Raw genomic sequence first — 115,343 nt, forward strand, 5'->3', positions numbered from 1 at the left:
TTCCCCGGCAGAAGGATATCCAGGTGTGAGACGAGCTGGGTCATCGAATGGGAGCGAAAAAGTGCCATGCCGGTCACAGCCCAGACCATCATTTCCATCGATAACCGGCGCTTTCGTAACGTCACTGTGCCGGTATCAGCAAGACACTCATCAATGAGCTCAGGAGAAAGGAGATCAGAAAGCGTCGAGAATTCCTGAGGCGTAAAGTGATGAACGATATCGAGAGCCTGACTGAGAAGCATAAAAAAATCCGTAATCCCTGAGAGATTACGGATTTTTGCAGAACTGCCGGATCGTTCAACCGATCATTTTTGTCTTAACTGATCGGCATTAGGCCTGATAGCCGGGATTTTCTTTTTTTCGTCTTGACCAGCCGAAGCGTTACCAGCCGAGCGCCTCACCGACCAACAGATAGAGATTCAATGCCACCACCAGCACCACTATCAGGCGTCCGGCGTTTTGCATCAGGCGCGAATTGACCATCTCATCGCCCATCAACTCGCGGTTGCCGGTAAAGGCCAACAGCGGGATCAATGCCAGTGCGATACCGAAACTCAACAGTACCTGGCTCATCACCAGAATGCGCGTTGGATCCCATCCGGCCCAGATCACGATAAAGGAAGGCAGCATGGTGATGGTGCGACGTAGCCACAGCGGAATATGGAAGCGAATGAAGCCCTGCATCACGACTTGTCCCGCCAGTGTTCCCACCACGGTAGAAGACAAGCCTGCCGCCACCAGACTTAATCCAAACACAATGGCTGCTGCGCGGCCCAACAAAGGTTGCAGCGTCAAATACGCCTGGTCGAGATCCACAATGCTGGTGTGCCCGCTGAAGTGGAAAGCTGCCGCCGCAGTCGCCATCATCGCCAGATTGACAAAGCCGGCAATGGTCATGGCAATCGCCACATCGAGTTTAGTGGACGAGTAGCGATCCGCTTTGCTGCCAATGTTACCGTGTTGCGTCAGTGCCGAGTGCAGGTAAATCACATGCGGCATGATGGTGGCACCCAGCACACCGGCAGCGAGGAACACGGCGTCAGAGGTGGGCAGCGAAGGCAACGCCATACCGGTGACCAATTCACTCACTTTCGGCTGCGAGAAAAACAGCTCAACAATATAGGCAGCGGCGACAAACAACAGCAGGCCGCCAATCACCAACTCCAGCGGCTTCTGCCCCCGGCTTTGCAGCATCAAAATCAGGTAGGTGGCGACGCCGGTGAGCACGGCGCCTTGCAGTAACGAAATCCCCAGCAATAATTTAAAGCCGAGTGCCGCACCAATAAATTCGGCGAGGTCAGTGGCCATGGCGATGATTTCCGCCTGCACCCAATAGAACCACACTGCCGGGCGTGGAAAGCGATCGCGGATATGCTCGGCAAGGTTTTTACCGGTGGCGATGCCAAGTTTGGCTGACATCAGCTGAATCAGCATCGCCATCACATTGGCCCAGACCACCACCCACAGCAGTTTGTAGCCGTAGGCCGCACCCGCCTGAATATTGGTGGCAAAGTTACCGGGATCGATATAACCAATTGCCGCGATGAAGGCAGGGCCAAGCAGCGCGAGCTTGATTTTTCTGGCTCCGCGAGCGGCGCGCTCAGCGGTGCGACTTTCTGACATAGTGTGGACCCTGTCCTAACGCTTGTTGACCCATGCAGCTTAACGGGCGCTCAAGGCAAGTGAAATTTGATTATAGTTATCGTAATAATAGATGGTGCTATGAAGTATAGCCATTGCTATACCTTGCAGTAAAGCCAGTTCTTGCCAAAATGTTTGCAACAGGAATCACTCTACTCCCGGGTTATTTTATAGACAATGTTTTTATGGATATTTCTTGTGAAGGCTTTGTGAAGAGGTTGTGAGCGGTGAGACTATTCTTAGAAATTTGTCGATACCGAATACTTATAATGTGGTTTTGATCTCGTTTTTAAGTAACGCGTTACATAGAATACGCAACAAAATACAACCCTCCTCAAATTTGGAGCCGACATGTCCCATATTTTGCACTTTCTTTTGGCATTAGTGGTGGTAGCCGTACTGGCCTTGCTGGTCAGTCATGATCGTAAAAGCATCCGCATTCGTTACATCGTACAGCTTCTGGTGATCGAAGTTTTGCTGGCGTGGTTCTTCCTCAACTCTGAAGCGGGCCTCGGCTTCGTCAAAGGGTTCGCGGGTCTGTTTGACCATCTACTGAAGTATGCTGCCGAAGGGACTAACTTCGTATTCGGCAACATGAACGACAAAGGCCTGGCGTTCTTCTTCCTGAATGTTCTGTGCCCGATCGTGTTTATCTCGGCGCTAATCGGTATTTTGCAGCATTTCCGTATCCTGCCTTGGGTGATCCGCGGCATCGGTACCGTGCTGTCAAAAGTCAACGGTATGGGCAAACTGGAATCCTTCAACGCCGTAAGCTCTCTGATTTTGGGACAGTCAGAAAACTTTATCGCGTATAAGGATATCCTTGGCAAAATGTCACAGCGTCGCATGTACACCATGGCTGCTACGGCAATGTCGACAGTTTCCATGTCCATCGTCGGCGCTTATATGACTATGCTGCAGCCGAAATATGTGGTGGCCGCGCTGGTATTGAACATGTTCAGCACCTTCATTGTGTTGTCACTGATCAACCCTTACCGCGTCGATAGCGAAGAAGATCTGCAGTTGCAGGATCTGCACAAAGGTCAGAGCTTCTTCGAAATGCTGGGCGAATATATCCTTGCCGGTTTCAAAGTGGCGATCATCGTTGCCGCCATGTTGATTGGTTTTATCGCCCTGATTTCAGGTCTGAACGCGCTGTTTGATCTAATCTTCGGCATCAGCTTCCAGGGTGTGCTGGGTTACGTGTTCTACCCGTTTGCGTGGGTGATGGGCGTGCCGTCCAGTGAAGCGCTGCAGGTTGGCAGTATCATGGCAACCAAACTGGTTTCTAACGAATTCGTGGCGATGATGGATCTTCAGAAGATTGCTGGTCAGCTGTCACCGCACGCAGAAGGAATCCTGTCTGTGTTCCTCGTATCCTTCGCTAACTTCTCCTCTATCGGGATTGTGGCGGGTGCGATTAAGGGCTTGAACGAAGAACAGGGTAACGTGGTTTCTCGCTTCGGCCTTAAACTGCTGTACGGCTCAACCCTGGTGAGCGTGCTTTCTGCCGCTATCGCCGGTCTGGTTCTGGCCTTCTGATGTTCAGGGCGAGCTGCGGCTCGCCCTTCTCTTCTTAATTATGCCTTTCTGTTCTATCTTGCATTTCACCCCTTTTATCCCCGTCATTCGCCGCTTCCCCGCCTGACGCAAAACCTTTTCACAATATTGAATTTCCGTCCCGGTTGCCTGCGCCCGTAGCTTTTCTCCATAACGTCACATCTGGAGAATCGTATGAGCATTCAATTTCTTGGCATGATTGGCCACCGCCTGGCTTCCGAAATCATTCCCGCCAGCGGTCCGCTGTTCGATAAAGATTACATCGCGCGTTTCGCCCGCGCCCATGAAGAAGCGGGATTTGATCGCATTCTGGTGGGCTATTGGTCCGATCAACCCGACGGCTTTCTGGTGACCGCACATGCTGCGGCACACACCTCAACACTAAAATTCCTGCTGGCACACCGTCCGGGCTTTGTCGCACCGACACTGGCCGCACGCAAGCTGGCAACGTTGGATCAACTGACCGATGGTCGGCTGGCCGTGCATATCATCAGCGGCGGTAGCGATGTCGAGCAGCGTCGTGATGGTGACTTCCTGAATAAAGCCGAACGCTATGCGCGCAGCGATGAGTTTCTTGCCGTGCTAAAACAGAGTCTGGAATCCAGCCAGCCTTATGATCATAAGGGACATTTTTACCAGGCTGAGCAGGCGTTTTCCGCCATCAAACCTGCGCAGAAAAAGCTGCCGATATACTTTGGTGGATCGTCTCAGGAAGCGATTGATGTCGCTGCGCGCCATGCCGATGTCTTTGCCCTGTGGGGCGAACCGCTGAAAGGTGCGGAAGAGACAGTGCGCAATGTGCGAGCCGCTGCGGCTCAGCACGGGCGTGAGATTGATTTCAATATCTCGTTCCGTCCGATTATCGGGAAAACCGAGAAAGAGGCCTGGGAACGTGCCGAGCATATCCGTGAACTGGCCGAGAAGCAGTTGCAAGAGACCGGCTTCGCCTTTGGTAAACCCAAGCCGCAAAGTGTTGGCGCTCAGCGCCTGTTAGCTGCCGCCAATGAAGGCGATCGCCTGGACAAAGTGTTATGGACCGGCGTGGCTAAACTGGTGCAAGGCGGCTACAACTCCACAGCGCTGGTTGGCACCGCCGATCAGGTTTCCGATGCGCTGCTGGATTACTATCGCATGGGAATTCACAGTGTGCTGATTCGCGGCTTCGATCCGCTGAATGATGCGGTGGAATATGGCGAGGAGCTGATTCCGCTGACGCGTGAGAAAGTCGCGGCGCTAAACGCCGCTAACAAAAGGAGCGCCTGATGCGGCTGGCAGCTCTCTTTACCGGTGTTGCGCTGGCGATCTCCACGCTCCATCCGCTGTTCGCTGCTGATAAAGTCACACTGCGTCTGGGCGATGTTAAGGGGGATCGTTTTGCCGCGTTAAAATGGTCAGGCGAACTCAACAACCTGTCTTACGGACTGGAACTTACGGCTTTTGATCCCGCTTTGCCGGGAGATAAATCATGAGTGCCTATCAGCATCATCGTTTACGCGACTTTGTCGGTAACCTTGCCATCTTGCTCGACCAGAATCCCGATGAAGCCACTGTTTTGCAACAGGGCAGCGCCTGGCTGGGCGAGCTGATCCAACATGACGACTGGCTGGACGAGGCTTACTCTCAGCCGCATCCCGAACACTATCAACAATATCTGCTGTACGCCGATGCCCGGCAGCGCTTTTCAGTAGTGAGCTTCGTCTGGGGGCCTGGCCAGCAAACCCCGATTCACGACCATCGCGTATGGGGATTAATTGGCATGCTGCGCGGTGCGGAGATATCGCAATCCTGGCAGCCCGGGCCGAACGGCCTGCAGCCAGAAGGTGCGCCGATACGGCTTGATCCCGGCAACGTCGAAGCCGTCTCTCCCACCGTGGGGGATATTCATCGCGTGAGCAATGCCTATGACGATCGCGTGTCAATCAGCATCCACGTCTATGGCGCCAACATTGGCGCGGTCAAACGCGCGGTATATCGCGAAGACGGCAGTGAAAAACAGTTTATCTCCGGTTACAGCAACCGTTACTTACCGAACATTTGGGATCTATCACATGAGTAAACCCGTATTCCCTTTCCGCCAGGCTGCGGACATTCTTGAGGCTCTGCGTCAGCAGCAGGAAGTGGCGATTGTTGATGTGCGCGACGAAGCGCTGTTTGCCACCGGCCATCCGCTGTTTGCGGTGAATATCCCGCTCTCCAAACTGGAGCTGGAGCTATTGGACCGCATTCCACAATCCACAACATCCATCACTTTATATAATAACGGCGAGGGGCTGGCGCAGGCTGCAGCAGAACGTATTGCCGCGCTGGGCTATAGCAATGTGGCGCTGTTGAAAGAGGATTTAACGGGTTGGCAGGCAGCCGGCGGGGAGCTGTTTATTGATGTGAATTCACCGAGTAAAGCCTTTGGTGAACTGGTTGAACATCACAATCATACCCCTTCCCTGTCAGCCGATGAAGTGCACAGCTTAATCAACAGCGACGCCAACGTGGTGGTGCTGGATGCGCGCCGCTTTGATGAATACCAGACCATGAGCATTCCAGGCGCCACCAGCGTGCCGGGCGGTGAGCTGGTGTTGCGCGTGCGCGACATCGCGCCATCACCGGAAACCACGGTGATCGTGAACTGTGCGGGCCGCACGCGCAGCATCATCGGCACCCAGTCGCTGGTGAATGCCGGTATCCGTAATCCGGTGTTTGCGCTGCGCAACGGCACTATTGGCTGGACGCTGGCAGGCCACGATCTGGATAAAGGTCAGTCACGCCGTTACGGTGATGCCAGTGTAACCGCACAGCGACAGGCGGCGAGTCACGCACGAGGCATTGCCGATCGCGCTGGCGTAGAACGTATTCCACTGGCAACGCTTAAGCGCTGGCAGCAGGAACCGCGCACCACTTACCTGTTTGATGTGCGCGACGCTGACGAGTATGCGGCGGGTCATCTGCCCGGCAGTCGTCATGTGCCAGGCGGACAGCTGGTGCAGGAAACTGACCATTACGCCAGCGTGCGCGGTGCACGTATTGTACTGATTGATGACGATGGTGTACGCGCCAATATGACCGCCTCCTGGCTGGCGCAGCTTGGCTGGCAGGTGTCAGTGCTGGAAGAGTTGCAGGCCAGTGATTTCACTGCCACCGGTGCCTGGAAAGCGCAGGTTCCTGCGGTTGCACAGCCCGAGTTTATTTCTCCGCAGCAACTGGCGGAGTGGCTGGAGGAAGGTCAGACCCAGGTACTGGACTTCACCACGCGCGCCAATCACCTCAACAGTCATATTCCGGGAGCGGGCTGGCTGCTGCGTTCAACGCTGCAAAAAGAGGGCAAAGCCGCACTACCAGCGGCACGACGTTATGTGCTGACCTGTGGCAGCAGCCTGCTGGCCGGATATGCGGTTGAACAGGTGGCAGAACTCACCGGCAAGCCGGTGTTTGTACTGGAGGGCGGCAATGCAGCCTGGCGCGCAGCGCAGTTGCCCACCGAGCAGGGCGACCAGCAGTTGCTGTCTCCGGCGATTGATCGCTATCGCCGTCCGTATGAAGGCACCGATATCGCACCTGCTGTGATGCAGGCGTATCTGGATTGGGAATACGGTCTGGTGGCGCAGTTGGATCGCGATGGCACACACGGCTTCCGCGTGTTGCCTGCTCAAGAACAAGCCGCAACCGCTTAATTCTTAGCGCCATGAATTGCGTCGCGACCAGATTGTGCATAATTTCAGTGCACACTTAGCTCTGGCGGCACGATTTATGGCGCACTCAGATGCAGTGCTGAACGCTGAACGCTGAACGGATAAAATCATCTCAGCGCGTGAGAAGCTGCTGCGGTGCGATTCATTGCGCCCCTAATTAGCAGCTGGTGCTGAATGGGTGAGATCATCTCAGCGCACAGGAAGAAGCACGCGCGATTTACGGCGCAATTCGTCGAGATACTTGATATCAAAAGATGGGCGCATTTCAGAACGCTGGGAGTTGTCGTCACACGAATAATGACGCCATTCTGCATACGAAATGAGCAATTATGAATTCAGTCAGTGTTAGATTGTGATGCTATTGTTCAGGACGAACAGAGATTTGGTGGAGATAAGCGGGATCGAACCGCTGACCTCTTGCATGCCATGCAAGCGCTCTCCCAGCTGAGCTATACCCCCACATCTGGAAATCTTTTTCAGTGCATCGTTAAAAACGATTTGGTGGAGATAAGCGGGATCGAACCGCTGACCTCTTGCATGCCATGCAAGCGCTCTCCCAGCTGAGCTATACCCCCAGCACCGAAAAACAGCCGATTTAACTCGACGGACGGCATCATATGAAACCGCTCCCTGAGTGTCAACGCCAAATTCTCATTCTGTGTTCAATCGCTGAAAAAGGCGGCAACGCCCTACCGTAATGGCTTTTTTTTCAACGCAACTGTGCATTCCGTTAACGTATTTTCGCATTTAACACCCTGCAACCGAGGTTAAATCAGGGTTAAAGATGTTAGGAATAATCTTGTGTTCGTTACGGGTAAGTGTAAAACTTAGCGCGCTAATTAACCGGTCAACCTTCCAGGGTATATCACTCTTTGACCGGCCAGCATTTTCCCCTTGTTCAATAAAAGAAAAGTGAAATATGTCGCTGCATACACCGAAAGAGATCGCCCAACTGGCGATTCAAGCGGGCGTGGCTAAAAGCCGTTTGCCTGTTTCCACCTTATTGATCCTTGGTTTTATGGCCGGTGCCTTTATTGCCACTGGTTTTCTGTTGGATCTGCATGTTATCAACCAACTGCCTGCTGAATGGGGCTCTTTTGGCGGCTTCCTCGGCGCGGCGGTGTTCCCGGTTGGCCTGATTCTAACCGTTCTGGCCGGTGGTGAACTATTGACCGGCAACATGATGACCTTGCCGATCGCGTGGTTCGCCCGCCGCATTAGCGGTTTTAGCGTGCTGCGCAACTGGTTCTGGGTCACCATTGCCAACTTTATTGGCAGCATCGCGGTCGCCTGGTTCTTTGGCCACATGCTCGGCATGACCGAAGGCGATTATCTGAAAAAGACCGTGGCGATTGCACACGCGAAGGTGAATGCGGATTTCCTGCACGCCTTCATTTCCGGCATTGGTTGCAACTGGCTGGTGTGTCTGGCGGTGTGGTTAGCTTTCGCCAGTAAAGATATGGTCGGCAAAATCTTCGGCATGTGGTTCCCGGTGATGGCCTTCGTGGCGATTGGCTTCCAGCACGTGGTGGCGAACATGTTTATTGTGCCCGCCGCGATTTTTGCCGGACAAATGAGCTGGGCAGAATTTGCGCCAAACGTGATTGCCGTCTTCCTCGGCAACGGCGTGGGCGGTGCAATATTTGTTGGTCTCACCTATTTCCTTGCTTTCCGTCCTGCGCAAGCTGAAACCAGCGAAGCTTAATATCCGATTTATGCCTTTTGTCATGAGACAAGAGGCATTTTCCTGCCTGATTACTTTTCCCCGTTACGTTTTGTTGTAATATGTACAGCTAATGTATTTAACAGGGACAGCATCGTGAAAAAGGAATGGCTCACCCCCGAGGAGCTCGCGCTGGAAACGGGCTACAGTCGGCAAACGGTGAATAAATGGATCAAACGCGAAAACTGGACAACCACGCCCAAGCCAGGTGTACAGGGTGGTAAGGCGCGATTGATTCATATTGATGAGCGTGTAAAAAGCTTTGTTCAGTCCACCCGCCACGCGACCGAGCCGGCGGCCAATTACGGTGCTCAACAAAATACGTTACCTGCGTTATTAATAAATTCTGTCCAGCAAATGACAACCGCTGAGCAAGATCAACTGGCTGCTTTGTTGCTGCGCGAAGGGATAAGTGGCGTGCTGGAACGGCTAGGAATTAAAGAAGATTAAAAAAAGCCGGGCGCATCATGCACCCGGCTTTTTTAATGCCCGCGATAAGTGAAGCGGCAACGTTACAGGCTGCCGCTAACTCAATTAAGCCTGGGCTTCACGCTCAGCAATGAAGGCCAGCGCTTTTTCGATACGGGCTACGCTGCGGCTGCGACCAATCGCTTCGACCGTCACATCCAGTGCCGGAGACTGACCTGCACCGGTGACCGCTACGCGCAGTGGCATGCCCACTTTGCCCATACCCAACTCGAGCGCATCGGCTGCACCCTGAATCGCGTTGTGCACATTCTCCGCATTCCACTCGCTGTCGCTCAGCGCAGCCAGTTTGTCACGCACCACTTCCAGCGGCTGACGCGCAACAGGACGCAGATGTTTCTTCGCCGCGTCAGCATCAAAGGCTTCAAACTCTTCATAGAAGTAACGGCAGGAAGCCGCGATCTCGACCAGCGTTTTGCAACGCTCACCCAGTAGCGTCACCAGCTTCGCCAGTTCCGGACCGGTGCGGGTATCGATATTCTGTTGCTCGATGTGCCACTGCAGCTGCGTTGCCACGTACTCTGGCGGCAGCGTATTAATGTAGTGATGGTTCAGCCACTGCAGTTTTTCGGTGTTAAACGCACTGGCAGACTTGCTCACGGCATCCAGAGTAAACAGCTCGGCCATCTCTGCCACGCTAAAAATCTCCTGATCGCCATGTGACCAGCCCAGACGCACCAGATAGTTGAGCAGCGCTTCCGGCAGATAGCCGTCATCACGGTACTGCATCACACCGACTGCGCCATGACGTTTCGACAGCTTCTTACTGTCATCACCCAGGATCATTGAGACGTGCGCGTAAGTTGGCACTTCTGCACCAATCGCTTTAAGGATGTTGATCTGGCGTGGCGTGTTGTTGATGTGGTCTTCACCACGGATCACGTGAGTGATGCCCATATCCCAGTCATCCACCACCACACAGAAATTGTAGGTCGGTGAACCATCGGTACGACGGATGATCAGATCATCCAGCTCCTGGTTGCTGAATTCAATCGGGCCACGGATCTGGTCATCGAAAATCACCGAACCCTCTTGTGGGTTACGGAAACGCACCACGCAAGGCTCATCCGCCGCATGATGTTCATGGCTGTCACGGCAACGGCCGTCATAACGTGGCTTCTCGCCTTTCGCCATCTGCTCTTCACGCAGCGCTTCTAAACGCTCTTTAGAGCAATAGCATTTATAAGCCGTACCTGCTGCTACCATCTCATCGATGACCGCGTTGTAACGATCAAAGCGCTTCGTCTGATAGTACGGGCCTTCATCCCACTGCAGGTTGAGCCAGTTCATGCCATCCATGATGGCTTCGATGGCTTCCGGCGTTGAACGTTCCAGATCGGTATCTTCGATACGCAGAACGAATTCGCCCTTGTTATGGCGAGCATAAAGCCAGGAATAAAGAGCAGTACGGGCACCGCCCACGTGCAGGTAGCCCGTTGGGCTGGGTGCGAAGCGAGTTTTGATTTTCATTCAGCATTGCCTTAGATGCGCAGGTTTCTTTATCTGGATGACAAAAAAACGGGTTAACGCGAAAAAACAGTGCGCATATTCTAGCAGGTGGGACGCTTTCCTCAATGACTCTCGCGGCGGCATCACAGATTGAAGTGCGTTTTTCTGCTAATAAAACCAGCACATTGGCTAAAAGCGCGGCATGCTGCCTAAATTTAAAGCGAACGCACATTTATGTTTCAAAAAGCGTTGACTCACTTCGCTGGATCCCTATAATGCGACTCCACACAGCGGGGGTGATTAGCTCAGTTGGTAGAGCATCTCCTTTACACGGAGGGGGTCGGCGGTTCGAGCCCGTCATCACCCACCACTCTAAAAGTGGCTCGCAGTGTGCAAGAGTTTGAAGAGCAAGATATGGGCGATTAGCTCAGTTGGTAGAGCATCTCCTTTACACGGAGGGGGTCGGCGGTTCGAGCCCGTCATCGCCCACCACTTCGGGTCGTTAGCTCAGTTGGTAGAGCAGTTGACTTTTAATCAATTGGTCGCAGGTTCGAATCCTGCACGACCCACCAATGTAGAAAGGCGCCCTAAAGGCGCCTTTTTGCTATCTGCTATTTTCCACCCTCACAAAACCTTTACAAACACTTAACGCTTTGTGTGCTCAAGCCGTTTTATCCCCTTGCCGATAACGATAATGGTCTATTGCAAGGAGAAAACCATGTCTACTATCTCAAGTGTTAGCAGTGTCAGTACCGCAAGCAGCGGTAGCGGTTCAACGTCAGAAATTGCCAGCCTGAATAAACAGATTCAAAGCATCACCAAAGAAATTAAAGATTTATCCAGTGATGACTCCCTGACAGATGAGCAAAAATCTGAACAGGAACAGATGTTGCAATCGCAGATTCAGATGATTGAAGCGCAGATTGCACAAATCGAGCAGCAGGCAGCAGAAAAAGCACAACAGAAACAAGAAGCACAGCAGCCCACAACGGAAAGTGCCACCAGCGCCCAGAAAGCCGATGGCATTAACCGTCCGACCGAGACCAATCAGATCAACGTTTACGTCTAAAACGCCGGTTTGAGAGCACGTTGTTGCGCCAGCAGGCCTGCTTGTTGGCGCACTTCCTGCCAGATCGCTTCCGCAGCGGGTGTCAGAGAGCGATTTTTGCGTTTAATCAGCATCAGATTTCGATGGATTTCCGGATAGAGACGTCGCACCGTCAGTTTCCGCCCCGCCGGCAGCGGTAACGCCAGCGCAGGCAAAATGCTGATGCCAATACCGGCTTCCACCATCGGAAACAGCGTGGCGGGATGGCCAATTTCCTGCACCACCTGCACCTGAATCGATAACTGCTGCAGCGCCGCATCCACCAGAAGACGACTTCCTGAAGCATAATCCTGCAAAACCAGGTTGCGCCCCGCCAGCATCGTCCATTCCGCTCGCTCGACCTGGGCCAAAACATCATCCGCATGGCACAACAATAAGAAAGGCTCCTGCAAAATCGCTTCGTAATCCAGATCGGCATCCCCTAGCGGCCCGATGACAATGCCAAAATCCACCTCCGCATTGCGCACGCTTTGCAGCACTGACTGCTGAGCGCGATCGTGCAGGATGACGCGGATATCCGGATAACGTTGCTGGCTACTCGCCAGACACTGCGGCATTAGATTTGCCGAAGGTGTCTGGCTGGCGGCAACACGTACGGTGCCACTGCGCTGCTCGCCGTAACTGCGCACATCCAGCAGCGTGGTATTTAACTCCTCCAGCAAACGTTCCAGCCGCGATGCCAGTTGGTGCCCCGCTTCCGTCAGCATCACTTCACGTGTGGTGCGGTCCAGCAAACGCACGCCCATTTCCGCTTCCAGCTCTTTGATACTGTGGCTGACCGCCGACTGGCTGAGCCCAATCGCCTGCCCTGCCTGGCTAAAACTGCCCTGCTGCGCCACAGCCACAAAGGTACGTAACTGACGTAAGGTGTAATTCATCGATATCGCTCATAGATTGATGCAATAAATCAATTTTATTTCTAAACCTAGCTGGCGCACAATCAGCACCATCTTTTTTATTTTAACCGGATTGTAACAATGGGCTTTTTACGACTCGACCCGATGATGGTCAAACTCATCATCACTGTGCTGTTGGCCAGCTTCATCCCGGCCAAAGGCGGGTTTGTCGATTTCTTTGAATACCTGACCACCGCCGCCATCGCCCTGCTGTTCTTTATGCACGGTGCCAAGCTGTCACGCGAGAAAATCATTGCCGGCAGCAGCCACTGGCGTTTGCATCTGTGGATCATGTGCAGCACTTTCGTGGTGTTCCCGATTCTTGGCTTGCTGCTGGTGTGGTGGCATCCGGTGAACGTCGGGCCAGAGATTTATACCGGCTTCATTTATCTGTGTATTCTGCCTGCCACCGTGCAGTCTGCGATTGCCTTCACCTCCATGGCGGGGGGGAACGTGGCGGCTGCGGTCTGTGCCGCTTCGGCATCCAGCCTGCTGGGCGTATTCATCTCGCCGCTGCTGGTGAATCTGGTGATGAACGTCCATAGCGATGCGCCGAGCAACGGTCTGGAGCAGATTGGCAAAATCATGCTGCAACTGCTGGTGCCGTTTGTGATTGGTCATATGTCTCGTCGCTGGATTGGCGGCTGGGTGGAGAAGCATCGTAGCCTGATTGGTAAAACTGACCAGACCTCGATTCTGTTAGTGGTTTACTCCGCGTTCAGCGAAGCAGTGGTCAACGGTATCTGGCATCGCGTGGGTGTGGATACGCTGCTGTGGATTCTGGCAGGCAGCGTGCTGATTCTGTTTGTCGCGCTGGCGATTAACCTGGGTGCCTCGCGTCTGTTTGGTTTCAGCCGCGCCGATGAAATCGTGGTGCTGTTCTGTGGTTCGAAAAAGAGTCTCGCTAATGGCGTGCCGATGGCCAATATCCTGTTCCCGGCCAGCTCAGTGGGGATTATCGTGCTGCCACTGATGATCTTCCATCAGGTGCAGTTGATGGTGTGCTCCTTCATCGCCCAGCGCTATAAGGCGGGCAATGAGAAGCGGCTGGCACAGCAGCAAGTCGAAGCACAAAAATCCTAAGCAAACGGCCCGCAATTGCGGGCCGTTTTGTTATTCACTGCGCTTTAGCGGTTTAACTAACCCCTGCAATCCTTCTATTTTAATCGCCAGGGTCAGCTGCATCAGCTCGCCCAGCTTCCCTGCCGGAAATTCGTTTTTACGCGCAAACCACAGCAGATACTCTTCTGGCACATCAATCAGCATACGGCCTTTATACTTGCCGAACGGCATAGCGGTATTGGCAATTTCAACCAGCTGATGTTTGTCCACGTTAAGCTCCCAGTAACCGAATCATTTCCGCTTCATCAATCACCGGAATACCGAGTTCCTGCGCTTTCGCCAGTTTGGAACCGGCCGCTTCGCCAGCAATCAATAAGTCTGTTTTCTTCGACACGCTGCCGCTCACTTTCGCGCCCAGCGCCATCAGTCGCTCTTTGGCATCATCACGGTTCATCTGCGACAGCGAACCGGTCAGCACCACTGTCTTGCCAGCAAATGGACTGTCGATCTCTTCAACATTCACCACTTCCAGCTGCGGCCAATGCACGCCCACCTCTTGGGTGAGTTCGCGGATGACTTCGCGATTGCTCTCTTCTTCCATGAAATTACGCACGTGTGCCGCCACCACTTTACCCACGTCCTGCACCGCAATCAGCGCATCCAGATCGGCGTTCATCACCTTCTCAAGATCGCCAAAATGATTGGCCAGATTGGCCGCAGTGGCTTCACCGACTTCACGAATCCCCAGCGCATACAGGAAGCGAGGCAGCGTGGTGAGTTTCGCTTTTTCGAGCGCATCCACCACATTTTGTGCAGATTTCGGCCCCATGCGATCCAGTCCCGTCAGCTTGCCCGCCGTCAGACGGAACAGATCGGCAGGTGTTTGTACGTACTCTTTTTCGACCAGCTGATCGATAATTTTGTCGCCCATGCCGTCAACATCCATCGCACGACGAGAAACAAAATGTTTGAGCGCCTCTTTACGCTGGGCACCACAAATCAGCCCACCGGTACAACGGGTAACGGCTTCGCCTTCCACGCGCTCGACATCCGAGCCACACACCGGGCAATGGCTGGGGAAGACGATTTCACGGGTATCATCCGGTCGTTCAGATTCCACCACGTTGACCACCTGCGGAATCACATCTCCGGCGCGGCGAATCACCACTTTGTCGCCAATGCGCAGGCCAAGACGCGCAATTTCATCCGCATTGTGCAAGGTGGCATTACTCACCACCACGCCAGCCACCTGCACCGGCTCCAGACGAGCGACTGGCGTAATCGCGCCGGTACGTCCCACCTGAAACTCAACATCGCGCACAAAGGTCATCTGCTCCTGCGCCGGGAATTTGAAGGCCACGGCCCAGCGCGGGGCGCGGGCGACAAAGCCTAATTGTTCCTGCAGTGCCTGCGAATCGACCTTGATGACCACGCCATCAATATCGAATCCGAGTGTCGGGCGATCCTGCTCAACCTGACGATAAAACTCCAGCACCTCTTCCGCGGTATGCGCCAGACGAATACGGTCGCTGACCGGTAAACCCCAGGCTTTAAATTGCTGCAGGCGCTGCCAGTGGCTGGCGGGCATGTCACCGCCTTCCAGCAGGCCGAAACCGTAACAGAAGAAAGTCAGAGAACGTTTAGCGGTAATGCGCGGATCGAGCTGACGTAGCGATCCCGCCGCAGCGTTGCGCGGGTTGGCAAACACTTTCGCGCCGGTGCGACGTGCATCCTCATTGAGTTTCTCGAAGCCCGCTTCGGTCATAAAGACTTCACCACGTACTTCGACACGTGCAGGAATATTGTCGCCGTGCAGACGCAGCGGAATGGCATGGATAGTGCGCACGTTGGCGGTAATATTCTCGCCCGTGGTGCCATCACCGCGTGTCGCCGCACGCACCAGCAGTCCATCTTCATACAACAGACTGACCGCCAGGCCATCCAGCTTAAGCTCGCAACAGTAGGTCAGATCGTCGCTGCTTTTCAGGCGATCCTGGACGCGCTTATTGAAGGCAAGGAAACCGGCTTCATCGAAGGTGTTGTCGAGTGACAGCATCGGCACTTCATGGCGAACTTGCTCAAATGAAGGAAGCGGAGATGCACCGACACGTTGAGTTGGAGAATCTGGCGTAATTAATTCTGGATGAGCGTCCTCCAACTTACGTAACTCTGTACGTAACTTGTCATACTCAATATCAGGAATAACTGGCGAGTCCATGATGTGGTAGAGCTTGTCGTGATGTTCTATTAACACCCTCAGGTCATAAATTCGTCTTTCGTATTTTTTCTTCATAACGATGCCCTGCAATATAAAAAACCCCCGACATGCGGGGGTTGTTTCGTTAATATTTGATTTAGCTAGCGGTTATCAACCGATAACTTCGCGAATACGCGTTTTGTAGGTTTCCAGCTTCTGCGGCGTCATCATACGGCGCTCATCATCCAGAACCACACCACCGACATCATCCGCAATACGCTGTGCAGATTGCAGCATCAGCTTGAAGTTTTGGTTCGCATCACCGTAAGACGGCACCATCATAAAGATGGAGATGCCCGGCGTGCTGAAATCGCCCATGGTATCCGGATTGAAAGAGCCCGGTTTCACCATATTTGCCAGGCTGAACAGCACAGGACCGCTGCCCGCTGGGCTCAGGTGACGATGGAAAATATTCATCTCACCAAACTGGAAGCCCGCTTGCAGAATACCCTGCAACAGAGCTTCGCCGTTCAGTTCACCGCCGGCGTGGGCGGCAACATGCAGCACCAGTACCGCTTCATTTTTTCTCTGGGTAGAAGCGGCAGGCTTCTGAGGTTCTTCATGAGCAACCGGCACTTCTTCGTATTCTGGCTCTTCAGCAGCCTGGAATTCAGGCGCAGGCTGAGTCGGTGACAGTGGCTCATTATCCAATAACGGATCGGCCTGAACGGGCTGGGGCTGAGGTTTTGGCTGCGGCGCTGGCGCCGGTCTTGCTACCGGCTGCTGAGGCGCAGGTGCAGGCTGGCGCACTTCCGGCTCATCATCCAGCAGCGGATCACCCATCAATGGGGTTTCATGACGCGGGAATGGCTGACGCGCAGGTTCAGGCGCACGTGGCGCGCTGACAGGCTTAGTCACAGGTGCGTCGAATTCGGGTTCGACATGCGCGTCACGATTGCGACGGACACGCACTTCGCCGACACCATCATCATCTTCTTCGCTCAGCAGATCTTCATCCGCTTCTTCGCGCTGTTTCAGACGTTTGTGCGGGCGATCGCGAAACACGGAAGAGCGCTCTTTACGGCTGGTCCACAGTCCGTGAAGTAGCAACGCTATTATGGCGATCGCGCCAACAACGATTAATATCAGACGCAAATCCTGCATCATTGTATTCTCTGTTGTTCCAATACCTTGCCACCACGGCAAACTTTATCCTCTAACTGTATTTGCCCAGCTAAACAAGTGCAAGTCTGTGCAGTATTTTCTGACAAATAAGATAGCTGCCCCACGCTTTTTTGCTGATTTTTCGCGCAAAGTGCGCCTGCCACCGACAAAAAGCCAGGTTATGATGTTCGCGCCGCCACATAAAGGAGAAAGGCTCGCTATGCCCGTTGAGAAATCGCCCTCATCATTAAATGGTATTCATTACTTTGCCGAAGGCTGGAGACTGGTACGTCTGCCTGGCATTCGTCGTTACGTCATTATTCCTCTGCTGGTGAACATTTTGCTGCTAGGAGGCGCCTTTATCTGGCTGTTTCAACGGCTCGGAGAGTGGATTCCGGCCTTGATGTCGCACATCCCTGATTGGCTACAGTGGCTCAGTTATTTGCTGTGGCCGCTTTCCGTCATATCGATTGTGCTGGTATTCAGCTACTTCTTCTCCACCATCGCGAACTGGATTGCCGCCCCCTTTTGTGGATTGCTGGCTGAGCAACTGGAAGGTCGTCTCACCGGTCACCCGCTGCCGGATAGCGGTTGGATGGCGATGGTTAATGATATCCCGCGCATCATGAAGCGCGAATTACAGAAGCTTGGCTACTATTTACCGCGTGCACTGGGACTGCTGCTGCTTTACTTTATCCCCGGTTTTGGACAAACGGTGGCACCGGTATTATGGTTTCTGTTTAGCGCGTGGATGCTGTCGGTGCAGTACTGCGACTATCCGTTTGATAACCACAAAGTGAGTTTTCAGCAGATGCGTAGTGCGTTACGTCAGCATAAAACGGCGAACATGCAATTTGGCGCGCTGGTCAGTTTGTTCACCATGATTCCGATTCTGAACCTGGCTATCATGCCGGTGGCCGTATGTGGCGCGACTGCGATGTGGGTTGATCGCTACCGCCTACAGCATGCACGTCACTAAAGCTTCAAAAAGCCTTATGCATTTTTGCGTAAGGCTTATGGTTGTGGGCTATATAGATATGCGATTTCTTTCCTTCCGCACACCGGAAGAACAGGTATGCTCTGAGGGTTCCCAATATTTCATACAGTTAAGGACGAGCTATGAGTAAGATCTATGAAGACAACTCTCTGACAATTGGTCATACGCCGCTGGTTCGACTGAACCGCATCGGTAATGGACGCATCCTGGCGAAGGTCGAATCGCGTAACCCGAGCTTCAGCGTCAAATGCCGTATCGGTGCCAATATGATTTGGGACGCAGAAAAACGCGGAATCTTAAAGCCGGGCGTTGAACTGGTTGAGCCAACCAGCGGTAACACCGGTATTGCACTGGCTTACGTGGCCGCCGCTCGCGGTTACAAACTCACGCTGACCATGCCAGAGACCATGTCTGTTGAACGTCGCAAGCTGCTGAAAGCACTGGGCGCGAATCTGGTGCTGACCGAAGGCGCAAAAGGTATGAAAGGTGCCATTGCTAAAGCCGAGGAAATCGTTGCCAGCGATCCGGATAAATTTGTGCTGCTGCAGCAGTTCAGCAATCCGGCTAACCCGGAGATCCATGAGAAAACCACCGGCCCGGAAATCTGGGAAGACACCGACGGTGAAGTGGATGTGTTCATTGCGGGCGTGGGCACCGGCGGCACGCTGACAGGCGTGAGCCGTTACATCAAGAACACCAAAGGCAAAAAAGACTTAATCACCGTCGCGGTAGAGCCGACTGACTCTCCGGTCATCGCTCAGGCTATCGCGGGTGAAGAGATCAAGCCGGGTCCACACAAAATTCAGGGTATCGGCGCAGGTTTCATTCCTGGCAACCTTGACCTGAAACTGGTTGATCGGGTCGTTGCGATTACCAACGAAGAAGCCATCAGCACCGCACGTCAGCTGATGGAAGAAGAAGGCATTCTGGCCGGTATCTCTTCAGGTGCGGCAGTGGCTGCAGCACTGAAGCTGCAGGAAGACGAAGCATTCGCCAATAAGAATATCGTGGTGATCCTGCCCTCCTCTGGCGAGCGCTATTTAAGCACCGCCCTGTTTGCCGATCTGTTCACTGAAAAAGAGCTGCAGCAGTAACCGCCATAGTCTGAAAACGATGAAAAAAGCACCCGAATGGGTGCTTTTTTGTGGCGCAGATCTCACTTTTATCACCAGACAGATTGATTTCAATGACACGGCTCTGGTATTTAAGCTCCCAATTATTTCGGTGCCTGAAATTAATCTGGCTTTGAAGTGGATCAAGCTGAATGGAATTACTGATTTGGCGAAACGGCGAATCACGGCATACTTAGCAAGGTGACCTTTTCGCACAGTTTTTGATCTGCTGCTGAAAGACGCACATTACTAAGCGCATTTTTTGGTCAGCTTAATGCCACACCAGCGCACCTATACAGGCTAAAGTGACGGCTCCAGGCTAGACTTTAGATCCATAACACCAAACCTGATAAAGTTGGGGAAATAGAATGTTCCAGCAAGAAGTTACCATTACCGCACCTAACGGCCTTCATACCCGTCCTGCAGCTCAGTTCGTGAAAGAAGCTAAGGCTTTCCAGTCAGACATCACTGTGACCTCTAATGGCAAATCTGCCAGCGCGAAAAGCCTGTTCAAACTGCAGACTCTGGGTCTGACTCAGGGTACGGTTGTTACGCTGTCTGCTGAAGGTGAAGATGAGCAGCAAGCGGTTGAGCACCTGGTGAAACTGATGGCTGAGCTGGAGTAATTCCGCTCAGGCAAGCAACTAAACCGACTCCTTTGCCCCATTGAGTGCAAATATCTTGATCGCGGACAACCTGTCCGCGTTCTTGCTTCCTTAGAGTACTGTTCCGCGACAGTGGCAACGCATTGGGTCAATGAGCCATCGTGATTAAAAGGTAGGGTTATGATTTCAGGCATTTTAGCATCACCGGGTATCGCTTTCGGCAAAGCACTTCTGCTGAAGGAAGATGAGATCGTCATCAGCCGTAAAAAAATTACTGACGATCAGGTTGAGCAAGAAGTTCAACGCTTCCTTGATGGACGTGGCAAAGCGGCAGTACAGCTCGAAGCCATCCGTGTCAAAGCCGGTGAAACCCTCGGTGAAGAGAAAGCGGCGATCTTTGAAGGTCACATCATGCTGCTCGAAGACGAAGAGCTTGAGCAGGAAATCATCGACCTGATTAAGAAAGATCACGCAACGGCTGACGCTGCGGCGTACTCTGTCATTGATGGCCAGGCCAAGGCGTTGGAAGAACTCGACGACGAATACCTGAAAGAGCGTGCGGCTGACGTGCGTGACATCGGTAAGCGTCTGCTGCAAAACATCCTCGGTCTGCATATTGTCGACCTGGGTGCTATCGCAGAAGAATCTATTCTGGTGGCGAAAGATTTAACGCCGTCAGAAACCGCACAGCTGAACCTGAAGAAGGTGCTGGGCTTTATCACCGATATCGGTGGCCGTACTTCGCATACGTCCATCATGGCGCGTTCTCTGGAGATCCCAGCGATTGTCGGTACCGGTAACGTCACCACGCAAATCAAAAACGGTGACTTCCTGATCCTCGATGGCGTGAATAACAAGATTTACGTTAATCCTACCGATGCAGAACAAGAAGAATTGAAAGCGATTCAGACGCAATACCTGTCTGAAAAGCACGAACTGGCGAAACTGAAAGATCTGCCCGCTATCACGCTGGACGGCCATCAAGTGGAAGTGTGCGCCAACATTGGTACCGTGCGCGATGTCGCTGGTGCAGAGCGCAACGGTGCGGAAGGCGTGGGCCTGTATCGTACCGAGTTCCTGTTTATGGACCGTGACTCGCTGCCAACCGAAGAAGAGCAATTCCAGGCGTATAAAGCGGTAGCGGAAGCCATGGGCTCTCAGGCCGTCATCGTGCGTACCATGGACATCGGCGGCGATAAAGATCTGCCGTACATGAACCTGCCAAAAGAGGACAACCCGTTCCTCGGCTGGCGTGCGATTCGTATCGCAATGGACCGCAAAGAGATTCTGCATGCTCAGCTGCGCGCTATCCTGCGTGCCTCATCCTTCGGCAAACTGCGCATTATGTTCCCGATGATCATTTCGGTGGAAGAAGTGCGTGCGCTGAAGGCCGAGCTGGAGCTGCTGAAAACCCAGTTGCGTGAAGAAGGCAAAGCCTTTGATGAGACCATTGAAGTGGGCATTATGGTGGAAACACCGGCTTCAGCGGTGATTGCGCGTCATCTGGCGAAAGAAGTCGACTTCTTTAGTATTGGGACAAATGACCTGACGCAGTATACTCTGGCGGTCGATCGTGGTAATGATTTGATTTCACACCTCTATAACCCAATGACGCCATCTGTTTTGGGCCTCATTAAGCAAGTGATCGACGCATCACATGCCGAAGGGAAATGGACCGGCATGTGTGGTGAGCTGGCTGGTGATGAACGTGCTACACTACTGTTACTGGGAATGGGGCTGGACGAATTCAGCATGAGTGCCATTTCAATCCCGAGCATCAAGAAGATTATTCGTAATACTAATTTCGAAGATGCGAAGGCATTGGCGGAGCAGGCTCTGGCTCAACCCACAGCGGAAGATTTAATGAACCTGGTGAACAAGTTCATTAAAGAAAAAACGCTCTGCTGATCCACGAGACGCTGGCCCCAAATTACTGCTTAGGAGAAGATCATGGGTTTGTTTTCTAAACTTTTTGGCGAAAAATCAGAGAGCGCGTCAGGGACTATTGATATCGTTGCGCCTCTGTCAGGCGAAATCGTGAATATCGAAGACGTACCTGATGTGGTATTTGCTGAGAAAATCGTGGGTGATGGTATCGCCATTAAACCGACTGGCAACAAGATGGTTGCACCGGTTGATGGTACCATTGGCAAGATTTTTGAGACCAACCACGCCTTTTCAATCGAGTCTGACAACGGCATCGAGCTGTTCGTCCACTTCGGTATCGATACGGTTGAACTGAAAGGTGAAGGCTTTAAGCGTATCGCCGAAGAAGGCCAGAAAGTGAAAAAAGGCGACGTGGTGATCGAGTTTGATCTGCCACTGCTGGAAGAGAAAGCAAAATCCACGCTGACGCCGGTTGTGATTTCGAACATGGACGAAATCAAAGATCTGATCAAACTCTCCGGTCAGGTAACTGTGGGTGAAACCCCGGTTATCCGCATCAAGAAGTAAGCAGCGTCTGGATAGTAAAAACGGCACCCAATAGGTGCCGTTTTTGTTTGTGTGGCTGGCTGGAACTGCAGGGTGCGGTGGCGTTAGGGATGGTGCAGTGGCGTTAGGGATGGTGCGGTCGGTCAGGACGACCGGGCAGATCGCAAAGACGGCATAAACCATCCCTGGGCCTCGGCCCTCGCCATCCATGGCGAGGGACGCTTTGCTCCTCTGCCCGGTCGTCCTGCCCTACTCCACATAGTGCGTGCTGCTTTTTACTGCGTTAGATGCACGGCTTAGTGCGAATAGGTTCGTAGTATGAGTCGCAATGCATTGCGCGCTTGCCTGTGCTAACCGGACTGCATGGGCGCGCTACTATGGATTCACAAGAACGCGGTTAGATTGTGAGCGCTTAAACCTTCAGTCTTGCTTCCATCGTGGCAATCGTAACGTTAGCTCTAAGCCACCTTCAGGGCGATTGACCGCCTGTACCTCACCGTGGTGCGCCAGAATCACCTTACGCACGATGGAGAGCCCTAAGCCGTATCCTTTGCCCATCAGTGGCGAATTAACGCGTACGAAGGGATCGAAGATGCTGGAAAGCTTTTCGTCGTCAACGCCCGGGCCCTGATCGCGCACGCGAATCGCCAGCCATTGATTCTCCGCCTGTAGCCTCACGCTGATATGCTGGCCTTTGTGCGAGAAGCGCAACGCATTACGCAGGACGTTCTCTACACCACGGCGAATCAACTCGGCATTGCCGTGCACGGTGTAGTCGGCGTTCTCATCGACCTGAAAGTCGACTTTTACGCCCGGAATCTGTGCCTCATAGCGCACGTCCGTGACCACCGCGTGCAGCAGGCCAGTGAGATCGAAATACTGCTCACCCGGCATACTTTCATGTTCCGCACGCGATAGCGTCAGCAATTCGCCAATCATCTTGTCGAGACGACGCGCTTCTTCATCGATGCGGTTCAGAGAGGATTCCACTGATTCCGGCGTTTGCCGCGCCAGACCGGTTGCCAGTTGCAGGCGCGCCAGCGGTGAACGCAGTTCGTGGGAGATGTCGTGCAGTAATTCCTCGCGCGCCTTCACCAGCGTATCCAGGCGCTCCACCATGGCATCAAAGTCTTGCGCCACGCTGGAGAGTTCATCATGACGACGACGCATGACCGGATAGAGTCGCACCGACAAATCGCCGCTGGAGACGCGGGCAAAGCCTTCACGCAGCTGGCGCATTGGGCGCGTCAGGTTCCAGGCCAGTAATAAGCTGAACAGTAATCCTAGCGCCCCGGCAAAGGTGAACATCGGCTCTGGGATGTTGAGGATACGTCGCGGGCCACCGCCACCCATCGAACTATCCTCGCGCAATCCTTTAACGTCGTAACGCAACTCGTACTCTTTGCCATCCTGCCCTTTCACCCAACGGACGATGATATCCGGGAACGGACCATGGAAGGGTTCACTGAAGGTTTCCGGCGGCGCATTGCCGGGCGTAGCGGCAGGTTTATCATGCTGGATGACTGAGAAGAACTGGCGGTCGTTGGGTTCCCAATCGGCCATCATGTCATCCAGTGAACTCGGTCCGCCGCGCTCCAAGACAGAAACTGCGGACGCCATCTGTAAATTCACAATACGACGGATAGCCACAATTTCGGGTGGTTCGTGACGATTACCGGAAAGCGTAAAACCAAGCCACAGCAGCTGGCTGATGATGACAAATACGATCCAGAAGCCCAGTAAGATCTTCCAGAACATGCGGCCGCGGTAGCTGTGTTTCATCGAATGCGATAACCAATACTGCGCACAGTTTCAATGTTGATGCTGTCGGCGGTGAGCGCGGCCAGCTTCTGGCGGATATTGCTGATGTGCACATCCACGCTGCGATCGTAAGCTTCACGCGGACGACCAAGCCCTTTCTCTGACAGTTCATCCTTCGACACCACGCGATCGGGCGCACGCAGCAGCAGATCCAGCAGGTTAAATTCCGAGGCGGTCAGGTCAAAGGCTTTGCCCTGCCATTCGGTGATGCGCGTGGCCGGATTCAGGCTCAGCTCACCCCAGCGCAGCAGTTCTTTTTTGTCCTGAACCGGTGCCTGATCTTCGAAACGACGCAGTACGGCACGCAGACGCGCCACCAGCTCACGCGGGTAGCATGGTTTTGGCACATAATCATCCGCACCCATTTCCAGGCCGATAACGCGATCGATGTTGTCGCCTTTGGCGGTTAACATAATCACCGGCAAACGGCTGTTCTGGCGCACCTGACGCAGCACATCAATACCGCTCATATCCGGCAGCATAATGTCGAGAATCATCGCGGTATAGTTGCCCGACAGCGCCCCTTCAATCCCGGCGGTTCCGGTTAAAACCAGTTGCGTTTCAAAGCCTTCCGCAATCAGGTACTGGCTCAGCATGGTGCCAAGTTCTACATCGTCATCAACAAGCAGAATTTTCATCTTTATCTCTCGTACAAAATTGCCGCTATTTTGGCCTGAGTTGGCAATGAGCGCAGCCGATTTTACTCGATCCTTACAGTGCCAACACCAGAGGATTATCAGGGAGACTATAGACAAAAATGGCCCGGTCGCACCACAACAGAACGCGCAGGCCAGATAAAATGCGGGGAAGAGAAGATCAGTGGAACACGCCGGTGGAGAGATAGCGGTCACCGCGATCGCAAACTATCGCCACCACGACACTGCCGGGATGGGCATTAGCGATGCGCAGCGCACCGGCCACCGCGCCACCGGAACTCACGCCGCAGAAAATCCCTTCACGTTGCGCTAACGCACGCATGGTTTCCTCGGCTTCCCGCTGTGCCATATCGATGACCTCATCCACTAATTCAGGACGGAAAATCCCCGGCAGATAAGCCTCGGGCCAGCGACGAATACCCGGAATACTGCTGCCCTCCTGCGGCTGTAAACCAATGACTTTCACCGCTGGCGCAAACTCTTTCAGATAGCGACCGACGCCAGTGATAGTGCCCGTCGTGCCCATACTGGAGACAAAATGGGTCATGCGGCCCTGCGTCTGCTGCCAGATTTCCGGGCCGGTGGTGAGATAGTGGCCTAGGGGATTGTCGGGATTATTGAACTGATCCAACACCCTGCCCTCACCGCGATCGGCCATCTCTTGCGCTAAATCGCGTGCGCCTTCCATGCCCTGTTCGCGCGTCACCAGAATCAATTCCGCGCCGTAGGCACGCATCGCGTCCTGCCGCTCCTGGCTCATGTTATCCGGCATCAGCAGGCGCAGTTTGTAGCCTTTCATCGCCGCGATCATCGCCAGAGCGATACCAGTATTCCCACTGGTGGCTTCAATCAGCGTATCGCCGGGTTGAATGTCACCGCGCTGTTCCGCCTGATGAATCATCGACCAGGCCGCACGATCTTTTACCGAACCGGCCGGATTATTGCCTTCCAGCTTTAACCAGATTTCACTGCCGTTATCGGGCGTCAGGCGTTGCAGCCTGATCAACGGCGTATTACCGATGGTATTTTCCAGTGTGGTCACGGTTTGATTCCAGACAGAAGAGAGGCAAATAAATCGGGCGGGAAAGTCCCGCCCGAAGGAGTGTCAAAAATATCAGGCGCTTTCGGCAAAGGCAACCGGACGCAGCGGCGTCGTGCCGTTGTACAGTCGTGCCTGCTGCAGGCCAACAAACAGGCGTTCACCGCGAATCGGAGCGGTGTGATCGCCGTCATAGACCACGGAGAAGACCTCACCCTGCCAGCCGATCGGCTGCACCACTAATTGCCAGAAGTGGCCACGCGGACTGATCTCCAGCACTTGCACCGGCAACGGGGTTTCGAGGCTGCTCTGACGTGAGATATCGACTTCCCACGGACGCAGGAACAGCTCAACTTCGCCCTGATGCGCGGGCGTGTAGCCCAGCGGCCAGCGATGCGCCCCCACATGGAACTGTGAACCGTGTACCTCACCGTCGAAGCGATTCACTTCGCCGAGGAACTCCAGCACAAAGCGGGTGGCCGGTTCCTGCCACACTTCATCCGGCGTGCCGACCTGTTCGATATTGCCCTGACTCATCACCACCACGCTGTCAGCGACTTCCATCGCCTCTTCCTGGTCATGGGTGACGAACACGCTGGTAAATTTCAACTCTTCATGCAACTGACGCAGCCAGCGACGCAGCTCTTTGCGCACCTGCGCATCCAGCGCGCCGAAAGGTTCATCCAGCAACAAGATCTGCGGTTCCACTGCCAGCGCACGCGCCAATGCCACGCGCTGCTTCTGTCCACCCGAAAGCTGCGCCGGGAAACGATTAGCGAGATGAGCCAGCTGCACCATTTCCAGCAGGCGCGTCACTCGCTGTTTGATTTCAGCGGCGGATGGGCGTTCGCGGCGCGGCAACACGGTTAAACCAAAGGCGATGTTATCGAACACGGTCATATGGCGGAACAGCGCATAGTGCTGGAACACGAAGCCGACCTGGCGATCGCGCGCGTGAGTACGGCTGACATCTTTACCGTGGAAATGAATCTGCCCGCTGTTCTGATGCTCCAGACCCGCGATGATGCGCAGCAGCGTGGTTTTGCCCGAGCCCGACGGCCCCAGCAGCGCCACCATTTTGCCGGTAGGAATATCCAGAGAGATATCGTTTAGCACCGGCGTACGGCCGAACGCTTTGTTAATGTGTTTAATCTCAATGCTCATGATTTTCCTCCTGTTGGCGCTTCTGCTGATGCTCTAATCGCCACTGCACCACGCTTTTCAGAAACAGCGTCAAAATGGCCATCAGGGTCAACAATGCAGCCGCGGTAAAGGCGCCAACCGTGTTGTAATCCTGATGCAGTAATTCAACCTGAAGCGGTAAGGTGTAGGTCTCACCGCGAATCGATCCCGAGACCACCGAGACCGCACCAAACTCACCAATGGCACGGGCGTTGGTGAGCACCACGCCGTACATCAGCGCCCAGCGAATGTTCGGCAGCGTCACGCGGCGGAACATCTGCCAGCCCGATGCGCCTAACAGCACCGCGGCTTCATCTTCATTGCTGCCCTGGCTCAACATCACCGGCACCAGTTCGCGCACCACAAACGGACAGGTCACGAAGATAGTGGCCAGCACCATGCCCGGCCAGGCAAACATGATCTGAATGTTGTGCGCGTCCAGCCAACCACCCGCCGGGCCGTTGATGCCCCAGAACAGCAGATACATCAGCCCCGCCACCACCGGTGACACGGCAAAAGGAATATCAAACAGCGTAAGCAGCAACTGGCGGCCGGGGAAGGTAAAGCGCGTCACCAGCCATGCCAGCAGCGTACCAAACACCAGGTTGACCGGCACCGTGATCAGCGCCACCAGAATCGTCAGCCAGATGGCGTGCAGCATGTCGCCATCTTTTAAATTAGAGAGCGAGGCGACGATCCCCTGGCTCAGTGCCTCCCAGAAGATCGAGATCATCGGGACCACCAGCAGCAGGAAAGAGACCAGCGCGCCCACGCCAATCAGCAGCCATTTCCCCCAGTTCACCGGCTGACGCTCAGCGTGATTAATCTGCGAAATCTCCGCCATTAGTGGCCTCCTAAGCGACGGCCAAAGCGGCTCTGCAAGGTGTTAATCGCGAACAGCAACAGCAGCGAAGCCGCCATGATCACCGAAGCGATAGCACTGGCTGCCGGGTAATCGAACTCCTGCAGACGAACAAAAATCATCAGCGAGGTGACTTCGGTTTTCCACGCGATATTGCCCGCAATAAAGATAACCGCACCAAACTCACCCAGGCTGCGCGTGAAGGATAACGCCGTGCCCGCTAACAGCGCGGGCGCCACCTCTGGCAGCACCACACGGCGGAAGCTCTGCCACGGTGTCGCACCCAGCGTTTCAGCCGCTTCTTCATATTCCGGGCCTAACTCTTCCAGCACTGGTTGCACGGTGCGCACCACAAACGGGATGCTGGTGAAGGCCATCGCCACCGCAATGCCCAGCCAGGTGTAAGAGACTTTAATATCGAAATGAGCCAGCCATTGACCATACCAACCACTCACCGAGAACAACCCCGCCAGCGTCAGACCGGCAACGGCGGTAGGCAATGCAAACGGCAGATCCATTAAGCCATCCAGCAACGCGCGGCCGGGGAAGCGGTAACGGGTCAGAATCCATGCCATTAACATGCCAAAGAACGCATTGAAGATGGACGCCACGCCCGCTGACAACAGCGTGACTTTATACGCCGCAATCAGCTGCGGATTGGTGACCACATCCCAATACTGTGCCAGTGTCATGTTGGACAGTTGCATCAGCAGTGCGCTGATCGGCAACAGCAGGATCAGGCAGGTAAACAGCAGGCTGGTGCCGAGGCTGAGACCGAACCCTGGCAGCACGCGCTTTTGCGCTAAAGCAAACATCAACCGCGCCCCGCTGCCAGTAATTTATCCAGCTCACCGCCGCTGGCAAAATGGGTTTTCATCACGTTATCCCAGCCACCAAAGGCATCCTGCACATTAAACAGCGCGGTCTGCGGGAAGCGGTCTTTCTGTTCCGCCATCAGCTGTGGATTGTTCACGCGATAATAGAAACCGGTAATGATTTTCTGCGCCTCAGGGGAATAGAGGAAATTCAGATAGGCTTTGGCCGCGTCAGCGGTGCCGTTGTGCTCGACGTTTTTGTCGACCCACGCCACCGGAAACTCCGCCAGAATATTGGTCTTAGGCACGATGACTTCGTAGTCATCTTTGCTGTACTGATTGCGGATGTTGTTCACTTCCGATTCGAAGCTGATCAGCACATCCCCTAAACCGCGTTCGGCGAAGGTGGTCGTCGCGCCACGGCCGCCGGTATCAAACACCTCGACGTTTTTCAGGAATTTCGTCATAAAGGCTTCGGTTTTGGCTTTGTCTTTACCATCCGCCTGGTCGGCTGCGCCCCAGGCGGCCAGATAGGTATAACGGCCATTACCGGAGGTTTTTGGATTCGGGAATACCAGCTTCACCTTGTCTCGTGCCAGATCCGACCAATCATGGATCTGCTTAGGGTTCCCTTTGCGTACCAGAAAAGCCATGGTGGAGTAAAACGGTGAGCTGTTGTTCGGCAGACGGGCTTGCCAGTCGGCTGGAATCAGGTTGCCTTTATCATGCAGCACCTGCACATCCGTCACCTGGTTGTAAGTCACCACGTCCGCGCGCAGGCCCTGCAAGATAGCCAGTGCCTGTTTTGATGACCCGGCATGCGATTGTTTAATCGTCAGCTTGTCAGTGGGGTGCGCAGCATTCCACTGCTGCTCAAACGGCGCATTCAGGGCAACAAACAGCTCGCGCGAGACATCATAAGAGCTGTTCAACAACTCTGTTGCCTGCGCTGCACCGGCTAACGCCAGTGACAAGGCGATTCCGCTCATCCATTTTTTCGCAATCGGAAGTGTCATGCTGCACCCTGCTCGTCGGCGAAATCGCCAATGCCATTAAATGCTGTCAGTGTATTTATAACTCAGGGCAAACCAGTAACGGTTTTATATATCGTTTGGGGATTTCAAAGTCTAAAAAGGCATAAGACGGCGGGAGAGATTATGCAACAGACGGGATTCGTGGTGAGCGGCACGCAAGGCCGCTCACTGGCGTATTACAGCGCTTGCAGGGCATCCAGCGCAGGCGCAAAGAAGTAGCTGCCCGTTACCGGCTTAGTGAAGCGCAGCATCGCATCCATTTTGCCGTCACGCTCGCCGAACATGCTCAGCAGTTGCTGCTCGATGTTATACAAGCGGTTGCAGTACGAGATGAAATACAGGCCATGAGTGCCGCTGGCCGAACCATACGGCAGGCTCTGGCGCAGAATCTTCAACCCTTTGCCCTCTTCTTTCAAATCAACGCGGCTGAGATGCGAGGTGGCGGGACGTTGATCGCCCGGCAACTCTTCATTATCCACTTTGGTGCGGCCAATAATCGCTTCCTGCTTTTCCACTGCCATACGATTCCACAGTTTGAGATTGTGCTCCCAGCGCTGAGTGAAAACATAGCTTCCACCGGCATCCGGGCCTTCAGCAATAATTGCCACCTGCTGACGCGCCTCGCCTTGCGGGTTTTCCGTGCCATCAACAAAGCCGGAAAGATCGCGCTCTTCCACCCAGCGGAAGCCGTGGGTCTCTTCTTCAATATTCACGGCGTCAGCAAAGGCCGCTAATGCCGCCTGTGCCAGCGAGAAATTCACGTCATGACGCAGAGATTGGATATGGATAAGCAGATCGCGTTGCGTGGCGGGTGCAATGCCTTTGCCCAATGGAGAGAAGGCTTTCAATTCTGGCGCTGAATCCGCACCTTGCAGATCGCGCCACAGCGCATCGCCAAAGGCGATCACCGCGCCCAGTCCGGCATCGGCAAATTTCTGTTGCAGCGCATCGAGTTGTTGCAGGAAGGTTTTGCTCCCCTGGCGGACAGCATCGAGATCGCCCGTAATACGAGCTTCTAGCCAAATGGCGAAACGGCGGTGTTCCAACAGGATCCCGCTCTGGAATTGAGGCATTGCACTGCTCTCCGGCATGAAAGTTAGGACGTTTTTTCGCCCATATCATACCGGAAAGCCACACAGTGATTGTGCGTTAACGCAATTATTTTTTGCTTAGCGCTGCCAGACGATTTTGCTGATTTTCCAGCTTTTCAAGGTGTCGTCAGCCGGCATCAATCCCTCTGGTCCATGCCCTTCGCCGCTGTAGACATAAGAGATGTGCTGACTGCCCGGAGCACGGCACTCAACATCGCGCGCATCTAATCCGGTAGTGAGTTTGCAGTTGTCGAAGGCTTTGCTGAATTTGGCGCTAAACAGATCGCCAATCTTGCTGCCGTCTGCACTCTTTGCATCGGCATCCATCACTTCAACGCGTTCAACGCTGCTCTGGCCGTTGATCACCAGTTTCACTTTGCCATCTTCCAGCGCCTGCCAGAAATCAACCACCTGGCCATTCTGCGTGCGCATGCCCTGACGCAGCTGATAATCATTGTTTAACGCTTTACCGATCGCCGCTTCTGACATCGGGGTGGTGCTGCTTAGGCCTGCCACACCTTGTTCGGTCACGGTTAACGAGCCGCCAAACCAGTTCATTGGATTGAGTGCCGACCAGTGATAACTCAGCGGATTATACCAATGGCTTTCGCTCGCGCTGGAGGCGGTAGAGGAACCTGAACTGGCGCAACCTGCCAGCATCATGGCGCTAACCAGCAGTGCGGGACGAACAACTTTCATGAATGCTCCTTGATCTCTTGTGCCGATTGGCGTGCCTGTTGGAGTCGCAAACCGGCAAAAAGTTTATTCGATGTGATGTTCCGGCAGAAAACAGTCGCGCAGGCGCTGATGGGTTTGCAGCCAAATCAACGCCAGCAGATCAAACAGCGTTAAAAGTAACGGCCACGGAGAGTCCGGAAAAGCGCCCTGTATCAGCCCGTAGCCTTGTGACAACAGACTAATCAATAACGACACACTCAGCACCTGCCGCCAACTCTGCCACAGTCGCGGCCAGCGTTGGCGATAGCCGGTCAGCAGCAAACCCGCTGCCGCCGGAATGCCCAGCGCCAATCCAATCCAAAAGCTCTGACGATCGGGATAGAACAGCGCCAGCAGATCGTTACCCTGCTGACGGGACGCGCCCGCCATCACCAGTAACAGCCAGGTGCGCGCCTGCAATAACAGAATCGGCCAGAAAAGAAACGGCAGCCGTAGCTGCCCTTTTGCATCGTAATCGTCTGGCAAATATTTCAGCCCCATCATCGGCGGCTTAATATTCGCGGTCTTCGATTAAACGTTTACCCAGCAACACCGAATCCACAGGCTCGTAGTCGAGTTTCTCGTAGAAGGCGAGAACCTGATCGTTCTCTTCACGCACCATCAGATTGATCTTCGGACAGCCACGCGCAATTAACTTTTTCTCCAGACGATTCATCAGCGCATTAGCAAATCCGCGCCCCTGATAATCGGGATGCACCGCCAGATAGTAGACCGATCCGCGATGGCCATCGTAACCGCCCATCACCGTGCCGACCACTTCACCGCCGACTTCCGCCACCAGAAAAAGCTCCGGATCGTGGTTCATTTTACGTTCGATATCCAGTTCCGGATCGTTCCACGGACGTAACAGATCGCAACGCTCCCAGAGCGTGATCACTTCTTCAAAATCTTCCTGGCGGAATGAGCGGATTTCCATCGGCGTTACCCTGCTATTAAGCACAATTCGCTGATTATCACGCATTCTTTGCCAGGCGCAACCCTCCCGCCGCGCAACGGTGGAAAAAAACGGCTAAATTGCTGTTAGTAACGTGTAATACAAAGTAATGCGCTGAAATGGTTGTGAAGTCGCCGCAAGGCAGTTGTTACGATATAACACTGGGCAGGATTTTCTGTCAGGGACCCCATTATGAGTAAAATTTCACTGCTGAAGCGGCTGACCAATCGCCGCCAGTTGATTCTCTCTGGCCTGGCGCTGGCGGTGCTGTCACCGCGCGCGGTGATGGCAAAAGAAGAGAGCGCCGATTTGCGCGTCAGCAAAGGTCACACCCCGCCGAAACCGGCGACTAACGGTAAACGCATCGTGATGATCGATCCGGGCCACGGCGGCATTGATTCGGGCGCGGTGGGCGAAGAAGGTTCAGAAGAGAAGCACATCGTGCTGGCAATCGCCAACACCGTGCGTACGCTTTTGCAAAATCACCCTAAAGTGGAAGTGCGACTGACGCGTGAAAGTGATCACTTTATTCCGCTCTATCAACGCGTGGAAATCGCGCATCAGCACGGTGCCAATCTTTTTATGTCGATCCACGCCGACGGCTATACTAGCCCGGATGCCAACGGCGCGTCGGTATTCGCCCTGTCGAATCGCGGTGCCAGTAGCGCCATGGCGCGCTACATGTCGCAGCGCGAAAACGATGCCGATAAAGTCGGTGGCGCGGCAGTGCAGGAGAAAGATAACTACCTAAACCAGATTCTGTTCGATCTGGTGCAAACGGACACCATCCGCAATAGTCTCACGCTGGGCAAACACGTCCTGGATCAAATTCGCCCAGTGCATCATCTGCACAGCCAGCACACCGAGCAGGCGGCGTTTGCGGTGTTGAAGTCGCCCTCAATTCCGTCAGTGCTGGTCGAAACTTCCTTTATTACCAACCCGCGTGAGGAGCAACTGCTGGGTACCACTGCCTTTCGCCAGAAGATTGCCAGCGCGATTGCCGACGGTATCGTCAATTACTTCAACGAGTACGATCGTCGCCAGGCGTAGCTCTGTCCTGTGATAGAATCGCGGCAAATTTCCGGAACGAGTGACTCATGAGCAATCCCGATATTTCCCGCGTCAAAGCGTTTTTATTGACGCTACAGGATGAAATTTGCGCCCAGCTGGCCGCTGCCGATGGTACAGCGACCTTCGCCGAAGATGACTGGCAGCGCCCAGGCGGCGGCGGCGGACGCAGTCGCGTACTACGCAACGGCGCGGTGTTTGAGCAGGCAGGCGTGAATTTTTCCCACGTACACGGTGATCAGATGCCCGCCTCTGCCACCGCACATCGCCCTGAACTGGCCGGCCGCAGTTTTGAAGCCATGGGCGTGTCACTCGTGGTCCACCCGGAAAATCCGTACATCCCCACCAGTCACGCCAACGTGCGTTTCTTCATTGCTGAGAAGCCGGGTGCCGATCCAGTATGGTGGTTCGGCGGCGGTTTCGATCTCACGCCGTATTACGGTTTCGAAGAGGATGCGCTGCACTGGCATCAAACCGCGTTTGACCTGTGCCAGCCGTTTGGTGAAGACGTCTATCCGCGCTACAAAAAATGGTGTGACGACTATTTCCACCTCAAGCATCGTAATGAACAGCGCGGCATCGGCGGGCTGTTTTACGATGACCTGAATACGCCAGACTTTGATCACTGCTTCGATTTTATGCAGGCAGTGGGCAAGGGTTATCTGGATGCCTATTTACCGATTGTCGCGAAGCGCAAGGCGCTGCCATGGGGCGATCGCGAACGTCAGTTCCAGCTCTATCGTCGTGGACGCTATGTTGAATTCAACCTGGTGTGGGATCGCGGCACGCTGTTCGGCCTGCAAACCGGCGGCCGCACCGAATCGATTTTGATGTCGATGCCGCCACTGGTGCGCTGGGAATATGATTACCAAACCGAAGCCGGCACGCCGGAAGCTGCGCTCTACAGTGATTTCTTGCCGGTGAAGGATTGGCTGGGATTGGGTGAATAGTTCTTTTGCAGGAAAGCACAAATGTTGATGGCCTTAGCCCCTCTGCTGCTGCAAGGGCTATCCGCAGCGCTGAGGCTTTTACGTTGGGCCAGGAGATCCACGCAGGGATGCGTGGATCAGTTCGGGGCCGACCAGGGATGGTCGATCCCCGAACGGTCCGTCGGCACGACGTGGAAGCCGAGGGCACCGCGTTAGCGGCGCGAGGACTGCCCGGCAGCAGCAGAGGGGCTAAGGCCCACACCAACCCCCCCAGGCCCTTAGCCTTTAGCCACGTCATCCCATCACAACGGCTCGGTCTGCGCCTCCACTACCGCTAACGCCACCATATTCACAATGCGCCGAACCGATGCAATCCGCGTCAATACATGCACCGGCTTGCTGATCCCCATCAACACCGGCCCCACCGTCACGCCTTCCGAGCACGACACGCGCAACAGGTTATAACTAATACGCGCCGCTTCCACGTTCGGCATAATCAGCAAATTAGCCGTGCCTTTCAGCGGGCTGTCGGGCATCAGTTCACGTCGGATACTCTCCACCAACGCCGCATCACCGTGCATCTCACCATCAATCTCCAGTTCTGGCGCACGGCTCTGAATCAGCGCTAATGCATCGCGCATCTTGCGTGCGCCCGGCGCATTGGACGTGCCAAAGCTGGAGTGAGACAGCAACGCCACGCGTGGTTCGATACCAAAACGACGCACCGTTTCGGCCGCCAGCAATGTGATATCCGCCAGCTGTTCCGCACTCGGATCTTCATTCACGTAAGTATCCGCAATAAAAGTATTCCCGCTCGGCAGCAGCAGCGCGTTCATTGCCCCAGCGACCTTCACGTCGTCGCGGAAACCAAACACCTTCTCCACCACATCGTAATGCTCGCGGTAATCGCCGATGGTGCCGCAAATTAACGCGTCAGCCTCGCCACGATGCACCATGATCGCGCCGATCAAGGTTGGATTACCGATCACCGCGCGCTGAGCGGTTTCAGGCGTCACACCGCGCCGTTTCATGATCTGGTAATACTCGTTCCAGTATTCTTTAAAGCGCGGGTCGGACTCGTTATTGACGATCTCAAAATCCTTGCCCGCTTCAATCTTCAATCCTTGCTTCTGGATACGCATCGCAATCACATTTGGGCGACCAATCAGAATCGGCTTCGCCAGCCCCAGCGACACCAGCTCTTGCGTCGCATGCAGCACCCGCGCCTCCTCTCCTTCGGCCATCACCACGCGCTTCGGTTCTTTACGCGCCTGCGAGAAGATCGGCTTCATAAACAGATTGGTTTTGTACACAAACTCGGTGAGCTGCTCGCGATAGGCATCAAAGTCAGCGATGGGCCGCGTCGCCACGCCGGACTCCATCGCCGCTTTCGCCACAGCAGGCGCGATCTGCACAATCAAACGCGGATCGAACGGTTTCGGGATCAGATATTCCGGTCCAAAACTCAGATCCTGATCATCATAGGCGGAGGCCACCACATCGCTCTGCTCGGCCTGCGCTAAGGCCGCAATCGCATGCACCGCCGCCAGTTTCATCTCTTCGTTAATTGCCGTGGCACCCACATCCAGCGCCCCGCGGAAAATAAACGGGAAACACAGCACGTTGTTCACCTGATTGGGGAAATCTGAACGTCCGGTGCAGATAATCGCATCCGGCCGTACCTCTTTGGCCAGCGGCGGCATGATCTCCGGTTCGGGATTGGCGAGCGCCAGAATGAGTGGATTGGGTGCCATTTTCTTCACCATCTCTGGCGTCATCGCTTTCGGACCCGAGCAGCCGAGGAAGATGTCCGCACCGGCAATCACCTCATCCAGCGTACGCGCGCCTTTATCTTCTATGGCGTACTCGGCTTTGGTCGGCGTCATATTGGGTTCACGATCGCGGTAAATCACCCCTTTAGAATCACACACCACAATGTTGTGCTTCTGCATGCCGAGCGCCACCAGCAAATTCAGGCAGGCAATGGCTGATGCGCCCGCCCCAGACACCACCAGCCGCACATCTGAGATGGCCTTTTTCACGATGGTCAAACCGTTTAGCACCGCCGCAGTACAGATAATCGCGGTCCCGTGCTGATCATCGTGAAATACCGGAATCTTCATGCGCTCACGCAATTTCTGCTCAATGTAAAAGCACTCAGGCGCTTTGATATCTTCAAGGTTGATGCCGCCAAAGGTCGGCTCCAGCGCGGCGATTACCTCAATCAACTTATCCGGGTCCAGCTCATCCACTTCGATATCGAACACATCAATGCCGGCGAATTTCTTGAACAATACTCCTTTGCCTTCCATCACCGGCTTACCGGCCAGCGCACCGATATTGCCGAGACCGAGCACTGCCGTGCCGTTCGAAATCACCGCCACCAGATTGCCGCGTGCGGTGTATTTGTGCGCCGCCAGCGGATCGGCAGCAATCTCCAGGCAAGGTGCCGCCACGCCCGGCGAATAGGCCAGTGCTAAATCACGCTGCGTCGCCAGCGGTTTGGTGGGGGAAACCTGAATTTTTCCGGGAGTGGGATATTGGTGGAAATCGAGCGCACTTTGCTTGAGTTGATCGTCCATTTGGCATCCTTTGGCACGGCTGAAAAAACACCAGTATAGGAATCTGCGGCACAAAAGAGGGTGAAGGCGCTCAAAGAACGAGGGCACAGATTGCCACGGCTTCGCCTGCGGCTTTGGCGCAGCCTGCTATTCTTAATGTTGGCAAAACACGTAGCTGAACCGATCAGGCACCCCCTTCCGTGACAGATGCCCTTCAGCGCCACAATCAGAGAAAACGCATTTTCTTCGTGCAACGTCTGTAGCACTGTGTTGAGCCACGACTCAACAGGAAAGGGCACGACTCGTTTGCCCACATTATTGCTAATCAAGGAGTTAAGCGATGAACCAGCTAGATGCATTGAAACAGTTCACCACCGTGGTGGCGGACAGCGGCGACATCGAATCCATTCGCCATTACCACCCGGAAGACGCGACCACCAACCCTTCGTTGATCCTGAAAGCTGCCGGTCTCGATGCTTATAAACATCTGATTGATGACGCTATCGACTATGCGAAAAAACAGGGCGGCAGCAAAGAGACGCAAATCATCAACGCCAGTGACAAAGTGGCGATCAACCTCGGTATGGAAATTCTGAAAAGCGTACCGGGCCGTGTTTCGACCGAAGTGGATGCGCGCCTCTCCTTCGATCGTGGCATGTGTGTCACCAAAGCGGAGAAACTGGTACGGATGTATGAAGAGAACGGCATTGATCGTTCGCGCATCCTGATCAAACTGGCCTCAACCTGGGAAGGGATCAAAGCCGCTGAAGAACTGGAGAAAAACGGTATCCAGTGTAACCTGACGCTGCTGTTCTCCTTTGCGCAGGCGCGTGCCTGTGCTGAAGCGGGCGTGTTCCTGATCTCCCCGTTTGTCGGCCGTATTTATGACTGGTACAACTCACGCAAACCGCTCGACCCGTATGTGGTGGATGAAGATCCTGGCGTGAAATCTGTGCGTCGTATCTACGATTACTACAAAAAGCATCGTTACAGCACCGTGATCATGGGAGCCAGCTTCCGTAAGGTTGAGCAGATTCAGGCGCTGGCCGGTTGTGACCGTCTGACCATCTCCCCTAACCTGCTGGAAGAGCTGGCGAACAGCGATGCACCGCTGGAACGCAAGCTGGAGCCATCAACCGAAGGCTTCCACCAGCCTGCTCCGCTCTCTGAAGCGGAGTTCCGCTGGGAACATAACCAGGATCCGATGGCCGTGGAAAAACTGTCTGACGGCATCCGTCAATTCGCCATCGACCAGCAGAAGCTGGAAGATGTGCTGGCATCACGCCTGTAAATCACCACGCTTATCACGCCGGACGGGCGTCTGCCCGTCCGCTATTGCCCAATCACAAGGGAGTACCCTATGTCTTCACGCAGAGAGTTGGCTAACGCGATTCGTGCTTTGAGTATGGATGCGGTACAGAAAGCAAATTCCGGTCACCCCGGTATGCCGATGGGAATGGCTGATATCGCCGAAGTGCTATGGCGCGACGTTCTCAAACACAATCCCAACAATCCGGCGTGGGCTGACCGCGACCGCTTTATCCTCTCCAACGGCCACGGTTCGATGCTGCAATACAGCCTGCTGCACCTCACCGGTTACGATCTGCCGATGGAAGAGCTGAAAAACTTCCGCCAGCTGCATTCCAAAACCCCTGGCCATCCGGAAATTGGCTATACGCCAGGCGTGGAAACTACCACCGGTCCGTTGGGACAGGGTTTGGCCAATGCGGTGGGCATGGCCATTGCCGAGCGCACCCTGGCGGCGCAGTTTAACCGTCCCGGCCACGACATCGTCGATCACTACACCTATGTGTTTATGGGCGATGGCTGTTTGATGGAAGGTATTTCACATGAAGTCAGCTCGCTGGCCGGCACCCTCGGCCTCGGCAAACTGATTGGTTTCTACGATCACAACGGTATCTCGATTGATGGTGAAACCGAAGGCTGGTTCACCGATGACACGCACAAACGCTTCGAAGCCTACAACTGGCATGTCGTCGGCAGTGCAGCAGGCATTGATGGGCACGATCCGGAAGCTATCGCAGCCGCCATCAAAGAAGCGCAGAGTGTCACCGATAAGCCTTCGCTGATTATCTGCCGCACGGTCATTGGTTTTGGGTCGCCGAATAAAGCCGGTAAAGAAGAGTCACACGGCTCGGCACTGGGCGAGCAGGAAGTGGCGTTGACCCGTCAAAAACTCGGCTGGCACCATCCAGCGTTTGAAATCCCGAAAGAGATTTATCAGCAGTGGGATGCCAAAGAAGCCGGCAGCCAGCGCGAGAAAGCCTGGGATGAGAAGTTTGCTGCCTATAAAGCGGCGCATCCAGATCTCGCCGCTGAGTTTAGCCGCCGTCTGGGCGGGGGAATGCCCGCGCAATGGAGTGAGGCGACTCAGGCATTTGTTGATGAGCTACAGGCCAATCCGCAAAAAATCGCCAGCCGTAAAGCGTCGCAAAACACACTGGAAGTGTACGGCAAGCTGCTGCCCGAATTGCTGGGCGGCTCTGCTGACCTCGCGCCGAGTAATCTCACCATCTGGTCGGGTTCGAAATCGATCAAAGAAGACATCGCCGGTAACTACATTCACTACGGCGTGCGCGAATTTGGTATGACGGCGATTGGCAACGGTATTGCCCAACACGGCGGCTTTATTCCTTACACTGCCACCTTCCTGATGTTTGTCGAATACGCGCGTAATGCGGTGCGTATGGCGGCGTTGATGAAGGCGCGCCAGGTGCTGGTGTATACCCATGACTCGATTGGTCTGGGCGAAGATGGCCCGACGCATCAGCCGGTGGAACAGCTCGCCAGCCTGCGCGTGACGCCAAATATGAGCGTCTGGCGTCCGTGCGATCAGGTGGAAACGGCCGTGGCGTGGAAAGCCGCTGTTGAGCGCCATCATGGCCCGACCGCGCTGATTCTGTCGCGTCAAAATCTGCTGCAGCCAGAGCGCAGCAAAGCACAGGTGGCCGATATCGCCAAAGGCGGCTATGTGTTGCAGGATTGCGCGGGCACACCAGAAGCGATCATCATCGCCACCGGATCTGAGATTGAAATCGCGCTGGGCGCGGCGGATAAACTCGGTGCCAGCGGCCACAAGGTGCGCGTGGTGTCTCTGCCCTGCACCGACGTATTCGACAAGCAGGATGCAGCCTACCGCGAATCGGTGCTGCCATCCGGCGTAAAAGCGCGCGTGGCGGTAGAAGCGGGTATCGCCGATTACTGGTTCAAGTATGTCGGCCTGGATGGCGCGATTGTCGGCATGACCACCTTCGGTGAGTCTGCGCCGGCAGGCAAGCTGTTCCCGGAATTTGGCTTTACGGTGGAAAATATCGTGAGCCATACCGAAGCATTACTCAAGCCGCACTAATCGATCCGGCCCTGCGTCTTTTGACGTAAGGGCCGTTTTTTGATCACAGCCTGATACAGAAAAAAATCCTCCCTTCCCTCTTCACGCCTCGCACAAACTGATTACTATAAGCTTTCCTCCGAATCCTGTTGCGGACGCTTTCCCGTTGAAAAAACGTACTCCTTTTTTACTGGCCTTAATGGTTTCAGTGCTTCCATTAAAAAGCATGGCGCAGACGGTAGCCGATCCGCTGCTGGCCTCTCAGATCGTTGATCGTTATGCCGAGCATATCTTCTATGGCAGCGGCGCAACCGGCATGGCGCTGGTGGCGATTGATGGCAATCAGCGCGTATTTGCCAGCTTTGGCGATACCAGCCCTGGCAATAACGTGCGCCCTCAGCTCGACTCCGTGATTCGCATCGCCTCGCTGAGCAAATTGATGACCAGCGAAGTGATGGTCAAAATGGCGGAACGCGGACAGATTCGCCTTGATGACCCGTTGAGCAAGTATGCTCCGGCTGGCGCACGCGTCCCGAATTACAACGGTCAGCCGATTCGCCTGATCAACCTCGCTACCCATACCGGTAGCCTGCCGCGCGAACAGCCGGGCGGAAAACCGCATCGTCCGGTGTTTGTCTGGCCAACCAAAGCCGATCGTTGGCAGTGGCTGCAGGGTGCGCAATTGAAAGCCACGCCGGGAACACAAGCCTCCTATTCCAACCTCGGCTTTGACCTGCTGAGTGATGCGCTGTCGAAAGCGGCAGGCACGCCTTATCCCGCCCTGCTGCAACAGCTGGTGACGCGTCCGCTGGGAATGAAAGACACCACCTTTACGCCATCCCCCGATCAGTGCCAGCGCCTGATGATCCCTGAGAAAGGGGCCAGCCCGTGCAATAACACCCTGGCGGCAATTGGCAGCGGTGGCGTGTATTCAACGCCGGATGATATGGGCCGCTGGATGCAGCAATTCCTCAACTCGGCGGTTAATCACCGCACGCCGCAGGTTGATCGTCTGCAAACGCTGATCTATCGCCGTGACCAGTTGACCAAAGTGGAAGGTATGGATGTGCCTGGCCGTGCCGATGCCTTAGGCATGGGCTGGGTGTATATGGGGCCAAAAGAGGGACGTCCAGGGATTATCGAAAAAACCGGCGGCGGCGGCGGCTTTATTACTTACATGGCGATGGTGCCACAGAATAACGTCGGAGTATTTGTGGTGGTGACGCGTTCACCGCTGTCACGCTTCACACCGATGAGCGATGGCGTGAATAATCTGTTGGCGGAGTTGGTGGGCAATCAAAATGGCTCACCGATGATGATCAATGCCATACCTTCTCCCTAGATAGTTCGTGATGCAGAAAGGCGGCAATTGAATGAATCCCCAGGAGCTTACATCAGTAAGTGACTGGGGTGAATGAAAACAGCCAACGCATCTGCAGTGCGAATTATGACGGGGGCTGGCTGACCCACAGCGTGGGCCATTTATCACTGCTATGCCATGCGTCACAGGTTTTCTCTTCAGCATACTCTGCCAGCACAAAGTCATTTCCGTCGTACTGCCAACGCGTGGCGACACCACAATCTCCCAGACCGCGGCCTTTACTGAAGGTGTAAAGCAAACCGCTGCTGGCATCGAATTCAGCGTTCACCAACTCCATCTGATTGTCACTGCGTCCGGGTGGCGTGAATGGCAAGGTCAACGTCAGCCCGCGAGCAACGTAAGGCTGGCTACGCGTCACCTCAAAGGCCAAATCAATCACGTTATAGGCACCGGCTTCACAACTGATCAAAAGCAGCGCTTTAGTGTCGGTGAGCGGCGCTACACTCACTTCACGTCTCAGCGGATCGAGCGAACAGTTGTCGGTGTTAACCCGCCAGGTACCGTAATCAATTAACCCGCTGGTTTCTTCCTGAGTTAACGGCGCTGGCTGCGGTAAGCGAGCGGGCAGTTGCGGTACCTGCGGCACAGGGAGAACGTCCGATGGCGCGCGATCGCCCCGCTTCACCCAGGCGCTGGCACCATTTACCCGCCCCTGAACGTCATCCATCAACAATAGCGCGGCTTTCATGCCGCTGAGTGGGATAGTGGCTTTAGCCTGATAGGTCAGTTGCAGAGTATGGGCATCCAGCGTTTGCGCCAGAAATTCGTCGATGGCGATGGCATTACTGGTGGCGAGATGGTGTGGCTCCACGCTCCAGTGTTTGAGGTCTGGCGTCAGGCGACGTTGATCCAGCAGCAAATTTTCCTTCAGCGGTCCGCCGGGCAGCTCTCCGCTGTACGCGCTGCCGTAATCAATACGCAGCAGCGGGCGATCGTTAACACCAGCGCCACGTGATAGGGTCATCACTAATCCGTTGTCCCCCGGAAAGCTGCGTGCCACGCAAAAAGCCGCGTTGTTACAGGTGAGCTGCCAGTCAGAAAATGACTTTTGTAATGGCTCAGCCTGAACGCACGCGACAAACACAAAGGGCAATAAAAGCAGCGACTTCATCCAATAAGACATCAAAAAAAAAGGTCCCCAAATTCCCTGAAAAGAAATCATAGCGTAACGACAACGTGGTCAGCAGGCCGAAACTGTGAGCTGGCCCTAAAAGCGGTACTAACTGCTGAAAAAGCCGTCGCCTGAGGGCGATCTGAGGCTGGAGAAGCAAGAATTCCATCATCCATTTCGACTGATTTCCGCTCAATCGGATTCGTCGGACTGTGGAGTCATGTTTGTCTGAAAGCGTGTATCTGGGTAACACCTCCGTCCGCTCGACGTCATGCCGTCAAAGACGGGTTTGGCTAAAAACAATTTTGCGCACATCACAAATCGGTCAAATACACACAAACGGTCATACTCGGTCATGATAAGGTGTTTTCATACGGTAATAATTGTTTGCTACCGATCCCGCGATTTAGCGCTAACACGCGTGTTTATGTGAATCAGATCTCTATTACATGAAAAATAGACATCTCATTTACATAAAAATTTAACCCATATCACTCTAACGTCGCCGGGCATTTTGACCACTGCGGACTCGTGCGCAGTCCACATTTTCCCGCTGCGGTATCCAGTACTTTATAGCCATCGGAGGGAAGTCATGTTGCCGATTGAAAGACAGCAGCGAATTATTGACGAACTAAATTTAAATGGTCGGGTTATTGTCGCTGAATTAGTCACGTTGTGTCAGGTTTCGCAAGAAACGATTCGTCGTGATTTAACTCAGCTGGAGAAACGTGGGCTGTTGCAGCGTAGCCACGGCGGTGCAGTACCAGCAAAACGACAAGCCGCTAACATTCAGGGGAATACGAGGGGTGTCAACGAGTATGAATTATCTTTCCGCCAGCGCATGAATGAACATGTAGATGCAAAGATGGCAATAGCCAAACGTGCACTCGATTTCATCAGCCCCGGCGATTGTATATTACTCGACAGTAGCACCACTTGCTGGTATTTGGCGCGACAGCTACCGGATATTGAATTAACGGTATTAACCAACTCTATCAGAATTGTGCAAACCCTTGCGGCGCGCGGCAGTATCCGCACCATCTGTCTGGGGGGAGAATATTCTGACCGTTATGAAGATTTCCACGGTGTTGTCGCTGAACAGCCTTTACGGGAATTTCAGATCAATAAGATCTTTTTTTCCTGTAGCAGTTTAGGCAATGACGGTTATTTACGTGAAGGTAACGAAAACAACGCACATTTAAAACAACAGATGTTACTGGCAGCAGAAAGAAAACATCTGCTGCTGGATGCCAGTAAATTCCTGCGGCCCTCATTCGCGCGTATTTGTCATTATCGCGATGTGGACTTTCTCATCACTGACCAATTAAAAGACAAAGAGCTGGAACAAGAATTAGCCTGGAACGGCGTCAATATTATTGATTGCTCACAGCGCAACAATTCAATGCAGCTTATAAAAAATTAATCCGGAGTCTTTATGAAAAAACATCTTATCGCCTGTTCTCTGCTTGCTCTGTTTGCCGCTACCGGCGCGCACGCTGCTGACAAATTACGCATGGGCATCGTGGTGAAAATTGGCGGTATTCCATGGTTCAACGCCATGGAAGCGGGCATCAAGAGTGAAGCGGCGAAACGCGGCATTGATGCATGGATGGTAGGCCCAACCGCCGCCGACCCTGCCCTGCAGGTGCGTGCGATCGAAGATTTGATTGCGCAGAAAGTCGACATTATCGGCGTAGTACCGAATGACCCGAAAGTGCTGGAACCGGTACTGAAACGTGCACGTGAAGCCGGCATTCAGGTGATCACCCACGAATCACCGGATCAGAAAGGCGCGAACTGGGACTTCGAACTGGTGGATGCCCCGACACACGGCATCAACCATATGAAAGCACTGGCGAAATGCATGCATGAAGAGGGCAAATACGCCATGTACGTCGGCAGCCTGACTGTGCCACTGCATCAACAGTGGACCGATGCCGCGCTGAACTACCAGAAAGAGCACTATCCAAAAATGCAGATGGTGACCGACAAGTTCGGCGTCGGCGAATCGCTGGATGACTCCATCCGTACCACTAACGAACTGATGTCCAAATACCCGGATCTGAAAGGCATTATGGCATTCGGCTCACAGGGCCCAATCGGTGCCGGTCGTGCAGTGATGAACCGCAACAAGATTGATCAGGTGTGCGTCATTGGCGCCTTCAGCCCAGGCCAGGGTGCTTCACTGGTGCAGCGTGGCGCGATCAAAGGCGGCTACATCTGGAACCCGCAAACCGCTGGCGAAGTGTTCGTGCGTATCGCCGACATGATGCAGAAGAAAGAGCCGATCACCGACGGTATGACCATCGACGGTCTGGGTAAAGTGAAAGTTGACGAGGCGACCCACACCATCCTCGGTAACAACACCGAAAGCCTGGATAAAGAAAACCTGCCAAAACTGGTGAAAATGGGGCTGTAATGATGAAAGAGGTGATCCCACAGACGTTAATTGCGCTCGACAACCTGTCGAAAACTTTTGGTGGCAACCGCGCACTGAGCGATATCTCGCTGAGCTTACTGGCGGGCGAAGTGCACTGCCTGGCTGGCACCAACGGCTGTGGCAAGAGCACCTTAATTAAAGTCATTTCCGGGGTACACGCCCCGGACAGTGGCAGCCGCATTACCCTGGGTGATGGCCCGACCTTCCCGCGTCTGACCACCCGTCAGGCGCGTGATTTCGGTATCCAGGTGATTTATCAGGATCTGTCGTTGTTCCCGAATTTGAGCGTGGCCGAGAACATCGCCTTTGAGCACAACCTTATTGGCCTGCTCGGCTGGCACCGCAAGGCGAAGCTGCGTGAAACGGCAACCCGTATTATTGAAGAACTGAAATTCGATCTCGATTTGGATGAGAAAGTCTCGGCGCTGTCGATTGCTGCACGTCAGCAGGTGGCGATTTGCCGTGCACTGGTCGCCGATGCGCGCCTGGTGATCATGGACGAACCGACGGCTTCTCTGACCCGCACCGAAGTAAACCAACTGCTGCGCACTGTGCGCTACCTGAAAGACAAAAACATCTGCGTGGTGTTCGTCAGCCACCGTCTGGATGAAGTATTAGAGATTTCGGATCGCGTGACCGTGATCCGTGACGGACGCAAGATGGGCTGCTGGCCCGCTAAAGTGATGACGCCACATCATCTGACTGAACTGATGACCGGGCTGAAACTCGATTACCAACTGAAAGCGCCAACGCGTAATGCCGACCGCGCCATTCTCGAAGTCGAGAACCTGACACGCGCCGGTCAATACCATGACGTCAATTTCAAGCTGTATCAGGGCGAAGTACTCGGCCTGTGCGGCCTGCTCGGCTCCGGTCGTACCGAACTGGCACTGTCGCTGTTTGGCATGACCAAACCCGATAGCGGCAAAATCTGGCTCGACAGCAAGCCCGTGCGTTTCCGCGGTCATGAAGATGCCATCAAAGCCGGTATCGGTTATGTCTCCGAAGACCGCTTAACCCTCGGTCTGGTGCAGCAGCAATCGGTGGCTGACAACATGGTGCTGCCGATCCTCGACAAACTGCAAAACCGTTTTCACATCATCGACGAATACCGCAAGAACAAGCTGATCCTGCAATGGATTCAACAGCTCGGTGTGCGCGTGGCCGATCCCAATCTGGCGATCTCTACCCTCTCCGGCGGCAACCAGCAAAAGATTGTGCTGGCGAAATGGGTGCTGACCCAGCCGCGCATTCTGATTCTGGACTCGCCGACCGTGGGCGTGGATGTCGGCGCTAAAGCCAGCATCTATCAACTGATCCACGAGCTGGCGAAGGAAGGTCTGTCGATCATTCTGATTTCCGATGAAGTGCCAGAGGTTTGGTACAACTGCGACCGCATTCTGCACTTCCGTGATGGCACCGTTCATGCCGAATACCAACCCGATACCGTTGAGCAAGAACAGCTGGCGGAGGTGATCAATGCCTGATTTTTCTCGTTTACGCCCGCACTCCAGTCAAGGCTGGCTGGCGTGGGTGCTGCTGGCTTTCATCCTGTTTTTCTCGGTGGCCAGCGACCAGTTCCTCTCCGTACAGAACCTGCTGGATCTGGCCGAAAGTTACGCGGTGACCGGTATTTTTGCCCTCGGCCTGTTTGTGGTGCTGGTGACCGGCGGGATCGATATCTCCTTCGCCGCGGTGGCGTCGGTGGTGCAATACCTGATCGCTTCGCTGTTTGTGCAGTTCCAGTTTGATAACGCGGCGCTGAGCATCCTGCTGGCGATTGTCTGCGGCACCACCTTTGGCGTGATTAACGCCCTGCTGATTACCTCGCTGCGCGTGGTGTCGATCATCATCACCATCAGTATGCAGTCGCTGCTGTTTGGTCTGCTGATGTGGGTGACCGGCGGTAAGAGCCTTTATTCCCTGCCGGACTGGTGGATCACGCTGCGCAGCGTGCTGCCCTTCACCTGGCAAGGCAACAGTTTCCAGATTGGCCTGCCGCTGATCACCATGCTGGTGATTGCCGGACTGACTGCGCTGCTGCTCAACAAAACCAACCTCGGCCGCCAGCTGTATGCGGTGGGCGGCGATGCGGAATCCGCACGTCGTATCGGGATTCGTGTCGGTCTGATTCACGTTTTCGCTTACGGCTGGCTCGGTGCGATGGCGGCGATTGGCGGCCTGGTGCAGGTGTATCGCATGGGTGAAGTGGTACCGAATGCGTTAGTCGGTGGCGAGCTGGATGTACTGGCGGCCACGGTACTCGGCGGTGCCAGCCTGATGGGCGGTAAAGGTACGGTGAGCGGCACACTGATGGGCGTGTTCCTGATCGCCATCCTGAAGAACGGCCTCAACCTGATTGGCGTCTCCAACTACTTCATGAACATCGTGGTAGGCGGCGTGATCATGGTGGCGATTGCCGTCACCCACTACAAAAAACGTAAAGAAACTGACGTCAGTTTCGTCTGACAGGAGCATTCACATGAAATCACTCTCTGCTCTGCGTCCGGACGGCACCAATATTGGCCTGATGCTGCTGATTGCGCTGGCGCTGGCAATCTTCACCTTCATGCTGCCGGGCCGCTTTATGACCGACTCGACCTTTATGAGTATGGCGTTCCAGCTGCCGGAACTGGGCTTGCTGACGCTGGCAATGTTTATCGCCATCCTAAGCGGTGGCCTGAACCTGGCGATTATCGCTACCGCTAACCTGACCGCACTGTTTATCGCCTGGACGCTGATGAGCGCCCTGCCCGCCGATGCCGGCACCGGTCAGCAACTGCTGTGGCTGTTTATCGCCATCGTCGGCGCAATGCTGATTGCTGCCTTTATCGGTGTCATCACCGGTGTGATGGTGACGCGAATTGGTGCTCACCCGATTCTGGTGACGCTGGCAACCATGATGACGCTGAACGGCATCGGCATCTGGCTAACCAAAGGTGCCGCTGTCAGCGGCATGCCATCGGTGGTGCAGGCACTCGGTTCCAACACGCTGTTGGGTATGCCATTGCCGTTATGGGTGTTCCTGATTGCCGCTGCGCTGCTGGCGCTGTTCCTGGGCAAAACCCGCGCCGGTAAATGCATCTACATGGGCGGCAGCAACATTAACGCCACCTGGTTCAGCGGCATCAACACGCATCGCATGGTGGTACTGGTGTACGTCATCTCCAGCCTGCTGTGCGTGTTAGCCGGATTGATCATGATGGCGCGATTTAACTCAGCGCGTATGGGTTACGGCGATGCGTATCTGCTGCTGACCGTGCTGGCGATTATTCTCGGCGGCACCGACCCGAACGGTGGCTTCGGCCGCGTCACGGGGGTGGTACTGGCGCTGATTGCCCTGCAAGTGCTCTCTACCGGTTTCAATCTGATGAACATCAGCCAGCACGTAAGCCTGGCGATGTGGGGCGCTGTGCTGATTGTGGTACTGGCCTTCAAACAATTCAAAGCCCGTTTTAATGAACATCGTGCCGTCAAGCTGAGCAAGCTCGCTGCAGCCCTTAATCCTCTGACCGAAAAAAAGGAAGTCTAATGCGTATTCAAGTCTCCCCGTCGTTGATGTGTATGAATCTGATGGAGATCAAGCACCAGCTGGAAGTGCTGGACTCCCGCGCAGACTTCCTCCATATCGATATCATGGACGGTCACTACGTTAAGAACATCACGCTGTCGCCGTTCTTTATTGAGCAGATTCGTCCACATACCAAAGTGGCGCTGGATGTGCATTTGATGGTGGAACACCCGACCGACTTCATTGAAGTGATTGCCAAAGCAGGTGCCGACTACATCTGCCCACATGCAGAAACCATCAACCGCGATGCGTTCCGCGTGATCAACCTGATTCGCAGCTTTGGCAAGAAAGTCGGCGTGGTGCTGAACCCGGCCACACCAGTATCGTTTATCCATCACTATATTCATCTGCTGGACAAAATCACCGTGATGACCGTGGATCCTGGCTATGCCGGACAGCCATTCATCCCGGAAATGGTCGCCAAAGTGCAGGAACTGAAAGCCCTGAAGCAGCAGCATGGCCACAAATATCTGATTGAGATCGATGGTTCCTGCAACACGCGCACTTACAACACGCTGGTTGGAGCAGGTGCAGAAGTACTGATCGTCGGTACCTCGGGCCTGTTTAACATCCATGACGATCTGGCAACGGCCTGGGACATGATGCGTGACAGCATTGATGAAGCTCAGGGCCTGGCGAAGGTATCCGCATGATTCCACGCTGGCTGGGCATCGACATTGGCGGCACCGGCACACGTCTGCAGCTGATGGAAGAGGGACGCATCTGGTCCAGCTTCCGCAAGGTGCCGACGGCCAGCTGGGCGCAGCAGCCCGACGCATTGACGGCACTCGGGCAGTTAATCAGTGAAACACTGGAGCAGCAACCGGTGAGCGGCGTGATGCTGGGATTGCCGGGCATTCTCAGCCGCGATCGTCAGCAGGTGATTTCGCTGCCGTTTATTCAGGCGCTGGATCATCAGCCTGTGGCGGCAATCCTCACCGAGCGTCTTGGCGTGCCAGTGGCGATGGATAAAGATGTTAACCATCTGATGATGTGGGATTTAATGCAGCTGGAGCAGTTGCCGGATATCGCGGTAGGTTTGTATCCCGGTACCGGTATGGGCAACAGCTTGTGGATCAATGGTCGCTTTTACCACGGCCAGCACGGCGGCGCGGGTGAATTGGGCCATGTGCCGATTGCCGGTAACGATCTACCCTGCCCGTGCGGCAACCGGGGTTGTGCGGAGACGGTGACTTCGGGCCATTGGTTGAGTCACTGGGCTAAGGCTCACGTGCCGAATACCGATATGTCGGCGCTGTTTACGCAACATGGCGACCATCCGGAGTTGCAGGCATTTGTTTATCGTTTGGCGCAGCTGATTGCCACCGAAATGAACATCCTCGATCCCGAATACCTGATTCTGGGTGGCGGAGTGCTGGCGATGGCGGACTTCCCGCTGGCGCAGTTACGCAGTCAGATTCAGCAGCATCTGCGTCCACCGGCCACGCGTGACAATTTGAAGATTGTGTTTAGTCAATCCACCGATCACACCGGCTGTCGCGGTGCCTGTTTAGCCGCCGAACGCCTGTTCAGGAGTGCATGATGAAAGGAAAAGTGTGTGTGTTTGGCTCGTTCAACCTCGACGTCGTCGCGGTGATGAACCGCTTCCCGATGCCGGGTGAATCACTGACTGCCCATAACAGCATGATGGGACCGGGCGGCAAAGGCGCAAACCAGGCCACGGCGGCGCTGCGTGCCGGGGCGCGCGTGCACTATATCGGCAAGGTCGGTAATGATGATTTTGGCACTTTCGCCCGTCGTCACCTCGAAAAAACCGGCTTTGATGCGATTACGCTGTTTACCTGTAAAGAGAAGCCTACCGGCAACGCACTGATTTATGTGGCCGGGGATGATGCTGAGAACATGATTTCGGTGTTCCCAGGCGCGAACACCACGGTGACGGCGGCGGAAGTGTCGCGCTGTCAGCCTACGGTAGCCGCAGCGGATATCTTGTTGGTGCAGCTAGAGAACAACCTGAATGCCATTCAGCGCATGATTGATAATGCGCGTGCGGGTGGCACCTTTGTGATTTTAAACCCGGCGCCGTGGCAAAAAGTGAGTGATGCACTGCTGGCGAAGGTGGATTTACTGACGCCCAATAGCACCGAAGCGATGCAGATTACCGGCGTAAAGGTGACGGATTTTGCCAGTGCGCAGAAAGCCGCAGAAGTGATGCACCGCAAAGGCGCGCGTCAGGTGATTATTACCCTGGGGATGGCGGGCGCCCTGTTGTCCAATGCGGAACAGCAGCCGCTGCGCATTCCGCTGTTCCCGGCACAACCGCTGGATACCACCGGCGCGGGCGATGCGTTTAACGGTGCGCTGGCAGCGCGTTTAGCGTCTGGCGATGAACTGCCACAGGCGGCTCTGTTCGCTTCGGCGTTTGCTTCGTTGTGTGTCGAGCGTTCTGGTGCGGCTAATTCAATGCCTTCGTACGCCGAAGCGCTGGCGCGTATGCAGGCACATCCGGGGTGCGTGCCCGAGCCGTTGGAAGTGATGGCTTGAATGACTGTGGGCGGCCATGAAAGTCGCCCTTAATGATGCACCGGTCAGGCTTTTAACCAACCTGCAATCTGCGCATATTGCAGCAGCATAATCGCTTTACCGTCGAGGATGCGGCCATCTTTCACCATCGCCAGCGCTTGCGGGAAAGGCAACTCCAGCACGGTAATCTCTTCATCTTCTACGCCACCACCGGCATTGGCGCGCATTGCATCGCTATACTCTGCCGCGAAGAAATGGACGATTTCTGTTACGCCACCCGGTGACATATAGGCTTCAAACAGCTTCTCGACCTTGCCGACCTCATAACCGGTCTCTTCGATGGCTTCTTTGCGGATGCAATCTTCCGGCGTGTCGTTATCCAGCAGCCCCGCGCAGGTCTCAATCAATTCACCGCTGGCATTACCGTTAACGTAAGTCGCAATGCGGAACTGACGAATCAGCAGCACGGTATTTTTATCGCGGTTATAAAGCAGGATGGTGGCGCCGTTGCCGCGATCATAGACTTCGCGTTTGTGGCGGATGACTTCGCCGTTGCTACGGGTCAGTTCGTAGGTGAAGTTACGCAGGATAAAGTAATTATCTGACAGTAACTTATCTTTAATGATGTTGATCTTTAACGACATGGCCGCTCCACCGCTTAATGAGGGAGCCTGAGATAATAGGCGTTAGCGGCGGGGAAAACTATCTGAATTCGTGCGGTCAATGCGCAATGAAGGGCGAGAACGGTCGCGCAATACGTTGCGCCGCTACGACAAGGTGCAGAGAGAAGTAGCGGCGCGATTTATCGCGCGAATTGATGACAATGCGAAAATCAAAAACCGTTCTTTTGCGCGCTCATATCCGGCAGGTGATGCGCAATCCCTTTGTGGCAATCAATACAGGTTTGCCCATCCTCAACCGCTTTGCTGTGCATCTTCGCCGCCACGGTCTTCTGCGCAGTGAAATCCATATACTCAAAGTTGTGGCAGTTTCGGCACTCCTGCGAGTTATTGTTTTTCATCCTGCGCCACTCATTCTGTGCCAGCTCGATACGCGTCTCTTCAAACTTCTGCGGTGTGTCGATCAGGCCGAAGATCTTGGCGTACACCTCTTTGCTGGCTTGCAATTTGCGCAGCATTTTCGGGCCCCATTCGTGCGGCACATGGCAATCCGGGCAAGTGGCACGCACGCCGCTGCGGTTGTTGTAGTGCACCGTCTGCATGTACTCCTGATACACATTGTTGCGCATCTCATGGCAGCCAATGCAGAACTGCTCGCGGTTGGTCATCTCCATTGCGGTATTAAAACCGCCCCAGAAAATAATCCCACCGGCAAAACCCAAAATCAGCAGCGTGCCGAGTGCTAAGCGGCTGGGGCGTCGCCACCAGCGCCAGATGCGTAATAATCTCTGTTTCATTGATAACCTCACTGCCCAAAGCCGTTAGCCGGTTTAAAGGTGTTCTCCACCACCGGTTTGGCATCGGTCTGCGGGACGTGGCACTGCAAACAGAAGTAGCGACGCGGCGATACCGTGCTGCTCACCAGACCATCGCGATCGGTGAAGTGTGTTGGACTCACGCGCGGTGCGCCGGTGGTCAGGTAACTTTGCGTGCCGTGGCACTGCAGGCAGCGGTTGACGTTTTTCGTCACCTGGTAGCCATCAACGCTGTGCGGGATCACCGGCGGCTGATTCACGTAGTTCAGCGGTTTGCGGCTCTGCTCTTTCGGCTGATGGATGGTGCCCTGCTGCGTGGCCGTGACTTCCGGGGATGATGTGAGATCCACGCCATGGCCCGCGTAAACCACGCCGCCCAGCATCAGGGCGGCAGCAGTGATAAGAGTGAATAACGGTTTCATTGCATCCTGCCTTAGATTTTGACCAGCTTAACGGCGCATTTTTTGTAATCGGTCTGCTTCGATAGCGGATCGGTGGCATCCAGCGTGACGTTGTTGGCCAGCACGCCAGCATCAAAGAACGGCATAAACACCAGCCCTTTTGGCGGTTGATTACGTCCGCGCGTTTCGACCGTGGCGACGGTTTCGCCACGGCGTGATACCACGCGGACCTTCTCACCACGGCGGAAACCGCGATCTTTGGCGTCCAGCGGATGGATATACAGCAGCGCCTGCGGCACGGCACGATGCAGCTCCGGCACACGACGCGTCATGGTGCCGGTGTGCCAGTGTTCCAGCACGCGGCCGGTACAGAACCACATATCGTACTCGGTGTCCGGTGCTTCAGCGGGCGGCTCATACGGCAGGGCAAAAATGGTGGCTTTGCCATCTGGTTTGCCATAGAAACGCACGCCCTCGCCCGCTTTGACGTAGCTGTCAAAGCCTTCGCGGTAGCGCCAGCGCGTCTCTTTGCCATTCACCACCGGCCAGCGCAATCCGCGCGCTTCATGATAGGCATCGAATGGCGCCAGATCGTGACCGTGTCCGCGACCAAAGCTGGCATACTCTTCAAACAGGCCTTTTTGGATGTAGAAGCCAAAATCGCGCGCCTCGTCGTTCAGTCGATCGTCGGCCACTTCGCTCAACGGGAATTGATTAACCTGGCCGTTGGCGTACAGCACGTCATACAAGGTTTTATCTCGCAGCTCTGGCTGTTGGGCAATCAACGCTTCCGGCCAGACCTCTGCTACGCGGAAACGCTTAGCGAAATTCACCATCTGCCACAGATCCGATTTGGCCTCACCCGGTGCTTTCACCTGTTGGTGCCAGAACTGAGTACGACGCTCGGCGTTGCCGTAAGCACCCTCTTTCTCCACCCACATCGCCGTCGGCAGGATTAAGTCCGCACACAAAGCACTGACGGTGGGATAAGGATCGGACACCACGATAAAGTTGCGTGCATCACGCCAGCCTGGCATGCGCTCCTGCGTCAGGTTCGGGCCCGCCTGCATGTTGTTGTTACACATCACCCAGTACGCATTCAGTTTGCCGTCTTTCAGCGCGCGATCCTGAGCGACCGCATGCAGGCCGATTTTGGCGGGAATGGTGCCCTGCGGCAGCTTCCACAGTTTCTCAGCCGTCGCACGGTGCTTATCGTTATTCACCACCATGTCTGCGGGCAGGCGATGCGAGAAGGTGCCGACTTCACGTGCGGTTCCGCACGCGGAGGGTTGCCCGGTGAGCGAGAAGGGACCGGTGCCGGGGCGCGAGATTTTTCCGGTCAGCAGATGGATGTTGTAGCACAGGTTATTGGCCCACACGCCGCGCGTATGTTGATTAAAGCCCATGGTCCAGTAGGAGACCACGTTGATGTTTGGGTCGGCATAGAGTTCGGCCAGCGCAATCAGCTGATCCTGTTCTACACCGCTCATCTCACTGGCTTTCTCTACCGTGTATTCGGCAACGAATTTGGCGTACTCGTCGAAGCTGATCGGCGTGGATTCGCCGCTATCCGGGTTTTTCGCTGAGGCCTGACGCGGATCGCTTGGGCGCAATCCATAGCCGATATCCGTGACGCCTTTACGTAGCGTCACGTGATTCTGCAGGAAGGTTTTATCGACTTTGTTGTTCTGAATGATGTAGTTGGCGATGAAGTTAAGAATCGCCAAATCGCTTTGCGGCGTAAACACCATGCCGTTATCAGCCAGTTCAAAACTGCGATGACGGTAGGTAGAGAGCACCGCGACTTTAACATTGTCATCGCTCAGGCGACGGGCCGTCAGGCGTGACCAGAGAATCGGATGCATCTCGGCCATGTTCGAGCCCCACAGCACAAAGGCATCGGCCACTTCGATGTCATCGTAGCAGCCCATCGGTTCATCCATGCCGAAGGTACGCATAAAGCCCACCACCGCCGAGGCCATGCAGTGACGCGCATTAGGATCGAGATTATTGGTGCGGAAACCGGCTTTCATCAATTTAGAGGCGGCATACCCTTCCCATACCGTCCATTGACCGGAACCGAACATGCCGATGGATTCAGGCCCGTTGGCTTTTAGCGCCGCTTTGAACTTCTGTTCCATGATGTCGAAGGCCTGATCCCAACTCACCGGGGTAAACTCGCCTTCTTTGTCGTAGTGGCCATCGGTCATGCGCAGCAACGGCTGCGTCAGGCGGTCTTTTCCGTACATGATCTTGGGCAGGAAATAACCTTTGATGCAGTTCAACCCACGGTTTACTTCCGCCTGCGGATCGCCCTGTGAGGCCACCACGCGTCCCTCTTGCGTGCCCACCAGCACGCCACAACCGGTGCCACAAAAACGACACGGCGCCTTTTCCCAGCGGATCGGGGCGCCCAGTGCGGTCACGGCTTTAGTGACGCTGGGAATCGTAAGTCCTGCGGCCACTGCCGCCGCTGCGGCCGCATTGGCCTTCATAAATTCTCGACGACTGACTTTCATGATGCTTCCTTGTGACGATATTCCGTTTCGTCTTGCTGGTGATACACCAGAGAAACGGCCAATACATGCGGGATATTGCGGGTGGCTTCGATGTTATTCAGCAAGGCGCGACTGTCAGCAGCACCCAGGGTCACGGCCAGCGTGCCGCGTGCGCTGTCTTCGGCGGCGATTTCGCAATCAGAAAGCAACAGCAATGCCTGCTTTACCGCCGGGATGGCGTGAGATCGCGCCTGGATGACCAGACCGCATACGTGCCAACTGCTTTCAGGGAGAATGGAGTGCGTCATGCGCTCACCTCGTTTAGCCAGCTTGAGATGAGGCGTAAAATACCCTGAGCTTTTGCAGGGCTATATCACCCGAAAGGTGTATATCCCGATGTGGGATCAAGGGAAGGACAATTGAAATGAAAACGGGGGCCAAAAGGCCCCCGTTGATGAGAATGGCTGCGATTAACGCGAGCTATCTTCCGCCAGCTTAGCTGCCCCATCATCCTGTTCGTCATGATGATGGTCGTGCTCTTTCATGGCTTCCGCATGCACGCGTTTGCGCACACCGAACCAGCCCAGCACCAGTACCACGGCAATCAGCGGGATGGATGCAATAGTGTAGGTACCGTTTGGATAATCAAACGCCATCAACACCAGCACGCTCACCAGGAACAGCAGCGTCAACCATGAAGTGAACGGTGCCCACGGCAGCTTGAAACTGACGTCTTCCGCTTTACCTTCTTTAATCGCTTTGCGCAGACGCATCTGGCACACCACGATAAAGCCCCAGGAAGAGATGATGCCCAGTGAAGCTACGTTCAGTACGATCTCAAACACCTGCGATGGCACATAGTAGTTGAGCACCACACCGACCACGTACACCGCGATGGTAACGAGGATACCGGCGAACGGCACCTGCTGTTTGCTCATCTTCGACATGAACTGAGGCGCAGAACCGCCCATCGACATGGAGCGCAGAATACGACCGGTGGAGTACAAGCCCGAGTTGAGGCTCGACAACGCTGCGCTCAGCACCACGATGTTCATCACGCTACCAATGTAAGGCACGCCCAGTTTGGAGAAGAAGGTGACAAACGGACTCTGCCCTGCCTGATAGGCGTTCCATGGCAGCAGCAGTACCAGCAGCACCACCGAACCGACGTAGAAGAGACCAATACGCCAGATCACGCTGTTGATGGCTTTAGGCAGCATGGTTTTCGGGTCTTTACACTCCCCGGCCGCGGTGCCCACCAACTCAATCGAGGCGAAGGCAAACACCACGCCTTGCACCAACACCAGCGCCGGCAGCAAGCCGTGCGGGAAGAAACCGCCGTTGTCCGTGATCAGATGGAAGCCGGTGGTATTGCCGTCTAGCGGTTTACCGCTGCCGAGGAACACCACACCGACGATCAGGAACACCACGATCGCCAGCACTTTCACCAATGCGAACCAGAACTCCATTTCGGCGAACCACTTCACGCCGATCATGTTCATGGTACCGACAATCGCCAGAGCGCCGAGAGCAAACACCCACTGCGGCACATCACCAAACGCGCCCCAGTAGTGCATATACAACGCAACTGCGGTGATATCCACGATACCGGTCATCGCCCAGTTAACGAAGTACATCCAGCCTGCCACGTATGACGCTTTTTCCCCGAGGAATTCGCGTGCATAAGAAACAAAGCTGCCGCTTGATGGGCGGTGTAATACCAGTTCGCCCAACGCACGAAGGATAAAGAAGGAGAAGATACCGCACACCAGATAAACCAGTGCCAGAGCAGGACCAGCCATCTGCAAGCGCGCGCCTGCACCAAGGAACAGGCCGGTACCGATGGCACCGCCAATGGCGATCATTTGTACCTGACGGTTACCCATTGCTTTGTGGTAACCGCTGTCGTGGGAATTGAGCCAGCGTCTTTTCGCAGCGCGTTGTTCGGCTGCGGTTTTTTTAGTTGAATTCATAGCTTTCCTGTTTGTCCTGACCATCAATCATCGCCTGACCAATCGTTTGCGTGCGGCGGTGCGAAATGGGGTAAAACCCGCTACCGATACGGCGGAACGATGTCGCGCGGTGAGCCGGGAATTTACGGCGATGAATCCTACCCGTTCTGCATGAACGAAGCAAAAAATACCGTTTGGTTGCACGAGTTGATTTGTAAGAATCGGTCGCGGTGCACAAAAAAACCGGCCAGTGAATGGCCGGTAAAGGGGTGGCTACAGGGAAAACTACGGGAGGGGATTAACGGTAAATCTCTGCGGTGCCGCTCCACAGGCTGGAATCGCCTGGGTTTTGCACGCCAATTACGCGGTAATGGCTGGCGCCCATATCTTCCGCTTTCTGCGACAGCTGGCGGGTTGCATCATCGATGGAACCGCGAACGCCGCTGATGGAAACGGTACCGCTGCTTTGCAGGTTTTCCGCCTGCTCAGCACTTAAGGGTTGCGCGGCGAAGGCCGTGAAACTTGCGGTGGCAAGCAGTGCAGCAGTCAGAATGGCAATGGGTGTCTTCATCATTTGCTCCTGTTGTCGTCCGTTCATAAAAGTGATTACGCTACAAATTATCAGCGAAGTAATGAAAAGCAGGCACAGCTGGCCGTAAAGCCGTTCAATAATTCGCCAGCTAACGACATGCAATCCAGGGAAAGGTAAAGAGAAGTGGATTTCTCTGCTAAAAGTAACCTGATGTGACGATTCCGGCTCGCTGTCTGCCTGACGCTGCCTTATAATCCCACGCTCTTATAAGGGTTTTATTGTGATAGTGAAACGTCCTGTTACCCGCACCATGGCCCGTGCCCTGAGCGCGATTGTGTTGTTGTCGCTGCTCACCACCGGCCTGGCGCTGTTAACGCTCTCTAGCAGTTTACGTGATGCCGAAGCGGTGAATGTCGCCGGTTCGCTGCGCATGCAAATATACCGCCTCGCCTGGGATAGCACGCGCGATCCGCAGCAGCTGGCGCAGCACATCCAAATCTATCAGCAAACCCTCAGCTCACCGGCTCTGCAGCATCTGGAGCGCCCGTGGGTGCCGAAGGAAGTCGCCAGCCGCTATCGCTATCTGCGCGATAGCTGGCCGCAATTGCAACAAACGCTACAGCCCGAGCGCGCGCAGATCTATCAGCAACGCGTTGCCGGGTACGTCAGTGAAATCGACCGTTTTGTGCTGGCACTGCAACATTACGCCGAACTGAAAATGCATCTGGTGGCGGCCAGCAGCCTGTTCGGCTTTTTGGCGATTGTGGCACTGGCGCTGTGGACCATCCGCTTTATTCGTCGCAACGTGGTGCGCCCGCTGGATTCACTGGTCACGGCCAGCCAATACGTTGAGCAGGCGAATTTCAGCTTTCCGCCGTTATCGATTTCCCAACCCACAGAACTCGGCGTGTTAGCTCAAGCCTTTACCACCATGGCCGAACGGCTGCACTCGCACTATCGCCTGCTTGAGCTGGCGGTACGCAATAAAACGGAAGATCTCACCCAAGCCAATCGCACGCTGAAATTACTCTATGAAAGCTCACAGATCCTCACCAGCAGCCCACTGAACCCAGAGTTGTTCCAGGGATTGCTGCGGCTGGTGCAACGTCGTGAAGCGTTGACCGTATTGAGCATCACCAGCGACGGCATTAATTTTCAGGCGGGCGTGGCGGAAGACGATCTCGAATGGCAAAGTTTGCCGTTGCAGCAAGAGGACCAACGACTCGGCGAACTGTGCTGGCAAACGCGGCGAGCGCCTCCTGCCGATGAACTGATGCAAAGCCTGGCCCACATGCTGGCGCGCTCGCTATGGATTTGGCAGACGCAAAAACAGTACCAGCAGATGCTATTAATAGAAGAGCGATCGACTATCGCGCGTGAGCTGCATGATTCGCTAGCGCAGTCGCTCTCTTTCCTGCGCATTCAGCTCACGCTGCTGCGCCGCAATGTCGATAATACCCAGCCTCAGGCGCAATCCATTATTGCCGAATTTGATCGCGCATTGGCCGAGGCCTATCAGCAGCTACGCGAATTGCTCACCACCTTCCGACTGACCATTGAACAGGCGGATTTAGTGCAGGCGATGCAGGCCATGATCGCCCCGCTGCAGGAACAATCGCAGGCCGCGATCACCTTCGATTATCAATCGGGCCTGCAAACGCTGGATGCGCAACAGCAGGTACATGTGCTGCAGATCGCACGTGAAGCCCTGCTGAACGCCATTCGTCACGCACAGGCGCAGCAAATCCATATTTTTTATCAGCGCGATGAAGACGCATTCCATTTGCTGACGATTGAAGATGACGGTTGCGGCATCCGTAGCCTGGAAGAACCTCCAGGCCATTACGGTCTGACGATAATGGCGGAGCGCGCTGCCCGGCTTTCTGGCAGCTTACTGATTACTCCGCAGACGCGTGGCACGCGCGTTACGCTGCGTTTCCCACCGCGACCGGCACACCGGCTGGCTTAACGCGATACACTTATGTTGAATGGACTTTGACTGGAGAATTTATGGCCCCCTCTTCCCTGACTATTATGATCGTTGACGATCATCCGCTGATGCGTCGTGGCATCCGCCAACTGCTGGCACTGGAACCACGTCTGGAAGTGGTGGCCGAAGCCAACAACGGTACAGAAGCGCTGGCTGAAGCACGTCGCCTCTCGCCCGATGTGATATTGCTCGATCTGAACATGAAAGGCATGTCGGGTCTGGATACCCTTAAAGCCCTGCGCCATGAAGGGATCGCTTCGCGCATATTGGTGCTGACCGTTTCCGACGCACGCAATGATATTTACGCCATGGTCGATGCCGGCGCTGATGGCTATTTGCTGAAAGACAGTGAGCCGGAATTATTGCTGGCGCAGGTCATGCGCGGTGCAATGGGTGAGAATGTGTTTAGTGAAGTGGTGGCAGAATATCTGGCAACGCGCCAGCCGAGCGCCAATCCTTTCAAACAACTCACCGAGCGTGAACTGGATGTATTGCAGGAAGTGGCGCGCGGGTTATCTAATAAAGAGATTGCCGCCACCTTGCATATTTCCGAAGAAACGGTAAAAGTGCACATCCGCAATCTGCTGCGTAAACTGGACGTTCGTTCACGCGTCGCCGCCACGGTGCTCTGGCTCGAGAGCCGCAATGTGTAGCAGCGCACAGAAAACCAGCACGACATTTACACTTTCTCCATAATTTATCCACGATTCTCTAATTTGCGCCGCGTACAGTAGGCAGCATCAGGAGTTTTTGGGATAGCACCTTGCACTCCGCCGACGTGAAGCCGACTGCGCTTCACGTTTTACATAATAAAAGTAAAAAATACGCAGCTGAGGAGTGTCGGTTCCATGTCGAATTTTTTTATCGACCGCCCCATTTTTGCCTGGGTTTTGGCTATTTTGCTTTGTCTGTGCGGCACACTAGCGATCATTTCCCTGCCCATTGAGCAGTATCCCGATCTCGCACCGCCTAACGTGCGTATTACTGCCAACTATCCCGGTGCTTCTGCGGAAACGCTCGAGAATACCGTCACCCAGGTTATCGAACAGAACATGACCGGCATCGATAACCTGATGTATATGTCTTCTAACAGTAGTAATACCGGTCAGGCGCAAATCACCCTCACCTTTACCGCTGGCACCAATCCTGATGAAGCCCGCCAGCAGGTACAAAACCAGCTGCAATCCGCACTGCGTAAATTACCCGCCGCCGTTCAATCTCAGGGCGTCACGGTGAATAAAACCGGTGACAGCAATATCCTGATGATTGCGTTTGTCTCTACCGACGGAAGTATGGACAAACAGGATATTTCAGATTATGTCGCCAGTAACATTCAGGATCCGCTGAGCCGCATCGATGGTGTGGGTCAGGTTGACGCCTATGGTTCGCAATACGCGATGCGTATCTGGCTCGATCCTAACAAGCTGATTGCCTATGCGCTGACCACCGATGACGTGGTGACGGCGATTGAATCGCAGAACACCCAGGTGGCGGTCGGCCAGGTTGGCGGCTTGCCATCGGTGGATAAACAAGCGCTCAATGCCACCGTCAATGCGCAGTCGATGTTGCAAACCCCAGAGCAGTTCAAAGCCATCACGCTGAAAACCAACAGTGACGGCTCGGTGGTGACGCTGGGCGATGTGGCTGACGTGGCGATGGGGGCGGAAAAATACGACTTCCTCAGCCGCTACAACGGTCAGGCGGCGTCCGGTCTCGGTATTAAGCTGGCGTCCGGCGCCAACGAAATGAACACCGATAAGCTGGTGCGTGCACGTGTGGAAGAGTTGTCGCACTACTTCCCGCACGGGCTGGAAGCCAAAATCGCCTACGAAACTACGCCGTTTGTGAAAGCCTCGATCACCGACGTGGTGAAAACGCTGCTGGAAGCGATTCTGCTGGTGTTCCTGGTGATGTATCTGTTCCTGCAGAACTTCCGCGCCACGCTGATTCCGACCATTGCCGTACCGGTGGTGCTGCTCGGCACCTTCGCGGTGCTGTATGCCTGCGGATTCAGTATCAACACGCTCACCATGTTCGCCATGGTGCTCGCCATCGGCCTGCTGGTGGATGACGCCATCGTGGTGGTGGAGAACGTTGAACGCATCATGAGTGAGGAAGGGCTTTCACCGCGCGCCGCCACGCGAAAATCGATGGGACAGATCCAGGGGGCGCTGGTGGGTATTGCGCTGGTGCTGTCGGCGGTATTCGTACCGATGGCCTTCTTCGGCGGCACCGTGGGCGCTATCTATCGCCAGTTCTCGATCACCATCGTGTCGGCGATGGTGTTGTCGGTGTTGGTGGCGATGATTCTGACGCCAGCCCTGTGCTCGACGCTGCTCAAACCCCTTGAACAAGGCCATTATCATGGACGTCGCGGCTTCTTTGGCTGGTTTAACCGCAACTTTAATGCCAGCGCGGAACGCTACGAACGCGGAGTCGCGCGTATCTTGATGAAGGGCGGGCGCTGGCTGGTGCTCTATCTCGGCATCATCGGCGTAATGGCGTTTCTGTTTATCAAGCTGCCGACCTCGTTCCTGCCGCTGGAAGACCGGGGGGTATTCCTGACGCAGGTGCAGCTGCCGCCGGGCGCGACCTTGCAGCAGACCTCCAACGTGGTGGCGAAAGTTGAAAACTATTACATGACCGCCGAGAAAGACAACGTGCTGTCGGTGTTCTCAACCATCGGTGCCGGTCCGGGTGGTAACGGCCAAAACGTGGCGCGCCTGTTTGTACGCCTGAAAAACTGGGAAGAGCGTCCAGGCAGCGATCGTACCTCATTCGCCATCATCGATCGCGCCACCAAAGCCTTCCATAAAATCAAAGAGGGCCGCGTGATCGCCAGCAGCCCACCGGCGATTACCGGCATGGGCAGCTCCTCCGGTTTTGATATGGAATTGCAGGATCACGGCGGCATTGGTCATACCCAGTTGATGGCAATGCGTGACAAGCTGCTGGAGTTGGCTGACAGCAATCCGGCCCTCTCTCGCGTGCGTCACAACGGTCTGGATGACAGCCCGCAGCTGCAAATTGATGTCGATCAGCGCAAAGCGCAGGCGCTGGGCGTTTCGCTCGACACCATCAATGACACGCTGACCACCGCATGGGGCTCAACCTATGTGAATGACTTCCTCGATCGCGGCCGCGTGAAGAAGGTGTATGTGCAGGCCGCAGCGGAATTCCGCATGCTGCCAGGCGATATCAACAAATGGTACGTTCGCAACAGTAGCGGCACTATGGTGCCCTTCTCCGCATTCGCCACCAGCCGTTGGGAAACCGGTTCGCCGCGTCTGGAACGTTACAACGGCTACTCTTCACTGGAGATCGTCGGCGAGGCCGCCAATGGCGTCAGTAGCGGCACCGCGATGGATGTGATGGAGAAACTGGTGGGGCAACTGCCGTTAGGCGTTGGCTTCCAGTGGACCGGAGCCTCTTATCAGGAACGTCTCTCCGGTTCACAGGCGCCTGCGCTGTATGCGATTTCGCTGCTGGTGGTGTTCCTGTGTCTGGCCGCACTGTATGAGAGTTGGTCGATTCCATTCTCCGTGATGCTGGTGGTGCCACTTGGCGTGGTGGGTGCGCTGGTGGCAACCTGGATGCGCGGACTCGAGAACGACGTGTACTTCCAGGTTGGCTTGCTCACCGTGATTGGCTTGTCGGCGAAGAACGCCATCCTGATCGTGGAATTCGCCAATGAGATAAACAGCAAAGGACGCGAGCTGATGGAAGCGACGCTGGAGGCTTCACGTCAGCGTCTGCGCCCGATTCTGATGACGTCGTTGGCCTTTATCTTCGGCGTGCTGCCGATGGCGATCAGCAGCGGCGCCGGTTCCGGTAGCCAGCACGCGGTGGGTACCGGCGTCATGGGCGGCATGATCTCCGCCACGGTATTAGCGATTTTCTTTGTACCGCTGTTCTTTGTGCTGGTGCGCCGTCGCTTCCCGTTAAAAGAGAAGTCACACGATTAAAGCCTAAAATAAAACGGGGCCGCGATATTCGCAGCCCCGTTGTTATTTGGATTGAATTACAGCAAGTTGGGAGTGCCCTGCTTTTCTCTTCGCGACTACTTACTACGTAACATCGCTTCAATAAATTCTTTCCAGTTCCCCAATTCGGTGTCGACCATCATACCCTCTCTTATTGTAGTGGTGATTCTACGCCGATTTTTTCTACAGGTGAATACGTTTCCACCACTCAACACTATCGGCAAAAGCGCAAAAAACCTTCAATTTGTCGAAAATGCGTACTGACGCACATTTCAGCAAGCCGTTAACACCACAGGGAAAAATCACCTGTGTTCTCGGGTAGCACATTTTTCCGATTAGGATAATTCTTAGGGGGCTGATGATGCCACCTGGAACTATTCAGGACGTTAATGAAAACGTTTACTGGACCTAATTAATAGAATTGATAACGCTGAAATTATCATTAAAAAACAAATAAAACGCAGCGCCTAACGCCGCAGAGGTCACAGCCAGCAGAGCGCTATGGTAAACTCGCGCTTTATTTTTCACAGGATGGGAACAGGCGATGACAGCGCAGTGGGTGATGTACGGAATTAAAAATTGCGACACCATAAAAAAAGCACGCAACTATTTAGCAGAATCCGGCACCGACTATCGTTTTCACGATTATCGCGTGGATGGCATCGATGACGCGCTACTGCAATCGTTTATCGATCAGCTTGGCTATGAAGTGCTGCTCAATACGCGCGGTACCACCTGGCGTAATCTGCCAGAAGCGGAGCGTGCAGCCGTCACCGATGCGGCCAGCGCGAAAGCCGTGATGCTCGCCCAGCCTGCCATTATCAAACGTCCGGTATTGTCTGCGCCAAATGGCGACTTGCTTGTCGGTTTTAAAGATTCCCTTTATCACGCGTTTATCCAGGAGAAGTCATAACATGTTCTGTCCGGTCATTGAGCTGGCTCAGCAGCTAATTCGTCGTCCGTCACTGAGTCCGGATGATGCCGGTTGTCAGGCGCTGTTAGTGGCACGTCTGGAAGCGATTGGCTTTACGGTCGAACAGATGCACATCGGCGATACCCTGAACTTCTGGGCCACACGTGGTCAGGGCGAAACCCTGGCGTTTGCCGGTCACACCGATGTGGTGCCGCCGGGTGATGCCAATCGCTGGATCAGCCCGCCGTTTGAGCCTTCGATTCGTGATGGCATGCTGTTTGGTCGTGGTGCCGCGGACATGAAAGGATCGCTGGCGGCGATGGTGGTGGCTGCAGAACGTTTTGTCGCGGCTACTCCTCAGCACAAAGGGCGTCTGGCGTTTCTGATCACGTCCGATGAAGAAGCCAGCGCGGTTAACGGCACGGTGAAAGTGGTTGAGCGTTTGATGGCGCGCAACGAGCGCATGGATTACTGCCTGGTGGGCGAGCCTTCCAGTACCGAAATCGTTGGCGACGTGGTGAAAAACGGTCGTCGCGGTTCGATGACCGCCAATCTCACCCTCCACGGTGTGCAGGGCCACGTGGCCTATCCGCATCTGGCCGATAACCCGGTGCATCGCGCGATGCCAGCCCTGAATGAGCTGGTGGCCACCGAATGGGATCAGGGCAACGAATTCTTCCCGCCCACCAGCATGCAGATTGCCAACGTGCAGGCCGGCACCGGCAGTAATAACGTGATCCCCGGTGAATTTTTCGTGCAGTTCAACTTCCGCTTTAGCACCGAACTCACCGATCAGATGATCAAAGAGCGCGTGGCCGCCCTGCTGGATCGCCATCAGCTGCGTTACACGCTGGAGTGGAATGTTTCCGGCCAGCCGTTCCTGACCTCACGCGGCAAACTGGTTGATGCCGTGGTAAATGCTGTCGCGCACTATAATGAGATTAAGCCACAGTTACTGACCACAGGCGGCACCTCTGACGGACGCTTTATCGCGCGGATGGGTGCGCAGGTTGTGGAACTGGGCCCGGTGAATGCCACCATTCATAAAATCAATGAGTGCGTGAAAGCGTCAGATTTGCAGATGCTGAGTCGTATGTACCAGCGCATCATGGAACAGCTGATCGCTTAAGTAAGCACGCTAAAGGAGCAATGGGATGGAATTCTTGAAAGAGTACTGGTGGATCTTAGTGATCCTGCTGATGGTTGGTATTTTAATGAACGTTTATAAAGACTTAAAACGTATCGATCATAAAAAGTTTATGGATAATAAACCGGATTTACCACCGCATCGCGACTTTAACGATAAATGGGATGATGACGACGACTGGCCGAAGAAAAAATAATTGCGGTTGATCTCCTCCCTGTAACGTAGCGGCGTGATGCGCCGCGCATCTGATAGCGAAGTCGCTATAGAATTGCGCGATTAATCTCGCCGTTACGTTAAGAGCAACCCTCGCTGTTCAACCATCACATCATCATGATGACATCATCATCGCCCGGTTTAGCCCCGCTGAGCGCCTCGTCGAAGTAGCGACGCGGAATGGTATAACGCAGATGATTCAACGCCAGTTGCATGCTGCGATCATCAATGGCATGCGGCAAATCGTCCACCACATCCAGCGTCACATCCCCACCCAGTGCGGTTAACCGTTGCATTGCGGCTTCGGCATGCTCCAGCGGGATCTGATCATCATAATCACCGTGGATCAGATGAATGGTATTACGAGAGCTGACGCGCTCCGGCAGCGTGCTGTAACGACCGCTAAACACAATCGCGCGTCCTGCCAGATCGGCATGGGCTTTGACGCCTTCCAGTACCATGGTGCCACCCTGCGAAAAGCCAACCAGCGCGGTAGCTTCCGGCCGGACACCCGAAGCCTGCTGCCAGTGACGCACCGATTCCACAAACATCGGCATCACGGCATTCACGCCCTGCTGTTCCGAGCGGTCATGCGCGGGAATATCCGCAAACCATTGGCGACCCTGCGGCTCACTAGCCGGATAGGGCGAACCCACTGAGACAACGAATGCCTCCGGAAACGCTTTGGCGAACCAGTTGCCGACTTGCGCCATCGAATCAGGATTGTCATTCACGCCGTGATACAGCAAAAACAGCTGCGCAGCGTGTGTCGGTTGCTGAACAATTACATATCGTAGTGCCATAAGATCCTCCTCAAATCACTATACGCCGCTGAGGCGAGAGTGATATTGGGAAAATTTGAACGAGATAATGGATTTATTGCAACGATGCCAACTGCTGCTGCCACTGTTCCGCCCGGCTGGCATCACACTGAATCAATGCTTCAGCCGTCTCCTGGCGTAAGCGTTGCACCAGAGCTTTGCGACCACTGAGTCCCGCTTGCTGCGCTACAGCACTCAACGCTTGTTTTTGCACAAGTATGGCTTCAAGCAGCGGTTGCGAGGAGGCTCGCACCAGGCGCTGCAACGCGGCATAGCTCGCCTCATAAGGCCGTTGCGCCCAAGCAAATCCTGCCAGCAGCGGCCAGTCATCCTCGCTCAGTGTCTGAGAGTGATCGGTCGTCTTGAAGGGAACATCAATAATGTCACGCAACCACACCGCGTCACGCGCAAATCGCTGTGCCGCTTGCTGCTGCAGTTGTTCTCCGGCAGGCGTTAAGGGACGTATCGCCATCGCCGCATAGCAGCCACTGCTGGCTTCACGCTGTGAGCCGATGCGTACCAGAGTAAAGCCACAACGCTGCCAGAACTGCCAGAGCGATTCGGTATAGCCAAAACTCACCGAAAGGAAATCGCATCCTTCCGCCTGCTGCTGTGCCATGGCCACCAACGCGCTGCCAATACCGCGCTGTCGTTGTGCGGCTAACACGGCAATGCGACTGATACGCTGCGAGCGCAAGGTGGCGGCTTCGGCAAATCCCGCATGGGCTGCCAGTGACTGTGCGACCAGATTGCCGCGCGGACGGCGCAACCCCGCCCAGACGGCATCAGCCAGCGGCTTGTCTAACTCCCCCTCTTCCACCAGCCACAGTGCGCCGACAATGTTTTCTGGCGTGCCTGCCAGCCAGAAGCGCATGCCGGGGGCATCCAGCATGCGCCGCAGGTCAATGGGAGAAGTGCGATAGTGGGCGCTCGCCAGCAGACGGTAGCCCGCTTCCAGTGCTCCTTGCTCTGGCGTGGCGGGGAAAATCGTTAGCTCGCCGTTAGGTCCGCTTTCTATCGCATCCTCAAACAGCAGCGCCTGGCTTAGCCACTGCTCCAGCGGATCGTGCACTGACCAGCGCAAGGGTTCATCGAGCTGGAAATGTTGCACCTGTGGCAAGGTAGCGCAGAAACGCAGCATAAAACCGCGCCCGGTGCCCTCGTAACCCTGCACGGTGGTGATCATCAGCACGCGAGGGAAACGCTGCACAAACTGCTGCAACAACGGTGCTGGAATGGCGGCCGCTTCATCAACAATCAGCCACTGCACTGACGGCTCAGCATCCATCGCGAGAATGGCATCTGGCGCCATAAAATGAAAATGTTCACCGGCAAACGCTGCCAGCACCTCAGTGGAAACTTTGGCCGGTGCCGTCACCAGGCAGTGCTGATTATGCTTGGCCAGCATCCCGGCCAGCGCCGATTTGCCACGTCCACGTGCAGCCGTGATCACCGCCACGCCGGAGGGCATCTTAAGCAGCTGCTGCAGGATCCGCGCCTGCTGCTGTGGAGCCTGACAGTGCCAATCGGGTAAGTCCAGTAAGGCAGGTGTACGCGCAGGCTGGTGTGGGTGCTGTAATTCGGGTACGCGCTCACATTGATGCTGATGCAGTAATTCAGATGCGCGCTCAGGTTGATGCTGATGCAGTAATCCGGATTCGCGCGCAGGCTGGTGTTGCTGCAGCAATTCGGGTGCGAGCTCATGCTCATGCTGGTACTGATGCTGATGCTGATGCTGATGCTGATGCTGATGCTGATGCAGCAATATGACCTGCGGATCCTGTTCAATCAGCTGCTGCAGATGGTGAATAAAATGAGGCGTGGCGATCGGTTCGCCGACATCGGCCCAGCGCAGGCTGTCGCAGTCCGGTTGCGTGGCCCAGTCTTGCCACGGCGGCGTCAGTAACAACAACCAGCTTCCCGCACGCAACGTGCCCGCTAACGCCGCAAAGGCCTCCGCATGGAAACCGCTGCGCGCATCGAAAATCGCATGCTGGAATTCACGACCCAGCAGCGTGCGCAGAGCTGCAGGCGCCACGCGCTGGGGGAAATCATCGCTGTCGCTGAACGTGAGCCAGTCGCCGGTCAGCGCTGCACGCCACTCCATTGCCTGCTGCAACGCCCAGTCAGCTTCACCGGCGATCACACACAAGCGACGAATGCCCGCTCGCTGCATCGCGGCGGTGATATCAACTAACGACATCAGTTGGCGGCGAAGGTGTTGCAGTCGCCCGGGTTTCCGCTGTCAAAACCGCGTTTGAACCAGGTATAGCGCTGTTGTGAAGTGCCGTGTGTGAAGCTATCCGGCACCACGCGGCCCTGGCTTTTCTGCTGCAATCGGTCATCACCAATCGCTTCTGCGGTATCCAGCGCTTTCTTGAGGTCGCCCACTTCCAGCATATTTTGCTGCTGCACATAATGGCCCCACACGCCGGCAAAGCAGTCTGCCTGCAACTCCATTTTCACCGACAGCTGATTGGCCTGTGTCTGAGTGGCACCCTGCTGCATCTGACGTACTTTCGGCTCGATGCCCAGCAGTTTCTGGATGTGATGGCCGACTTCATGGGCAATCACATAGCCCTGCGCAAAGTCACCGCCTGCACCCAGCTTGGTTTTCATATCATCGTAAAACGACAGATCGATATAGACGGTTTGATCCGCCGGACAGTAAAACGGCCCCATCGCCGACTGGCCAGTGCCGCAGCTGGTTGAGGTGTAGTTGCGGTACATCACCAGCTTAGGTGGCACATACTGTTTGCCCATTTTCTGGAACAACGTGCCCCAGGTCTCTTCGGTGGTGGCGAGAATCACCTTAGTGAATTTGGCATCCTCATTATCCTGCGCAGAGTTCACCGGGCGCTGTTGCTGTTGTGTCACCGGCGTGCCGCCTTCCAGCAGCGCGGTGAGGTCGTAACCGTAATAACCCGCCACGGCCACCACAATCAGCAGAATGATGCCGCCCTTGCCGCGTGGAATGCGGATTTGCCGACCGCCGCCGCCCAATCCGGGTGAATCATTGCGACGATCTTCTACATTGTCGCTTTCACGACGACCTTGCCAGCGCATGGCTCGCTCCTGTTAAAAGGTTTTGCATGATTTTAGTTGGCGGCATCGCTAATCACCAGCGTTGCGGCGTTAGCGTCGCGAGATTGAGAGAAAGGAGGCGTATTAAACAACGTGCAGGCAGGGTAGAAACAGAAAAGGCCGCCAACGATGACGACCTTTCACTTATGACGACCCCCTGATTACCGTGCGCTGGAATGCGCACCGAAAAGGCATCGCTGAAGACTTAATCCAGTTTCACACCCAGACGGTGCGCCACTTCTTCATAGGCTTCGATCAGACCGCCGAGGCTCTGACGGAAACGGTCTTTGTCCATTTTGTCCATGGTTTCTTTGTCCCACAGACGCGCGCCGTCTGGCGAAAATTCATCGCCCAACGTCACTTCACCATTGAATAGACCAAACTCCAGCTTGAAGTCGACCAGGATCAGACCGGCGTCATCAAACAGTTTGCTCAGTACGTCGTTGGCTTTGAAAGTCAGTTCCTGCATACGCGCCAGATTGGCCTTGCTGACCCAGCCAAAGGTCTCGCAGTAGGATTCGTTGACCATCGGGTCGTGTTTGGCGTCATCTTTCAGGAAGAGATCAAACAGCGGTGGATTGAGCAACATGCCCTCTTCCACGCCCAGACGTTTTACCAGCGATCCTGCCGCACGGTTGCGCACTACGCACTCCACCGGCACCATCTCCAGCTTTTTGACCAGCGCTTCGTTATCCGACAGCAGCGCTTCCATCTGGGTCGGAATGCCCGCTTCCTGCAATTTGGTCATAATGAAATGGTTGAACTTGTTGTTCACCATTCCTTTGCGATCAAATTGCTCGATTCGTGCACCGTCTCCTGCTGACGTATCGTTGCGGAATTCAAGTACCAGCAGATCCGGATTATCGGTGCTGTATACGGTTTTCGCTTTACCGCGATACAACTCAGCTCGCTTTTGCATCTCATTAACTCCAAACATGAAAGAACCCGTGTTCAGCGGTGTTTCACCGCGCGATGACTGCCTGACGCAATCGTTTACTTCGCCGGGCGCTATTATGCCAAATCCAAAACAAAAAGGCCGGAGAATCTCCGGCCCTTTGGCAATTTATTTGTTCAGTGCACCCTGGAACACCGCCACCAGCGCGTCATTCTGCGCCTGAGTGAGCACATGGCCCTTAGGATCAATGAACTGCAGACTGCTGCGGTTATCCAGATCGCCAACCTGCAATTTGTAATCGCCGTTTGGCAGCTCAGGATCTTTCGCACCAATCGCGTCAAACGCGCTGCTGCCCGGCTGCTTGTAGGTCACTTTCAGACTACCCTGCGAGCGGTTGTCATCAGTCACTTCCATGCCCACACGCTTCAGCGCCGCTGGCAGACGCTGCCAGGTGACGTTAAACGGTGAACGCAGCACCAGCAGTGGCAGACCGGTATCATCTGCGCCGCTCTGGACATCAATCTGTCCGGTCGCGCGGCCTGCAGCGGCATCGGCGCTGGCGGTATCAATCTTATCCAGACCGGTGCTGATGTCGTTCAGCATCTGGCCGGTGTAGCGTTGGATCTGTGCCGGAGCCGTCACCGTTTCACCTTTCTGCTGCAGTTCCAGCAGACGAACCGTCAGCACCTGCTGATAGCTCTGGTTCTGAACGCTGATCTGATAACGACCACGATACTGATTGTCTTCATCCGCACGGTTCCACTGCACCCAATCGGTGGTCAGCTGCTGCCCAGCATCATCACGCTGTGCAATCGGGAACTTGTAGGACTGGATCACATTCACCACCTGTGACCAGATCGAGCCACGGCTGCTCTCAACCGCCAGCACACCGGTATTACCAGTGAACTGTGCACGCGTGCCGTTCAGCAGCGCCAGAGGTTGAGCCGGAGGACGAATATCCAGTTCTTTACCTACTGCACCCTTCGCAACAGTGTGCGGCACATCGTAATCGCCATTCTGCAGAGGCAGAATCATCCCCGCCGGGGCTTTTAAATCATGCAGTTCAGGCGCCTGCAGGTAAGATTCATCACCGCTGACCTGGCGCTTATAACGCTGATCGCTGGAACAAGCTGTTAGCAGCATCAGGGTGGACAAGCCCACCACGGTTGCCAGCGTCGAGCGCTTAACTGAATAACTCATTGATTCTCCCTAATTTATCGCAGACCCGCTTTAATCAGCGCCTGAGCCGTTTTCGCCTGACCGGCTTCGGTCAGTGGCGTCATCGGCAAGCGCAGCGTGTCATCCGCGATTAATCCTAGCTGTTTCGCTGCCCATTTAACCGGGATTGGATTGGGTTCACAGAAAAGCGTCTGGTGCAGGTGCATCAGACGCTGATTCAGGCGACGCGCTTCGGCAAAATTACCCTGTTGCGCCAGCGCACAGAGTTCAACCATTTCACGCGCTGCAATGTTGGCTGTAACCGAGATTACGCCTTTGCCGCCCAGTTGCATGGAGTCCAAAGCTGTCGCGTCATCGCCGCTGACAATAATGAACTCATCATTAACCAGCTCTTGGATCTGAGAAATACGCGATAAGTTCCCGGTGGCCTCTTTGATTCCGATAATATTTTTAATTCCGGCCAGGCGAGCCACGGTTTCTGGCAGCATGTCGCAGCCCGTACGTGATGGTACGTTATACAGCATCTGTGGCAGATCGGTGCTTTCGGCAATCGCTTTGAAGTGCTGGAACAGACCTTCCTGAGTTGGACGGTTGTAGTAAGGCGTCACGGTCAGACAACCCACCACACCGGTGCCGGTAAAGCGCTTCGTGAGAGAGATACCTTCAGCAGTGGCATTGGCGCCGGTACCGGCAATCACCGGGATACGGCCATCCGCCAGCTCCAGGGTCTGCATCACCACATCGCCATGTTCTTCATGGCTGAGGGTAGCGGATTCGCCGGTGGTGCCAACAGAAACAATCGCCGCGGTGCCGCTGGCAACATGATAATCAATCAGTTTTTTCAAACTCTCGCGGCAGACATTACCTTTTTCATTCATTGGCGTAATGAGCGCAACAATACTTCCGGTGAACATGGGCTATCCCCTCGACAAACAAGTGCCTCATGTTACGTTTTACCTCGAAAGAAAAGCAAGCGAGCCAAGCCATTCCTACCCTTGTCAGCAGTTTTTTTTATGTTTACCTTATGGTTATTAGCGAACGTACAGGAAATGCCATTTTGTCGCAGTCACAGCCTCACCATCTGGTGATCACCGCATTGGGCGTTGATCGTCCGGGTATCGTCAATACCATCACTCGCCACGTCAGTAGCTGCGGCTGTAATATTGAAGACAGTCGTCTGGCGATGCTGGGCGATGAGTTCACCTTCATCATGTTGCTTTCGGGGAGCTGGAACGCGATAACCCTGATTGAATCCACGCTACCGATGAAAGGGGCTGAGCTGGAACTGTTGATTGTGATGAAGCGCACTAATGCGCGCGTCACCCCACCGATGCCTGCCACGGTATGGGTGCAGGTGGAAGTGCCAGATTCTCCTCATCTCATTGAGCGCTTTACCGATCTGTTCGATAAACATCAGATGAACATTGCCGAATTGGTGTCACGTATTACCCCGGCACAGGAAGGTGTCCCACCGACACTGTATATTCAGATGACGGCACACAGCCCGGATAATCAGGCCAGCGCACCGTTTGAACAGGCCTTCAACAATCTGTGTGAAGAACTGCATGCACAAGGCTCAATTCGTCTTTATAGTGTCACCGACGATGCCAACAACACCCTGTAAGCTAACGCCGGATTATTTCTCCACACACTCTGCCCTGCAGCATACCGTGTAGTGAAATAACCCAGAGGGTGGCACCCGCTGGTGCTTTTTGCCGCGAGGGTGTATTACCCACAGCATGAAGAAAAAAATGGAGAGTTGTGATGAATCCACTGAAAGCCGGTGATACCGCACCGAAATTTAGCTTGCCCGATCAGGACGGCGAACAAGTAAATTTGGCCGACTTCCAGGGACAGCGCGTTCTGGTCTATTTCTACCCGAAGGCCATGACGCCGGGTTGCACCGTTCAGGCCTGTGGTCTGCGCGACAACATGGATGCGTTGAAAACCGTGGGCGTGGAAGTGCTGGGCATCAGCACCGATAAGCCTGAAAAATTGTCACGCTTCGCCGAAAAAGAGGTGCTGAACTTCACCCTTTTATCTGATGAAGACCACCAGGTCTGCCAGGAATTCGGTGTCTGGGGTGAGAAAACCTTTATGGGTAAAACCTATGACGGTATCCACCGCATCAGTTTCCTGATCGACGGCAACGGCAAAGTTGAGAAAGTCTTCGACGACTTCAAAACGTCGAACCACCACGACATCGTGCTGGATTATCTGAAGTCGGCATAAAATAAAACGGGTGCACAATGTGCACCCGTTTTATTTACCCCTGCTGATGCTCCAGCGTGGTTTCCGGCCAGGCGCGCACCACGGCCTTGATTAACGTCGCCAGCGGAATGGCAAAGAACACGCCCCAAAAGCCCCACATACCACCAAAAATCACCACCGAAAGAATGATCACCAGCGGATGCAGGTTGACGGCCTCTGAAAACAAAATCGGCACCAGCACATTGCCATCCAGCGCCTGCACCACCAGATAAACGATAAACATCGTCCAGAAATCGGTGCCTAAGCCCCACTGGAACAGGCCGACGCCAATCACCGGAATGGTGACCACCATCGCGCCGATGTAGGGAATTAGCACGGAAATCCCGACCAGCACCGCCAGCAGCAACGCATAGTTGAGCCCTAAGACCAGGAAGGCAATCCAGGTGACAAACCCTACCGCGACCATCTCCAGCACTTTGCCACGAATGTAGTTGGTGATTTGCTGATTCATCTCCTGCCACACCACGCCCGCCAACCCGCGATTGCGCGGCAGCACGCGACGCACAGCATTGAGCATCTGCTCTTTATCTTTCAGCAGGAAGAACACCATCAGCGGCACCAGCACCAGATAGATCATCAGCGTCATCAGCCCGACTAGCGAGGCCAGTGAGTACTTCACCAATGACTCCCCCAACCCGGTCAGGCGGCTACGCAGATTCTCCACGATGATATCGATGATGCCCGCATCCACCAGCGCCGGAAAACGCTTCGGCAACCCGGCGGCATAGACATAGAGCTTGTTGAGCATATTCGGCAGGTCACGCAGCAAATTGATGCCCTGCTGCCAGGCCACTGGCGCAACAATCAGCACCATCACCAGCAAAATACCGGCAAAAACAATCAGCACCATGCTGGTGGCGCAGGTGCGGCTGCATCCCAGGCGCTGTAATCGAACGGTTGGCCACTCCAGCAGATAAGCCAGCACCAGCGCGACCAGCAACGGTGCTAATAATCCACTGAAGAAAAACAGGATACAGAACGCCATCAACAGGATTACCAGCAGGCCAATCGCCTGCGGATCGCTAAAGCGACGTTTGTACCATTGGAAAAGCAGAGCCAGCATTTCACTTCCTTGACGCCAAAAACGGGATGACGATTGTACAGAAATTTGCAGTCGATGCCCGGTTCAGATGAACCTGTGCCGGGCACCTTTTTGGTGCGGAATGAGAGAGCCGCCGTTAGCAGCGGCTATGTGAAGATTAGCGGGTAATGCTGCTCACCAGCGCATCCTGCCCGGCAATCATCACGCAGTTACGTCCGGCATTTTTCGCCTGATAGAGTGCGGCATCAGCCTGTTTCAAGCTCACATCTTGCGGCTGATTATCGGCCTCCCAATGTGCGATGCCCACTGAAAGCGTGATATGCCCAACATGGTCAATCCAGCTCTCGGCGATGCTGGTACGCACGCGCTCGGCAATCACCCGCGCTTCTTCCGTCGAGGTGGCTGGCAACAGCATCAAAAATTCCTCGCCGCCATTTCGGCACACCACGTCGGTCTGGCGCGCACTGTTACGCAGGGTACGCGCCACCTGTTTGATCACTTCGTCACCCACATCATGGCCGAAGTTGTCATTCACCCGCTTGAAATGGTCGATATCCAGCGCCAGCACCGCAAAAGGCTGACGCATGGTTTCGAAGTAATCCAGCACCGCACTCAGGCCACGGCGGTTAAGCAAACTGGTCATCGGATCGGTTTGTACTTCCGATTTCAGCCGACCGATTTTGTCCTGTACCAGTCCGATCCCGGTGAGCAAGGCGCGTTTCACCTGTGCGGCTTCGAAGTACCAGGCACGAATACCGCCAATTTCACCCGAGACGCCTTGGGTGTCCATCTGACTGGCTTTACGCGCCAGTTGCCACAGCGGCAAGGCAATCAGACGGGCGAAGATCACCGCCATCAGTAAGGTCAGCAACGCAAACGGCACCGAGTTTTTCAGCACTTTCAGCAGCAAACCCGAGAGCGGTTGCAGGGTGACGTCGGTTGGTTTGAGCGCCACCACCATCCAGCCGGTGGTCGGCACAATGGCGTAACCCGCCAGTTTCGGCGTGTCTTCTTCTTTGACCTGCACCTCGCCATTAGTGCTCTCATTGCGTTGACGCTCGCTGACGATCTCTGGCGCGGTTTTACCAATCAGCTGGCTATTCTGGTGATAAAGCACCTGATTGTTGCGATCCAATACATACACGCGCGTGCCATCCCGGTAGAACTGCTCACCGAGTAAGGCATTGAGGATACTTTTCTTCTTCAGATAAATAGTGCCGCCTACATAGCCGAGGTAGCGTCCTTCGTTGCTCCAGATCGGCCAGGAGACAAACACAATCAGATTGTTGGCAGCAGAGATGGTGGGTTTGCTCACCATCGGTTGGCGCTGTGCCAGCGCTTCCCGCGAAGCCTGGCTGGTGAGCTGCATGCCTTTGAGCATCAGTGACTCAGGCGAAATCGCTTTCACTATCCCATTGGTGTCGACCACCGCAACGGAGTTGAAGCTATTGGTTTGCTCACGCAGACGATTCACTTCCTGCTGCGCCAGTTCTGGATTATCAAAATCCTTGCCCAACTGCGTCGCGCTGTAGTGCAGCTGCGACTGTGCCAGCTGGAAAAAGACTTCCGTGGTGGCAGCCAGTTTGGTGGCATAAGCGCGATTGGCTTCGAGCGTGCTCTCGATCAGCACCATACGCTGCACACGCCAGGTGGCGTACAAGGTATTGGCGAGCGTAATGACGATACTGGTGATCGCCAGCAACGCGATCAGCGTACGCAGGTCAGTTTTTGGCCGGATGCGCATCAGCATGACGCAACCGCCCTGGTGTGAAAATTCATCATTCGCGTGCCTGACAATATAGTTATAGTTGGACTAGCTACCCCTGGTGAGGGAACCGCCAATTGTACACCTGCAAACCAGATTGAGCACGAACCATCCTGTCAGACACGCGTAATTATTCAGCAAACGTTGGCGCTAATCGATCAGACCATTCGCATCATAGAACGGCCACGGGCCCGGATAATCGCCGATAGCGCACTGGTGTGTTGTCATACCTTGCTGTGGGTGCCAGCGATGTAGCAGGAAACCCGGCGGCTCCAGCACGAAATTCGCCGGACCATTTTCAGACAAATCAAAGGCCACCTGATGCGACACGCCTGGCGCAACGCAGGCTAACGTACCGGCGAAGCGCGCCTGTACCGAACGATGCAAATGACCGCTCAACACGCGTTCCACCTGCGGATGTTGGCGGATAATCGCCGCCAGCGCGTCGGGATTACGCAGCGGTTGCTTATCCATATGGCCGATACCGGAAACCAACGGTGGATGGTGCAACATCACCAGCGTAGGCAATTGTGGCTCACGTGCCAGCTGTTCTTCCAGCCAGGCCAGCTGCGCTTGGTCCACGTAGCCCCACGGCTGCTGCGGCACGCTGGAATCCAGTGCCAGCAGCTGCACCCCTTTCACCCGTGCCTGCCAGTTGAGGGTTTCACCACGTTGCAGATAGTGGTGATCCGGAAACGCCGCGCGTAACTGCTGGCGATCGTCGTGATTGCCCGCCATCAGCATGTAAGGCAGTTGCAAACGTCGCAGCGCCGTTCGCAGCGTTTGATACTCTTCTGCGTTGCCGAAATCCACCAGATCGCCGGTGATCACCACCATATCCGGGCGCGGCGTCAAACGATTCAGGGTGTCGATGACCCGCAGCAGCGCCGCCTGGGTGTCCACTTTTTTATACGACAGGCGACCGTTCGCCTTGATATGTAAATCACTTATTTGCGCAATCAGCGTCAATGCTTCAGACACGAATTTCTTCCTCAGGATGCAGAAAATTGCAGGGCGGCGTCTTGCGCCAGCGTCCAGCTCACCGGTTGTCCGGCATGCCAGGCTTCACGCGCATGGCGGTCGACCTGAATCGGCATGGCCAGACCGATATCGATCATCAGCCGCTGCGATGCGCCTAAAAAGGTGCTGGCAAGGATAAAGCCCTGACGCGCATAGCGATTGTCGCTGGCGAGCAGTACATCTTCCGGGCGGCAGAAGCGCTGTGCATTGCCACGCGCATCGACATCCACGCAGTTAATCGCCCCGACAAAATCGGCGACAAACTTCGAAGCGGGATGCTGATAGATATTTTGTGGCGTATCGATCTGCACCAGACGCCCCTGCTCCATCACTGCAATGCGATCGCCGAGCGCCATCGCCTCTTGCTGATCGTGGGTGACGTACACGGCGGTGATCGCCAGCTTCTTCAGCAGCGTGCCGATTTCCAGGCGTAAGCGGTCACGCAAGCGCGCATCCAGCGCCGCCAGCGGCTCATCAAACAGCAGCACTTTGGGTCTGGCTGCCAGCGCACGCGCCAGTGCCACACGCTGTTTCTGTCCACCGGATAACTTATCAATGCTGCGCTGTGACAGCGCGCTGAGATCCACCAGTTCCAGCATCTCCTGCACGCGCGCTTCACGCTCGGCACGCGCCACGCCCTGCACTTTCAAGCCGTAAGCCACGTTCTCGGCGACGTTAAGATTGGGAAACAGCGCATAGTTCTGGAACACCATGCCAACGTTGCGTTTCTCAATCGGCAACGCGGTAACGTTACGATCGTCGAACCACACCTCGCCGCCCGCATCACAGCGCTCAAGCCCGCTGATGATGCGCAAGGTGGTGGTTTTTCCGCAGCCAGAAGGCCCGAGCAACACCAGGGTTTCCCCGGGATTCACGGTCAGATCGAGCGGATGCAATGCCAGTTGGTGATTGAAGTGACGTGAACAACCGCGCAGCGTCACGGTAACGGCCGCAGGATTCATGCCGCCTCCTTGTTTTGGCGCGATACCGCGCGGTTAAGCCAGTGATTCACCGCATTCAGCATCAGCAGTAGCGGCAAAATCATCAGAATGAAAATCAGCGTATAAGCGGAACCCACTTCCAGTCGCATTGAAGCGTAACTGTCCGCGAGGCCGACCGGCAGGGTTTTGGTCAGCGGCGTATGCAGCATCCAGGTGATGTTGAACTCCCCCACCGACAGGGTGATCACCATAAAGGCGCCCGCCAGAATGCCGTTGCGGCAGTTGGGTACCACCACGGTAAAGAAGCGCTGCCACAGGCTGGCACCGAGGCTGGCGGAAGCTTCTTCCAGACGCGGCATATCGATCGCCTGCATCACCGCCAGCACCGGTCGCATCATAAACGGCAGCGTGAACAGCACGTGACCAATCAGAATAAATACCCAGCTGTCACGCAGGCCGGAAAACTGGCCGTAAAGCAGAATGATGCCGAGCGCAGTAGCTAAGCCGGGCAGCGCCACGGGCAACATCAGGCACTCTTCAATACGTGCTGCCCAGCGGCCGGGCGCTTTCAACAAGCCCCACGCGGCGGGTACGCCAATCACCAGAGTGACCAACAAGCAGAACAGCGCTATCAGCAACGACAGCCAGAAGGTATCAGCGTACATCTCCCACACTTGCGCCACCCATTTCAGGGTCAACCCGCTGCGCAGGCCGATAAAGTAGTTATTGGTGACACCCGCCAGCATCGACAGCACCACCGGCACAATCATAAACAGCGCGGTGAGCGTGGTGACCAACAGCTGCAGGCTAAACAATCTGCGACGATTCATGCGGCCCCCTTGTGTGCCAGGCGGCGCGCTAACATCAGCGCCAGCCAGGCAACCGCGCCCATCACCACCGACAGCGCCGCCGTAGCAAAGTTAGCGTAGTTAGTGAATTCGCCATAAATGGTCAGCGGTAACACCGCCAAATCGGTGCCGAGCGTAAAAGCAGTGCCAAACGCGCCCATGCTGGTGGCGAAACAGAGTGCGCCGGTAGAGAGCAATGCCGGCTGCAGGCCGGGCACGATCACGTCCCAGGTAATACGCCACTGACTGGCGCCAAGTGATCGCGCTGCCTCTTCCAGCGAGCGATCAAGCTTTTCACTGGCCGCGACGAGCGTAACGATGGCGCGCGGCAGCGAGAAATAGAGATAGCCGATAAACAATCCGGTGAGTGAATAGGCCAGCGTCCAGCGCTCGTGCACCAGGCTCATGCTAATTTGCGCCAGCAAGCCCTGACGGCCCGCGAGCATCACCACCAGAAAACCCACTACCACGCCGGGAAAGGCCAGCGGGAAGGTCAATAAGGCTAATAACGTGCCACGCCCAGCAAAACGCTGACGCGCCAGAAAACAGCCTACGATGGCAGCAATCACCAGCGTAACCAATGTCACCGCCAGCGACAGTAATACGGTATTCAGCAAACTCAGCAGGTAATTCGGCTGAGTGATTACCGTCCAGTAGCCACTGTGCTGGGTGGTGCGATCGTTCTGCATACCGATTTGCAGCAGGCGCGCAAACGGCAGCAGCCAAAATGCACTGAAGAACAGCAGCGCGGGCAGCGTCAGCCATAACCATTTGCTGCCCGGCAAGCTGCGAGCCTGGCGGCGTGAAGCCGCCAGGGTGTCGGAGATCGACATGATTAGTGAATCTCGCTCAGGTACTTCGCAGAGAACGCTTTCTGCGCATCGGCCATCTGCTGATAGTCGACCGTTTGGGCGCGTGCATAATCGCTATCCGGCAGGAAGAATTTCTTCGCTTCGGGTGACATTGCAGAAGTACGCACCGGGCGCAGGAAGGCATTGGCCCAAATCGCCTGACCTTTGTCCGACAGCACATAGTCGATCACTTTCTTGCCATTAGCTTCGTGTGGCGCGTTCTTCACCAGACTGATGACGTAAGGAACCGTCACCGTGCCCTCTTTCGGGATCACAAACGCAACGTTGGCGTGATCTTTATATTTGGCGCGATAGGCGTTGAAGTCGTAGTCGAGCAGAATCGGGATTTCGCCGGAAATCAGACGCGCATAGGCCGTCTGCTTCGGTACGATTGGCTGGTTGGCCTGCAGTTTCCTGAACCAGTTCAGCGCTGGCGTGAAGTCCTGCATGTTGCCGCCTTTCGCCTGGTTAACGGCCACAGCAGCCACATAACCGACAAAGGCACTGGCCGGATCAAGGTAGCCCACCATCCCTTTGTACTCAGGTTTCAGCAGGTCATCCCAGGATTGCGGCACTGGCGCGCCACCGAGTGCATCCACGTTGACCATAAAGCCCATGGTGCCCGAGTGCAGCGCGACCCATTTGCCATTCGGATCTTTCATTCCGGCTGGGATGTCGTCCCAGTGCTGCGGTTTATAATCGGTGATGACGCCCGCGCTGTCGGCCTGGATGCCGAAACTGACGCCGTAATACACCACATCTGCCACCGGATTGCCCTTCTCCGCCACCATTTGCGCCAGCGCCTGGCCGGAGTTTTTGTTGTCTTGTGGCACGGTGATGCCGGTGTCTTTGGCAATGGCTTTGAGCTGTGTACCCCAGTCAGCCCATTCGGGCGGACAGTTGTAGCAGATCGCGGTTTCGGCGGCCTGCGTCATCATACTGAACAGCGAACCGGCGGTCAGCGCGATCGCTCCTGCAAGAATTTTCATTTTTCGTTGGAATTTCATGGTGGTTCCCTGGTGTTGGTATCAAAAAGCGGTGGCTGGCGCGGCGATGCTTTCACCGCTCCGCAACCGATGGGCCAGTACGCGGGTGCCGCGGCTGGCTTGTTGTAACAACATATCGATGACACAGGCACCGAGCATGTCGGCTGGCTGAGAGACGCTCGCCAGTGACGGCGCAATCTGCTCGCCAATATCGATGCCGTCAAAACCCATCACCGAAAGTTGCTGCGGGATGCGTACACCGGCACGCGCCGCGGCACCAATCAGGCTGATGGCGAGCAAATCATTTGTACAAATCACCGCTGTCAGAGGTGCTGCGCCCTGCAACTGCGGTTGCAGCAGCGCGAAATCAGAATGGGTATGGCTGGCCATCTCAATCACCGGCAGCGCATTCAGCCCTGCGGCCTGCATCGCATCGCAGTAGCCCTGATAACGCAGGCGAGCGCGATCCGATTGCAGCATCGGCCCGGCGACCATGCCGATATGACGATGGCCCAGACTTAGCAAATGTTCGGTGGCTTCCCGCATCGCCTGCTGGTTATCCACGCAAATCGCTGGCCAGTGACTCTGCTGAGGCACGTTGTGCGCCAGGACAAACGGCATGCTGGCTTCATGCAGCGTGGTCAGAACCGCGCTGTTATCCGCATCGGCCACGGTCAGCACCAGGCCCGCCACGCGCTGGCGCAGCATGTGTTCGACGATCGCCGCTTCACGCTCTGGCTGATAATCACTGGTTGCCACCAGCAAACCGTATCCAGCCGCACGCGCCTGACGTTCCATCGCCTGTAACTGGCGTGAGAAGATCGGGTTGAGCAGTGAAGGCAACAGCACACCCAGCGTGGTAGAACTTTGCGTACGCAGCTGACGTGCAATGTGATTGGGGCGAAATCCGAGTTGCTCTGATGCCGCCAACACCTTTTCCAGCGTGTCAGGCCGCAACAGATGGGGATCAGAAAATGCGCGTGCGGCGGTAGCGCGAGAAACGCCAGCCAGCTTTGCCACACTGATTAAATCGGACATGTTCGCCTCGTGAATGAGCAATGAGATCGATCTCATTGGCGCTTAAAGTAGCGGCGAACTGTGACAGCAACATCGCGGGGAGATGACGAAAAAATGACAGCAGCGCGAACTGCTGCCAGGCAGGAATTACAACATCAGGAAGGCGTAACCTTCGTTTTGCAGCGAGGCAACTGTGGTGCCACTGGAGAGCGTATGAGTGACGCGCGTATCGATCCAGTCACGCTGTAGCTGATGGAACGCCACCGATTGATCGCAGATCGTGACCTTCACTCCCGCCTGCTTCAACTCATCGATCAATTTCAGGTTCGGGTTATCTGTGCCGTAAGCTTTGCGGAATTGTTCGTTATTCAGCGCGGCAGGCACGGCATCGCTGTTGATTGACACCACGAAATTCAGCTGATTTAGCGGCACTCCGGCAGCGTAATAAAGGTTGGTGACACGCGCCACGCGTTCCAGTCCGAGGTTAGGTTGACGGACATCCCCTTCCGTGCGGTTGATCTGAAAAACGACCTTATTGCTCAGGCCTGGCGTATTCGCGGGATTGTAATCCGGCGTATTCACAAAATGGATTTTGCCGTAGCCCGCGATGGCTGGCGTGCTCCAGAAGTCCGCTGGCTCGCTTTTGTTGTCAGCAAACTTGCTGCTGACCTTATCCACCAGCTCTGGAAGCTGTAACACATTACCGCCCACGAAACCCGCCAGTGCGGCGATAACAATATAGGACGCTGGACGCATTTCACTTCTCCTCGATAGAAGACCCTAAGCCCAATTACATTTGCAGGAAGGCATAACCCTGATTTTCCAGCGTCGACACCGTGGTCGGACTGGACAACGCATGAATAACCGATTGATCGATCCACTCTTTCGGGAAGTGATGGAACGCCACTGACTGATCGCACACCGACACTTTGACGCCTAATTTGTTGAGTTCGCCGATCAGCGCCAGATTGGGGTTGTCAGCTTTATAAAATTGCTGGAAATGCGCGTTATCCAGCATGGCAGGCGTGGCATCACCGGTCACAGAGACAACAAAGTGCAGCTGATCGGCAGGCACGCCTGATGCGATGTAGAGGTTAACTACGCGGGCGACGCGCTCCAGCCCAAGATTAGGCCGCTTCATGTCCCCTTCGCTTTTGGTGATTTGAAACACCACTTTGTTGCTCAGCCCGACTACCGGTTTAAAGGCGGCATCAGATTCGTAATGGATTTTGCCGTAACCATCGACAGCAGGCGTGCTCCAGAAACCTTCAGGATCGGTTGGCTCGGCAGAAAAATGGCTCACCACTCGCTGATAAATATCATCACTTTTGCTGACGGTGGCGCCAACAAACCCACCCACGATCGCAATCAGGGCGTAAGAGACAACAGAACGCATAATAACTCTCCGGCATGCACTGCGCTAATTCACAGTCCGTTTGAATAAAGTGCCTTATCTATATCACAGCGTGAGCAGGGCAAAAGTCCTGTAGTTTTGGCCTATCCGGGATTTTCATTGCGGAAATGATAATTAGTCAGGCTAATTGAATAATGCTTTCGATTGAGCTGAAGAGATGCCTAAAAAAATAACTGGCTTGAATCGACTGTCAGCTATTTAGTTTTTATCAAGCCAGGGGAGCTGAAAATATGACCATACTTAACTAAAATTTCGGCGACCCTATAAAAAATCACCATTAAAATCACTGATGGATAAAACAGGCCAGTTCACTGTTTTGACGTTTGTTTTTCAGAGTAAACCTGGAAAATTTCATGCCAGATTCAATTATTTTGAGCAACTTTACGTAACTTTAACTTCTGAACCTGTAAAAGCGCTAACCTGGTCGTGGCGGACTATTCAATTTTTTGCTGCAATCAGCGCCCGCTGTAGCCATTTTTTCATTTTAAGTCTGTGTCGCTTCTTCATTTGCTTGTTACCACGCGCTGGTTAAGATAGAAGCGCTGCGTCAAAGGAAAGTACGCGCAGAACATTTGAACGACTTACCTGTCCAATTGCAGGTGACTTTTACAGGATCAAGGCATGTTTAACCGGTTGAAAAAATCAGTGCTGGCGGCCCTTATTCCTACGCTGCTGCTGACGCCCGCACTCTCCGTGCACGCGGACGTGAGTGATAATCTGCCCGATATGGGAACCACAGCGGGTTCAACGCTATCCATTAATCAGGAATTACAAATTGGCGACTTCTACGTGCGCCAACTGCGCGCCAGTGCGCCGCTGATTAACGATCCGCTATTAAATCAATACATCAATGAGTTAGGGCAGCGCCTGGTGGCGCATGCCAATTCGGTGCGCACGCCGTTTCACTTCTTTCTCATTCAGAATGACGAACTGAACGCTTTCGCCTTTTTCGGCGGCAACGTAGTGCTGCATTCATCATTGTTCCGCTACACCGACAATGAAAGCCAACTGGCGTCGGTGATGGCGCACGAAATTTCTCACGTCACTCAACGCCATCTGGCACGTGCGATGGAAGAGCAGAAGCGTAATGCGCCACTCACCTGGGTGGGCGCGTTGGGGTCGATTCTGCTCGCCATTGCCAGCCCACAAGCCGGGATGGCGGCGTTAACCGGTACGTTGGCGGGTACGCAACAGGGTATGATCAGCTTCACTCAGGCCAATGAGCAAGAGGCTGACCGCATCGGGATTCAGGTGCTGCAACGTGCAGGTTTCGATCCGCAGGCGATGCCAGCTTTCCTGCAGAAGCTCGCCGATCAAAGCCGCTTCTCCTCCAAACCACCGGAAATTTTACTGACGCACCCCTTACCGGATAGCCGTTTGGCCGATGCGCGTAACCGTGCCAACCAGATGCGCCCGGTGGTGGTGCAGTCATCGGAAGGCTTCTACATGGCGAAAGTGCGCTCGTTGGGTATGTACGCTACTGGCCGTAATCAGCTGACCGATGAGCTGTTAAATGAATACGCCAAAGGCAACTCACGTGAGCAAATGGCATCGCAATACGGTAAAGCGGTGCAGTTCCTGCAGGCGAAAAGCTTCGACAGTGCGAAAAAAATCATCACCCCGATGCTGGCGAAACAGCCGGATAACGTCTGGTTGCTGGATATCATGACGGATATCGACATCGGTCTGAACCAGCCGCAGCAGGCGATCAACATGCTAACCAGTGCCAAAGGAAGCAGCACCAATCCGGTGCTGCAGCTCAACCTCGCTAACGCTTATGTCGAGGCGAAACAGCCCGCTAACGCCACGCGCATCCTCAATCGTTATACCTTTGCCCATCCCGATGACGTCAATGCCTGGGATTTACTGGCACAAGCCTCGGCAGCACAAGGATTACGGGATGAGGAGTTGTCGGCACGAGCGGAAGGATTAGCACTCAATGGCCAGCTCGATCAGGCGATCACCACCCTGAGCAGTGCCAGCGCCCAGGTGCCGCTCGGCAGCCTGAAACAGGCACGTTACGATGCTCGCATCGATCAGTTCCGCGAACTGCAAAAGCGGTTCCGTCAGTATCAGAAAGGATAAAAATAATGGTGAGCATTTATCACAACCCGCGTTGCAGCAAGAGCCGCGAAACCCTGGCGCTGTTGCAGGATAAAGGCATTGAAACTGATGTGGTGCTGTATCTTGAAACACCGCCTGACGTGCAGGCGCTAAAAAAACTGCTGCAACAGTTAGGCATGAGTAGTGCGCGCGATCTGATGCGCCGCAAAGAAGATCTTTATAAAGAGTTAAATCTGGCAGACAGCCAGTTGAGTGAAGATCAACTGCTGCAGGCGATGGTTGAGCATCCGAAACTGATCGAACGCCCCATCGTGATCAACGGTGATCAGGCACGAATTGGCCGTCCACCGGAAGCGGTGCTGGAGATTGTTTAAAGCCCCAGCGCTTCTTTGACAAAAGGAATGGTGAGCTTGCGCTGTGCGCTAATAGAGGCGCGATCTAACCGATCAAGCGTATCAAACAGCGTGCGCATTTCGCGGTCGAGGCGTTTCAGCAGGAAGCGCCCGACATCTTCCGGTAACTCAAAACCACGCAGCCCTGCTCGCATTTGCATCGCCTGGAGTTTGTCTTCATCTGACAATGGCTGCAAACGATAGATTTGTCCCCAGTCGAGACGGGAAGCTAAGTCCGGCAGGCCAAGATTGAGCTGACGCGGTGGACGATCGCCGGTGATCAGCAAACGCGTTTTGCCGATTTCCAGAATACGGTTATAGAGATCGAAGATCGCCATCTCCCACTCGGCATCACCGGCAATGCATTCGATATTATCAATGCAGACCAGTGCCAGGTTCTCCATGCCGTCCAACACTTCCGGCACAAACCAGGTGCGTTTATCCAGCGGAACATATCCCACCGCTTCACCACGGGCCGACATCTCAGCACAGGCTGCATGCAGTAAGTGACTACGGCCGCCGCCTTCACGTGACCAAAAATAGAGATAGCTGCCGTGTTGCTGAGAGAGTGCGCCTTGCAGCGCCGCCAACAGAGACGGATTTTCCCCCGGCCAGAAACTGGCAAAGGTTTCATCATCGGGTAAATAGAGTGGCAGTGAAAGCTGTGCCGGCGTGTTCAGAAGTACCTCAACGGATGAGCAGGCAGAAAACGGCGCAAGTTTATCACGATCCTTGCAAGAGATGAACCAGGCTTCCCTGCCCGGCAAAGCGCATTAACTTTCGCGCTTTTCTTCAGCATCCAGTACCACTTCCTCGGGCCGTAACAGATTGATTACGCGGAAAATCAGTGCCAACGCGACGCCAACGATGGTGGCCAGCGCCATGCCTTTCAGTTCTGCAGCGCCGATATGCACTTTCGCGCCGCTGACGCCGATGATCAGGATCACCGAGGTCAGGATCAGATTCTGCGCTTTGTTGTAATCCACTTTAGATTCAATCAATACGCGAATACCGGAAGCCCCGATCACTCCGTACAACAGCAGAGAAACGCCCCCCATGACCGGCACCGGGATCGCCTGAATTGCGGCCGCCAGTTTACCTACGCAAGAGAGCAGAATCGCGAAGATCGCCGCCCCGCCAATCACCCAGGTGCTGTATACGCGGGTAATCGCCATCACGCCGATGTTCTCACCGTAAGTGGTGTTTGGCGTGGAACCGAAGAAACCGGAGATCATGGTGGACAAGCCGTTAGCAAACATCGAGCGATGCAGGCCGGGATCGCGAATCAGATCTTTTTTCACGATATTGGCGGTAACGACTAAGTGGCCAACGTGCTCAGCGATCACCACCAGCGCCGCAGGCAGGATGGTCAACATCGCGGCCCATTCGAAGCGCGGCGTGTAGAAGGTTGGCAGTGCAAACCACGGCGCATCAGCCACCGATTGCCAGTTTACGATGCCCATAAAGGAGGAGAGCGCGTAGCCAGCCAGTACGCCGATCAGAATCGGGATAATGGCGAGGAAACCGCGGAACAGCACCGAACCAAACACCGTGACCGCCAGTGTCACCATCGAAATGATGATGGTTTTGCTGTCTGGCGAGGTGCCATCGGCTGGCAACAGACCGGCCATATTGGCTGCCACGCCCGCCAGTTCCAGACCGATCACCGCAACGATTGCGCCCATCGCGGCCGGTGGGAACATCACATCCAGCCAGCCGGTACCGGCTTTTTTGACGATCAGCGCCACTACACAGAACAGGAAACCGCAAAGAATAAAGCCGCCCAGCGCCACTTCATAACCCAGCGGCAACAGCAGCAGCACCGGTGAAATAAAGGCAAAGCTCGAACCCAGATACGCCGGGATTTTTCCTTTACAGATAAACAGATACAGCAGCGTACCAACGCCGTTAAACAGCAATACGGTGGCCGGGTTGATGTGGAACAGAATCGGCACCAGCACCGTGGCGCCAAACATGGCGAACAGGTGTTGTAAGCTGAGTGGAATGGTTTGCAGCAGCGGTGGACGTTCGTCTACCCCGATCGCGCGTCTTGTCATTATCTCTCTATCCCCATTAGTCGTTATGAATGCTGTTTGTTCAGGCCGCGCCATCAGGGAGCCGCGCAATTCATTACGCAATATTCCAACACGCTAAGTGCCATGTCGGGAAAAAGAGCGCGATAAATCGCGCCGCTACCAAAGGTGCTGGTGTTTATGCGGCACTGAACTAAAGGGCATTACTTGAGTTGTTGTGTTTTTGCCAAAAAAAAGCCGACTCTCTGGCCGGCTGGATGCTTTATTTATTTCGTTCCGAAGATCTTATCGCCGGCATCGCCGAGACCTGGAATGATATAGCCCTTCTCGTTCAATCCCTGATCGATTGACGCGGTGTAGAGCTCAACGTCTGGATGCGCTTTCTCCAGCGCCGCAATCCCTTCTGGTGCCGCCACCAGCACCAGTACTTTGATGCTGTTGCAGCCCGCTTTTTTCAGCAGGTCGATAGTGGCGATCATCGAACCACCGGTTGCCAGCATCGGGTCAACGACCAGTGCTAAACGCTCTTCGATATTGGACACCAGTTTCTGGAAGTACGGCACCGGCTCCAGCGTCTCTTCATCACGATAGACACCGACGACACTGATGCGCGCGCTTGGCACGTGCTCCAGCACACCTTCCATCATGCCTAGGCCCGCACGCAGAATCGGCACCACGGTGATTTTTTTGCCTTTGATTTGATCGACGTCAACCGGGCCGTTCCAGCCTTCGATGGTGACGCGCTCCGTGGCCAGATCGGCAGTGGCTTCATAAGTCAGCAGGCTGCCGACTTCTGAGGCCAGCTCGCGGAAGCGTTTGGTGCTGATATCATGCTCACGCATCAGGCCCAGTTTATGTTTGACCAGCGGGTGTTTGACTTCCACGATCTTCATGATTGTTCTCCCGGAATTGAGTTGAGCTAAAAAAAAATCGCCGGATTATACCGCCTTTTTGCCGCTGCGCCACTTGTCATTGGTCAATGGCTTAGCGCGATTCGCGTGATCTTAAGGATTGGCGAAAAATCAGCACTGTGCAAAGCGGCGTGAGATGGCACTCGCAAACGTTTGCCTGCGCTGATAGAATTAGCGCGCTTAATTTTTGCCACCAACCGCAATTCGCGTGGGGATTCCGCAGTGACCGACAAAACCTCTCTCAGCTACAAAGACGCCGGTGTTGATATCGATGCTGGTAACGATCTGGTTGACCGTATTAAAGGCGTAGTAAAGAAAACTCGCCGCCCGGAAGTGATGGGTGGGCTGGGTGGCTTTGGCGCGCTCTGTGCGCTGCCGCAGAAATACCGCGAGCCTGTGCTGGTCTCCGGAACCGATGGCGTCGGCACCAAGCTGCGTCTGGCGATGGATCTCAAACGTCATGACAGCATCGGCATCGATCTGGTTGCGATGTGTGTGAACGACCTGATTGTACAAGGCGCTGAGCCGCTGTTCTTCCTCGACTACTACGCAACCGGCAAACTGGACGTGGATACCGCTTCAGCGGTGATCACCGGTATCGCTGAAGGTTGCCTGCAGTCGGGTTGTGCGCTGGTCGGCGGTGAAACCGCTGAGATGCCAGGCATGTACCACGGTGAAGACTACGACGTGGCCGGTTTCTGCGTCGGCGTGGTGGAAAAATCAGAAATCATTGACGGTTCGAAAGTGCAGGACGGCGACGTGCTGATCGCACTGGGTTCAAGCGGCCCGCATTCGAACGGTTATTCGCTGGTGCGTAAGATTCTGGAAGTCAGCCAGACTGATCCAGAAACCAAACAGCTGGATGGCAAACCACTGGCCGATCACCTGCTGGCACCGACTCGTATCTACGTGAAAAACATCCTTAGCCTGATCGAGCAGGTGGATGTGCACGCGATTTCTCACCTGACCGGTGGCGGCTTCTGGGAGAACATCCCACGCGTGTTGCCAGACAATACTCAGGCGGTGATTGACGAGAAGAGCTGGCAGTGGCCGTCCGTGTTCAGCTGGTTACAGCAGGCCGGTAACGTCAGCCGTCATGAAATGTATCGTACCTTTAACTGCGGCGTGGGCATGATCATCGCGCTGAGCCCGGCCGATGCCGATAAAGCGGTACAGCTGATGACCGACGCTGGCGAACAGGCGTGGAAAATCGGTGTGATTAAAGCCTCTGACTCAGAAGAGCGAGTGGTTATTAATCCATGAAAAAACTGGTTGTACTGATCTCCGGTAACGGAAGCAATCTTCAGTCCATCCTCGACGCCTGCGCAAGCGGGCGTATTAACGGCAGCGTCGCTGCCGTTTTCAGTAATAAAGCCTCGGCATTTGGTTTGACGCGTGCGCAGGAAGCCAGCGTGCCGGGCCATAGCCTCGCCGCCAGTGACTTTGCCGACCGCGATGCGTTTGACCGCCAACTGATGCAGGAAATCGATGCCTATGCGCCGGATTTGGTGGTGCTGGCCGGTTACATGCGCATTCTCAGTCAGGCGTTTGTCGCGCATTATCACGACCGGTTGCTGAACATCCATCCGTCGCTACTGCCGAAATATCCCGGACTGCATACCCATCGTCAGGCGCTAGAGAATGGCGATGAGGAACACGGCACGTCGGTGCACTTTGTTACTGACGAACTGGATGGCGGACCGGTGATTTTGCAGGCGCGCGTTCCGGTATTTGCTGAAGATGATGAAGAAGAGATCACCTCACGTGTACAGCATCAGGAGCATGCGATTTATCCGCTGGTGATCGGCTGGTTTGTCGATGGTCGTTTGCAGATGCGCGATGGAAAAGCCTGGCTGGATGGGCAACCGTTGCCACCTCAGGGTTACGCACACGACTGATTTTCACCTTATTCAGCCGCTTGCAGACACGTTGCCCCGCTTAATTCACCCCAGTCACTGGCTGATGTCAGCGCCTGGGGCTGCTAAAACCTGTTGCCTTTCTGCGCCCTGAAAACGTAGCGCACGTTGCCTATCCCTTAACCAAATCTACCCGTAATGTAATCTTCGGTTTTGCGCGCTTTTGGCGAGGTGAAGATGCGGTCGGTTTCATCAAACTCCACCAGTTGTCCGTTATGCATAAACGCCGTGTAATCTGACACGCGCGCCGCCTGCTGCATGTTGTGCGTCACCAGCACCAGCGTGAAATGCTGCTTTAACGTGGTCATCAACTCTTCGATCACTAGCGTGGAAATCGGATCGAGCGCCGACGTCGGCTCATCCAGCAGCAATACTTCCGGCTCAATGGCAATGGCACGCGCAATCACCAGACGCTGCTGCTGACCGCTGGAGAGCGTCAACGCATTCTGTGCCAGCTGATCTTTCACTTCACTCCACAGTGCCGCTGCACGCAGTGCACGTTCACAAGCTTCGTTCAGAACGCGACGATCGCGTACCCCTTGCAGCCGCAAACCGTACACCACGTTCTCGTATATCGATTTCGGGAATGGATTCGGGCGCTGAAATACCATGCCAATCCGGCGACGCAACGCAGGCAGATCCTGATTCGCCTGCATCACCGCATGCTGATCGAGCAGGATTTCACCTTCTATGCGGCAGCGATCAATCACATCGTTCATACGATTAAAGCAGCGCAGCAGCGTTGACTTGCCACAACCGGACGGACCAATCAGCGCTGTGATGCGGTTTTTCGGGATGTGCAGATCGATATTGTTCAGCGCCTGGCGCTCACCGTACCACAGCGACAGTTGGTTAACGGTTAACGCGATGTCGTAATCGGGCGTCATCTAAAAACCTTTCTAGTGCGTCATGAGGCGGTAACGCTCGCGCAGCCGATGCCGCAGCGCCATCGCCAACAGATTGAGCGACAGGATGATCACCACCAGCAGCAAGGCGGTGGCGTAAACCAGCGGTCGATCAGCGTCGATATTCGGACTCTGGAAGGCCAAATCGTAAATCTGAAAACCGAGGTGCATAAATTTGCGGTCGAGGTGCAAATAGGGGAAAACCGCATCCACCGGTAACTCCGGGGCCATTTTCACCACGCCCACCAGCATCAGCGGGGCGGTTTCCCCTGCTGCACGCGCTACAGCCAGAATCAGGCCGGTGAGCATCGCCGGGACCGCCAGCGGTAACACCACGCGCCACAGCGTTTCCGCCTGAGTGGCACCCAGCGCCAGCGAGCCCTGGCGCAGATTATCCGGGATGCGTGACAGCCCCTCTTCGGTGGCGACAATCACCACGGGCAATGTCAGCAGCGCCAGCGTCAACGCCGCCCATAGCAGGCCCGGCGTGCCATAGGTCGGATTCGGCAACGCGCGCGAGAAAAACAGCTGATCAATCGTGCCGCCGATCAACCAGACAAAGAAGCCCAGACCAAACACGCCATACACAATCGACGGCACACCGGCGAGATTCACCACCGCGATGCGCACCAGCCGCGTTAACGCATGACGTCCGGCATATTCGTGCAGCCACACCGCCGCCACCACCCCCAGCGGCATCACGATGATCGACATCAGCAACACCATCAGCACGGTGCCAAAAATCGCCGGGAACGCCCCGCTCTCGCCGCCGCCTGATGTCGTGGAATCGCTGACAAACTGCCAGATTTGACTGAAGAAGTGCTGTACTTTCTGCCTAAACGACATCGCATTCGGATACCAGGCATCCACCACCTGCGCCAGCGGAATGATATGATCCTGCCCCTGCACATCGCGCAGCACCAACGTGTCGCGTTCGCTCTCATGTTGCAGATGGGTCAGTTGTTGCGCTAGTGCGCTAAAGCGCCGTTGCAGCGCCACGCTGTTGGCATCGAATTCCGATTGATCCTGCAGGGTGAACGTGCCGCGCTGACGTTGCTCATCAACTTGCTGCTGCAGGCTTTCCAGCTGTGCATTGAGGCGCGCCATTTGCACACGACGAATGTGGCTGGCCTGACGTAGCTGCTCATGGACTTGCGCCAACCGCTGATGCAGCAGCGCATCACGATCGCGCGCGGTCAGCACTTCATTGTCTTCCCGCAGTTCAATCAGCCAACCGTAAGCGTTGCCGCCGCTGCGGCGCTGTAAAACCACCGCATCTGCCGGGCGACGCGTTTTCGCCGCGCCCTGGCTATACAGCACACGGAAATCCGGTGCGGCAAAATCGCGATTGCCCGTTTTCACCACATAGCGCCACTGCTCGCCCTGCGGCTGTTTGTGCAGCGTTTCGCCCAGCACCATCACCGCCGAACCTTCCGGCGGCTGGAACAGATATTGATCCACTGGCTGCGGCCAGAAGGCGCGCATGCCCTGCCACCCCAGCAGGCCAATCAGCAAGGTAAACGCCAGTAAGCACACGGCCACCGCACCGGCAGTCAGCCAGCGCCAGCGATCGTTTTGACGCATCGCTTTCATCCCTGTCCCTCATGCTGGCTGTAGCGCTGGCGCAGACGCTGACGAATCAACTCCGCAACGGTGTTGATCACTAAAGTGAATATCAGTAACAACAGCGCACTCAGGAACAGAATTCGGTAATGCGCACTGCCCGCTGCCGCTTCCGGCATCTCAATGGCGATGTTAGCCGAAAGTGCACGTAATCCGGCAAACAAGCCACCTTCGCTGACCGGCGTGTTGCCGGTGGCCATCAGCACAATCATGGTTTCCCCTACTGCGCGGCCAAAGCCAATCATCAAAGCGGCAAATATCCCCGCCGAAGCGCCCGGCAATACCACGCGCGTCAAGGTTTGCCACGGCGTAGCGCCCAGCGCCAGCGAACCTTGCCCCAGCGCGCCCGGCACGCTGAATAAAGCATCTTCTGATAAGGTGAAAATCAACGGCACCAATGCAAAGCCCATCGCCAGCGCCGCGACCAATAAGTTGCGTTGTTCATAATGCGCCAACCGCTCGCCGATATCCGGCCACAACTGCGTGGGCAGCCACAGCGTCAGGAGTGTGACGGCCAGCAATACCGGCAGCAGCAGAATCACCTCGAAACCTGGGCGTCGCCAACGCGCTGGCAAATGCGGACTGAGCACGCCGCACAGCAATAAAGTCACCGCCAGCACCAGCGGTAGCAGCAACACGCCGACCAGCGCAGTACTCACGTGCGGTGCCAGCCAGACGCCGGCAATCAAGCCAATCACCACGCTTGGCAACGCGCCCATCATTTCAATGCCCGGCTTCACCCAGCGGCGTAATCCCGGAGACATAAACCATGCGGTGTACATTGCCGCCGCCAGAGCCAGCGGCGTGGCAAACAGCAGCGCCAGCGAGGCGGCTTTGAGTGTACCCAGCACCATCGGTATCAGACTGAATTTGGCCTGATAGCTGTCGCCAGCCGCAGTGGATTGCCATACCCAATCCGGCTGCGGATAGTTCTCGTACCAGATTTTTTGCCACAGATTGCGCCAGGTGAAATCGGGCCACGGATTATCCAGCGCAAACTGTTGCCACTGACCTTCCCGCTCCACAATCAGCGCATCACCGCGGGGTGAAAAGGCCAGCGCCTGGATGCCCGGTGCCAGCTGACGCGTCAAAATCGGCCCCTGCTGCTTACTGGCGAACAGTTTGATTTCCCCCGCAGCATTAAAGGTGGCAAACACACGACGCTGCGCCTCAGGCACAACCTTCAGCGCATCCTGGCTGTGATCAAAGGTATGAATTTCCTGCAACCGCGGCCCTTTATCGCCTGCGATGGCAAACCATTGCTTGACCCCCTGGGTATCCTGAATCAGCAGCGTGCGCCCCCCGGTGAGGATATGCAGGCTTTGCGGACGCTGGTTAAGGGTCTGCGTTTCGCGCAGCTGAGCGCCTTCTGGCGTGATTTGCCATACACGCAGCAAACGCCCTTCGCTGGCGTACAGCAATGTGCCATCGGGGGATAACAGCAAATGCTCGGCTTGCTGCTGTGGCAGCAAAATCTGATTAACGGTTTGCTGGTTCTCCAGCGTCATTACGCTGATGCCTGCCGGCGTTTGGGCGGCAATCCGCCATTGGTGATCGCTTAGCGAGGTGAGCGCCATGGTGGTGACCGCGCCTTGCGCCAGATGCAGCGGACGATCGCCAAACGGGAAGAACCATTGACCGTGGTTTTCGTGGATCAGCGGTTGCATCAGCAGCAGTGCGCCCTGCATATTGAGCAATACGCTATTGCTATTGCTGCTGTTGACCGCCGCATCAGGGTGCTGTTGCAGCACCAGCGCCTCAGCGGCGGGCTGCCCATCGAGTGGAATAAAGCGCGCCTCGTTGCGGCTGATGCGCCAGCCGAGATGCCCATCGCTGCCCATCGCCAGTACCTGGGCTTTATCCCAAAGCTGCATATTGGTGGTGGCTTGCATGCCCGGCGCGCTGAAAAGGGGTAACACCACCCAGATCAGCCAGAAGAATAGCAGCAGCATCAGCAGCAAAATGCCCACGCCGCAGCCTGTCACTACGCGACGAACAAACTGATCGACGGCACGACGACGGCGGTCGCTGAAATGGACAGGGATACGATTTATGCTCATGCAGGCCAGGTTACAGGTGAAAACACGTCGCTATGTTGCCCGTAGCTGATTGATAAGACAACCTTTGGCGTTGGACAAGCTTGCCATACTCTCGCCATAATGGTGACGGACACTGAGCGGAGGCGCATTTTTGCGATTTTCCCGCCGGACAATCCGTCCAGCAACAGCCTCACGGAGTCAGAATGGGTCAGGAAAAGCTGTATATAGAAAAAGAAATAAGCTGGTTAAGCTTCAACGAACGTGTATTACAGGAAGCAGCGGACAAAACGAACCCGCTAATCGAGCGCATGCGCTTCCTGGGAATCTATTCCAACAATCTCGAAGAGTTCTATAAAGTGCGCTTCGCCGATCTGAAACGTCGCATTCTGATTGGTGAAGAACAGGGCACCCCAACGACCCTTCGTCATATCCTGAAAAAAATTCAGCTGCGGGTGCAGAAATCGGATCAGGAATTCGATGCGCTGTACAACGACCTGCTGCTGGAGATGGCACGTAATCAGATCTTCCTGATTAACGAACGCCAGCTGTCGCCGAATCAGCAAGAGTGGCTGCGCTATTACTTCAAACATCAATTACGCCAGCACGTCACGCCGATTCTGATTAACCACGACACCGATCTGATTGAGTTCCTCAAAGACGACTACACCTATCTGGCGGTTGAGATTATTCGCGGCGACGATATTCGTTACGCGCTGCTGGAAATCCCTTCTGACAAGGTCCCACGTTTCGTCAATTTACCCGCTGAATCACCGCGTCGTCGCAAGCCGATGATCCTGCTGGATAATATCCTGCGCTATTGCCTGGATGAGATTTTCAAAGGCTTCTTCGATTACGATGCGCTGAATGCTTATTCGATGAAGATGACGCGCGATGCTGAATATGACCTCGTTACCGAGATGGAATCAAGCCTGCTGGAACTGATGTCCTCCAGCCTGAAGCAGCGTCTTAACGCAGAACCGGTGCGCTTTGTGTATCAGCGTGATATGCCGGATGCGATGGTGGAAATGCTGCGCCATAAGCTGTCGATTTCGAACTACGATTCGATTGTGCCGGGCGGCCGTTACCACAACTTTAAAGACTTTATTGGCTTCCCGAACGTCGGCAAAGCCAATCTGGAAAACCGTCCGCTGCCGCAAATCCGTCACATCGGCTTTGATGGCTTCCGTAACGGTTTCGATGCCATCCGTAATCGCGATGTGCTGCTCTACTATCCGTATCACACCTTTGAGCACGTGCTGGAGCTGTTGCGTCAGGCATCGTTCGACCCAAGCGTGCTGGCGATTAAGATCAACATTTATCGTGTCGCTAAAAACTCACGCATCATGGATGCGATGATCCACGCGGCGTACAACGGTAAAAAAGTGACTGTGGTGGTGGAGCTGCAGGCGCGTTTTGATGAAGAAGCCAATATTCGTTGGGCAAAACGCCTGACCGAAGCGGGCGTGCACGTGATCTTCTCCGCGCCGGGTCTGAAAATTCACGCCAAACTGTTCCTGATTTCACGTCGTGAAGGCGATGAGATTGTGCGTTATGCGCATATCGGCACCGGTAACTTCAACGAAAAAACCGCACGCATTTATACTGACTATTCATTGCTGACCGCCGATGCGCGCATCACCAATGAAGTGCGCCGCGTGTTCAACTTTATTGAGAACCCGTATCGTCCGGTGACGTTCGAACACTTACTGGTGTCGCCGCAGAACTCGCGCGACATGCTGTATAAGTTGATCGATGCCGAGATCGCCAATGCCCAGCAGAAAAAACCGGCGGGCATTACGCTGAAAATCAACAACCTCGTCGATAACGGCCTGGTAGATCGCCTCTATGCCGCGTCATCTGCGGGCGTGAAGATCAATTTACTGGTGCGCGGCATGTGTTCTCTGATCCCTGATTTACCGGGCATCAGCGAAAATATTCGTATTACCAGCATCGTTGACCGTTATCTTGAGCATGACCGCGTCTATATTTTTGAGAGCGACGGCGAGAAAAAGGTTTATCTCTCTTCCGCAGACTGGATGACGCGTAATATCGATCACCGTATTGAGGTGGCCGTGGCGATCCTTGATCCCCGCGTGAAGCAGCGCATTCTGGATATCATTGCCATTCTGTTGAGTGATACCGTGAAAGCGCGCATCGTGGACAAAGAACTGAGTAACCGTTATGTTCCGCGCGGCAATCGCAAGAAGGTGCGCTCGCAGCTGGCGATTTACGATTACATCAAGAAACTGGAACAACCCGAATAACGCCTATGCCAATTTCCCATAAAAGTACGCCGAAACCGCAGGAATTTGCTGCCATCGATCTGGGCTCAAACAGTTTCCACATGGTCATTGCCCGTGTGGTCGATGGCGCCATGCAAGTGTTGGGGCGTTTGAAACAGCGCGTGCATCTGGCCGATGGGTTAGATGCGCAAAATCGCCTGAGCGATGAGGCGATGGAGCGTGGCCTGAGCTGCCTGGCGCTGTTTGCGGAGCGTTTACAGGGATTCAGCCCGGCAAACGTCACTATCGTCGGTACGCACACGCTGCGTATCGCCACCAATGCCGAAGAGTTCCTGCAGCGCGCCGCAGAGGTGATCCCCTATCCGATCGAGATCATCTCTGGCAACGAAGAAGCGCGTCTGATCTTCATGGGCGTGGAGCACACGCAGCCGGAAAAAGGCCGCAAGCTGGTGATCGATATCGGCGGCGGTTCAACCGAACTGGTGATCGGTGAGGATTTTGAACCGCAGCTGGTGGAAAGCCGCCGCATGGGTTGTGTCAGCTTTGCCAATCTCTATTTCCCGAAAGGGGAAATTTCGCCTGAACACTTCCGTCGCGCGCGTTTGTCCGCGGCGCAGAAGCTGGAAACCATGGCCTGGCAGTATCGTCTGCACGGCTGGCAGTATGCGCTCGGCGCTTCAGGCTCGATCAAAGCGGCCTGCGAAGTGTTGATGGCAATGGGTGAGAAAGAGAAGCTGATCACGCCGGAAACGCTGGAGATGCTGGTCTCTGAGGTGCTGAAGCACAAGTCGTTTAATGCGTTGAGCCTGCCGGGCTTGTCGGAAGAGCGTAAAGCGGTGTTTGTGCCAGGGTTAGCGATTCTGTGTGGCGTATTTGATGCGCTGGCAATTCGCGAACTGCGCCTGTCTGACGGCGCGCTGCGTGAAGGTGTGCTGTATGAGATGGAAGGTCGCTTCCGCCATCAGGATATCCGCAGCCGCACCGCGCAAAGTCTGGCTAACCACTACGCTATCGATAGCGATCAGGCACGCCGCGTGCTGGAAACAACCGAGCAGCTTTATCTGCAGTGGCTGGATCAAAATCCCAAACTGGCAAATCCACAGCTCTCCGCGTTACTGAAATGGGCTGCGCTACTGCATGAAGTGGGATTGACCATCAATCACAGCGGCATGCAGCGCCATTCAGCTTACATCCTGCAGAACTCCAACATGCCTGGTTTTAATCAGGATCAACAGATGCTGTTGGCCATGCTGGTACGCTACCATCGTAAAGCGGTGAAGCAGGATGAGATGCCGCGTTTCACCTTGTTCAAAAAGAAACAGTTCCTGCCGATGGTGTTCCTGTTGCGTCTGGGTACGCTGCTGAATAATCAGCGCCAGGCCACCACCAAGCCGGACTCGCTCAAGCTCAAGGCGGATGACAGCAACTGGACGCTGACTTTCCCGCGTGGCTATCTGAGCCAGAATACGCTGGTACAGTTGGATCTGGAGCGTGAGCAAGCCTACTGGAATGATGTCACCGGCTGGAAACTGACGCTGGAAGAGGAGTAATGCGGGCTGCTGGCCCGCTGTATCACTATGACAACACGTCCCGATAACTATTACGCGGAAAAATACGGTCTGACGCCGACCCACTCCGAAGTGCTGGCTGCACTGCCAAAACTGGAAGTGGGCAAAGCGTTAGATCTCGGCTGCGGCCAGGGCCGTAACAGTCTGTTCCTGAATCAGCACGGTTTTGACGTGACGGCCTGGGACAGCAATCCGGTCAGCCTTGAGCGTCTGAATAGCATTATTCAGGAAGAGAATCTGGAGAACATTCGCACTGAACTGTGCGATCTCAATCAGGTGCGTTTCAACGGCGGCTATCAGTTCGTGCTCTCCACAGTGGTGATGATGTTCCTGCAACCGGAATCCATCCCACAGCTGATTGCCGATATGCAGGCCAGTACGCTGAAATATGGCTATAACCTGATTGTGGCGGCGATGAGCACGGATGATTATCCCAACTCGCAGAACTTCCCGTTTACGTTCAAATCCGGTGAGCTGAGCCATTACTATCGCAACTGGCACATCGTGAAGTACAACGAGGATATCGGTGAACTGCATCGTCGGGATGAAAACGGCGATCGCATCAAATACCGTTTCGCCACGCTACTGGCGCAAAAAGCCAGCTATTGATGACGAGGCCGCGGAGTGCGGCCTCATCTGATTTTGATCAACGCACCCTTAACCGTTACTGCTCATTTTTCACACAGCGATTGACCTGACAATCTAACTGTGACTAAATGTTGCCATCGCCCAGCCGGGCATTTACAGGAACCACCCTGCGTGAACAGCGCCATCCCTGCACGAAGACGTCCCAAAACCGGTACCATGACTCGCATTATTTTGCTGATCAGTTTCTTCATTTTGGTTGGCCGTCTGATTTTCATTATCCCCGGTGCGATTGAGCATCATCAGCAAAAAAAAGCCGCACCTGAGCCGGTCACCACACTGAGCACCAGCGATTCGCGCTAAGGAATTTGCGGGTCATCGTTGCTTGCCGCTTCACATTGCCCGATTGTGACAATGCTGCTTAATGCGCCCTGATTACCCGCAACGCGCTACACTTTGACCTGACTTTACAGACACAAGGGACGCGTTATGTCTGCTCCGTATGCACAACAATTAACTGAAATCCGTCAGCGCATCTTGCATCTGCTCCTCAGCGAGGACGATCTCGTTGATGTGCTGCTGGATAAATCTATCGATCTCAATGCCGCCGAGTTGCGGGAGATCACCGACTGGCGCCATCAGCTGGAAGAAGAGCTGCATCAACTGCACGCAGCTGACTTAGCGGATATCCTCGAAGCGCTACCTGAACAAGAGCGTCTGGCATTATGGCGCCTTGTGCCCTCCGAACAGCGCGGTCGCGTGCTGGTCGAAGCCTCTGAAACCGTCTGGGCCAGCCTGACGGAAGGTATGACTGATCGCGAGATTCTGCACGCTATTGAGCCGCTGGACATCGACGATCAGGTATATCTGGCACGCTATCTGCCGCGCGATTTAACCGGACGTTTACTCACCACGCTGGAGCCAAACCTGCGTGCACGCCTGCTGGAAGTGATCGAGCTTGATCGCGACCGCGTGGGCCAGGTGATGGATTTCAATATTCTGACCGTCCGATCTGACGTGACCCTCGCCACCGTGCAGCGCTTTCTGCGCAAGCGCAAAAGCATGCCGGATGGTACCGATAAAATCTTTATTACTGACGAACAGAATCAGTTGCTGGGTGAGTTAACACTCACCGACATTTTACTCAACAAGCCAAAGACGCTGGTTTCGGATGTGATGAATGCGCGCCCGACCACCTTTCAGCTCGACGACAAAGCCGAAGAAGCAGCCAGTGCCTTTGAGCGTTATAACCTGATCTCTGCCGCCGTTATTGATGCGAAAGGTAAGTTGATTGGCCGTATTACCGTGGAAGACGTGATCGATCTGGTTAACGAAGAGAACGAAAGTAACATTCGTAAGATGGGCGGTATCAGCCAGGGTGAGGACGTGTTCGCGCCGGTGCGCAAAGCGGTGGGTAAACGCTGGGCGTGGCTCGCCATCAATCTGTGTACCGCATTTATCGCTTCTCGCGTAATTGGCCTGTTTGAAGAGACCATTTCTCAACTGGTGGCGCTCGCGGCGCTGATGCCTATCGTTGCCGGGATTGGCGGTAACACAGGTAACCAAACCATCACCATGATTGTGCGTGCGCTGGCGCTGCATCAGGTGGAACCCGGTAACTTCTCCTTCCTGGTGGTACGTGAACTCGGCGTTGCCCTGATTAACGGGCTGTTCTGGGGCGGCATCATGGGAAGCATCACCTGGTTGATGTACGACAATATGCAACTCGGTGGCGTGATGATGCTGGCGATGGTGCTTAACCTGCTGCTGGCGGCGCTCATGGGTGTACTGATTCCGTTGATCATGACCAAGATGAAACGCGACCCAGCGGTAGGCTCCAGCGTGCTGATCACCGCTATCACCGACACCGGCGGTTTCTTTATTTTCCTCGGTCTGGCAACGGTGTTTTTGCTGCACCATTAAATCAAAGACAGTGCGCGTAACGTTGCAGCGCTTGCTGCAAATTGAGTTGCAACGTTGCGTGCGCCAGTTCCCGGATGCCTGGTGTTACGCGGGATGAACCGCGTTGATTTAACCACTCGACCACATCGATAAGGTGCCACAGCGCGGTTTTACCATCATGAATTGGACGTGGAAACTGCGGGGTGTGAGTAAGCATTAACTTCCGCATATTCTGGCGCGATACGCCGATCAACTCGGCGATATCCGTAAGGCCGACCAGATCGGGGGCCGCTTCAATCAGTTCGGCATCGGGTAAAGCCTGAATGACTTCGGCTAAAGCATCGCGAATCGCTTGCTGTGCACTCTCCGCTTCCCGGCAGTACATCAGACTCAATTTACCGGCTACGCCAGTGCCCACCAGCGCATCAGTGCAACCGGCAGCACCGAGTCGCTCCAGGGCTTCGTCATCAGAAACAGCGTCACTCAACTGAAAACGTAACGTGAATTCAAATTCCATTTTTACATCCTTATCGTTTCACTCTTGAGCAGTTATCCACCACTCGCTTTAACATCCTGGCATGATTTTCAGGGCTCTTAGGCGTGCTCCAAATGCAAGTAATACAGAAATCACCGCATCGACACTCTGCTGAATTCTCCGGGCAATACATTTTTCCCCACGCATGATGCCCACCCTGCGCAATTTTCCATCCCTGAACTTCTGCATAACGTAAAACGCTTTCAATCTCTTTGTGCGGGTGTCGCTTCCTTTCTGACATTGCATGCCACCTTATACCTTGAACATTAGGTTGTCAACTGACAACCACCTTCAGTTTTCAGATGCTATGTCATCAGCATTTAAGGCGTGAGAGAACAAGAAGTGTCCTGTGATCCCGGATTTAATTTGAGGTTGGATACCAGCGCACAAAATCGAGCGCACCTGAGTTCAAGCGCATATACACTTAGCGCTATCACTGACCTGAGGGAGAAACAGCATGTTTAAAGTTGATGATTTTGTGCAGTCGAAGACCGGTGGCCCAAAGATGCAGGTCACACGGGTTGAAGGGGAGTTGCTATGGTGTGCACGTATTGACGATCCCATCAAACGTGAGATCGAAGTCAGAGCAGATAGCGTGAATTTGTATCACGAAGAAGGCGATTTCGGCGTGTGCTGATTCTTCCGTTACGCGATAAATAGCGCCGCTACTGGTCAGTGCACCCTGCCATAGCGGCGTAATTTATTGTGTAATGCCTGGTTTTGCTCGCCATGAATGACGCGCTACGCTGCTCGGTGCGGTTAATGACGCCCTTACATTGTTTGGTGCGGTTTTCATAAAGTGCGCATTCATGCGTACCAGGTTAAAGACGCACTCACTGGCTTAAGTGAATGGCATTACGCAATTTTTTGCATGACGTGAACGCAGACAATCACGGATTGTCCTTTTGCAGATTATCTTGCCCAATTCCGCCAATAAACGGCAAGCGCAGTTTTAATGGCGCGAAGTCCAGCCCCAGATTCAATCCCAATACATTCACTTCCAACCCTTCTTACGCACCCAAGGTAACGCCTAACACACCCAGCAAGGACACCTGTAACCCACGCCCCGACGGTGGTAATCCAATGGGATGAAGCAGAGAGCGATAGTCTTTGCCTAACGCATTAGCAGGCAGGTCTAACTTTAATGCAGGTACTTCACGGCCAATGTGCGCCATAAAGGTGTTGCTGTTCGGTCCCGGCCACGCGTGATAGGTCGTTGGCCACGGGTAGGATTTTATCGCCGCTTCGATCTGCGGAATCATCGCTTCTGCTTCCTTGCCGCGATGCTCCACCAGTAAACGCGGTTTCGCGCCGTACCAGTATCCGTCCGGCAGGTTTGCGTTGCGACGCACCTTGTCGCCACTGCCCCAGCTGATCACTTCGTAACGGTTGTACTGCGTCTCTCCCGCGCGTTTGAAAATGATCCACGGATGCACCGCGACAGCGCCCTTCCAGCCATATGTGGGCGCGGCATAGACCTGCACGATGGCCAGATTGGCATATTGATGTGGGTCCGGCGCTAACCCGGCCGAATCCCGTCGCGCCGTCGCCCAGCCACCGCGCTCACTGGTTAACTCACCGGTGCGCGTGGCTTGCGCCAGACTGGCCGCCAGTGAGAGCAGCACAATACAGAGGAAAGAGAGGAGAAAGGCTTTCAATGGCAGCATCGACGGCGTCCTGATGATTAACAATTCACCTGCCATCATGCATTGATAGAGGTGAGTTTGTATTCACTAACTATGCGATAGGGCAAATCGTTCTGAAAACCGATGTTAGTTGGCCACAAAAGAATGGAGTGTATCTCGCAGATGCACACTCTTCGCTGACCCTTGCGTTGCATCAACGTCGCTTATAAAAGACAATTTTTGCTGGATTGAATGCTTGCGAGGACGCTATGCTGTATACCACTAAACGTTATCAGGATGCTGATGGCAAAGTTCCCTATACCGAATGGATAATCAAATTAAGAAAGAAGGATCCTCGCGCCGCAGCAAAGATAGATACTCGAGTGGATCGCGCTGAAAGTGGAAACTTTGGCGACTACCGATTTGAAAGAGAGGGTGTTTGGGAATTAAAAATCGATTATGGCCCCGGTTACCGCGTCTACTACGCACTCGATGGAGATAGGATAATTTTGCTTCTCATTGGGGGAGATAAATCGTCCCAAAAACAAGACTTAGCAAAAGCCGTAAAATTTTGGCGTGAATATCAAATGAGGTAATAGCATGACTATCATCACTCAATCTGTATCAAAGAAAAAAGCAGTCAGTCACGACGATGCGATGGTAGCAGAGCTGCGAGAAAACCCTGATTACGCTGAAATCTACCTGCAAACGGCATTGGAAGATATCTACGAAGAAGGTGGGATAGCTGCCTTTCTGATCGCCCTTCGCCGGGTAGTTGAAGCCCGGGGTGGCATCAGCGAAATCTCTCGTAAGTCCGGGTTGTCGCGTCAGCAGTTGTACAAAACGCTTTCAGAAAAAGGAAATCCAACGCTCACTACCCTAACAGAGATTACCCGTGCAGCGGGCGTGAGGCTCATTCCTCACCTCTAAAAAAAGCCCGCATTTAAGCGGGCTTGATAGGCAATTCAATTAGTAGAAATAATTCCCACTTGATCAGCAATGAAGCAATATAAAAAACAACAGTTGGTTTAACATGATTTGGTAATACTAAGACAAATACCATACTCTGAAATGCAATTACCGCAAGTTGAGCTGGTGCGTGGAGTATTTCAACCATCTGCTCTGCTCTTATTCGGTCGTTAGTATTTTTCCAAAGCCATCATTCAAACTCCGAAAAAATCCCTGATAACTCGACTAAACAGTTGGAAAATCTATTTTCACGCGAATCTGAGCATTGAAATCCATGATTTTCTTTGCGCAATCGATTTTTCCCCACCAACGATCGATCACGTACGCGTTGACTGGATCTCGGTAGTGGTAGAGATTACTCCCAATCTTTTGATCGCTGTTCACAGGAGCCAAGACACAAACCAGACCCAGTGCGTAAATTGCGCTCTGTGGCAGAGTCATCGACTGCTTCTTTAAATCGATGAGAAACTGCTGATGGCCATTGGCTATTTGAACAGAAACACCATATCCATCTGGTAACTCTTCCCCATGAGCAAGATTACAGCGAAATTTCTCGTAAATAATATCCGCAAATCCAATTCCGATTTTCCCTTTGACATCCTTAAAGGGGAAAACTGTTTCCTGCAGATTCAGTCCCCCAAACATTAACTCGATTACATCCAAGTGATCGTTGATGAATCTACGGAATCGAACACCAACCGCCATTTCCTCTGCGTACGTTTTCTTGGCCGTGCCGTCGATAGCGATGCACGCAGACAGAAGAGCCTGGTCCAGTTCATTCCGATCGGCAGCATCGAGAGATTGCTTGATGTGGTCTGAAATTTTCATTATTCATCTCTTAGCCATTCAGCAAAAAATGCTATCAACAATGAGGCTAAAATTACACCAAATTGCCGATAACATTACATTCGGGCCAGCTTCGAATGGTATCGCAATGCCGGCGGTCAAAATGAATGTGTAATGTCATATAAAAGCCATTGATGATGCAGCCACATTCATCAGAAATAATTAATTAACTCTATATAATCAATGCTTTAAAACACACACCAACTCCCACTCAAACATCAATAGAAAATTAAAACGTTTATATAGCAAGGAGTTAATACAAGAAAGAATCTAAACACCATAAGAAATACCTTACCCAGTAAATTCAAAAAGCCGAATTAACCTCCCTCGCGGCAAACGCTACCAATAGCTGCCTCTCCAAGGTGGACAACTCACCCGTGCTACCATCCTGAACACTCTCCACCAGCAGCTCCGCCGCATAAGATGGATTGGCCTGTAAAAGCTCAACCATTATTTCATCGGGACTAAGGTCTTTCATCAATCACTCATAGTTCATGGATGCCCTCAGCCTTAAGAATAGTCTGCTCAGACCACTAAAAATTCGTCCGTTCCAGTAGTACCGCTTGTCAGGACTGACAGAAACAGGTCAGAAGCAGTCATTGCTACTCGTCCGACTCATCAGTCTCGCCGAACAAGAGTTTCCCTATGTGCCAAATCGATCGTCCAACGTTGTGAATGATTTGCTCTCCTTGTCGCAATGGCGAGTCTTCTTCATCGACGCCCGCGAGCTTGATAGCGTCTGTTATCTTTGAGCCAGTAGGGTGTGCATCTCCCACTCGCATATCATAAGCACCGGCAATCTCAGCAAATACTCTCTTGGCTTTGTCGTCTCCAATTTTCTCAGCCAAAATACTTTGGAGTAACTTGTTTGACCCGAGCTTGGCTTTCTCTTGGTGTGTAGAAAGCTTGCGTAGCTCGGTTACGTTGAGCCTGTCCGAGAATACGCGAATGATGTCCTTGGCTAACCTGAGTAGAGACGCTCTGTCTTTGCTTGCAAATCTGGATATTTGCTGCCCTACTTCGGAATCGTCAATATCATGGATAAACAACGATATTTCGTATTTGTGCCTGAAGCCGTCTTCCAAAAGCCTCATGCTTCCAAAAAACATTTCTTCAACCGCATATGTGGATGCCGGTTTCGCCCTCACCTGCGCTCCCAGCAACTCACTTGAAACCTTTCCTTCAGGAGCTACATTATGCCCCGCCCAAACATGCTGCTCCCATGGAGTGAGTCTAGCGATGTCATAAGCATATACGGTGATAAGATCCGAACTGTTTATTCCGAAATGCGTTTTATATCCTGATGTGGAATTTATAGCTCCAGTTTCAGCCGTGTACCACGCCAACTTAAATCCTCGACTATTGAGAAGTTCGTTCACGACGCTGACCCGAAACCATAGCCAGCGGCCTATGTCCTCGTTATCAAGCTCTGCTGATCTCATTCGCGTTCCATCAGTTTCCACGATGAATTGCGGGAGATTCGGATCTGCATCTCCACGAACGCGTAGGCTTTTTGATTGGTGGTCTATCCATTCCTCACGCCAAAACTCCCCCTCTACCCGTACACCTTTATAGCCTCCACGATGCCCCTTTGAACTTTCATGGTCAGTGTTCGAGTCATTCTCAGGGCCCATCACAGGGGCGTCTTCACCCTCATCTACGTCCGTTCGCCAGGCTCGAAACATCGCCCAGCTTCCCCCAAAGACGTCATCAAGCTTGCGAACGATTAGGGTGAATTTACCGTTATCTCTTTCCTCATCGTGAGGCTGCAAATTTGAATATGCGCTGTCCTCAAATACGGGGACATTTTCTACCCGCTGTCGGTAGTATGAAAGACGAAGCGACAGATTTCTGGCCGCTAAATAGTCGAGTAAAAATTCTCGTTTTATTTCTATCTGACGATGGTCGCCATCTTCACTAACTGTCTCGCGAGCTACCACAACGAAATTTTCTTCAGGTCTGACCCAGTTGCCCCCCTCTTTGACCAAGTGCAGCGCGACGACCAAATCAGGGCTCAGTATCCATTTTCTACCACCAACAACAGGTTGCGGGTGTTCATAAACTAGATTGACACCTATTGGCTCTTTATCGTTGTATTGATATTGGTCAATGGACGCATAATATCCATCTTCGTATGCATAAGGCGCGACTGTGTGCCCAATACCTATGTCGCTCCATCCAAGACGTTCCTCAACTAGCTGGCGATGCTCTGACGGGAATGCAACAGAACCACAGCCAAAATATTCACTGACATAGCCTACTTCTTTTAGATCCCCTTTCTTGCTCTCAACTGACGCTCTTAGAGGAACCCACGCCGCGTTAGAAAATACCCTGCGGGTTTCCTTGGTTTGGAGAATCCACTCTTCACTCATGGTCGAATTTCCTTTATTCATGACAGCATGCTGGGATAAAGCAATGGCCTTCGCTTGATGGTCTCCTGCCTGCCTTGGATCGAGTAGTTGTAGCGGAATGAAATCGAGCCCGCAGGAGTAGTGATGGCTACGTACATGCCGTCACGGTCATTCACTTTATTGAGCTTGTCCTTCGGCTTAAGGTTACTGAGCTTAGTATCGATCAGCATGGTTGGGTCAGTTTTCCTCTTAAAAATACCATGCTCATCTTGCGACGCAATTCACCTTTAAAAAATCTATATATCAAGTAATTAATAAAAAAATACTATATTTAGCTGGTTAGTGGCGACATGGTATCGAGCGTAGAACATGGCATCATGGGTCAGATCGTACCATCTACCACGCCATAAACATGGGGGGTGCTCGGCGATGCCAAATATTGCCAGGCTATGCCGGAAAAAAAACAAAAAAACCCGCTTTTAAGCGGGCTTGGTTATGTTCTTCGCTAGTTGCTGTCGAACGCCAAATCATTCCCACTCAATCGTGGCTGGTGGCTTACCTGAGATATCGTAAACCACGCGAGAAATGCCGTTCACTTCGTTGATGATGCGGTTGGAGACACGGCCGAGGAAATCGTACGGCAGGTGCGCCCAGTGCGCGGTCATGAAGTCGATGGTCTCTACTGCACGCAGTGACACAACCCAATCATATTTACGACCGTCGCCCATTACGCCAACAGAGCGTACTGGCAGGAACACGGTGAAGGCCTGGCTGACTTTGTTGTACAGGTCAGCTTTATGCAGTTCTTCGATGAAGATTGCATCGGCACGACGCAGCAGGTCGCAATACTCTTTCTTCACTTCGCCCAGTACACGCACGCCCAAACCTGGACCCGGGAACGGATGGCGATACAGCATGGCGTATGGCAGGCCCAGTTCCAGGCCGATCTTACGCACTTCATCTTTGAACAGCTCTTTCAGCGGCTCAACCAGGCCCATCTTCATCTCTTTCGGCAGACCGCCCACGTTGTGATGCGATTTGATCACGTGTGCCTTGCCGGTAGCAGAAGCAGCAGACTCGATCACGTCTGGATAGATGGTGCCCTGTGCCAGCCATTTCACGTCAGTCAACTTCAGCGCTTCTTCGTCGAACACTTCAACGAATACGCGGCCGATGATCTTACGCTTGGCTTCGGGATCGTTCTCGCCCGCCAGTGCATTGAGGAAACGGTTTTCAGCGGCAACGTGAACGATGTTCAGACCAAAGTGGTCGCCAAACATATCCATCACCTGCTCAGCCTCGTTCAGACGCAGCAAGCCGTTATCCACGAACACACAGGTCAGGCGATCGCCGATAGCGCGGTGCAGCAGCATCGCGGTGACAGAGGAATCCACACCACCTGACAGGCCAAGGATCACTTTATCTTCGCCGACCTGCTCACGAATACGCTCAACCGCATCTTCGATGATCTTGGCTGGCGTCCACAGTGCTTCACAGCCGCAGATATCACGGATGAAACGCTCCAGCATGCGCAGGCCCTGACGGGTATGCGTCACTTCTGGGTGGAACTGCACGCCGTAGAATTTCTTCTCTTCGTTGGCCATGATGGCAAACGGACAGGTTTCGGTGCTGGCAACGGTTTCAAAGCCAGCCGGGATAGCGGTCACTTTGTCACCGTGGCTCATCCACACGTCCAGCAGCGGTTTGCCGGCTGCGCTGATGGCATCTTCGATGTCACGAACCAGCGCGCTCTGGGTCAGCACTTCAACCTGCGCATATCCAAACTCACGCTCGTTGGAGCCTTCAACCTTGCCGCCCAGCTGCATTGCCATGGTCTGCATGCCGTAGCACACGCCCAGCACCGGTACGCCAGCATTGAACACGTATTCTGGTGCACGTGGGCTGTTAAGCTCAGTGGTGCTTTCCGGGCCACCTGACAGGATGATGCCGTTTGGATTGAAGCTACGAATCTGCTCTTCGGTGACATCCCACGCCCAGAGTTCGCAGTAGACGCCCAGCTCACGCACGCGGCGCGCGACCAGCTGCGTATACTGAGAACCAAAATCGAGGATCAAAATGCGATGTTTATGAATATTTTCAGTCGTCATTGAGGCGTTTCCATTGGGATGGACTTAATAATAAAAGCGCCCGGCAGGTGCCGGGCGTTGAATCTTACGGGATTATGAACCCATGCGGTAGTTCGGTGACTCTTTGGTGATGGTCACATCATGCACGTGGCTTTCGTTGATACCTGCGCCACTGATGCGCACGAACTCGGCTTTAGTACGCAGATCGTTGATGGTTGGGCAACCGGTCAGGCCCATGCAAGAGCGCAGACCGCCCATTTGCTGGTGCACGATCTCTTTCAGACGGCCTTTATAAGCGACGCGGCCTTCGATACCTTCTGGCACCAGTTTGTCAGCCGCGTTATCGGTCTGGAAGTAACGGTCAGATGAGCCTTTAGACATCGCGCCCAGTGAACCCATACCACGGTAAGATTTGAACGAACGGCCCTGATACAGCTCGATTTCGCCTGGAGATTCTTCAGTACCCGCCAGCATAGAACCGACCATCACAGCGGCCGCGCCTGCGGCGATCGCTTTGGCGATGTCACCTGAGAAACGGATACCACCATCAGCCACAACCGGGATACCGGTGCCTTCCAGCGCAGCAACCGCATCAGAAACGGCGGTAATCTGTGGTACACCTACGCCAGTCACGATACGCGTGGTGCAGATTGAGCCTGGGCCGATACCCACTTTCACCGCGCTCACGCCCGCTTCTGCCAGTGCCAATGCACCTGCACCAGTCGCCACGTTGCCACCGATGATGTCCAGGTCTGGATACTTCGCACGGGTTTCACGGATACGTTGCAGAACGCCTTCAGAGTGACCGTGAGAAGAGTCGATCAGCAGAACGTCAACGCCCGCAGCAACCAGCGCGTCAACACGCTCTTCGTTACCTGCGCCCGCACCAACCGCAGCACCCACACGCAGACGGCCTTCCGCATCTTTACAGGCGTTAGGTTTACGCTCTGCTTTCTGGAAATCTTTAACGGTAATCATGCCCAGCAGATGGAAGCTATCATCCACAACCAGCGCTTTCTCAACACGTTTTTCGTGCATTTTCTGCAGTACGATGTCGCGCGCTTCACCCTCTTTAACGGTGACCAGACGCTCTTTCGGTGTCATCACTGCGGAAACTGGCAGGCTCAGGTCCGTCACAAAACGCACGTCACGACCGGTAATGATACCGACCAGTTCGTTGTCGGTGTTCACAACCGGATAACCCGCAAAGCCGTTGCGCTCGGTCAGCTCTTGCACTGCCGCCAGCGTGGTGGTTGGCAGAACAGTTTGCGGATCGGTCACTACGCCACTTTCGTGTTTTTTCACTTTGCGAACTTCATCCGCCTGGCGCTCAATCGACATGTTTTTGTGGATAAAGCCCAGACCGCCTTCCTGCGCCAGTGCAATTGCCAGACCGGCTTCGGTCACCGTGTCCATAGCAGCAGACAGCATAGGGATGTTCAGACGGATGTTTTTCGTCAGTTGGGTGCTGAGATCAGCGGTGTTCGGTAAGACAGTGGAGTGAGCTGGAACGAGCAGAACGTCGTCAAAAGTGAGGGCTTCTTTAGTGATTCTTAGCATTGCAATATCTCCACCTGGGGGCGATTAAAACAGATAAAATATTGCCGCGGCATTATACAGGCCGAAATCGATTGCCTCCAGTGTTTTTTAGGAAAAAGTCTTGATCCTTCGGGTGAGCAATGTAGTATCGGTTGATTAACCCTCTGATTTAAAATTTGATCTACATCACATGTCGCTACCGCCAACCGCCAATATTTTTACTGTCAGCCGCCTGAATACCACGGTGCGCCAACTGCTGGAAAATGAGATGGGCCTGGTGTGGCTCAGCGCTGAGATCTCAAATTTTAGCCAGCCCTCTTCCGGTCACTGGTACTTCACCTTAAAGGATGATGGCGCACAAGTCCGCTGCGCGATGTTCCGTAATAGCAACCGCCGTGTCACCTTCCGTCCTCAGCATGGTCAGCAGGTTTTGGTGCGCGCCAGCATTACGCTGTATGAACCGCGTGGCGACTATCAGCTGATTATCGAAAGCATGCATCCAGCGGGTGAAGGTCTGCTGCAGCAGCAGTTTGAGCAATTGAAAGCGCGACTGGCGGCCGAAGGGCTGTTCGATCAGCAGTTCAAACAGCCGCTGCCCGATCCGGCGCGCCAGGTCGGTGTGATCACCTCTGCCACCGGTGCCGCGTTGCATGATGTGCTGCGCGTACTGCATCGCCGCGATCCCTCGTTGCCGGTAATTATCTATCCCACGCCGGTGCAAGGTGTGGATGCACCGGCTGCGATTGTGCGTGCCATTGAACTGGCGAACCAGCGTGATGAGTGTGACGTGCTGATTGTCGGCCGCGGCGGCGGCTCGCTGGAGGATTTGTGGAGCTTTAACGATGAGCGCGTGGCGCGTGCTATTTTTGCCAGTCGCCTGCCCATCGTCAGTGCCGTCGGCCACGAGACAGACGTCACCATCGCCGACTTTGTCGCCGATCTGCGCGCCCCTACCCCATCTGCGGCTGCAGAAATCGTGAGCCGCAATCAGATCGAACTGCTGCGCCGTTTGCAGTCACAGCAGCAGCGAATGGAAATGGCGATGGATTTCTACTTTGCAGAGCAGCAACGCCGTTTTACCCGCATACAACATCGTTTGCAGCAGCAACATCCACAGCTGCGTCTGGCACGCCAGCAAACCACACTGTTCCAGTTGCAACGTCGCCTCGGCGAGGCAATGGATCAACGTCTGCGCGTGGCTAATCGCCAGCAGGATCGCGTGTTACAGCGCCTCAATCAGCAGCAGCCTCAAGGGCGCATTCTGCGTGCGCAGCAGCAGATGCAGCAGTGGCAGTATCGCCTGCAACAGGGCATGGAGAAGCAGCTGAATCACAATCGTCAGCGATTTGGTAATCTGGCTGCACAACTGGAGGGCGTCAGTCCGCTTGCCACACTGGCGCGTGGTTTTAGTGTGACAACGGATACGCAAGGCCAGCTGGTGAAGAAAACCCAGCAATTGCATAAAGGCGATTTGCTGCGCACCCGTCTGGATGATGGCTGGGTGGAAAGCCAGGTGACCGCCCTTGAACCGCAGAAATCGCGTAGCCGTAAAGCACGCTCCTAGCTGAAAAACTATACTTCTGGCATGTTCACTCACGGCCAGGAGTTACTATGACCTACAGCGTTATTCCTCCGTATATTCTTCGCAACATCATTGACCATTGTTCGGGTGCGCCTCAGGAGTCTGCTCGCCGCACCCTCACCCATGTTCAGCAACTGATGACTGAACACAATCATAAATCGGCCAGCGCGGCCACCGCCCAGCCTGGCAGCGTGTTGCGTGCCATCTTTGATGCGAAGAACACACAGAATCTACCCGGCACCTTAATCCGCGATGAAGGTCAGCCAGGCAATGGTGATGTCGCTGCCGAGGAGGCCTGGAATTATCTCGGCATCACCTACGATTTCTACTGGCAAATCTTCAAGCGCAACTCACTGGATAACCAGGGCCTGAAGCTGGATGGCACCGTGCATTACGGCAAGGAGTATCAGAACGCCTTCTGGAACGGTCAGCAGATGGTGTTTGGTGACGGCGATGGCGAGATTTTTAACCGCTTTACCATTGCGCTTGATGTGGTCGCGCATGAACTCACCCACGGCGTGACCGAGAACGAGGCCGGGCTGGTTTATTTCCAGCAGTCTGGTGCATTGAATGAATCGATGTCTGATGTGTTCGGCTCGCTGGTTAAGCAGTTCCACCTGAAGCAAACGGCCGATCAGGCTGACTGGTTGATTGGTGAGGGCTTGTTAGCATCCGGAATTAAAGGCCGTGGACTGCGATCCATGTCCGAACCAGGCACGGCTTACGACGATCCGAAACTCGGTAAGGACCCGCAACCGGCGGATATGGATCATTACATCGAAACCCGCGATGACAATGGCGGTGTCCATATCAATTCTGGCATTCCTAACCGTGCGTTTTACCTCGCCGCTAAAGCGTTAGGCGGCTTTGCCTGGGAGTTAGCGGGCCACGCCTGGTACGACACCCTCTGTGACAAGACGCTGCCGCAGGATGCCGATTTCAGCACCTTTGCGCGTTTCACCGTCGAGCATGGCGGCAAGCGATTTAATCGCTCGGTGGCGGAAGCAATTCAATCCGCCTGGCAACAGGTAGGCGTAACGTGAATATTCAACTGACTGATGACGCCATTATCGAACTGGCGCGTGAAGGTGGCATTGCTTTTATCCCCAATCTGCGAGGCGAGCGCCGCTTTGCCCTGGCGCAACTGCCGGAACCGCAAAAACAGCGGGTGTGTAACGTGCTGGAGCAGGCATTACCGTTAGGGGAACCGGAAGATCAGGCGGCGAATCTTGGCAGCGGCGATCAGCG

At 54.6% G+C, this 115,343-nt stretch carries 105 protein-coding genes, 5 tRNA genes and 2 pseudogenes (1 of these 112 running past the window's edge); 53 read left to right on the forward strand and 59 right to left on the reverse strand.

Going from position 1 to position 115,343, the window contains the following annotated elements:
• Positions 1-242, reverse strand: a 242-nt coding sequence (locus CRO33_RS14165) for a transposase domain-containing protein (protein WP_176505775.1), incomplete at its 3' end; no start/stop codon positions are given.
• 139 nt (positions 243-381) lie between these two features.
• Positions 382-1,623 carry an Nramp family divalent metal transporter gene (locus CRO33_RS14170; RefSeq protein ID WP_034825925.1) on the reverse strand — a complete coding sequence of 414 codons (1,242 nt, stop codon included), beginning with the start codon at positions 1,621-1,623 and terminating at the stop codon, positions 382-384.
• Positions 1,624-1,992: 369 nt separating this feature from the next.
• Between CRO33_RS14170 and CRO33_RS14175 the strand changes: the two genes are divergently transcribed.
• From CRO33_RS14175 to CRO33_RS14195, 5 genes are all read left to right on the forward strand, one after another.
• A complete protein-coding gene (locus CRO33_RS14175; protein ID WP_034825912.1) occupies positions 1,993-3,183 on the forward strand; it encodes a NupC/NupG family nucleoside CNT transporter in 1,191 nt (396 codons plus the stop codon).
• A gap of 192 nt (positions 3,184-3,375) precedes the next feature.
• The gene (locus CRO33_RS14180) at positions 3,376-4,464 is read left to right on the forward strand and encodes an LLM class flavin-dependent oxidoreductase (RefSeq protein WP_097118549.1); all 1,089 of its coding nucleotides are present in this window, start codon (positions 3,376-3,378) and stop codon (positions 4,462-4,464) included.
• On the forward strand, positions 4,464-4,670 hold the full coding sequence (locus CRO33_RS14185; RefSeq protein WP_255253274.1) for a hypothetical protein: 207 nt from the start codon (positions 4,464-4,466) through the stop codon (positions 4,668-4,670). The genes CRO33_RS14180 and CRO33_RS14185 overlap by 1 nt, the downstream gene beginning before the upstream one ends.
• Positions 4,667-5,257: a cysteine dioxygenase gene (locus CRO33_RS14190; RefSeq protein WP_097118550.1), complete on the forward strand. Its 591-nt coding sequence runs from the start codon at positions 4,667-4,669 to the stop codon at positions 5,255-5,257. Before CRO33_RS14185 ends, CRO33_RS14190 begins: the two co-directional genes overlap by 4 nt.
• Positions 5,250-6,866, forward strand: a complete 1,617-nt coding sequence (locus CRO33_RS14195) for a rhodanese homology domain-containing protein (RefSeq protein ID WP_097118551.1) — start codon at positions 5,250-5,252, stop codon at positions 6,864-6,866. Before CRO33_RS14190 ends, CRO33_RS14195 begins: the two co-directional genes overlap by 8 nt.
• A gap of 401 nt (positions 6,867-7,267) precedes the next feature.
• Here the strand turns inward: CRO33_RS14195 and CRO33_RS14200 are convergent.
• Together CRO33_RS14200 and CRO33_RS14205 are read right to left on the reverse strand one after the other, a co-directional pair.
• Positions 7,268-7,343, reverse strand: a tRNA-Ala gene (locus CRO33_RS14200).
• A gap of 40 nt (positions 7,344-7,383) precedes the next feature.
• Positions 7,384-7,459, reverse strand: a tRNA-Ala gene (locus CRO33_RS14205).
• 344 nt (positions 7,460-7,803) lie between these two features.
• Between CRO33_RS14205 and CRO33_RS14210 the strand changes: the two genes are divergently transcribed.
• Positions 7,804-8,589: a formate/nitrite transporter family protein gene (locus CRO33_RS14210; RefSeq protein WP_034825900.1), complete on the forward strand. Its 786-nt coding sequence runs from the start codon at positions 7,804-7,806 to the stop codon at positions 8,587-8,589.
• A gap of 114 nt (positions 8,590-8,703) precedes the next feature.
• Positions 8,704-9,057 carry a YfeC-like transcriptional regulator gene (locus tag CRO33_RS14215; protein WP_034825897.1) on the forward strand — a complete coding sequence of 118 codons (354 nt, stop codon included), beginning with the start codon at positions 8,704-8,706 and terminating at the stop codon, positions 9,055-9,057.
• 84 nt (positions 9,058-9,141) lie between these two features.
• Here CRO33_RS14215 and gltX read toward each other — a convergent pair whose 3' ends face one another.
• The gene (gene gltX / locus CRO33_RS14220; RefSeq protein WP_058959062.1) at positions 9,142-10,563 is read right to left on the reverse strand and encodes a glutamate--tRNA ligase; all 1,422 of its coding nucleotides are present in this window, start codon (positions 10,561-10,563) and stop codon (positions 9,142-9,144) included.
• 273 nt (positions 10,564-10,836) lie between these two features.
• Between gltX and CRO33_RS14225 the strand changes: the two genes are divergently transcribed.
• The 4 genes from CRO33_RS14225 (at position 10,837) to CRO33_RS14240 (ending at position 11,611) form a co-directional block, all read left to right on the forward strand.
• Positions 10,837-10,912: transfer RNA gene (locus tag CRO33_RS14225), tRNA-Val, on the forward strand.
• Between the two features lie 46 nt (positions 10,913-10,958).
• A tRNA-Val gene (locus CRO33_RS14230) sits at positions 10,959-11,034 on the forward strand.
• A gap of 4 nt (positions 11,035-11,038) precedes the next feature.
• Positions 11,039-11,114 (forward strand) — tRNA-Lys (locus tag CRO33_RS14235).
• A 146-nt stretch (positions 11,115-11,260) separates the two neighbouring features.
• Positions 11,261-11,611 (forward strand): FlxA-like family protein, encoded by a 351-nt coding sequence (locus tag CRO33_RS14240; protein ID WP_058959063.1) that lies wholly within the window; start codon positions 11,261-11,263, stop codon positions 11,609-11,611.
• On the opposite strand, the gene CRO33_RS14245 is transcribed toward CRO33_RS14240, so the two are convergent.
• Positions 11,608-12,528: a LysR family transcriptional regulator gene (locus CRO33_RS14245; RefSeq protein ID WP_058959064.1), complete on the reverse strand. Its 921-nt coding sequence runs from the start codon at positions 12,526-12,528 to the stop codon at positions 11,608-11,610. The genes CRO33_RS14240 and CRO33_RS14245 overlap by 4 nt on opposite strands.
• 99 nt (positions 12,529-12,627) lie before the next feature.
• Between CRO33_RS14245 and CRO33_RS14250 the strand changes: the two genes are divergently transcribed.
• Positions 12,628-13,629: a bile acid:sodium symporter family protein gene (locus CRO33_RS14250; protein WP_097118552.1), complete on the forward strand. Its 1,002-nt coding sequence runs from the start codon at positions 12,628-12,630 to the stop codon at positions 13,627-13,629.
• Positions 13,630-13,659: 30 nt separating this feature from the next.
• Here CRO33_RS14250 and CRO33_RS14255 read toward each other — a convergent pair whose 3' ends face one another.
• The 3 genes from CRO33_RS14255 to zipA form a co-directional block, all read right to left on the reverse strand.
• On the reverse strand, positions 13,660-13,878 hold the full coding sequence (locus tag CRO33_RS14255; RefSeq protein ID WP_038645584.1) for a DUF3820 family protein: 219 nt from the start codon (positions 13,876-13,878) through the stop codon (positions 13,660-13,662).
• Between the two features lies 1 nt (position 13,879).
• Entirely contained in the window at positions 13,880-15,901 is a 2,022-nt protein-coding gene (gene ligA / locus CRO33_RS14260) for an NAD-dependent DNA ligase LigA (RefSeq protein WP_097118553.1), read from the reverse strand.
• Positions 15,902-15,976: 75 nt separating this feature from the next.
• Positions 15,977-16,972, reverse strand: a complete 996-nt coding sequence (zipA, locus tag CRO33_RS14265) for a cell division protein ZipA (protein WP_097118554.1) — start codon at positions 16,970-16,972, stop codon at positions 15,977-15,979.
• A gap of 217 nt (positions 16,973-17,189) precedes the next feature.
• Between zipA and cysZ the strand changes: the two genes are divergently transcribed.
• The 5 genes from cysZ (at position 17,190) to crr (ending at position 22,137) form a co-directional block, all read left to right on the forward strand.
• On the forward strand, positions 17,190-17,948 hold the full coding sequence (cysZ, locus tag CRO33_RS14270) for a sulfate transporter CysZ (protein WP_097118555.1): 759 nt from the start codon (positions 17,190-17,192) through the stop codon (positions 17,946-17,948).
• 140 nt (positions 17,949-18,088) lie between these two features.
• Complete coding sequence (cysK, locus tag CRO33_RS14275; RefSeq protein ID WP_034825880.1) at positions 18,089-19,060, forward strand: cysteine synthase A; 972 nt, start codon at positions 18,089-18,091, stop codon at positions 19,058-19,060.
• Between the two features lie 386 nt (positions 19,061-19,446).
• Positions 19,447-19,704 (forward strand): phosphocarrier protein Hpr, encoded by a 258-nt coding sequence (gene ptsH / locus CRO33_RS14285; RefSeq protein WP_034825876.1) that lies wholly within the window; start codon positions 19,447-19,449, stop codon positions 19,702-19,704.
• 159 nt (positions 19,705-19,863) lie between these two features.
• Positions 19,864-21,591, forward strand: coding sequence for a phosphoenolpyruvate-protein phosphotransferase PtsI (ptsI, locus tag CRO33_RS14290; protein ID WP_034825874.1), 1,728 nt, complete (start codon positions 19,864-19,866; stop codon positions 21,589-21,591).
• A gap of 42 nt (positions 21,592-21,633) precedes the next feature.
• Entirely contained in the window at positions 21,634-22,137 is a 504-nt protein-coding gene (gene crr, locus CRO33_RS14295; protein WP_034825872.1) for a PTS glucose transporter subunit IIA, read from the forward strand.
• Between the two features lie 399 nt (positions 22,138-22,536).
• On the opposite strand, the gene CRO33_RS14300 is transcribed toward crr, so the two are convergent.
• The 11 genes from CRO33_RS14300 to CRO33_RS14350 all read right to left on the reverse strand — a co-directional run bounded on the left by CRO33_RS14300 (position 22,537) and on the right by CRO33_RS14350 (position 32,270).
• Entirely contained in the window at positions 22,537-23,898 is a 1,362-nt protein-coding gene (locus CRO33_RS14300; protein WP_097118557.1) for an ATP-binding protein, read from the reverse strand.
• Positions 23,895-24,575, reverse strand: a complete 681-nt coding sequence (locus CRO33_RS14305; protein WP_034825869.1) for a response regulator transcription factor — start codon at positions 24,573-24,575, stop codon at positions 23,895-23,897. Before CRO33_RS14305 ends, CRO33_RS14300 begins: the two co-directional genes overlap by 4 nt.
• Positions 24,576-24,753: 178 nt before the next feature.
• Positions 24,754-25,635, reverse strand: a complete 882-nt coding sequence (cysM, locus tag CRO33_RS14310; RefSeq protein ID WP_097118558.1) for a cysteine synthase CysM — start codon at positions 25,633-25,635, stop codon at positions 24,754-24,756.
• A 72-nt stretch (positions 25,636-25,707) separates the two neighbouring features.
• Complete coding sequence (gene cysA / locus CRO33_RS14315; RefSeq protein ID WP_097118559.1) at positions 25,708-26,796, reverse strand: sulfate/thiosulfate ABC transporter ATP-binding protein CysA; 1,089 nt, start codon at positions 26,794-26,796, stop codon at positions 25,708-25,710.
• Positions 26,786-27,658: a sulfate/thiosulfate ABC transporter permease CysW gene (gene cysW, locus CRO33_RS14320; RefSeq protein ID WP_097118560.1), complete on the reverse strand. Its 873-nt coding sequence runs from the start codon at positions 27,656-27,658 to the stop codon at positions 26,786-26,788. Before cysW ends, cysA begins: the two co-directional genes overlap by 11 nt.
• Positions 27,658-28,491: a sulfate/thiosulfate ABC transporter permease CysT gene (gene cysT, locus CRO33_RS14325; RefSeq protein WP_034825859.1), complete on the reverse strand. Its 834-nt coding sequence runs from the start codon at positions 28,489-28,491 to the stop codon at positions 27,658-27,660. The genes cysW and cysT overlap by 1 nt, the downstream gene beginning before the upstream one ends.
• Positions 28,491-29,507 (reverse strand): sulfate ABC transporter substrate-binding protein, encoded by a 1,017-nt coding sequence (locus CRO33_RS14330; RefSeq protein ID WP_097118561.1) that lies wholly within the window; start codon positions 29,505-29,507, stop codon positions 28,491-28,493. Before CRO33_RS14330 ends, cysT begins: the two co-directional genes overlap by 1 nt.
• Before the next feature lie 194 nt (positions 29,508-29,701).
• Entirely contained in the window at positions 29,702-30,598 is an 897-nt protein-coding gene (locus CRO33_RS14335) for a Dyp-type peroxidase (RefSeq protein ID WP_097118562.1), read from the reverse strand.
• Positions 30,599-30,694: 96 nt separating this feature from the next.
• Positions 30,695-31,315: an RpoE-regulated lipoprotein gene (locus tag CRO33_RS14340; RefSeq protein ID WP_097118563.1), complete on the reverse strand. Its 621-nt coding sequence runs from the start codon at positions 31,313-31,315 to the stop codon at positions 30,695-30,697.
• 63 nt (positions 31,316-31,378) lie between these two features.
• On the reverse strand, positions 31,379-31,837 hold the full coding sequence (locus tag CRO33_RS14345) for a DUF2919 domain-containing protein (RefSeq protein WP_097118564.1): 459 nt from the start codon (positions 31,835-31,837) through the stop codon (positions 31,379-31,381).
• Positions 31,838-31,844: 7 nt separating this feature from the next.
• Complete coding sequence (locus tag CRO33_RS14350) at positions 31,845-32,270, reverse strand: GNAT family acetyltransferase (protein ID WP_034825851.1); 426 nt, start codon at positions 32,268-32,270, stop codon at positions 31,845-31,847.
• A 210-nt stretch (positions 32,271-32,480) separates the two neighbouring features.
• Between CRO33_RS14350 and amiA the strand changes: the two genes are divergently transcribed.
• Positions 32,481-33,338, forward strand: a complete 858-nt coding sequence (gene amiA, locus CRO33_RS14355) for an N-acetylmuramoyl-L-alanine amidase AmiA (protein WP_097118565.1) — start codon at positions 32,481-32,483, stop codon at positions 33,336-33,338.
• A gap of 47 nt (positions 33,339-33,385) precedes the next feature.
• Positions 33,386-34,306, forward strand: coding sequence for an oxygen-dependent coproporphyrinogen oxidase (gene hemF / locus CRO33_RS14360; RefSeq protein WP_097118566.1), 921 nt, complete (start codon positions 33,386-33,388; stop codon positions 34,304-34,306).
• A 281-nt stretch (positions 34,307-34,587) separates the two neighbouring features.
• Here hemF and maeB read toward each other — a convergent pair whose 3' ends face one another.
• Entirely contained in the window at positions 34,588-36,867 is a 2,280-nt protein-coding gene (gene maeB / locus CRO33_RS14365; protein WP_097118567.1) for an NADP-dependent oxaloacetate-decarboxylating malate dehydrogenase, read from the reverse strand.
• 319 nt (positions 36,868-37,186) lie between these two features.
• Between maeB and tal the strand changes: the two genes are divergently transcribed.
• The 3 genes from tal (at position 37,187) to ampH (ending at position 41,537) form a co-directional block, all read left to right on the forward strand.
• Complete coding sequence (tal, locus tag CRO33_RS14370) at positions 37,187-38,137, forward strand: transaldolase (RefSeq protein WP_045814871.1); 951 nt, start codon at positions 37,187-37,189, stop codon at positions 38,135-38,137.
• 69 nt (positions 38,138-38,206) lie between these two features.
• Entirely contained in the window at positions 38,207-40,216 is a 2,010-nt protein-coding gene (gene tkt, locus CRO33_RS14375; protein ID WP_097118568.1) for a transketolase, read from the forward strand.
• Between the two features lie 145 nt (positions 40,217-40,361).
• Positions 40,362-41,537, forward strand: a complete 1,176-nt coding sequence (ampH, locus tag CRO33_RS14380) for a D-alanyl-D-alanine-carboxypeptidase/endopeptidase AmpH (protein WP_034825840.1) — start codon at positions 40,362-40,364, stop codon at positions 41,535-41,537.
• A 103-nt stretch (positions 41,538-41,640) separates the two neighbouring features.
• Here the strand turns inward: ampH and CRO33_RS14390 are convergent, their stop codons facing one another.
• On the reverse strand, positions 41,641-42,699 hold the full coding sequence (locus CRO33_RS14390) for a DUF1176 domain-containing protein (protein WP_097118569.1): 1,059 nt from the start codon (positions 42,697-42,699) through the stop codon (positions 41,641-41,643).
• Positions 42,700-43,279: 580 nt separating this feature from the next.
• On the opposite strand from CRO33_RS14390, the gene CRO33_RS14395 reads away from it, so the two are divergent.
• The 8 genes from CRO33_RS14395 to CRO33_RS14430 are packed head-to-tail and all read left to right on the forward strand — an operon-like array spanning position 43,280 to position 51,203.
• Positions 43,280-44,110 (forward strand): DeoR/GlpR family DNA-binding transcription regulator, encoded by an 831-nt coding sequence (locus tag CRO33_RS14395; protein WP_034825836.1) that lies wholly within the window; start codon positions 43,280-43,282, stop codon positions 44,108-44,110.
• Positions 44,111-44,122: 12 nt separating this feature from the next.
• On the forward strand, positions 44,123-45,106 hold the full coding sequence (locus CRO33_RS14400) for a substrate-binding domain-containing protein (RefSeq protein ID WP_034825834.1): 984 nt from the start codon (positions 44,123-44,125) through the stop codon (positions 45,104-45,106).
• Positions 45,107-45,108: 2 nt separating this feature from the next.
• Positions 45,109-46,614, forward strand: coding sequence for a sugar ABC transporter ATP-binding protein (locus CRO33_RS14405; RefSeq protein WP_097118696.1), 1,506 nt, complete (start codon positions 45,109-45,111; stop codon positions 46,612-46,614).
• Entirely contained in the window at positions 46,607-47,596 is a 990-nt protein-coding gene (locus CRO33_RS14410) for an ABC transporter permease (protein WP_034825832.1), read from the forward strand. The genes CRO33_RS14405 and CRO33_RS14410 overlap by 8 nt, the downstream gene beginning before the upstream one ends.
• Before the next feature lie 13 nt (positions 47,597-47,609).
• Entirely contained in the window at positions 47,610-48,659 is a 1,050-nt protein-coding gene (locus CRO33_RS14415; RefSeq protein ID WP_058959087.1) for an ABC transporter permease, read from the forward strand.
• Positions 48,659-49,351: a D-allulose 6-phosphate 3-epimerase gene (gene alsE / locus CRO33_RS14420; RefSeq protein ID WP_038645526.1), complete on the forward strand. Its 693-nt coding sequence runs from the start codon at positions 48,659-48,661 to the stop codon at positions 49,349-49,351. Before CRO33_RS14415 ends, alsE begins: the two co-directional genes overlap by 1 nt.
• Positions 49,348-50,241: an allose kinase gene (alsK, locus tag CRO33_RS14425; protein WP_097118570.1), complete on the forward strand. Its 894-nt coding sequence runs from the start codon at positions 49,348-49,350 to the stop codon at positions 50,239-50,241. Before alsE ends, alsK begins: the two co-directional genes overlap by 4 nt.
• Positions 50,241-51,203, forward strand: coding sequence for a ribokinase (locus CRO33_RS14430; RefSeq protein ID WP_097118571.1), 963 nt, complete (start codon positions 50,241-50,243; stop codon positions 51,201-51,203). Before alsK ends, CRO33_RS14430 begins: the two co-directional genes overlap by 1 nt.
• Positions 51,204-51,247: 44 nt before the next feature.
• Here CRO33_RS14430 and nudK read toward each other — a convergent pair whose 3' ends face one another.
• The 7 genes from nudK to CRO33_RS14465 all read right to left on the reverse strand — a co-directional run bounded on the left by nudK (position 51,248) and on the right by CRO33_RS14465 (position 58,039).
• Positions 51,248-51,826, reverse strand: coding sequence for a GDP-mannose pyrophosphatase NudK (nudK, locus tag CRO33_RS14435; protein ID WP_097118572.1), 579 nt, complete (start codon positions 51,824-51,826; stop codon positions 51,248-51,250).
• Positions 51,827-52,014: 188 nt separating this feature from the next.
• Positions 52,015-52,599 (reverse strand): cytochrome c-type protein NapC, encoded by a 585-nt coding sequence (gene napC / locus CRO33_RS14440; RefSeq protein ID WP_097118573.1) that lies wholly within the window; start codon positions 52,597-52,599, stop codon positions 52,015-52,017.
• 8 nt (positions 52,600-52,607) lie between these two features.
• Positions 52,608-53,039: a nitrate reductase cytochrome c-type subunit gene (napB, locus tag CRO33_RS14445; RefSeq protein ID WP_097118574.1), complete on the reverse strand. Its 432-nt coding sequence runs from the start codon at positions 53,037-53,039 to the stop codon at positions 52,608-52,610.
• Positions 53,040-53,050: 11 nt separating this feature from the next.
• Positions 53,051-55,537 (reverse strand): nitrate reductase catalytic subunit NapA, encoded by a 2,487-nt coding sequence (gene napA / locus CRO33_RS14450; RefSeq protein WP_097118575.1) that lies wholly within the window; start codon positions 55,535-55,537, stop codon positions 53,051-53,053.
• The gene (locus tag CRO33_RS14455) at positions 55,534-55,824 is read right to left on the reverse strand and encodes a chaperone NapD (protein WP_045814879.1); all 291 of its coding nucleotides are present in this window, start codon (positions 55,822-55,824) and stop codon (positions 55,534-55,536) included. The genes napA and CRO33_RS14455 overlap by 4 nt, the downstream gene beginning before the upstream one ends.
• A gap of 162 nt (positions 55,825-55,986) precedes the next feature.
• Complete coding sequence (gene ansP / locus CRO33_RS14460; protein WP_097118576.1) at positions 55,987-57,489, reverse strand: L-asparagine permease; 1,503 nt, start codon at positions 57,487-57,489, stop codon at positions 55,987-55,989.
• Positions 57,490-57,766: 277 nt separating this feature from the next.
• Positions 57,767-58,039 (reverse strand): YdgH/BhsA/McbA-like domain containing protein, encoded by a 273-nt coding sequence (locus tag CRO33_RS14465; RefSeq protein ID WP_058959094.1) that lies wholly within the window; start codon positions 58,037-58,039, stop codon positions 57,767-57,769.
• Positions 58,040-58,280: 241 nt separating this feature from the next.
• Between CRO33_RS14465 and narQ the strand changes: the two genes are divergently transcribed.
• The 3 genes from narQ to acrD all read left to right on the forward strand — a co-directional run bounded on the left by narQ (position 58,281) and on the right by acrD (position 63,955).
• The gene (narQ, locus tag CRO33_RS14470) at positions 58,281-59,969 is read left to right on the forward strand and encodes a nitrate/nitrite two-component system sensor histidine kinase NarQ (protein ID WP_097118577.1); all 1,689 of its coding nucleotides are present in this window, start codon (positions 58,281-58,283) and stop codon (positions 59,967-59,969) included.
• Between the two features lie 41 nt (positions 59,970-60,010).
• A complete protein-coding gene (locus tag CRO33_RS14475; protein WP_058959096.1) occupies positions 60,011-60,643 on the forward strand; it encodes a response regulator in 633 nt (210 codons plus the stop codon).
• 195 nt (positions 60,644-60,838) lie between these two features.
• On the forward strand, positions 60,839-63,955 hold the full coding sequence (acrD, locus tag CRO33_RS14480; protein ID WP_097118578.1) for a multidrug efflux RND transporter permease AcrD: 3,117 nt from the start codon (positions 60,839-60,841) through the stop codon (positions 63,953-63,955).
• A 95-nt stretch (positions 63,956-64,050) separates the two neighbouring features.
• Here acrD and ypfM read toward each other — a convergent pair whose 3' ends face one another.
• A complete protein-coding gene (gene ypfM / locus CRO33_RS24970) occupies positions 64,051-64,116 on the reverse strand; it encodes a protein YpfM (protein ID WP_366557345.1) in 66 nt (21 codons plus the stop codon).
• Positions 64,117-64,517: 401 nt separating this feature from the next.
• On the opposite strand from ypfM, the gene CRO33_RS14485 reads away from it, so the two are divergent.
• The 3 genes from CRO33_RS14485 to CRO33_RS14495 are packed head-to-tail and all read left to right on the forward strand — an operon-like array spanning position 64,518 to position 66,229.
• Positions 64,518-64,886 carry an ArsC family reductase gene (locus tag CRO33_RS14485; protein WP_034825783.1) on the forward strand — a complete coding sequence of 123 codons (369 nt, stop codon included), beginning with the start codon at positions 64,518-64,520 and terminating at the stop codon, positions 64,884-64,886.
• A 1-nt stretch (position 64,887) separates the two neighbouring features.
• A complete protein-coding gene (gene dapE / locus CRO33_RS14490) occupies positions 64,888-66,015 on the forward strand; it encodes a succinyl-diaminopimelate desuccinylase (RefSeq protein WP_097118579.1) in 1,128 nt (375 codons plus the stop codon).
• 25 nt (positions 66,016-66,040) lie between these two features.
• On the forward strand, positions 66,041-66,229 hold the full coding sequence (locus tag CRO33_RS14495) for a YpfN family protein (protein WP_097118580.1): 189 nt from the start codon (positions 66,041-66,043) through the stop codon (positions 66,227-66,229).
• Between the two features lie 124 nt (positions 66,230-66,353).
• Here CRO33_RS14495 and ypfH read toward each other — a convergent pair whose 3' ends face one another.
• The 6 genes from ypfH to dapA all read right to left on the reverse strand — a co-directional run bounded on the left by ypfH (position 66,354) and on the right by dapA (position 73,139).
• A complete protein-coding gene (ypfH, locus tag CRO33_RS14500; RefSeq protein WP_097118581.1) occupies positions 66,354-67,049 on the reverse strand; it encodes an esterase in 696 nt (231 codons plus the stop codon).
• A gap of 73 nt (positions 67,050-67,122) precedes the next feature.
• Entirely contained in the window at positions 67,123-69,270 is a 2,148-nt protein-coding gene (locus CRO33_RS14505; RefSeq protein ID WP_255253275.1) for a tRNA(Met) cytidine acetyltransferase TmcA, read from the reverse strand.
• Positions 69,270-70,133, reverse strand: a complete 864-nt coding sequence (ypfJ, locus tag CRO33_RS14515) for a KPN_02809 family neutral zinc metallopeptidase (RefSeq protein WP_058959102.1) — start codon at positions 70,131-70,133, stop codon at positions 69,270-69,272. Before ypfJ ends, CRO33_RS14505 begins: the two co-directional genes overlap by 1 nt.
• A gap of 223 nt (positions 70,134-70,356) precedes the next feature.
• Positions 70,357-71,070, reverse strand: coding sequence for a phosphoribosylaminoimidazolesuccinocarboxamide synthase (gene purC / locus CRO33_RS14520; protein WP_034825771.1), 714 nt, complete (start codon positions 71,068-71,070; stop codon positions 70,357-70,359).
• Positions 71,071-71,214: 144 nt separating this feature from the next.
• Positions 71,215-72,246, reverse strand: a complete 1,032-nt coding sequence (gene bamC, locus CRO33_RS14525; RefSeq protein WP_034825767.1) for an outer membrane protein assembly factor BamC — start codon at positions 72,244-72,246, stop codon at positions 71,215-71,217.
• Between the two features lie 14 nt (positions 72,247-72,260).
• Positions 72,261-73,139: a 4-hydroxy-tetrahydrodipicolinate synthase gene (gene dapA / locus CRO33_RS14530; protein WP_097118582.1), complete on the reverse strand. Its 879-nt coding sequence runs from the start codon at positions 73,137-73,139 to the stop codon at positions 72,261-72,263.
• 110 nt (positions 73,140-73,249) lie between these two features.
• On the opposite strand from dapA, the gene CRO33_RS14535 reads away from it, so the two are divergent.
• Both CRO33_RS14535 and bcp read left to right on the forward strand, forming a co-directional pair.
• The gene (locus CRO33_RS14535) at positions 73,250-73,849 is read left to right on the forward strand and encodes a glycine cleavage system transcriptional repressor (protein ID WP_370523124.1); all 600 of its coding nucleotides are present in this window, start codon (positions 73,250-73,252) and stop codon (positions 73,847-73,849) included.
• 140 nt (positions 73,850-73,989) lie between these two features.
• A complete protein-coding gene (gene bcp, locus CRO33_RS14540; protein WP_034825761.1) occupies positions 73,990-74,457 on the forward strand; it encodes a thioredoxin-dependent thiol peroxidase in 468 nt (155 codons plus the stop codon).
• Between the two features lie 34 nt (positions 74,458-74,491).
• Here the strand turns inward: bcp and CRO33_RS14545 are convergent, their stop codons facing one another.
• From CRO33_RS14545 to CRO33_RS14590, 10 genes are all read right to left on the reverse strand, one after another.
• Entirely contained in the window at positions 74,492-75,559 is a 1,068-nt protein-coding gene (locus tag CRO33_RS14545; protein WP_034825758.1) for an AI-2E family transporter, read from the reverse strand.
• Between the two features lie 136 nt (positions 75,560-75,695).
• Entirely contained in the window at positions 75,696-77,288 is a 1,593-nt protein-coding gene (locus CRO33_RS14550; protein ID WP_058959105.1) for a sensor domain-containing diguanylate cyclase, read from the reverse strand.
• A gap of 165 nt (positions 77,289-77,453) precedes the next feature.
• The gene (locus CRO33_RS14555; protein WP_097118583.1) at positions 77,454-78,284 is read right to left on the reverse strand and encodes a phosphodiesterase; all 831 of its coding nucleotides are present in this window, start codon (positions 78,282-78,284) and stop codon (positions 77,454-77,456) included.
• 11 nt (positions 78,285-78,295) lie between these two features.
• On the reverse strand, positions 78,296-79,285 hold the full coding sequence (locus CRO33_RS14560) for an ABC transporter ATP-binding protein (protein WP_097118584.1): 990 nt from the start codon (positions 79,283-79,285) through the stop codon (positions 78,296-78,298).
• On the reverse strand, positions 79,282-80,094 hold the full coding sequence (locus CRO33_RS14565) for an ABC transporter permease (protein WP_097118585.1): 813 nt from the start codon (positions 80,092-80,094) through the stop codon (positions 79,282-79,284). Before CRO33_RS14565 ends, CRO33_RS14560 begins: the two co-directional genes overlap by 4 nt.
• Positions 80,091-80,945: an ABC transporter permease gene (locus CRO33_RS14570; RefSeq protein ID WP_097118586.1), complete on the reverse strand. Its 855-nt coding sequence runs from the start codon at positions 80,943-80,945 to the stop codon at positions 80,091-80,093. Before CRO33_RS14570 ends, CRO33_RS14565 begins: the two co-directional genes overlap by 4 nt.
• 2 nt (positions 80,946-80,947) lie before the next feature.
• Positions 80,948-81,952, reverse strand: a complete 1,005-nt coding sequence (locus CRO33_RS14575) for an ABC transporter substrate-binding protein (RefSeq protein WP_249221656.1) — start codon at positions 81,950-81,952, stop codon at positions 80,948-80,950.
• Between the two features lie 39 nt (positions 81,953-81,991).
• Positions 81,992-82,987 carry a substrate-binding domain-containing protein gene (locus CRO33_RS14580; protein WP_097118588.1) on the reverse strand — a complete coding sequence of 332 codons (996 nt, stop codon included), beginning with the start codon at positions 82,985-82,987 and terminating at the stop codon, positions 81,992-81,994.
• A 126-nt stretch (positions 82,988-83,113) separates the two neighbouring features.
• Complete coding sequence (locus CRO33_RS14585) at positions 83,114-83,722, reverse strand: DsrE family protein (RefSeq protein ID WP_058959112.1); 609 nt, start codon at positions 83,720-83,722, stop codon at positions 83,114-83,116.
• Positions 83,723-83,756: 34 nt separating this feature from the next.
• On the reverse strand, positions 83,757-84,362 hold the full coding sequence (locus tag CRO33_RS14590) for a DsrE family protein (RefSeq protein WP_058959113.1): 606 nt from the start codon (positions 84,360-84,362) through the stop codon (positions 83,757-83,759).
• Between the two features lie 639 nt (positions 84,363-85,001).
• Between CRO33_RS14590 and CRO33_RS14595 the strand changes: the two genes are divergently transcribed.
• Both CRO33_RS14595 and arsC read left to right on the forward strand, forming a co-directional pair.
• A complete protein-coding gene (locus CRO33_RS14595) occupies positions 85,002-86,465 on the forward strand; it encodes a beta-barrel assembly-enhancing protease (RefSeq protein ID WP_097118589.1) in 1,464 nt (487 codons plus the stop codon).
• A gap of 5 nt (positions 86,466-86,470) precedes the next feature.
• Positions 86,471-86,818 carry an arsenate reductase (glutaredoxin) gene (gene arsC, locus CRO33_RS14600; RefSeq protein ID WP_058959115.1) on the forward strand — a complete coding sequence of 116 codons (348 nt, stop codon included), beginning with the start codon at positions 86,471-86,473 and terminating at the stop codon, positions 86,816-86,818.
• On the opposite strand, the gene hda is transcribed toward arsC, so the two are convergent.
• The 3 genes from hda to upp all read right to left on the reverse strand — a co-directional run bounded on the left by hda (position 86,815) and on the right by upp (position 89,762).
• Entirely contained in the window at positions 86,815-87,516 is a 702-nt protein-coding gene (gene hda, locus CRO33_RS14605; RefSeq protein WP_202403671.1) for a DnaA inactivator Hda, read from the reverse strand. The genes arsC and hda overlap by 4 nt on opposite strands.
• Before the next feature lie 93 nt (positions 87,517-87,609).
• The gene (gene uraA, locus CRO33_RS14610) at positions 87,610-88,893 is read right to left on the reverse strand and encodes a uracil permease (RefSeq protein ID WP_038645460.1); all 1,284 of its coding nucleotides are present in this window, start codon (positions 88,891-88,893) and stop codon (positions 87,610-87,612) included.
• 242 nt (positions 88,894-89,135) lie between these two features.
• Complete coding sequence (gene upp / locus CRO33_RS14615) at positions 89,136-89,762, reverse strand: uracil phosphoribosyltransferase (RefSeq protein ID WP_034825735.1); 627 nt, start codon at positions 89,760-89,762, stop codon at positions 89,136-89,138.
• Between the two features lie 240 nt (positions 89,763-90,002).
• On the opposite strand from upp, the gene purM reads away from it, so the two are divergent.
• Together purM and purN are read left to right on the forward strand one after the other, a co-directional pair.
• Positions 90,003-91,043 carry a phosphoribosylformylglycinamidine cyclo-ligase gene (gene purM, locus CRO33_RS14620; RefSeq protein WP_034825969.1) on the forward strand — a complete coding sequence of 347 codons (1,041 nt, stop codon included), beginning with the start codon at positions 90,003-90,005 and terminating at the stop codon, positions 91,041-91,043.
• Positions 91,040-91,678, forward strand: coding sequence for a phosphoribosylglycinamide formyltransferase (purN, locus tag CRO33_RS14625; protein ID WP_058959117.1), 639 nt, complete (start codon positions 91,040-91,042; stop codon positions 91,676-91,678). Before purM ends, purN begins: the two co-directional genes overlap by 4 nt.
• Positions 91,679-91,815: 137 nt before the next feature.
• Here the strand turns inward: purN and pstB are convergent, their stop codons facing one another.
• Genes pstB through CRO33_RS14640 form a run of 3 tightly spaced genes read right to left on the reverse strand, consistent with a single transcriptional unit; the run spans position 91,816 to position 96,284 of the window.
• Positions 91,816-92,583, reverse strand: coding sequence for a phosphate ABC transporter ATP-binding protein PstB (gene pstB, locus CRO33_RS14630; protein ID WP_038645455.1), 768 nt, complete (start codon positions 92,581-92,583; stop codon positions 91,816-91,818).
• Between the two features lie 12 nt (positions 92,584-92,595).
• Entirely contained in the window at positions 92,596-94,194 is a 1,599-nt protein-coding gene (gene pstA, locus CRO33_RS14635) for a phosphate ABC transporter permease PstA (protein WP_097118590.1), read from the reverse strand.
• On the reverse strand, positions 94,191-96,284 hold the full coding sequence (locus tag CRO33_RS14640) for an ABC transporter permease subunit (RefSeq protein WP_097118591.1): 2,094 nt from the start codon (positions 96,282-96,284) through the stop codon (positions 94,191-94,193). Before CRO33_RS14640 ends, pstA begins: the two co-directional genes overlap by 4 nt.
• A gap of 182 nt (positions 96,285-96,466) precedes the next feature.
• On the opposite strand from CRO33_RS14640, the gene ppk1 reads away from it, so the two are divergent.
• The 5 genes from ppk1 to mgtE all read left to right on the forward strand — a co-directional run bounded on the left by ppk1 (position 96,467) and on the right by mgtE (position 102,582).
• Entirely contained in the window at positions 96,467-98,527 is a 2,061-nt protein-coding gene (ppk1, locus tag CRO33_RS14645; protein ID WP_097118592.1) for a polyphosphate kinase 1, read from the forward strand.
• 5 nt (positions 98,528-98,532) lie between these two features.
• A complete protein-coding gene (gene ppx, locus CRO33_RS14650) occupies positions 98,533-100,056 on the forward strand; it encodes an exopolyphosphatase (protein ID WP_097118593.1) in 1,524 nt (507 codons plus the stop codon).
• 27 nt (positions 100,057-100,083) lie between these two features.
• On the forward strand, positions 100,084-100,683 hold the full coding sequence (tehB, locus tag CRO33_RS14655; RefSeq protein WP_097118594.1) for a tellurite resistance methyltransferase TehB: 600 nt from the start codon (positions 100,084-100,086) through the stop codon (positions 100,681-100,683).
• A gap of 150 nt (positions 100,684-100,833) precedes the next feature.
• Positions 100,834-101,022 carry a YfgG family protein gene (locus CRO33_RS14660; protein WP_034825717.1) on the forward strand — a complete coding sequence of 63 codons (189 nt, stop codon included), beginning with the start codon at positions 100,834-100,836 and terminating at the stop codon, positions 101,020-101,022.
• 126 nt (positions 101,023-101,148) lie between these two features.
• Positions 101,149-102,582 (forward strand): magnesium transporter, encoded by a 1,434-nt coding sequence (gene mgtE / locus CRO33_RS14665; protein ID WP_097118595.1) that lies wholly within the window; start codon positions 101,149-101,151, stop codon positions 102,580-102,582.
• 1 nt (position 102,583) lies between these two features.
• Here the strand turns inward: mgtE and CRO33_RS14670 are convergent, their stop codons facing one another.
• Complete coding sequence (locus CRO33_RS14670; RefSeq protein WP_097118596.1) at positions 102,584-103,078, reverse strand: helix-turn-helix transcriptional regulator; 495 nt, start codon at positions 103,076-103,078, stop codon at positions 102,584-102,586.
• Positions 103,079-103,553: 475 nt separating this feature from the next.
• Between CRO33_RS14670 and CRO33_RS14680 the strand changes: the two genes are divergently transcribed.
• Positions 103,554-103,733, forward strand: a complete 180-nt coding sequence (locus CRO33_RS14680) for a hypothetical protein (protein WP_034825711.1) — start codon at positions 103,554-103,556, stop codon at positions 103,731-103,733.
• A 253-nt stretch (positions 103,734-103,986) separates the two neighbouring features.
• Here CRO33_RS14680 and CRO33_RS14685 read toward each other — a convergent pair.
• Positions 103,987-104,763 (reverse strand): annotated as a pseudogene (locus CRO33_RS14685) (DUF3750 domain-containing protein).
• Between the two features lie 227 nt (positions 104,764-104,990).
• Here CRO33_RS14685 and CRO33_RS14690 point away from each other — a divergent pair.
• Together CRO33_RS14690 and CRO33_RS14695 are read left to right on the forward strand one after the other, a co-directional pair.
• On the forward strand, positions 104,991-105,317 hold the full coding sequence (locus CRO33_RS14690; protein ID WP_141399018.1) for a type II toxin-antitoxin system RelE/ParE family toxin: 327 nt from the start codon (positions 104,991-104,993) through the stop codon (positions 105,315-105,317).
• 4 nt (positions 105,318-105,321) lie between these two features.
• A complete protein-coding gene (locus CRO33_RS14695) occupies positions 105,322-105,651 on the forward strand; it encodes an addiction module antidote protein (protein WP_097118598.1) in 330 nt (109 codons plus the stop codon).
• 264 nt (positions 105,652-105,915) lie between these two features.
• Here CRO33_RS14695 and CRO33_RS14700 read toward each other — a convergent pair whose 3' ends face one another.
• The 5 genes and pseudogenes from CRO33_RS14700 to guaB all read right to left on the reverse strand — a co-directional run bounded on the left by CRO33_RS14700 (position 105,916) and on the right by guaB (position 112,534).
• Positions 105,916-106,518, reverse strand: coding sequence for a hypothetical protein (locus tag CRO33_RS14700; RefSeq protein ID WP_097118599.1), 603 nt, complete (start codon positions 106,516-106,518; stop codon positions 105,916-105,918).
• 620 nt (positions 106,519-107,138) lie between these two features.
• Positions 107,139-108,908 (reverse strand): hypothetical protein, encoded by a 1,770-nt coding sequence (locus tag CRO33_RS14705; RefSeq protein WP_097118600.1) that lies wholly within the window; start codon positions 108,906-108,908, stop codon positions 107,139-107,141.
• 56 nt (positions 108,909-108,964) lie between these two features.
• A pseudogene (locus CRO33_RS14710) lies at positions 108,965-109,117 on the reverse strand (Arm DNA-binding domain-containing protein); the annotation flags it as partial.
• Between the two features lie 297 nt (positions 109,118-109,414).
• A complete protein-coding gene (gene guaA / locus CRO33_RS14715) occupies positions 109,415-110,995 on the reverse strand; it encodes a glutamine-hydrolyzing GMP synthase (protein WP_097118601.1) in 1,581 nt (526 codons plus the stop codon).
• 72 nt (positions 110,996-111,067) lie between these two features.
• Complete coding sequence (guaB, locus tag CRO33_RS14720; RefSeq protein ID WP_034825688.1) at positions 111,068-112,534, reverse strand: IMP dehydrogenase; 1,467 nt, start codon at positions 112,532-112,534, stop codon at positions 111,068-111,070.
• Between the two features lie 169 nt (positions 112,535-112,703).
• Here guaB and xseA point away from each other — a divergent pair, with 169 nt between their 5' ends.
• The 3 genes in view from xseA to CRO33_RS14735 are tightly spaced (at most 47 nt apart) and all read left to right on the forward strand, a layout consistent with a single transcriptional unit that may run on beyond the window.
• The gene (xseA, locus tag CRO33_RS14725) at positions 112,704-114,077 is read left to right on the forward strand and encodes an exodeoxyribonuclease VII large subunit (RefSeq protein ID WP_097118602.1); all 1,374 of its coding nucleotides are present in this window, start codon (positions 112,704-112,706) and stop codon (positions 114,075-114,077) included.
• Positions 114,078-114,124: 47 nt separating this feature from the next.
• Positions 114,125-115,138: a M4 family metallopeptidase gene (locus CRO33_RS14730; RefSeq protein ID WP_097118603.1), complete on the forward strand. Its 1,014-nt coding sequence runs from the start codon at positions 114,125-114,127 to the stop codon at positions 115,136-115,138.
• On the forward strand, positions 115,135-115,343 hold the 5' portion of the coding sequence (locus tag CRO33_RS14735; protein WP_034825682.1) for a protealysin inhibitor emfourin. Its footprint extends 118 nt past the window's final position; 209 of the gene's 327 nt are visible here — the first part of the coding sequence; its start codon is at positions 115,135-115,137; its stop codon lies off the right edge, out of view. Before CRO33_RS14730 ends, CRO33_RS14735 begins: the two co-directional genes overlap by 4 nt.

Source organism: Pantoea sp. GL120224-02 (assembly GCF_900215395.1).
Lineage (GTDB): Bacteria > Pseudomonadota > Gammaproteobacteria > Enterobacterales > Enterobacteriaceae > Pantoea > Pantoea communis.

Coding starts and splice junctions, on each gene's coding strand:
- CRO33_RS14170 (WP_034825925.1), bottom strand. CDS start 1,623: ATGTCAGAAAGTCGCACCGCTGAGCGCGCCGCTCGCGGAGCCAGAAAA.
- CRO33_RS14175 (WP_034825912.1), top strand. CDS start 1,993: ATGTCCCATATTTTGCACTTTCTTTTGGCATTAGTGGTGGTAGCCGTA.
- CRO33_RS14180 (WP_097118549.1), top strand. CDS start 3,376: ATGAGCATTCAATTTCTTGGCATGATTGGCCACCGCCTGGCTTCCGAA.
- CRO33_RS14185 (WP_255253274.1), top strand. CDS start 4,464: ATGCGGCTGGCAGCTCTCTTTACCGGTGTTGCGCTGGCGATCTCCACG.
- CRO33_RS14190 (WP_097118550.1), top strand. CDS start 4,667: ATGAGTGCCTATCAGCATCATCGTTTACGCGACTTTGTCGGTAACCTT.
- CRO33_RS14195 (WP_097118551.1), top strand. CDS start 5,250: ATGAGTAAACCCGTATTCCCTTTCCGCCAGGCTGCGGACATTCTTGAG.
- CRO33_RS14210 (WP_034825900.1), top strand. CDS start 7,804: ATGTCGCTGCATACACCGAAAGAGATCGCCCAACTGGCGATTCAAGCG.
- gltX (WP_058959062.1), bottom strand. CDS start 10,563: ATGAAAATCAAAACTCGCTTCGCACCCAGCCCAACGGGCTACCTGCAC.
- CRO33_RS14240 (WP_058959063.1), top strand. CDS start 11,261: ATGTCTACTATCTCAAGTGTTAGCAGTGTCAGTACCGCAAGCAGCGGT.
- CRO33_RS14245 (WP_058959064.1), bottom strand. CDS start 12,528: ATGAATTACACCTTACGTCAGTTACGTACCTTTGTGGCTGTGGCGCAG.
- CRO33_RS14250 (WP_097118552.1), top strand. CDS start 12,628: ATGGGCTTTTTACGACTCGACCCGATGATGGTCAAACTCATCATCACT.
- ligA (WP_097118553.1), bottom strand. CDS start 15,901: ATGAAGAAAAAATACGAAAGACGAATTTATGACCTGAGGGTGTTAATA.
- zipA (WP_097118554.1), bottom strand. CDS start 16,972: ATGATGCAGGATTTGCGTCTGATATTAATCGTTGTTGGCGCGATCGCC.
- cysZ (WP_097118555.1), top strand. CDS start 17,190: ATGCCCGTTGAGAAATCGCCCTCATCATTAAATGGTATTCATTACTTT.
- cysK (WP_034825880.1), top strand. CDS start 18,089: ATGAGTAAGATCTATGAAGACAACTCTCTGACAATTGGTCATACGCCG.
- ptsH (WP_034825876.1), top strand. CDS start 19,447: ATGTTCCAGCAAGAAGTTACCATTACCGCACCTAACGGCCTTCATACC.
- ptsI (WP_034825874.1), top strand. CDS start 19,864: ATGATTTCAGGCATTTTAGCATCACCGGGTATCGCTTTCGGCAAAGCA.
- crr (WP_034825872.1), top strand. CDS start 21,634: ATGGGTTTGTTTTCTAAACTTTTTGGCGAAAAATCAGAGAGCGCGTCA.
- CRO33_RS14300 (WP_097118557.1), bottom strand. CDS start 23,898: ATGAAACACAGCTACCGCGGCCGCATGTTCTGGAAGATCTTACTGGGC.
- CRO33_RS14305 (WP_034825869.1), bottom strand. CDS start 24,575: ATGAAAATTCTGCTTGTTGATGACGATGTAGAACTTGGCACCATGCTG.
- cysA (WP_097118559.1), bottom strand. CDS start 26,796: ATGAGCATTGAGATTAAACACATTAACAAAGCGTTCGGCCGTACGCCG.
- cysW (WP_097118560.1), bottom strand. CDS start 27,658: ATGGCGGAGATTTCGCAGATTAATCACGCTGAGCGTCAGCCGGTGAAC.
- cysT (WP_034825859.1), bottom strand. CDS start 28,491: ATGTTTGCTTTAGCGCAAAAGCGCGTGCTGCCAGGGTTCGGTCTCAGC.
- CRO33_RS14330 (WP_097118561.1), bottom strand. CDS start 29,507: ATGACACTTCCGATTGCGAAAAAATGGATGAGCGGAATCGCCTTGTCA.
- CRO33_RS14335 (WP_097118562.1), bottom strand. CDS start 30,598: ATGCCTCAATTCCAGAGCGGGATCCTGTTGGAACACCGCCGTTTCGCC.
- CRO33_RS14340 (WP_097118563.1), bottom strand. CDS start 31,315: ATGAAAGTTGTTCGTCCCGCACTGCTGGTTAGCGCCATGATGCTGGCA.
- CRO33_RS14345 (WP_097118564.1), bottom strand. CDS start 31,837: ATGATGGGGCTGAAATATTTGCCAGACGATTACGATGCAAAAGGGCAG.
- CRO33_RS14350 (WP_034825851.1), bottom strand. CDS start 32,270: ATGGAAATCCGCTCATTCCGCCAGGAAGATTTTGAAGAAGTGATCACG.
- amiA (WP_097118565.1), top strand. CDS start 32,481: ATGAGTAAAATTTCACTGCTGAAGCGGCTGACCAATCGCCGCCAGTTG.
- hemF (WP_097118566.1), top strand. CDS start 33,386: ATGAGCAATCCCGATATTTCCCGCGTCAAAGCGTTTTTATTGACGCTA.
- maeB (WP_097118567.1), bottom strand. CDS start 36,867: ATGGACGATCAACTCAAGCAAAGTGCGCTCGATTTCCACCAATATCCC.
- tal (WP_045814871.1), top strand. CDS start 37,187: ATGAACCAGCTAGATGCATTGAAACAGTTCACCACCGTGGTGGCGGAC.
- tkt (WP_097118568.1), top strand. CDS start 38,207: ATGTCTTCACGCAGAGAGTTGGCTAACGCGATTCGTGCTTTGAGTATG.
- CRO33_RS14390 (WP_097118569.1), bottom strand. CDS start 42,699: ATGTCTTATTGGATGAAGTCGCTGCTTTTATTGCCCTTTGTGTTTGTC.
- CRO33_RS14395 (WP_034825836.1), top strand. CDS start 43,280: ATGTTGCCGATTGAAAGACAGCAGCGAATTATTGACGAACTAAATTTA.
- CRO33_RS14400 (WP_034825834.1), top strand. CDS start 44,123: ATGAAAAAACATCTTATCGCCTGTTCTCTGCTTGCTCTGTTTGCCGCT.
- CRO33_RS14405 (WP_097118696.1), top strand. CDS start 45,109: ATGAAAGAGGTGATCCCACAGACGTTAATTGCGCTCGACAACCTGTCG.
- CRO33_RS14410 (WP_034825832.1), top strand. CDS start 46,607: ATGCCTGATTTTTCTCGTTTACGCCCGCACTCCAGTCAAGGCTGGCTG.
- CRO33_RS14415 (WP_058959087.1), top strand. CDS start 47,610: ATGAAATCACTCTCTGCTCTGCGTCCGGACGGCACCAATATTGGCCTG.
- alsE (WP_038645526.1), top strand. CDS start 48,659: ATGCGTATTCAAGTCTCCCCGTCGTTGATGTGTATGAATCTGATGGAG.
- alsK (WP_097118570.1), top strand. CDS start 49,348: ATGATTCCACGCTGGCTGGGCATCGACATTGGCGGCACCGGCACACGT.
- CRO33_RS14430 (WP_097118571.1), top strand. CDS start 50,241: ATGAAAGGAAAAGTGTGTGTGTTTGGCTCGTTCAACCTCGACGTCGTC.
- nudK (WP_097118572.1), bottom strand. CDS start 51,826: ATGTCGTTAAAGATCAACATCATTAAAGATAAGTTACTGTCAGATAAT.
- napC (WP_097118573.1), bottom strand. CDS start 52,599: ATGAAACAGAGATTATTACGCATCTGGCGCTGGTGGCGACGCCCCAGC.
- napB (WP_097118574.1), bottom strand. CDS start 53,039: ATGAAACCGTTATTCACTCTTATCACTGCTGCCGCCCTGATGCTGGGC.
- napA (WP_097118575.1), bottom strand. CDS start 55,537: ATGAAAGTCAGTCGTCGAGAATTTATGAAGGCCAATGCGGCCGCAGCG.
- CRO33_RS14455 (WP_045814879.1), bottom strand. CDS start 55,824: ATGACGCACTCCATTCTCCCTGAAAGCAGTTGGCACGTATGCGGTCTG.
- ansP (WP_097118576.1), bottom strand. CDS start 57,489: ATGAATTCAACTAAAAAAACCGCAGCCGAACAACGCGCTGCGAAAAGA.
- CRO33_RS14465 (WP_058959094.1), bottom strand. CDS start 58,039: ATGAAGACACCCATTGCCATTCTGACTGCTGCACTGCTTGCCACCGCA.
- CRO33_RS14475 (WP_058959096.1), top strand. CDS start 60,011: ATGGCCCCCTCTTCCCTGACTATTATGATCGTTGACGATCATCCGCTG.
- acrD (WP_097118578.1), top strand. CDS start 60,839: ATGTCGAATTTTTTTATCGACCGCCCCATTTTTGCCTGGGTTTTGGCT.
- CRO33_RS14485 (WP_034825783.1), top strand. CDS start 64,518: ATGACAGCGCAGTGGGTGATGTACGGAATTAAAAATTGCGACACCATA.
- dapE (WP_097118579.1), top strand. CDS start 64,888: ATGTTCTGTCCGGTCATTGAGCTGGCTCAGCAGCTAATTCGTCGTCCG.
- CRO33_RS14495 (WP_097118580.1), top strand. CDS start 66,041: ATGGAATTCTTGAAAGAGTACTGGTGGATCTTAGTGATCCTGCTGATG.
- ypfH (WP_097118581.1), bottom strand. CDS start 67,049: ATGGCACTACGATATGTAATTGTTCAGCAACCGACACACGCTGCGCAG.
- CRO33_RS14505 (WP_255253275.1), bottom strand. CDS start 69,270: ATGTCGTTAGTTGATATCACCGCCGCGATGCAGCGAGCGGGCATTCGT.
- ypfJ (WP_058959102.1), bottom strand. CDS start 70,133: ATGCGCTGGCAAGGTCGTCGTGAAAGCGACAATGTAGAAGATCGTCGC.
- purC (WP_034825771.1), bottom strand. CDS start 71,070: ATGCAAAAGCGAGCTGAGTTGTATCGCGGTAAAGCGAAAACCGTATAC.
- bamC (WP_034825767.1), bottom strand. CDS start 72,246: ATGAGTTATTCAGTTAAGCGCTCGACGCTGGCAACCGTGGTGGGCTTG.
- dapA (WP_097118582.1), bottom strand. CDS start 73,139: ATGTTCACCGGAAGTATTGTTGCGCTCATTACGCCAATGAATGAAAAA.
- CRO33_RS14535 (WP_370523124.1), top strand. CDS start 73,250: ATGGTTATTAGCGAACGTACAGGAAATGCCATTTTGTCGCAGTCACAG.
- bcp (WP_034825761.1), top strand. CDS start 73,990: ATGAATCCACTGAAAGCCGGTGATACCGCACCGAAATTTAGCTTGCCC.
- CRO33_RS14545 (WP_034825758.1), bottom strand. CDS start 75,559: ATGCTGGCTCTGCTTTTCCAATGGTACAAACGTCGCTTTAGCGATCCG.
- CRO33_RS14550 (WP_058959105.1), bottom strand. CDS start 77,288: ATGCTGATGCGCATCCGGCCAAAAACTGACCTGCGTACGCTGATCGCG.
- CRO33_RS14560 (WP_097118584.1), bottom strand. CDS start 79,285: ATGAATCCTGCGGCCGTTACCGTGACGCTGCGCGGTTGTTCACGTCAC.
- CRO33_RS14565 (WP_097118585.1), bottom strand. CDS start 80,094: ATGAATCGTCGCAGATTGTTTAGCCTGCAGCTGTTGGTCACCACGCTC.
- CRO33_RS14570 (WP_097118586.1), bottom strand. CDS start 80,945: ATGTCGATCTCCGACACCCTGGCGGCTTCACGCCGCCAGGCTCGCAGC.
- CRO33_RS14575 (WP_249221656.1), bottom strand. CDS start 81,952: ATGAAAATTCTTGCAGGAGCGATCGCGCTGACCGCCGGTTCGCTGTTC.
- CRO33_RS14580 (WP_097118588.1), bottom strand. CDS start 82,987: ATGTCCGATTTAATCAGTGTGGCAAAGCTGGCTGGCGTTTCTCGCGCT.
- CRO33_RS14585 (WP_058959112.1), bottom strand. CDS start 83,722: ATGCGTCCAGCGTCCTATATTGTTATCGCCGCACTGGCGGGTTTCGTG.
- CRO33_RS14590 (WP_058959113.1), bottom strand. CDS start 84,362: ATGCGTTCTGTTGTCTCTTACGCCCTGATTGCGATCGTGGGTGGGTTT.
- CRO33_RS14595 (WP_097118589.1), top strand. CDS start 85,002: ATGTTTAACCGGTTGAAAAAATCAGTGCTGGCGGCCCTTATTCCTACG.
- arsC (WP_058959115.1), top strand. CDS start 86,471: ATGGTGAGCATTTATCACAACCCGCGTTGCAGCAAGAGCCGCGAAACC.
- uraA (WP_038645460.1), bottom strand. CDS start 88,893: ATGACAAGACGCGCGATCGGGGTAGACGAACGTCCACCGCTGCTGCAA.
- upp (WP_034825735.1), bottom strand. CDS start 89,762: ATGAAGATCGTGGAAGTCAAACACCCGCTGGTCAAACATAAACTGGGC.
- purN (WP_058959117.1), top strand. CDS start 91,040: ATGAAAAAACTGGTTGTACTGATCTCCGGTAACGGAAGCAATCTTCAG.
- pstB (WP_038645455.1), bottom strand. CDS start 92,583: ATGACGCCCGATTACGACATCGCGTTAACCGTTAACCAACTGTCGCTG.
- pstA (WP_097118590.1), bottom strand. CDS start 94,194: ATGAAAGCGATGCGTCAAAACGATCGCTGGCGCTGGCTGACTGCCGGT.
- CRO33_RS14640 (WP_097118591.1), bottom strand. CDS start 96,284: ATGAGCATAAATCGTATCCCTGTCCATTTCAGCGACCGCCGTCGTCGT.
- ppk1 (WP_097118592.1), top strand. CDS start 96,467: ATGGGTCAGGAAAAGCTGTATATAGAAAAAGAAATAAGCTGGTTAAGC.
- ppx (WP_097118593.1), top strand. CDS start 98,533: ATGCCAATTTCCCATAAAAGTACGCCGAAACCGCAGGAATTTGCTGCC.
- tehB (WP_097118594.1), top strand. CDS start 100,084: ATGACAACACGTCCCGATAACTATTACGCGGAAAAATACGGTCTGACG.
- mgtE (WP_097118595.1), top strand. CDS start 101,149: ATGTCTGCTCCGTATGCACAACAATTAACTGAAATCCGTCAGCGCATC.
- CRO33_RS14670 (WP_097118596.1), bottom strand. CDS start 103,078: ATGGAATTTGAATTCACGTTACGTTTTCAGTTGAGTGACGCTGTTTCT.
- CRO33_RS14680 (WP_034825711.1), top strand. CDS start 103,554: ATGTTTAAAGTTGATGATTTTGTGCAGTCGAAGACCGGTGGCCCAAAG.
- CRO33_RS14690 (WP_141399018.1), top strand. CDS start 104,991: ATGCTGTATACCACTAAACGTTATCAGGATGCTGATGGCAAAGTTCCC.
- CRO33_RS14695 (WP_097118598.1), top strand. CDS start 105,322: ATGACTATCATCACTCAATCTGTATCAAAGAAAAAAGCAGTCAGTCAC.
- CRO33_RS14700 (WP_097118599.1), bottom strand. CDS start 106,518: ATGAAAATTTCAGACCACATCAAGCAATCTCTCGATGCTGCCGATCGG.
- CRO33_RS14705 (WP_097118600.1), bottom strand. CDS start 108,908: ATGAGTGAAGAGTGGATTCTCCAAACCAAGGAAACCCGCAGGGTATTT.
- guaA (WP_097118601.1), bottom strand. CDS start 110,995: ATGACGACTGAAAATATTCATAAACATCGCATTTTGATCCTCGATTTT.
- guaB (WP_034825688.1), bottom strand. CDS start 112,534: ATGCTAAGAATCACTAAAGAAGCCCTCACTTTTGACGACGTTCTGCTC.
- xseA (WP_097118602.1), top strand. CDS start 112,704: ATGTCGCTACCGCCAACCGCCAATATTTTTACTGTCAGCCGCCTGAAT.
- CRO33_RS14730 (WP_097118603.1), top strand. CDS start 114,125: ATGACCTACAGCGTTATTCCTCCGTATATTCTTCGCAACATCATTGAC.